The following is a 112,060-nucleotide window of genomic DNA, read 5'->3' on the forward strand; positions in this document are numbered from 1 at the left end:
GAGGCGGAGCACAGGAAACCGACAAGAGTGGTGGTTAGCATGGCTGGGTTGACACAACCGAGACCCGAACGGGGGCCTGTACGACCATGGCGCATGGTTCCTCGGGGCAAGGACGGCTACGGCGCGTAGGCCGTGAGCTGGTCAAATTCGGGGCTGTGGGCGGTGCGGGGCTGCTGGTCAACCTCGGCGTGTTCAATCTCGTCCGCCATCTCACCGACCTGCCGGTGGTCCGCGCGAGTGTCATCGCGACCATCGTGTCGATCGTCTTCAACTACATCGGGTTCCGGTACTTCACCTACCGTGACCGCGACAAGAGCGGGCGCACGAAGGAACTGACGCTGTTCCTGCTGTTCAGCGCGGTCGGTCTGGTGATCGAGAACGGTCTGCTGTTCGCGGCGACCTACGGGTTCGGCTGGGACAGCCCGCTGCAGAGCAACGTGTTCAAGTTCCTCGGCATCGGGGTCGCGACGCTGTTCCGCTTCTGGTCGTACCGGACGTGGGTGTTCCGCGCCCTGCCCGCGAAAGAGGCCGTGGCCAGCGCCGAGTCCTTCCTCACGGAGGAGTCCCTGATCGGGGAGCAGATCGGGGAGCAGACCCGGAAGGCGAAGGCCCGCCAGCGCGTCGGCTGACGCCCGGCGGCGGGCCGCGGCCACCGGGTCCTACCTGACCATCGGTTCCTCGTCGTGCGACGTCCGCTTCCGGGGCGCCGTGCGGGAGAGGAAGAGGCCGAAGACCGCGGGCTGGGCCTGGAGCATCTCCAGGCGGCCGCCGTCGGCCTCGGCGAGGTCCCGGGCCACCGCGAGGCCGATGCCCGTGGAGTTGCGGCCGCTGATCGTGCGCTCGAAGATGCGGGCGCCGAGGTCGGCGGGGACGCCGGGGCCCTCGTCGGTGACCTCGATGACCGCCTGGTTGCCGGTGACCCGGGTGCGCAGGGCGACCGTGCCACCGCCGTGCATCAGGGAGTTCTCGATCAGGGCGGCGAGGACCTGGGCGACCGCGCCCGGGGTGCCCACGGCCCGCAGATGGCGCTTGCCGGAGCTGACGATGGCGCGTCCGGCACTGCGGTAGGCGGGGCGCCACTCGGCGAGCTGCTGCTGGATGACCTCGTCGAGGTCGAAGGAGACGGCGGAGCCGGTGCGGGGGTCGCGGGCGTTGGTCAGGAGGCGCTGCACGACGTCCGTCAGGCGTTCGACCTGGGTCAGGGCGATCGTCGCCTCCTCCTTCACCGTGTCGGGGTCGTCGGTGAGGGTGATCTCCTCCAGGCGCATCGACAGCGCCGTCAGGGGGGTGCGCAGCTGGTGGGAGGCGTCGGCGGCCAGCCGGCGCTCGGCGGTGAGCATCCGGGCGATGCGTTCCGCGGAGGAGTCCAGGACGTCCGCCACCCGGTCGAGCTCCGGGACGCCGTAGCGCTTGTGGCGGGGGCGGGGGTCGCCCGAGCCGAGGCGTTCGGCGGTCTCCGCGAGGTCGGTGAGGGGGGAGGCCAGTTTGTTCGCCTGGCGGATGGCCAGCAGGACCGCCGCGACGACCGCGAGCAGCGCGACCAGGCCGATGATCAGCAGGGTGCGGCCGACCTCCCGGGTGATCGTGGAGCGGGGCTCCTCGACCCGGACGGTCTCGCCGCCCTCGCCGCGCTCCTCGGCGTGGATGACGTCACCGCCGGGCTTGCTGCCGACCGTGATCGGCTTCTGTCCCGGGATGCGGATCACGGCGTAGCGGTCCTGGGTGACCTGGTCGCGCAGGATCTCCGCGGTGACGTCCTCGCGGCCGAGCAGCCGGCTGTCCACGATGCCGACCAGCCGCACCGCCTCGGAGTCCACCCGCTCCTGGGCGCTGTTGCTGATCGTGCGGCTCTCGACGATGACGAGGGAGACGCCGAAGACGGCGATCACCACGAGCACGACGGCGAGGGTGGACTGGATCAGTCGGCGGCGCATGTCCTCATATCCAACGGGACCGTGAGCTGTTCATCCCGGGCGGCGGGAAGCGCTCAGCTCTTCTCGAAGCGGAAACCCACACCACGCACGGTGGCGATGTAGCGGGGGTTGGCCGCGTCGTCGCCGAGCTTCTTGCGCAGCCAGGAGATGTGCATGTCGAGGGTCTTGGTGGAGGACCACCAGGTGGTGTCCCAGACCTCGCGCATCAGCTGGTCGCGGGTGACGACCCGGCCCGCGTCCCGGACGAGGACCCGCAGCAGGTCGAACTCCTTGGCCGTGAGCTGGAGTTCCTCGTCGCCCATCCAGGCGCGGTGCGACTCGACGTCGATGCGCACGCCGTGGGTGGCGGGCGGCTGCGCGGGCTCCGCGGCGCCGCGCCGCAGCAGGGCCCGTACCCGGGCGAGGAGTTCGGCGAGACGGAAGGGCTTGGTGACGTAGTCGTCCGCGCCCGCGTCGAGACCGACGACGGTGTCCACCTCGTCGGCGCGCGCGGTCAGGATGAGGATCGGCACGGCGTGGCCCTCGGAGCGCAGGCGGCGGGCGACCTCGAGGCCGTCCATGCCGGGCAGGCCGAGGTCCAGCACGACCAGGTCGACGCCGCCCTGCATCCCGGCGTCGAGCGCGGTCGGTCCGTCCTCACGCACCTCGACCTCGTACCCTTCCCGGCGCAGTGCGCGGGCCAGCGGCTCCGAGATGGACGCGTCGTCCTCGGCGAGCAGTACACGGGTCATGAGCTGATGGTAGTCCGCGGGGGGCACGGGTCGAAGTGTGATCGGCGCGGCTGTTTCTTACCCAGGGACATGCCGGACAATCGGCCCGCCGCACGGGCGGCGATCTTGGTACGTACCTACGGTCGACGGGTGGCAAGATAGTACAGACCTTCGAAAGGTCACCGCGGTTCCTTGATCACCTGTGATCCGTGTCTCAAACCTATTCATTTCCGACACTCTCCTGACGTATGGTGAAACAACGCCTGTAGCACCGCGGGGACCTTTGGCGCACTTGACGCCGAAGGTCTCTTTTGTGTGCGGGCCGGTGCGGGCCACGTCCCCGCCGGCCTCGAAAGGAATGACCTCTGGCCGGGCCTCTGCTCGCGCAACGCGCGTAGAGGCGTGGATCCCGGTGGTCGCCGTCCACCGCTCCGCGACCCGGGGCGGACTCCCCGAGGGCGTGGGGCGGACGGACCGACCCGCCGGTGCCGGCCGTCCCCCACCGGGCGCGTGACCGCTCAGGCAAGCCCGCTGAAGCAGCGCGTCCCGACCAGCAAGGAACGACCATGGCGTCCAGCCTGACGAAGGACTCGGTCCGTCCGGCCACCCCCGGCTCCGGGAAGACCTTCTTCGGCCACCCCCGCGGACTGGCCACCCTCTTCATGACCGAGATGTGGGAGCGTTTCTCCTACTACGGCATGAAGGCCCTGCTCCCGCTGTACCTGGTGGCCCCGGGCGGCCTGCACCTGAGCGCGGCCACCGCGACCGCGATCTACTCGGTGTACCTGTCGCTCGTCTACCTGCTCGCCCTGCCCGGCGGCTGGTTCGCGGACCGTGTCCTCGGCCCCCGCCGGACGGTCGCCGTGGCCGGCGCGGTCATCATGCTCGGCCACCTCACCCTGGCCCTGCCGAACTCCGGCACCTTCTACGCCGGCCTCGGCCTGGTCGCCGTCGGTTCCGGTCTGCTGAAGGCCAACATCTCCACGATGGTGGGCCACCTCTACGACGGCCCGGACGACCCGCGCCGCGACGGCGGCTTCACGGTCTTCTACATCGGCATCAACCTCGGCGCCTTCGCCGCCCCGCTGGTCATCGGCACCGTCGGCGAGAACGTCAACTGGCACCTGGGCTTCGCCCTCGCCGCGCTCGGCATGGCCCTCGGCCTCGCCCAGTTCCTGCTCGGCAGCCGTCACCTGAACTCGCGCTCGGACGTCGTGCCCACCCCGATGACCGCCGCCGAGAAGTCCGCCACGCTGCGCAAGGCCGGTCTGTGGGCCGCCGTCGCCGCCGTCTTCTACACGGTCGTGGTGGTCTCCGGTCACTACACCCTGAACTGGCTGCTGGTCCCGATCACCATCGCCGGTCTGGTCATCCCCGTCGTGGTCATCGGCCGCATCAAGCGGGACAAGGACCTCGACCGCGCCGAGCAGTCGAAGATGTCGGCGTACATCTGGTTCTTCGTGGCCGCGGCCGTGTTCTGGATGATCTACGACCAGGGCGGTTCGACCGTGTCCCTGTTCGCGGACTCCTCCGCCGACAACACGATCTTCGGCTGGGAGTTCCCGGTCTCCTGGTACCAGTCGGTCAACCCGGTCATGATCATGGCGCTGGCACCGGTCTTCGCCTGGGCCTGGCTGGCGCTGGCCAGGCGCGGCAAGGAGCCGAGCACCGCGGTGAAGTTCGCGATGGGCCTGGTGCTGATCGGCGCGTCCTTCTTCCTGTTCCTCGCCCCGCTGGCGATCGCCGACGGCGGTCACAAGGCGGCCGCGATGTGGCTGGTCGGCATCTACTTCGTGCAGACCGTGGGTGAGCTGACGCTGTCCCCGGTGGGTCTGTCGGTCACCACGAAGATGGCGCCCGCGAAGTACGCCTCGCAGATGATGGGTGTCTGGTTCCTCGCGGTCACCGCGGGTGACGCGACCACCGGTCTGCTGGCCATCGCCGGGGTCGACCTGAACAAGACGGGGATCGTGGCGCTGCAGGCGGTGCTCGCCGTGATCGCCGGTGGAGCGGTGTGGATGTACCGGAAGAGGGTCAGGGAGCTGATGGGGGACGTTCACTGATCGTCTTCTGAAGAGGGCCACCGTGTTCTTTGAACGGGGTGGCCCTCTTGGGTTTCGGCTGCCTGTCCGTCGGTGGTTGCTCGCGCCCACGCGGCGGAGCCGCATATCTATACAGCCCCGCGCCCCTACAAGTCAGCGCATGTGTCGACGTCCCGGCATGAAGGTGAAGACCGCGCCGCCCAGCAGGACCGCCGTACCGGCCACCAGGCCCAGGGCCTTGAGGGAGGCGTGGTCGTCGGCGCCCGTTTCCGCCAGGCCGCCGCTGGTCGACGTACTCGACGAGGACGAGCCGCCGGAGGCTCCGCTCGCCTGCTCCTCGGTGTCCAGGGTGAGGGAGACGGCGGTGCTGTCGGGGGTGCAGGTGGTGGTCGTGCCCATGGCCTCGATGGTGAGGACGCCCGGGGAGAGCGTGGACTCGCCGGTCGCGCCCGGCTTGTAGGTGCCGGTGAGGTCCGGGATCTCGATCGGGTCGCCCTGCGGGATCGTCTCGGCGTTCAGCGGGCCCTCCACCGTCACCGAGCCCGTGTCCGAACCGCCCAGCACGACCTGCATGGTCGGTTTCACCTTGCCGGCCGGGATGTCGATCGGGCTGTCCATCACCGACTTCTTGAACTGCACGGTGAGGTCGTAACTCCCGCCGTCCTTCTTGGCGTTGATCTGGATCGGCGAGGTCGCCTTCTTCACCCCGAGCGGGGAGTCACAGGTGTAGGGGATGTCGACGACCTTGCCGGTGAAGTCGGTCTGGCCGTCGTCACCGGTCGCGCTCGCCGAGACGCTCGGGGACGCGGACGTACTGGCGGACGCGCTGGCCGAGGCGCTGGCCGACGGCGACGAGGACTGGCTGGCACTCGCGCTCCCCGACGGATCGGAGGACGCGCTCGAACTGCCCTCCCCCGCCGTCACCGTGATCGTCGCGGCCGGCTGGACCGTCTCGGACGGGGTGCAGGTGGTGTTCGTCCCCAGCGCGTTGACGACGTACGCGTTCGGCGTCAGCGTCACCTGGCCCGCCGCCGTCAGTTTCAGCGTGCCCTTCATGTCGGACAGCACCATGGCGCCGCCCTTGGGGATCGCCGGGTTCTCGCGCGGGCCCGTCATCGCGATGTCCGCGCTCTGCGCGCCGGCCGCCTTCAACGTGCCCGACGGCTGGACCGAGTTCGCGGGCAGATCGATGATGTCGGGGTTCTTCGACGCGGCCTGGGTGAACTTCCAGACGATGTCGACGGTGTCGCCGACCTTCGCCGTGGCCGGTGCGCTGATGTCGACCTTGGTGGTGCCGTCGATCTCGGGCAGGCCCACACCCGACGGCGGCACGCAGTGGGTGGCGTAGGAGACCTCGGCGGCCTGGGCCTGCCCCGCGGTCACGCCGAGCAGCGCGGCGGCGCCGGCGAGCAGGACGGCGGCGCCCGCCGCGGCCGCGCTCCTCCGCCCGGCCCCGCGCGGGGGTGGTACGGCTCTCTCACTCACTTGGTTCCCTTCCTGCCGGGAGTCGAGGACTCGTCGGTTGGTCGTCGTGCGGTGCGGCGAGCCGTTCCGCCGTGGCCGGAGAGGTGTCCGGGGTGAACCACGGCAGGATCGCGGAGGTGCCGGCGGGGACCGGTGAGGGGCCCCGGCCGCCGGGCCCGTGCCCCCTGCGCGTCCGGCGGATGGGCCGGTTCCGCGGCCGTACCCGGTCCACCACGGCCATCCCGATCCGGAACACCGCGGCCGGCACCACCAGGCAGAGCAGGATCCAGAACAGGGTCACGCCCCAGGGGCGGCCCACGCCCCAGGGCTGCTCCGCGAGGACCTTGCCGCCGTACTTCAGGGAGACGGTGTAGTCGCCGTGGGCGCCGGCGGAGAGTTCGACGGGCAGCTTCACCCGTGCCTTCCCGCCGGGCGGGATCGTGCCGCGCCACTGCCGTTCGTCCCACTGCGGGGCGAACACCCCGTGCGTGGTGCCGACCTGGAACACCGGGTCCTTCACGGTCGTGGTGCCGAGGTTGCCGACGGTGAGGACGAGGGTGCGGGCGGGCGGCGCGCCGAACCAGGTGAGCAGACCGCCCGAGCCGTCCAGCCGGGTGTCGGTGAGCACGGCGAGCCGGCCGCCCGACGAGGACGCGGCGGGCAGCGGTTCGACCGGGTGCCCGGCCACCTGGAAGACGACGTCGACCTGGGCCTTCGCCCCGGTCGCGGTGGCCACGTGCACCACGCAGGGGCAGGGATCGGGCGGCTCGGCCACCGGGAGCGCCTGGCTGAACCGTCCCTCGGCGTCGGTGGTGACGGCCCTGCCGTCGGCGTTGGCGCAGGAGTTGGTGCCACCGGTCAGGCCCCGGGCCGGGCTGGCCCGGCCGCAGATCAGCAGCATCAGCAGGGTGCGCGGCCGCCAGCCGCTGCCGCTGACGGTGACCGAGGCGCCGGTGCCGGCCTGGGCGCTGGAGAGGGTGACGGTGGGCTTCTGTGCCGCCGACGCGGTGCCCGCCGGAGCGAGCGGTGACGCCAGCAGCAGGAAGAGCACGAAGAGCAGGAGGAGGGAGAAGGGCGCCGATGTGGTGGTCCGCAGTCTGCCGTTCACGTACCCGCTCCCCTCGCTGCGGCCGTGCCACCGGCCTCGCGCCTACGACGTCGTACGACCGCCAGGGCCCCCGCCCCGACGGACAGCGCGCCCGCCCCGGCCCCCACCGCGCCCCACGGCACGAACCGCGCCCGTGCGCCCCCGGTGGCGCGGGCGGCACCGGGGGCGGTGACGGTCAGGCGCACGGTCACCGCGTCCAGCGCCGGGCGGTCGGGCCACGGCTCGTCGAGCCGCAGCCGTCGGCCCGGCGGCAGCCGGACGGGCAGGGTGCGCGGGGCACGGTCCAGTACGGTCCCGAGGACCCCGTCCGCGCGCACCGCGAGCCGGGGTACGAGATCCGTCGTGCCCCGGTTGACCAGTTCGTACGTGATGCGGTCGCCGTGCACGGCCACGTGCTCGACGGTCAGCGCGGGCAGCCGCGGACCGCCGGCCCGCACCAGCAGCGGGACGGTGACCCGTCGGCCCGTGGAGTCCTGTACGGCGATCGCACCGGAGCGGTCGCCCGGGGGTGTGTCCGCCGGGAGCGTCACCGTGAACGGCACCTCGGCGCGGGTGCGGGCGGGCACGTCCACGGCCGTCTCCGCGAAGGCGAGCGGGAGACCGCCGAGACCGGTGCCGCGCAGCCGTACGGTGAGCGGCCGGGTGCCCGGGTTGGTGACGGCGACCGTGTCCTGGAGCACCGCACCGGGGGCGCCCTCCGCGTAGAAGGAGGGCCGCCCGCCGCCCGCGGGCGCGGCCGACCAGCCGTCGGCGGCGGGAGCGGCGGCCACGAGCAGGGGCAGCGTCAGCAGCAGGGGGCGTACGGCACGGGCGGCGCAGGCGTACGGCATCGGCGGCTCCGGTGACGAGGGGTGGGCGGGGCGGCGGTCAGCGGGGCTGCTGATGCCGCCGGGTCAGCCACAGGACGCCCGCCGCACCGGCGAGCAGGACGGTGCCGCCGAGGGTGCCGAGGGCGATCGCCGAGTCCTCGGGCCCGGTCTGCGGAAGCTCGTCGCCGCTGCCGCCGTCACTGCCGCCTGTGGTTCCGCCGCTGCCCGACGCGGTCACGTCGAGGGTGAGGGAGGGGCTGGGGCTGTTGGTGGGCGTGCAGGTGGTGGTCGTACCGAGCGCCTTTATGGTGAGGACGGCGGCCGTGAAGGTGACCTTGCCGGTCTTCTTCGGGGTGTACGTGCCGCTCAGATCGTTGATCTTGATGGGCGTGTTCTCGGGGATCGCGGCCTGGTTGGCGGCGCCGGTGACGGTCATCGTGCCGCTGTCGGCGCCGCCGAGCTTGATGGTGGCGCTGGGGACCATCGAGCCCGCGCCGAGCTCCACCGGGCTGGAGGAGACGCCCTTCTGCCAGGACATGGTGATCTTGTAGCCGCTGCCGCTCTTGACGCCCTTGATGTCGATCGGCGAGACCGCGCTCTTGTCGCCGATGGGTGTCTTGCAGGAGTAGTCGACGTCGACGACCTCGGCCGTGGCCACGGGGGCGGACATCCAGACCGCCGCCCCGGCCAGGGCCGCGGCGGTCATGAGCGCGGCGCTTCGCTTCCGGTTCGACACGGTCCCTCATTCCTGCCAGTCGCCTACCGGCCATTCCTGACGAGCCATCAGATCGAGCCGTCAAGGTACGCCGGGCGGGTTGAGGAGGGAAGAGAAGGGGAGGGCCGGAGTTGTGGGGATCCGGGGGTGGGGGTGAGGGGTTCGGGGGTGGAGGGTTCGGGGATGAGGGGTGGGGCGTTCAGGAGCGGGGGCCAAGGGGTTCGGGGTGCCGGGAATCGCCCACCCGCAAGAGGCTCCCGCACGTGCCGCCGGTGACCGCGCCGTCAGGCCGGGGCGCCCAGTTCCGCCCAGACCGTCTTGCCGGCCAGGCCCGGGGTGCGGACGACTCCCCAGTCCAGGCAGAGGCGCTGGACGATGAACATGCCGTGGCCGCCGGGGCGGCCCGCGCGGTGCGGGGTGCGGGGTGCCGGCTGGCCGGTGCCGCGGTCGGAGACCTCGACGCGGATCACCTTCTTGTCGCAGCCCAGGACCATCCGCTCCGGCCCCTCGGCGTGCAGACAGGCGTTGGTGACCAGCTCGGAGACGACGAGCAGCACATCCTCGGCGGCGGCCCGCTGGTCGGCGGTGGCCGCGGGCAGCCAGCCCCACGCGTACAGCGCCTGCCGGGCGAAGTCGCGGGCCGCCGGGACGACCCCGCTGACACCGTCGAAACTCAGCCCGCGGACCTGGCGACCCGCCGGGGCCCCGGAGCGACTCGCCGGGCCCCCGGCAGCGCCGCCGGCCTCCGGCTCCTGCTCCGGACCGCGGTCGCCCGGCGAGTAGGGCCGGGTGGTGCTCATCAGCGCTTCACCTCACCGATTCACCGGTTCACCGGTTCACAATTCAACATTCACTCACCACAGGGTGCCGTACAGAGTCCAGTACGCGGCACACCGGCGTTTCCGTCGAACGTGCCACCGACATGTTCAGATCCAGGATGTCTCCTGCCCTGCGGAACGGGTGGAACACCCCCCGTTCCCGTCGCGCCGGGCGCTTGCCACCGGACACGGCCGGGACGGCTCAGCCGTCCTCGTCGGCGAGCGCGGCCGCGAGGCTCTCGTGCACGGTGAACACCGCGTCCGCCCCGGTGATCTCGAAGACCCGGGCCACCACGGGCTGCATCCCCGCCAGATGGACCCCGCCCCCGGCCGCCTCCGCCTTCAGCCGGGCGCCGAGCAGGACGTTCAGCCCGGTGGAGTCGCAGAACTCCAGCCGTGAGCAGTCCACGACCAGCCTGCTGAGCCCCCTGGAGAGACAGTCCTCGAGTGGTTCACGCAACAGATCGGCGGTGTGGTGGTCCAACTCGCCCGCCGGGGTCACGACGGCGCTGGACCCCTCTTCCCGCACCTCGACCAGAAGCCGGCCCGACTGTGCGCTGCCGACCGTCCCGCGGTCCATGCGTCTCTCTCCCGGGTTCGCTCACTACTGGGTGATCACCTGCCGACAGCCTGCGAAATTCCCCGCCGGCCGCCCTCGAACACTACGCCTTCGCCACGTGCTCCAACACCTGAACAATCACACACAAACGGACATAAGCCACCAATTCGCACTTGCGGATGGCTCCGTGCAGCCGGTAGGGCTAGTAAGGAACACACAACCGACACGGCCGGCTTTGGAGGCGCCGCACACCGTAGTGCGCTCACTGGCTTCGGCAGCCTTATGCCGAGAACGATGGAGGACATCATGTCACCCCGGCTCGACGCATCGCCTACCCCGACTGCGACGTCGACACCCCCACCGGTACAGGACCAGCTGAATCCCATCGCGGAGCTTCCCGGGCCCCGTCACCCCGACGCGCCCCCTCCGTACGACGAGCTGATCCCTCCGCAGGAGGAGATCGCACAGATCGGGGCCGTCGACGCACGGGCCCTGTCCAAGACGCTGTTCGAGCGGCTGGAGTCACTCGAGGAGGGCACGCACGAACACGCGTACGTGCGCAACACCCTCGTCGAGCTGAACCTCGCCCTCGTGAAGTTCGCCGCCTCCCGCTTCCGCTCGCGCAGCGAACCGATGGAGGACATCGTCCAGGTCGGCACGATCGGCCTGATCAAGGCGATCGACCGGTTCGAACTCTCCCGCGGCGTCGAGTTCCCCACCTTCGCGATGCCGACCATCGTCGGTGAGATCAAGCGGTTCTTCCGGGACACGTCCTGGTCCGTCCGCGTCCCGCGCCGGCTCCAGGAGCTGCGGCTCGACCTGGCCAGGGCGGGCGACGAACTCGCCCAGAAGCTGGACCGCTCCCCCACCGTGGCGGAACTGGCGGAACGTCTCGGCATCACCAACGAAGAGGTCGTGGAGGGCATGGCGGCCTCCAACGCCTACACGGCGTCCTCCCTGGACGCCCAGCCGGACGAGGACGACGCGGAGGGCGCCCTCGCCGACCGCATCGGCTACGAGGACCACGGGCTCGAAGGCATCGAGTACGTCGAGTCGTTGAAGCCCCTGATCGCCGAACTCCCGCCGCGCGAACGCCAGATCCTCTCCCTCCGCTTCGTCGCGGGCATGACCCAGTCGGAGATCGGCGAGGAACTGGGCATCTCGCAGATGCATGTGTCCCGCCTGCTGTCACGGACCCTGGTGCGACTGCGCAAGGGACTGACGGTCGAGGAGTAGGCCCGGTCACCCCCGGGGCGCCCGCCCCGGGGGACGGAGCCTTACCCCCGGAAACCCTCCCCACGACACCCCTCTCGCCACTAGGGTCACCCCCACCCCAGACTGACCAGTACGTCAGCAACGGCGAGGAGGCGGACCGTGTCCCGTGCGGACGGAGAGAACGCGGAGGACCCCACTGCATCCGATCATTCCGATGCCTCCGACGCCCGTCTGACAGACCTCCTGCGCGGCGCGCCCGCCCGGGCCTACCCGGCGCTGCGCGCCCTCCGCGCCCGCCACGAACCGTCCGTCCTGGCCTACGCCCGCCTCTGCACGACGAGCGAGCCGGCCGCGCGCCGACTGGCGGCGGAGGCGTTCACCCGTACGGCCCGGGAGACCGCGCACGGCAGCGAACCGGGCGGCGCCCTGCGGCACCGGCTGCTGCTCCAGGTGGGACGGGTGGCGGCGGACTGGTCGGGGGACGACCGGGCGAGCGGCCTGGACGCGGGCCTGCTCCTGGTCCTCAACACGACTCCGGCCCCCGACGGCCCGCTTCCTCCCCTCCTGCCCGCCTTCCGCTCCCTCCCGCCCCGCGCACAGGGCCTGATCTGGTACGGCGTGGTGGAGCGGGAGGAGACGGACCGCATCGCCGTCCTGCTCGGCCTGACTCCCGTGGACGTGGCGTACGGGACCGCCCCGGCCCTGCACTCCCTGGCCGGGGCGGCACTCCGGCTGCGCCTCGCCGCCTCCGACGACCCCCGCTGCGGGGACTTCCGGCGGCTGATCGAGGAGTCCGTACGACCGGAGGGCGCCCGGCGCAGCCCCGACCTGGAGGCCCACCGGGCGCACTGCCCGCACTGCGCGACGGCGTACGAGGAACAGCGCGCGCTGCGGGACGCGCCGCGCACGGCGCTGGCGGAGGGGTTGCTGCCGTGGGCGGGGACGGCGTACGTGAGGGAGGAACGGGAGCGGGAGGTGGCGGCACCGGTACGACGACTCCCGCGACGCCGTGCGCTCCTGGTCTCGGCGGTGGCAGCGCTGGCCCTGATCCCCCTGTGGCTGACCCTGATCCCCTCGGACGACGCGGGAGTCCCGACGGGGGCGGCAGCCGCAGCCCCGTCGACGGCCCCTCAGGTGACGGTGACGACGACGGTGTCGGCGCCCGCGCCCACGCCCACACCAAGTACCATCAAGTCCCCGTCACCGAGCGCGACGCCGTCCCCCTCACGCACCACCACACCCCCGACCCCGACCCCGTCCCCCTCCCCGACTCGCGCGCCGGGTGGGACGTACGCCCAGGTCGTGAACGTCGCGACCGGCCGCTGCCTGGAGGTGGCGGGCGACTTCGACAACGGCACGGACGTGGTGACGGTGCCGTGTACGTCGTCGCCGAGTCAGAGGTGGCGGGTGGACGCGGGGCGCGGGGTGGTGCAGTCGGCCGCCGACACCGACTTCTGCCTGGACAGCCGGGGTTCCGTGGACAAGGGGGTCGGCGTCTGGGAGTGCGACTCGGTGGAGGGCGATCACGGCGACAACCTCCGCTTCACGGTGGACGCGGACGGGACGGTCCGCCCACAGATCGCGATCCTGACGGGGCTGACGGCGGACCCGGGGGGCGGAGTGTCCCTGGAACCCCTGGACGAGGGCGGGGATCAGCGCTGGCGGGCGGGGGCGGCGTGACCCCGCCCGCGTCGGTGACCTGGTACGAACGGTCGAGCCAGGTGCCCAGTTCGTCGAGATCGCCGGAGGCGAGGACCCGCTCGCGAACGGAGTCGGGGGCGTCCCTGGCACCCGTGGCGTCAAGGGACTTCATCCATCGCATCACGAAGGAGCTGTGAGGCACCCATGGTCCAGACCCTGCGCTGGCAGAAGTCCACGTTCTCCGGCGGCGGCGAAGGAGACACCTGCCTCGAACTCGCCTCCTCCCCCGCCACCCTCCACGCCATGCAGAGCAACTCGGCTTGAAAGAAAAGCAGTTGGCCGCCCTTCCCCGCGCTGGGAGAATCCGCGGGTACAGGGAGAGGGTGCGTTGGCCGTATTCGTGTGTGCGCGGTGTGATGCCGTACTGACCGCCTCCGTCTCGCAGGTCGCGCTTGCGCCGCACGCGCACTGGACGTACGGCCACGACATGCTTCCGTCGCTCATGGAGCCGGGAACGTACGCCGTGGATCCCGAGCCGTCCGGGCGGCCGTGGAAGCCGTGGAGCGAGATCGGGGAGGACGAGGCGCAGGCGCGGGGTGTGTTCGCGCGGGCGGCCTACGGGCTTTCCTTCGGCGCGGCGGGGGCCGTGGTCCTCGCCCCGGGGGACGGCCGGGGCATGGCGCTCATCCCCGAGCGGCTGGATGGCTACTGCCTGGGCCTCGACGGGCGGGACGGGCCGAATCTGGCGTGCACGGGCTGCGGGCAGGCGGTGGCGACCCGTGTCGACGACTGCTCGCTGTGGCAGGCGGTGTGGCTCGCCCCGGACGCCGTACGGCGGCTTCCCGACGACGGGACGGATGATCCGTGGCCGGACGACTGGGACACCCTCGTGAGTGAGCGGCGGAGCACCCCGCCCGTCGAGCAGCTCGGGTACTGGCACCCGCAGTGGGAAGCGGCCGTCGGCGCAGCTCTGGCCCATCTGGTAGCGGCGTCGGGCGGTGCTCCCGTCGGCCTGCCCGACGGGCTGCTCACGGACCTCTTCGGCCGCGCGCTGGACGTCCATCTCCCCAAGGGGCGACCGGCGAAACGGCTCGCCCTCGGCGGGCCGGGGCTTCCCCGCCCCGATGCCGGCATCCTCCTCGTCCCGGTCCATCCGCAGACCGGCGAGGCGTGGTCACCGCCCGCCGGAACCGACGCCGCCGTCGTCCCCCTCTCGGCCGACGTCTGGATGCACCTCGCCTTCCCGCGCGAACCGGTCCCGCCGATCCCGGTGAGCGGTGGCATGCCCGACGGCGTCCTCCGCGACGATCCGCTGCCGCTGCGCCCGTACCGGCTGTTCCACCCGGACTCACGGGTGTTCCTGCAGACGCTGGCCCGGCTGCCCGCCGTACGCCGGCCGTGGCTGCGCGAGATCTTCGACCGCGCGAACGGGCGGTCGTAGCGCCGCCCGTCCTGACTCGCGCGCCCCTCAGACCACCCGCACGCCCCTCTTCCACACCCCGGAGACCAGCGGTACGCCCGGGCGGTAGGCCAGGTGGACGTGGCTCGGGGCGTCGAGGAGGGTCAGGTCGGCGTAGGCGCCGGGGGTGAGGCGGCCGACGTCCGTGCGGCGGAGGGCTGCCGCTCCGCCGGCCGTCGCCGACCAGACCGCCTCGTCCGGGGTCATGCCCATGTCCCGGACGGCCAGGGCGATGCAGAAGGGGACCGAGGAGGTGAAGGAGGAGCCGGGGTTGCAGTCGGTGGAGAGGGCCACCGTCACGCCCGCGTCCAGGAGGCGGCGCCCGTTCGGCCACTGGGCGCGGGTCGAGAACTCGGCGCCGGGGAGGAGCGTGGCGACGGTACGGCTGTTCGCGAGGGCGTCCACGTCGGCGTCGGTGAGGTGGGTGCAGTGGTCGGCGCTCGCCGCGTCCAGTTCGACGGCCAACTGCACGCCGGGGCCGTAGGACAGCTGGTTGGCGTGGATGCGGGGGTGCAGGCCCTTCGCCCTGCCGGCGGTGAGGATCGCGCGGGCCTGGTCGCCGTCGAAGGCGCCCTTCTCGCAGAAGACGTCGATCCAGCGGGCGTACGGCGCGCAGGCGTCGAGCATCTCGCCGGTGACCAGGGCGACATAGGCGGCCGGGTCGTCGGCGAGGTCGGGGGCGACGATATGGGCGCCGAGGTAGGTGACCTCGTCGGTGTGCCGGGCGGCGATGCGCAGGGCGCGGGCCTCGTCGGCGACCGTCAGGCCGTACCCGGACTTGGTCTCGAAGGTGGTCGTGCCCTGGTGGAGGGCCTCGGAGAGGTAACGGGTGAGGTTCGCCTCGAGTTCCTCGTCGCTCGCGGCCCGGGTGGCGGCGACCGTGGTGCGGATGCCGCCCGCGGTGTAGCCGCGGCCGGACATCCGGGCGTTGAACTCCTCGGTGCGGTCGCCCGCGAAGACCAGGTGGGAGTGGGAGTCGACGAAGCCGGGGAGGGCCGCCCGGCCGTCGGCGTCGACCCGGTTGTCAGTGGCGGGTGCTTTGCTGGAGTCACCGGTCCACACGACGCGGTCGCCCTCGATGACGACGGCCGCGTCCCGGACCAGACCGAGGGGAGAGCCGTCACCGAGGGAGGGGTCGTTGGTGACCAGCGTGGCGATGTTGGTGATGACGGTGCTGCTGCTCATCGTCGTGTCCTCGTGGCTGACAGGGGCGGGGGTCAGGCGTGCAGGGCTTCTACCGCCCGCGCCAGCGCCTGCGGCACATCCGGTACGAGCGTGTGGGCGCCGTCGCGTACGACGTGCCGGCCCGCGACGACCGTATGCCGTACGTCCGCCGCGGTCGCCGCGAATACGGCGGTCTCGGCGCCGAGCCGGGGCGGCGGGCCCGCCGTCCTGACGGAGTCGAGGGCGATCGTCGTGAAGTCGGCGGGGGCGCCGGTCTCCAGGGTGCCCGCCTCGGGGCGGCCGAGGGCCGCGTGGCCGTCGGCGGAGGCGGCGCGCAGCAGGGCGGCCGCCGTCCAGTGACCGCGGGTGCGGGTGCGCAGGCGTTCGTTCAGCTCCATCGCGCGGGCCTCCTCCAGGAGGTCGATCACGGCGTGGCTGTCGGAGCCCAGGGAGAGCGGTGAGCCCTCGTTCTGCAGGGCGACGGCCGGGCCGATGCCGTCCGCGAGGTCCCGCTCGGTCGTGGGGCACATGCAGGTGCCCGTGCCGCTGCCGCCGAGCAGGGAGATGTCCTCGGCGGTGAGGTGGGTGTTGTGGACGCCGGTGGTGCGCGGGCCGAGCACCCCGTGCAGGGCGAGGAGCTGGGTCGGGGTGCAGCCGTGGACCTCGTGGCAGGCCTCGTTCTCGGCGGTCTGCTCGGAGAGGTGGACGTGCAGCGGCGCGCCGCGCTCCCCGGCCCAGCCCGCCACCGTCGCCAGCTGTTCGGCGGGCACGGCCCGCACCGAGTGGATGGCGGCCCCGATCCGTGCGTGATCCCGTTCCTTGAGAAGTGAACAGCGTTCGGCCCAGGCGTCCGCGCTGCCGTCGGAGAAGCGGAGCTGGTGGGCGGTGGGGGGCTGTCCGAAGCCGGAGGACAGGTAGGCGGTGTCGAGGAGGGTGATGCGGATGCCGGCTTCGGCGGCGGCCTCGATCAGGGCCTCGCCCATCGCGTTGGGGTCGGCGTACGGGGTGCCGCCGGGGGCGTGGTGGAGGTAGTGGAACTCGCCGACGGCCGTGATCCCGGCGAGCGCCATCTCGGCGTACACCGCGCGCGCCAGGGCGTGGTAGGTGTCGGGGGTCAGCCGGTCCGCGACGGAGTACATGGTCTCGCGCCAGGTCCAGAAGGTGCCGGAGCCGACCTGGACGGTGCCGCGCAGGGCGCGGTGGAAGGCGTGCGAGTGGGCGTTCGCCAGGCCGGGGAGGGTGAGGCCGCGCAGGATCTCGGCGCCCGGGGGCGGGGTGTCGGCGCCCTTGCGGACGGCGGTGATCCGGCCGTCCGTGACGTCGAGGGCGACACCCGGCTCCACCTGCGGGTCGAGCCAGGCGTGCTCCAGCCAGTAGGTCCGTGTCCGCTGCGTGGAGGTCACCTGCAGGCCAGTCCTTCCAGTACGTCGGCGAGGGCGTGCACCCCGGCCACGCAGTCGTCCTCGGCGGCGAACTCGGCCGGGGAGTGCGAGACACCCGTGGGGTTGCGCACGAACAGCATGGCGGTCGGGACGCGTCCGGAGAGGATCCCGGCGTCGTGTCCGGCACCGGTGCCGAGGACGGGGACCCTGAGGCCGGTGGTCGTGCCGCTCGACCCGCCGCTCGACCCGCCCAGGATGCGGGCGAGTTCGTCGCGCAGGGCGTGGTCGAACTCGACGACCGGGGTGAAGGACTCCCGGACCACGTCGAGGTCGACTCCGTGCTCCTCGGCGTAGGCGCGGGCGGCCTTCTCGATGCCGCCGACGACGGTGTCGAGGGTGGCCTGGTCCTCGGCCCGGGAGTCGAGCCAGCCGCGCACCAGGGAGGGGACGGCGTTGACGCCGTTCGGCTCGACGGAGATCTTGCCGAAGGTGGCGACGGCACCGGCGAGCGCGGCCTCGCGGCGGGCGGCGAGGACCGTCTCGGCGTACGACAGCATCGGGTCGCGGCGGTCGACGAGGCGGGTGGTGCCGGCGTGGTTGGCCTCGCCGCGGAAGTCGAACCGCCAGCGGCCGTGCGGCCAGATGGCGCTGGCGATGCCGACCCGGTCGCCGGACAGGTCCAGCGCGCGGCCCTGTTCGACGTGCAGTTCGACGAACGCTCCGATGCGTGCCAGCCGCTCGGGGTCGGGGCCGATGGCGTCGGGGTCGTGGCCGGCGGCCTCCATGGCCTGCGGGAGGGTGATCCCGTCGGCGTCGGTGAGGCGGTGTGCCTGCTCGGCGGTGAGCGCTCCGGCGGTGAGCCGGGAGCCGACACAGGCGAGACCGAAGCGGGCGCCCTCCTCGTCGCCGAAGTTGACGATGGCGAGGGGCCTGGTGAACTCGGCTTCCCTGGAGCGCAGTTCGTCGAGCGCGGCGAAGGAGGAGACCACCCCGAGCGGCCCGTCGAAGGCGCCGCCGTCGGGCACGGAGTCGAGGTGCGAGCCGGTGACGACGGCGTCCCCGGAGGCCGGGTCGCCCAGCCACGCCCACTGGTTGCCGTTGCGGTCCACCTCGTAGTCCAGACCGCGCGCGGCGGCCTGCTCCGCGAACCAGGTCCGGCAGTCGGCGTCGGCGGCGGTCCAGGCGAACCGGCGGTAGCCGCGGGAGGCGGAGTCACGGCCGACGGGCAGCAACTCCGCCCACATGCTGTGGAACGTCACGCGTCGTCACCCTCGCGCATCGGCACCCGCACGCCCCGCTCGTCGGCGACGGTCTCCGCGATGTCGTAGCCGGCGTCGACGTGGCGGATGACGCCCATGCCGGGGTCGTTGGTCAGGACACGGCGGATCTTCTCGCCGCCGAGCTTGGTGCCGTCGGCGACGGTGACCTGGCCGGCGTGGATCGAGCGGCCCATGCCGACGCCGCCGCCGTGGTGCAGGGAGACCCAGGAGGCGCCGGAGGCCACATTGACCATGGCGTTGAGCAGCGGCCAGTCGGCGATCGCGTCGGAGCCGTCGAGCATGGCCTCGGTCTCGCGGTACGGGGAGGCGACGGAGCCGCAGTCGAGGTGGTCGCGGCCGATGGCCAGCGGGGCGGCCAGCTCGCCGGACGCCACCATGTCGTTGAAGCGCTCGCCGGCCTTGTCGCGCTCGCCGTAGCCGAGCCAGCAGATCCGGGCGGGCAGGCCCTGGAAGTGGACGCGTTCGCCGGCCAGCTTGATCCAGCGGGCCAGGGACTCGTTCTCGGGGAAGAGGTCGAGGATCGCCTTGTCGGTCTTGGCGATGTCGGCGGGGTCGCCGGACAGGGCCGCCCAGCGGAAGGGGCCCTTGCCCTCGCAGAACAGGGGGCGGATGTAGGCGGGGACGAAGCCGGGGAAGGCGAAGGCCCGGTCGTAGCCGGCGAGCTGGGCCTCGCCGCGGATGGAGTTGCCGTAGTCGAAGACCTCGGCGCCGGCGTCAAGGAAGCCGACCATGGCCTCCACGTGGCGGGCCATCGACTCGCGGGCCCGCGTGGTGAAGCCGGCCGGGTCCTTGGCGGCCGCGTCGGCCATGTCCTCGAAGGCCACGCCGACCGGCAGGTAGGCCAGCGGGTCGTGGGCGGAGGTCTGGTCGGTGACGATGTCGATGGGGGCGCTCATCGCGAGGAGCTGGGGGACCAGCTCGGCGGCGTTGCCGAGGACGCCGATGGACAGCGGGCGGCGCGCGTCACGGGCCTCGACGGCCAGCTGGAGGGCGTGGTCGAGGGAGTCGGCCTTCACGTCGAGGTAGCGGTGCTCGATGCGGCGCTCGATGGCGCGCGGGTCGACGTCGACGCAGATCGCGACGCCGTCGTTCATGGTGACGGCGAGGGGCTGGGCGCCGCCCATGCCGCCGAGGCCGGCGGTGAGGGTGATGGTCCCGGCGAGGGTGCCGCCGAACTTCTTCGCGGCGACGGCGGCGAAGGTCTCGTACGTGCCCTGGAGGATGCCCTGGGTGCCGATGTAGATCCAGGAACCGGCGGTCATCTGGCCGTACATGGTCAGGCCGAGGGCCTCCAGGCGGCGGAACTCCTCCCAGTTGGCCCAGTCGCCGACGAGGTTGGAGTTGGCGATGAGGACGCGCGGGGCCCACTCGTGGGTCTGCATGACGCCGACGGGGCGGCCGGACTGGACGAGCATCGTCTCGTCCTGCTTCAGCCCCTTCAGGGTGCGCACCATGGCGTCGAAGGAGCGCCAGTCACGGGCGGCCTTGCCGGTGCCGCCGTAGACGACGAGCTTGTCGGGGTGTTCGGCGACCTCGGGGTCGAGGTTGTTCTGCAGCATCCGCAGAGCGGCTTCCTGCTGCCATCCCAGGGCGCTCAGTTCCGTACCGCGCTGTGCTCGTACGGGGCGGGGTCCTGACATGGTCTGCCTCCTTGCGGACGGTTCGTCCCGACGGACTGTTGCTCTCTCTATTCACATCCTGGACCTCTGAATAGAGCTAGTCAATACATCGGGGTGAAGCCCGGGAGGAGACGGGCGGGAGAGGGCGGGGGAGGGCGGTCCGCGCGAGAGGCACCGAAGGGGCGTACGGCGCCGGGTTCACCACCCCTGACCGACGGGCGCGCCGTTGACGTAAACCGTGCTCACGGTGTTGATAGGGACGCATGGGGCGTCGCGCCCCCAAACGGGGCCAGCCGACCCACGTTAGTCAGTCGGCCGCATGTTCCGCTGGAAAATGCCAGATCCCTCACCCGCGGCGCATACGTTGCGTAGCGTCTCCCTCACTCATCCGAACCGCGGGCGGGAGGGGAGCCGAACGGTGCCCGGAATCGACGAGTGCCTACTGGAGGCCATGCGGCTGCCCGGGGCCCGGGGAGCAGCGTTGGTCGACTGGACCAGCGGGCTGGCGCTGGGCGCCGTCGGGGAGTTCCCGGGCGGCGACCACGAGGCGGCCGCGGCCGAGGCCGCCGAGGTCGCCCGGCTCACCGCCGAGCAGCGGGCGTTCACCCCCGAGGGCTACGACGCCGCAGGTGAGGGCGGAGCGGAGGAGGCGGCCGAGCCTCCGGTGGAGGATCTGATCATCAGCAACCGGGACAGTTACCACCTGCTGCGGTTCGTACCGACGTCCTTCGACAGCAGTGTCTTCCTGCATGTGTGGCTGAGCCGGTCGGACGGCAATCTCGCGCTGGCCCGGATCCGGCTGGGCGAGATGGCCGGACGGCTGGTGCTGGGATGACGCTCGTGGGGACGACACCGAAGGGCACGACCCCGCCGCCCCGGCTGCCGGTGCGGGAGAGATCGGCGGCCCGGGAGGCGGGAGGCGGGCTGTCGCCGATGCTGACCCGGCTCGCCGCGGACCGGGCCACCGGCGTCCTGGAGCGCGAGCGCGGCTCGCTCTACCTCGCCGAGGGCCGTGTGGTGCACGCCGAGAGCCCCCTCGCTCCGGGCCTCGACGTGCTCCTCCTGACCCACGGCACCCTCGACGGCGCCGCCTGGCAGCAGGCGCTGGACCGGGCCGGCCCGGAGCAGGGCGCGCTGCGGCTGCTCCTGGACGCCGACCGGATCCCGCGCGGCGCGCTGGAGCTGTGCCAGCTGGCGGCGCTGTACGACGCGGCGTACTTCGTACTCGCGCCCAGCAGCGCCCCAGGCCGCTTCCGCTACGGCGCCGCGCATCCCCTGGGCGGGCTGCGGCCGGTGCCGGTGCGTTCGCTGGAGCGCGAGACGCTGCGCCGCCGCGCGCTGCTGGACCGGCTGTGGCCGGACCCGCTGGCCGACGGGGCGCCGCTGGTGCGGGCCGAGGCGTTCGCCGCCCCGGCGCCCACCGCGCGCCAGCGCGCCGTGCTGGCGCTGGTGGACGGGGTGCGCACGGCGTCGGACATCGCCCGGGAGCTGGGCCGGCAGGCGTTCCACACCCTGGTGGACGTCCGCCGGCTGGCCGCGGCGGGGCTGCTGACCGGGCTGTTCCCACCGCCGCCGCCACCGCCACCGCCGTTCGTCACGACCGGAGCGCCCGGCACGCCCTCAGCCGCGGGAGCACCCGGCGCGCCACCGGCGGGCGGCCCCGGCAGAACCGGCTCGTCCGGTGGACCGGGGGCGGCCACGGGCATGACCGGCGCGCCCGGTGCGCCACCCCCCGCCGACCCCCCGCACGCGGCCTCGCTGCCCCGTGTCAACGACCCCGACATCACCTTGCTGAAGAGGCTCAGAGATGCGCTGGAGGCCCTTTGAGCGGCAGCGACCGCGCGACGGGAGGAGCGAACTGATGGCCGCCGGGCCCGAGATCCTCGACGAGCTCCGCCGGTTGCGGGCCCGGTTGCCGCAGCTGACCGGTGCGCTGGCGGCCGGCGTGGACGGCCTCGTCCTCGCCCACGACACGCCCGGCGTGGAGCCGGAGGGGGTGGCCGCGCTGACCGCCGCCGCCCTGGGCGTCGCCGTACGGCTCACGGACAGCACCGGGCAGGGCGATCTGCGCGAGTTGCTCGTGCGCGGGCGGTACGGCTATGTCGCGACGTACGCGGCGGGCGGTCACGCCGTGCTGACGGTGCTCGCGCAGGACCGCGTCAACGTCGGCCGGCTGCACCTGGAGGGCCGCCGGGCCGCGGCCCGGATCGGGGAGCTGGTCGACGCGTACGAGGCGAGGGCGCGCGAGGCGCGGGCCCGGGAGCCGAAGGCCGCGCCCGCGAAGCCGCCGGACCGGCCGCCCGTGCGGACGCCGGCCAGGCCCTCCGCCACCCCCCTATGGACCAGATCGGCGCGCGACACCACCACGGACGCGCGCACCACCACGGAAAGTCGAGAGGAACCGAGGAACACGTCATGGCCAACACCGAAACCGCACTGAAAGAGGCGCTCGCCACCATCGAGGGCGCGTCGGCCGCCGCGCTCGTCGACTACACCAGCGGGATGGCGCTGGGCACGCTGGGCGGCAGCAAGACCTTCGACCTCAACGTGGCCGCGGCCGGCAACACCGACGTGGTGCGCGCCAAGATGCGCACCATGGAGCACCTCGGGCTGAAGGCCCAGATCGAGGACATCCTGATCACGCTGTCCGACCAGTACCACCTGATCCGTCTGATCAGCGGGCGCGGCGGCAACGGGCTCTTCCTGTACCTCGTCCTGGACGCCAAGCGGGCCAACCTCGCTATGGCCCGCCACCAGCTCAGGAAGATCGAGGAGGACCTGGAGGTCTGACGTCGCGTACAGCTCGGTCTACGCGTACAGCTCGGTCCGGCGGCGGTTTCCGCCCGGGGCCGCGTCGCCCGCCCCGATGCCGGTGCTGCGGTACGCCTTGACCGCCTTTCCGGCCGGACGGCCTCCGTACCGGCCGAGCCAGTCGACGCGCACCCACAGCAGCGCGTCCCCGGCCCGCTCTCGCCGCCCGAGCCAGGCGGCCTTCAGCCGCAGCCCGGTGCCGCATCCGGCGAGCAGCATGCCGACGGCGGCGGGCACGGCGAAGGAGCTGACCAACGCGGCCGCGAAGGCGAGCAGCAGCCACCAGCGGTGGCCGCGCCGCCACGTGCGGACGGTGACCGCCCGGTCCTGGAGCACATCGTGCTTGCCGGCCCGGGCGGCACCGCCCGCGAGCGCGGTGTAGCGCTTACGGCCGTACAGCGCCACCACGGCCGCCGCCACGAGGAACAGCGCGGCCCCCGCCACGACCCCGATCCGGCGGCCGGTGATTCCGGGCGGCAGGACGCCGACCCCCGCCGTGAACACCCCGCACCACCACAGCGGCGCGGCCCCGGCCCGTACGACGACGGCCACCCGGGCCAGTCCCTGACCTCCGCGTGCCACGTCCGTCTCCTCCTCGCTCCGGCACAGTTCTGGTGACGGGTCAGGTTAGTGAGCGAACGTGAGACCAGTCTGAGAGCCGAGCGGCGCTCCTCGACGAGCGGGGCTACTCGACGAACAGTCCCCGGGCCGCCGCCCGGGTGTCGAACTCCTCCAGGCGGGCCTGCGCGTCGGGCAGGTCGTCGCACATCGCCTCCAGCAGGACCCGGCCCAGCAGCATCGGCGCGCACGCCGTGTCGAAGGCGAGGCCGGTGCCGACGGCGGCGGGCAGCAGCAGGTCGGAGACCTTGGCGACCGGGGCGAACGCGGAGTCGGCGACCGTGACGACGGTCAGCCCCGCCTCCTTCGCGCAGGTCAGGGCGTCGAGGACCTCGCGCGGGTGCCGGGGCAGGGCGAAGCACAGCAGCGCGCTCGCACCGGCGCGCACGGCGGCGTCGATCCGGTCCTGGATCATCGTGCCGCCCTCGTTGAGCAGCCGTACGTCCGGGTGGACCTTGGCGGCGAAGTAGGCGAAGCCGTAGGCCTGGGAGGCGGCGGCCCGCAGGCCCAGCACCGGAAGGGGCCGGGAGGCGGCCAGCAGCCGGCCGGCCCGGTGCACCGGGCGGGGGTCGGCGAGGAGTTCGGCGAGATGCCGCAGGTTCTCGATCTCGGCCTCGACGGCCTGCTGGTACTCGTTGTACGAGGCGGAGCCGGCGGGCTGGTCGGCGGGCGCGACCTCGCGCAGGTGCCGGCGCAGGGCGGGGTAGCCGTCGAAGCCGAGGGCCACGGCGAACCGGGTCACCGAGGGCTGGCTGACCCCGGCCAGCTCGGCCAGCTCGACGCTGGACAGAAACGGCACGTCGGCGGCGCGCCGCACCATGCTGTGGGCGATGCGCCGCTGGGTCGGCGTCAGCCGGTGCCCCTCGAAGAGCGCCTGCAGCCGTCCGGCGGGCGTGTCCGCCGCACCCGTGCCGTCCATGTCGGTCTCCCCGCTCATGCCCCGCTCCCCCTCCAGATGTCCGTGAACCGGTCCAGCAGCCGGGCCGCCGCGCTCACGTCGTCCGTGAGCGGCCGGTCGGCCTGTTCGGCGTCGAGCGCCGCCTCGGCGAGGTCCAGCGCCGCCCCGGCCGGGAGTCCCGGGCCGGGCCGCAGCTCGCGCTGGCGCAGCGCCCGTACGGCGGCGACGAGTTCGCAGCCGACCACGAGACGGTACGCGGCGCACGCGCGCAGTGTCTGCCGGGCGGCGAGGGAGGCGAAACTGGCCTGTTCCTCGACGCCTCGGGAGAGTACAGCGTGGCCGAGCGACGCGGGCGCGGAGAAGGCCCGCAGGTCGCCGAGGGCGGCGCCGGCGGCGTACTCCAGGATCATCACTCCGGAGGAGGCGGGCCGCTCGTCGGCGAGGAAGGGCCGCAGCCGGGTGTAGGCGGGCTCGTTGAGGGTGGAGAGCCGGGCGGTGGACAGCCGTGCCACCTGGACCAGCGAGAGTCTGAAGTGGTCCAGGGCGAGGGCGAGCTGGGCCTGGTAGAAGCCGCCGTGGTGGTAGGCGGTCTGGTCCTCGGGGGAGATGAGGGGGTTCTCGGCGGCGGCGTTGATCTCGATGCCGAGCACCTCCTCCAGGGCGTCGGCGGCGTCGTGCGCGGGGCCGTGGATCTGGGGCAGGCAGCGGAAGCCGTACGGGTCCTGGATGCGCCCGAGGGGCGGGGTGGGGCGGTCCTCGGCGCCGATCAGCTGCCGCATCCGGCGGGCGACCTCGCGGGAGCCGCGGTGGGGGCGGGCGGCGTGCACGGGTGCGGCGTACGCCTCGTGCGAGCCGTCGACGGCGAGCAGCGAGAGCGCCGCGACGACCTGGGTGGCCTCCAGCAGTCCGCGCAGTTCGTCGAGGGCGAGGGCGGACTGGCCGAGGGTGAGGGCGTTGCTGCTGATGAGGGCGAGGGCGTCGTTGTTGTCCAGCTGCTGGGGTCCGGGGGCGCCGGCCCCGCGCCAGGGGTGCTCGCCGGCCAGTGCCAGCCCCACCTGGGCCAGTGCCGCGAGGTCGCCGGTGCCCACCGAGCCGAACTCGTTGACGACCGGATACGCCCCGCCGGTCAGGGCCTCGCACAGGGCGGTGACGACGCCGGGGCGCAGGCCCGCGCCGCCGGCGAGGAGCTGGTTGGCGCGGACGGCGAGCATCGCGCGGACCTGCCGGGCGGGGAGTTCCTCGCCGATGGCGCCGGCGTGACTGCGCAGCAGTCTGAGACCGTGCTCGGCGGCCTCGTCGGTGGGCACGTCCTCGTTGCGGTTGGCGCCGACGCCGGTGGAGCGGCCGTAGACGCGTCCGGTCGCGGCGATCTGCCGGGCGGCGTCCCAGACCTCGGTCATCCGGCGCATCGCGTCGGTGCCGGGCACCGGCCGGGCGGTCCCGTCGGCGAGGCGGACGACGTCCCGGACGCCGAGGGCGACGCCGTCGAGGACGACCAGGCCACTGTGCACGACACCCGGGTCATCCACGATCTGAGACGACATTGACCCCAAACCCTTCCCAATGCGGACACTCGATCTTGCCCAACGGTCATCTGTTACCTCGGATTAACGCCGAACCGTTGACAAGCTATTCAGACACCAAGAACTCTGCATGACGTTATACAGCCGGGCAAGGGACATCTCATGATCCAGTTCGATGCGGTCCACAAGCGCTTCCCCAACGGCACGACAGCAGTGCACGACCTCACCCTGGACATGCCGGAAGGCGGCGTGACCGTACTGGTCGGCTCCTCCGGCTGCGGCAAGACCACCACCCTGCGCATGATCAACCGCATGGTGGAACCGACGTCCGGAACCATCAGGGTCGGCGGCAAGGACGTCACCCGGCAGGACGCGGCCGAACTGCGCCGTTCCATCGGGTACGTCATCCAGCAGGCGGGCCTCTTCCCGCACCGCACGGTGCTCGACAACATCGCCACCGTGCCGCTGCTGCTCGGCCACGGCCGCCGCAGGGCGCGCGCCCGCGCCGCCGAGCTCCTCGAGACCGTCGGCCTCTCCGCCGACGCCGGGAAGCGCTACCCCCACCAGCTCTCCGGTGGGCAGCAGCAGCGCGTCGGGGTGGCCCGCGCGCTCGCCGCCGACCCGCCGGTGCTGCTCATGGACGAGCCCTTCGGGGCCGTCGACCCCGTCGTGCGCACCCAGCTCCAGGACGAACTGCTCCGGCTCCAGAAGGAGTTGAGCAAGACCATCGTCTTCGTCACCCATGACATCGACGAGGCCGTACGCCTCGGCGACCGCATCGCCGTCTTCCGCACCGGCGGGCACCTCGTCCAGTGCGCCTCCCCGGCCGAACTGCTCGCCCGCCCCGCCGACGACTTCGTCGCCGACTTCCTCGGCGCCGAGCGCGGCCTGAAGCTGCTCTCGCTGAAGACCCTCGCGGGCGTCCCCCAGGGCGCGGCCCCCGAGGGCGGCGCCTGGACCCTCGTCCTCGACGAGGCCCGCAAGCCGCTCCACTGGGCCTCCCAGGACGCCGAACTCCCCGTACGGCCGCTGACCGACGACGACTCCCTGCTGTCGGCGCTCAACGAGTCCGTCGCCTCCCCCACCGGCCTGGTCGCCCGCGTCGACGCGGGCGGCGTCCTCACCGGCGTCACCTCCCGCGACGACATCCACGAGCACGCGGGCCAGGCGCACGCGGAAGCCCGGGTGGCCGCATGAGCATCGACTGGTCCTGGATAGCGGGCCACACCGACGACCTGACCACGCTCACCATCTCCCACCTCCAGGCCGCGCTGACCGCCGTCTTCTTCGGCCTCCTGATCTCGCTGCCGCTCGCCGTGGTCGCCCACCGGGTCCGCCCCCTGCGCGGCTTCCTCCTCGGGCTCTCGAACGTCCTGTTCACGATCCCGTCGATCGCGATCTTCGTGCTCCTGCTGCCGGTCAGCGGACTGACCCGCACCACGACCGTCATCGGGCTGACCGTCTACACCCTGGTCGTCCTGCTGCGGAACACGGTCGAGGGCCTGGACTCGGTGCCCGCGCGGACCAAGGAAGCGGCCAAGGCCATGGGCACCCGTCCCCTGCGCACGCTCCTGACCGTCGAGCTCCCGCTCGCCCTCCCCGTGATCATGGCGGGCGTCAGGATCGCGACCGTCATGTCGATCTCCCTGGTCTCGGTCGCCACCTACATCGGCGACGGCGGCCTCGGCCAGCTCTTCACCGACGGCTTCCAGCGCGACTTCCCGACCCCGGTGATCGCAGGCGTGGTCCTCACGATCCTCCTCGCCGTCGCCGCGGACGCGGCGCTGGTCGCCCTCCAGTACGTCCTGACCCCGTGGAAGAGGCGGCGAGCCTGACATGTACGAACTCTTCAGGAACCTCGGCTCCTGGCTGACCGACGGCGCCCAGTGGTCCGGCTCCGACGGCATCGCCCACCGGCTCGCCGAGCACCTCCAGTACTCGCTGCTCGCCACCCTCATCGCGGCCGCGATCGGCCTTCCCCTCGGACTCCTCATCGGCCACACCGGCAAGGGCGCCTTCCTCGCCATCAACCTGGCGTCGTTCGGGCGAGCCCTGCCGACCGTCGGCCTGGTGGTGCTGGTCTTCCTGGCCGGCGGGCTGTCGATGCTGCCGGTGTACGTCGCGCTGGTCGCCCTCGCGGTCCCCTCGATCGTCACCAACACCTACGCGGGCATGACGGCCGTCGACCCCGAGGTCAAGGACGCGGCCCGCGGCCAGGGCATGCGCGGCCACCAGGTCCTCCTCCAGGTGGAGCTGCCCCTCGCGCTCCCCCTGATCATGACCGGCCTGCGGCTCGCGCTCATCCAGGTCGTCGCCACGGCGACCATCGCCGCGTACGTCTCCTTCGGCGGCCTCGGCCGCTATGTCTTCGACGGCCTGGCCCAGCGCGACCTCGTGCAGGTGATGGGCGGCGCGGTGCTGGTCGCCGTGGTCGCCGTCACGCTCGACCTGCTGCTCTCGGGCCTCCAGCGCCTCCTCTTCCGCCACCGCACCGCCTAGGGAACTAGGGAACACCCACCATGAACCGACGCACTCTCCTCGGCGGACTGTTCGCCGCGGCCTCCGTCCCCGCGCTCTCCGCCTGCGCGAGCGGCATCACCTCCCTCGACGGCCAGGGCTCCACCGGCGGTGGCGGCGGCTCCAGCAAGGGCGGGATCACCATCGGCACCGCCAACTTCACCGAGAACCAGGTGCTGGGCTACCTCTACGCGGCCGTCCTCACCCAGGCCGGCGTCAAGGTGAAGGTCCGCCCGAACCTCGGCACCCGGGAGATCGTGATCCCCGCGCTCAGGGCGGGCGACATCGATCTGCTGCCCGAGTACCAGGGCGCCCTGCTCAACTATCTCGCCCCCAAGGACGACTCCGCCGAGCCCGGCACCATGCAGAACGCGCTCACCATGGCGCTGCCCGGCGGCCTCCAGGTGCTGCCGTACGGACAGGCGGCCGACTCCGACTGCTTCGTCGTCACCCGGGCGACCGCGCGGAAGTACGGTCTGACCTCCCTGGCCGACCTGGCCGCGCAGAACGGCAAGCTGGTCATCGGCGCCGCGCCCGAGGTGAAGAAGCGGCGGGTGGGCGCGGTCGGTCTGAAGGAGGTGTACGGCGTCGAGTTCAAGGAGTTCAAGTCGCTGGACTCCGACGGACCGCTGGTCAAGGGCGCGCTGAGGAAGGGCGATGTGGACGTGGCGAACCTGTTCACCACCGACACCGACATCGAGGCCAACGACTGGGTGGTGCTGACCGACCCGAAGAACCTCATCCCCAGCCAGCACATCGTCCCGCTCATCGCCGACCGCAAGGCCGACGACACGGTCCGCAAGGCCCTCGCGCGGCTCGGCAACGTGCTCACCACCGAGCAGCTCACCCAGCTCAACAGCCAGGTCGACAACGACAAGAAGGACCCCGAGGACGTGGCGAACGCGTACGCGAAGCAGCACGGGCTCACGAAGTAGGCGAGGCCCCCGGGTCGGGTGCACCCCGGTGAACCCGACCCGAAAGACGGGGGCTGTCCCCCGTGCGCGGCGCGCCCGCGGTCCCTACCGTGGAGGTCCATGACGGGATGGGAGACCACCATGGACGCGCGCGACAGCGACCTGAAGAAGGAACTCGACGCCACTCTGCAGACCCGCAGGGAGCTGGGCGAGGAGTACGAGTCCGCGCTGGTGGACTCCTTCCTGGAGAAGGTCGACCAGCGCATCGACGCGGCGGTGGAGCGCCGGGTGCGCAGGGGGTTCGCTCAGGCGCAGACGGCGACGGCCCGTGACTCCCGTTCCCCGAGGGCCACGGACTCCTGGGGCGAGCGGTTCGGCTTCGGCATCGTCTCGCTGGTGCTGGCGGTCCCGCTGTCCGCGATCGGCGCGGGCACCGCGCATCTGCCCGGGCTGATCGTCACCTGGGCGGGCATCGTCGGCGTCAACGCCGTCCAGGCCGCCCGCAGCAACCCCGGTCTGTTCGGCGGCGCCCGCCGCCGGTCGCCGAAGGACGACGACTGGAAGGACTGACCCGGCGACAGAGAAACGACGGGGAAAAGAGATGTGTCGCGGGGACCGCCGCACCCCCGTTACCGGGGGGCGGGACGACGGCGGTCCCCGCGAGGGACGCGGGCCGGGTCAGGCCGGGCTTGCGCGTCCGTGGCGTCGGTGGAGGTCCGGGAGCCGCTCCGGAGGTCCGTGACGCCGTTCGGTTGCCGGCCTGGGCGGGGAGCCGCTCCCGCCCTGCCGACACCCACTAATGTGCCGGACCCGTGTTAAGCGTGTGCTGCGCGGACGTGACGCGCTCGTACCACTTCCGCGAAGTCCCCCACTTCGGTGGGTAAACGGAACTTCGCCGCCGGCACCGGCAGTTCACCGGACGTTCGCCGTCACTTGCCGCCCTTGGCCAGGAAGGCCAGCAGGTCCTGACGGCTGACCACACCGGTGGGCTTGCCCTCGACGAGGACGATCGCGGCGTCCGCGGAGCCGAGCACGGTCATCAGGTCGCCGACCGGTTCGCCGGAGCCGACCTGCGGCAGCGGGGCCGACATGTGCTTCTCCAGCGGGTCGGAGAGGGAGGCGCGCTGGGTGAACAACGCGTCGAGCAGCTCGCGTTCGACGACCGAGCCGACGACCTCCGCGGCCATGACGTCCGGGTGGCCGGCGCCCGGCTTCACGATCGGCATCTGCGAGACGCCGTACTCGCGCAGCACCTCGATGGCCTGGCCGACCGTCTCGTCCGGGTGCATGTGGACGAGGGACGGCATCGCGCCGTGCTCCTTGTCGCTGAGGACGTCGCCGACGCGCGCGGACGGGCCCTCGTCCTCCAGGAAGCCGTAGTCGGCCATCCATTCGTCGTTGAAGATCTTCGAGAGGTACCCGCGGCCGCTGTCCGGCAGCAGCACGACCACGACGTCGTCGGGGCCGAGCCGCTCGGCGACCCGCAGCGCGGCGACGACGGCCATGCCGCAGGAGCCGCCGACGAGCAGGCCCTCCTCCTTGGCCAGGCGGCGGGTCATCTGGAAGGAGTCCTTGTCGGAGACCGCGACGATCTCGTCGGCGACGGTCCGGTCGTATGCGGAGGGCCAGAAGTCCTCACCGACGCCCTCGACCAGGTACGGCCGCCCGGAGCCGCCGGAGTAGACGGACCCCTCGGGGTCGGCGCCCACGACCTGCACACGGCCGTCGCTGGCGTCCTTCAGATAGCGCCCGGTGCCGGAGATGGTGCCGCCGGTGCCCACGCCCGCCACGAAGTGCGTGATCCTCCCCTCCGTCTGCTCCCACAGCTCCGGGCCGGTGGAGTGGTAGTGGGAGAGCGGGTTGTTGGGGTTGGAGTACTGGTCGGGCTTCCAGGCTCCCGGCGTCTCGCGCACCAGCCGGTCGGAGACGTTGTAGTAGGAGTCCGGGTGCTCGGGGTCCACGGCGGTCGGGCAGACGACGACCTCCGCGCCGTACGCCCGCAGCACGTTGATCTTGTCGGTGCTCACCTTGTCGGGGCACACGAAGATGCACTTGTACCCCTTCTGCTGCGCCACGATGGCCAGCCCGACCCCGGTGTTGCCACTGGTCGGCTCGACGATCGTGCCGCCCGGCTGCAGTTCCCCGCTCTTCTCGGCGGCCTCGATCATGCGCAGGGCGATGCGGTCCTTCACGGAGCCGCCCGGGTTGAAGTACTCCACCTTGGCCAGAACGGTGGCCTGGATGCCCTGGGTCACGCTGTTGAGCTTCACCAGCGGGGTGTTGCCGACGAGGCTGATCATCGAGTCGTGGAATCGCACCGTTGTCTCCGGTTGCTTGCAAAAACAGTGGTCGTAGTGGTTACGCCAGCCTACGGCCCGTCCGTGAGGTTCACTCCCGGCCGAGATTGGCCGACGGTCCGTACGGGGCAAGGAGTGGGTGTGCGGACAGAAGGAGGTGGCGGCGAGGCATGACGAGCATGTCGAGGGCGAGAGTGGCCCGGCGCATCGCGGCCGGCGCGGCCTACGGCGGCGGCGGTATCGGCCTGGCCGGGGCGGCGGTCGTGGGACTGCTGCTGGCGGAGGCGCAGCTGGCCCGGCGCCATGTGAACGGCGGCGGCGAGCACCACCGGGTCCCGCACGCGGACGGCCGCTACGGCCGGACGTACGACGCCCCCGGCACCCCCGCCGCACCGCCCCTGCGGCTGGTGCTGCTCGGCGACTCCACGGCGGCCGGCCAGGGCGTCCACCGCTCCGGCCAGACCCCGGGCGCGCTGCTGGCCTCCGGCCTCGCGGCGGTCGCGGAACGCCCGGTGGAGCTGCGCAACGTCGCCCTGCCGGGCGCCCAGTCCGACGACCTCGACCGGCAGGTCGCGCTGATCCTGGGCACCTCCGACCAGGTGCCCGACATCTGCGTGATCATGATCGGCGCGAACGACGTCACCCAGCGCATGCCGCCGACCCGCTCGGTGCGGCATCTGTCGGCGGCGGTACGGCGGCTGCGCACGGCCGGTGCGGAGGTGGTGGTCGGCACCTGTCCCGACCTCGGCACGATCGAGCCGGTCCCGCAGCCCCTGCGCTGGCTGGCCCGCAGAGCCTCCCGTCAGCTGGCGGCCGCCCAGACGATCGGCGTGATCGAACAGGGCGGCCGCACCGTGTCGCTGGGCGACCTGCTCGGTCCCGAGTTCGAGGAGAACCCCCGCGAGCTGTTCGGCCCCGACCACTACCACCCCTCGGCGGAGGGGTACGCGACCGCCGCGATGGCCGTCCTGCCCACGCTCTGCGCCGCCCTCGGCCTCTGGCCGGCGGAGGAGGAGCGCCCGGACGTCTCCCGCCGCGAGGGCTTCCTGCCGGTGGCCCGCGCCGCGGCGGAGGCGGCGTCGGAGGCCGGTACCGAGGTCACGGCGGCCATGCCGACGGGCCCGCGGGGTCCTTGGGCCCTGCTGAAGCGGCGTCGCAGGAGGAGGGTCGAGGAGGCGGAGCCGAGCCAGCCCGCCCCGAACCAAGCAAGCGCTTAGAAAGTGCGGCCAGGGTCACACCCCCACCACCGTGACCCGGGCCATACGTACGGGTAACTTCCCAAGCAGCCGTGCCCGAACGAACCCCTTCCGCCACTGGAGCCGTGATGCCCGAAGCCGTCATCGTCTCGACCGCCCGTTCCCCGATCGGCCGCGCCGTCAAGGGCTCCCTGAAGGACCTGCGCCCGGACGACCTCACCGCCACGATCATCCAGGCCGCCCTGGCGAAGGTCCCCGAGCTGGACCCGAGGGACATCGACGACCTGATGCTCGGCTGCGGCCTCCCCGGCGGCGAGCAGGGCTACAACCTGGGCCGGATCGTCGCCGTGCAGATGGGCATGGACCACCTGCCCGGCTGCACGATCACCCGTTACTGTTCCTCGTCGCTGCAGACCTCCCGCATGGCCCTGCACGCCATCAAGGCCGGCGAGGGCGACGTCTTCATCTCGGCCGGCGTCGAGATGGTCTCCCGGTACGCCAAGGGCAGCTCCGACGGCCTCCCGGACACCAAGAACCCCCTCTTCGCCGAGGCCGAGGCGCGCACCGTCGCCACCGCCTCCCAGGAGGGCTCCACCTGGCACGACCCGCGCGAGGACGGCCTGCTCCCCGACCCCTACATCGCGATGGGGCAGACCGCGGAGAACCTGGCCCGCGCCAAGGGCGTCACCCGCCAGGACATGGACGAGTTCGGCGTCCGCTCGCAGAACCTCGCCGAGGAGGCCATCAAGAACGGCTTCTGGGAGCGGGAGATCACCCCGGTGACCCTCCCCGACGGCACCGTGGTCAGCAAGGACGACGGCCCGCGCGCCGGCGTCACCCTGGAGGCCGTGTCGGGCCTGAAGCCGGTCTTCCGCCCCGACGGCCTGGTCACGGCCGGCAACTGCTGCCCGCTCAACGACGGTGCCGCCGCGGTCGTCATCATGTCCGACACCAAGGCCCGCGAGCTGGGCCTGACCCCGCTCGCCCGGATCGTGTCCACGGGCGTCTCCGGCCTCTCCCCCGAGATCATGGGCCTCGGCCCGGTGGAGGCGTCGAAGCAGGCCCTGAGCCGCGCCGGTCTGACGATCGACGACATCGACCTGGTCGAGATCAACGAGGCGTTCGCCGCGCAGGTGATCCCCTCCTACCGCGACCTGGGCATCGACCTCGACAAGCTGAACGTCAACGGCGGCGCCATCGCCGTCGGCCACCCCTTCGGCATGACGGGCGCCCGGATCACCGGCACGCTCATCAACTCCCTCCAGTTCCACGACAAGCAGTTCGGCCTGGAGACGATGTGCGTCGGCGGCGGCCAGGGCATGGCGATGGTCATCGAGCGCCTGAGCTGATCCCTCCGGACGTCTCTGTGTGACCGCTTCGGCACCTGTCGTCACGTCACGGCCCGGAGTCCGGGAAACCCCTGGACTCCGGGCCGTTTTGTGATCCAATCTCCCCCAGGATGTGACCTATCTCCCTCTGTCAGGGATTTACGCAGCTCAGCGCCGTTCACCACCAAACCACCCACCCAATTTCCTGTCCGTTTCGTGACGTTACGCACTGACAGCGGGATAGTCCGCCCTTCAAGCTGATGTAGGAAGTCGGGGGTCGACTTTGAACCGGGAGTACGTCAGTGAGCGCCATGCCGATCGCCTTGCTGGTCACCACGGCCGCCACGGGCGCCGTGGGCGTCGCCGTCCTGCGCACCCTCTTGCAGCTGCGCCGGCAGGTCGCCGCCCTGCACACCCAGCTCGCCGAGAACCTCGCGGCCGAGCGGCGGGGCTTCGTCCCGGCCGCCCGCAGCACCACGGACACCGCCGAGATACGCGCGGCCGTGGCCGAGGCGCTCGCGGAGGAGCGGGAGCGGGAGCTGGCCGAGGCGCGCGCCTTCTGGGCCGCCCAGGAGGCGCGTGACGCCTCCGACGCCCCCTCCCTGCTGGGCCTGCCGGACAGCGAGCTGTTCCTGCCCCGGCAGACCGACTTCGTGGGCCTGGAGCCGCTGGAGCCGGTGACCGAGCCGCCCGCGGACGCCGACGAGTTCGCCGGGGACTCCCCCGAACTGGCCGCGGCCCGCCGCCGTCACCCCTCCCACCCCGACTTCGTCCCGGTCCAGTCACCCGTCGTCAACGACCACGAACGCACGGTCGCCGCACTGGAGGAACTGGCCGCGTCCCGCACCGAACTGACCGACGTGCGCCCGGGCCCGCTCGGCACCCTCGACGTCTACGTCTTCGCCGACGGCACCACCCTGTGCATGACCCCGGGCCACCGCGAGACGGCCGACCGCCTCGCCACCGCCCTCACCGCGGGCGAGACCCCGTACCTCCTGGGCGGCTCGGGCATCTCGGGCGCGTACACCCTGACGTTCGCGTGCGGCGAGGAGAACGTCTACATCCTGGCGGACAGGGTCATCGCGAGCCTGTGAGCACCGGGCGGGGAGTTCCCTCAGGGGGCGCGGGGCTGTACCCATGTGCGGCTCCGCCGCGTGGGCGCGATCAGCCACCGCGCGCCCGCACCCGCGAACGCACCTCAGACCCCCGCCCGCTTCTGCGCCTCCGCGACCAACCGCACCGCCTCATCGACCTGGCCGTCGTCGGAAAGCACCACCGCCAGATCATGCACGGCCACAGTGATCTGATCGGCGGCGGCGAACATCCCCGCATCCGGCATCTCCCGAAGCTCCGCCCCGGGCTCCTCGATCCGCTGCGCCCACCGGGCCAACTCCCGGGCCAGCCCCAGCGCCTCGGCCGCCGCCCCTCTCTGCAAGCGGCTCTGCGGAGCGGCACGCAAACGATCGGCGAAGTGATCCACCGCACGGGTCAGAGACGTCGTATCCACCACGCCGTGAGCGTACGCGTCGCACCCGGACTGTTGCCAACGGGCGAACGCTCAGGCACCGTGACCTGAAGGACCGGCTTACATCCCCTTTGCAACCGGAGGCGCCGATGTCCCATGTCCTCTCCGAGGAGACCCACCGCAATCTGCTCGCCCGAATCCCCCACTGCACCGGCCGTGAAGTCTCCGACTGGCTGCGCACCGTCGACGAAGGCCCCGCTCTCCGCTTCGAGGAGAAGGTCAGCTGGCTGCGCCACGAGCACAATCTCGCGTACGGCCACGCCAAGGCGATCATCCACGAGTACGAGCTGAGGAGGGCCGCGCGCAAATTCGCCTAGCGCGCACACCGGCAGGACATGCACACCGGACATGACGAAGGGCCCCGGGGAAACCCGGGGCCCTTTCACACCGTACGACCTGCGACCGCTACAGCCGCGGTCGTGCTCAGTCGCTCTGGTTGAGGATGGCGAGGAGTCGCAGGAACTCCATGTAGATCCAGACCAGCGTCAGCGTGAGGCCGAAGGCGGCGAGCCAGGCCTCCTCGCGCGGGGCGCCGTAGGCGATGCCGTCCTCGACCTGCTTGAAGTCCAGGGCGAGGAAGCAGGCACCCAGGATGATGCCGATGATCCCGAAGACGATGCCGAGGCCACCGCTGCGGAAGCCCAGGCCGTCGCCGCCGCCGAAGACGGTGAACAGCAGGTTCACGGCCATCAGCAGGACGAAGCCGAGCGCCGCGGCCATCACGAAGCCGTAGAAGCGGCGGTTGACGCGGATCCAGCCGGCCTTGTAGGCCACCAGCACGCCGGCGAAGACCGCCATGGTGCCGAGGACCGCCTGGACGACCACGCCGTCCGCGATGTACGTCGACACCGTGGACGAGATCACGCCGAGGAAGACGCCCTCGAGGGCGGCGTACGACAGGATCAGCGCGGGAGCCGGGCGGCGCTTGAAGGACTGGATGAACGCCAGCACCATCGCGACCAGACCGGCGACGACCGCGATGCCGTAGGACTTGCCGAGGTTGGCCTCGTCCACGGGCAGCAGCAGCCAGGACAGGACCGCCGTGACGATCACGGTGCCGAGCGTGGTCGCGGTGCGCGCGACGACGTCGTCCATGGTCATGGCGCCCGGGGCGACCGGGGCCTGCGGCGGGGCGCCCACCTGCTGGGCGTAAGGGTTCTGCGCGTAGGGGTTGCCCGCCTGTTGCGCGTACGGGTTGGCCTGCGTGCCGACAGCGGGTCCCCCGGCCTGCGGCGTCGCGTTGAAGCCCGCGTAGCCGTTGTCGCGGCTGAACCCCCGTCGCGAGAAGACCGGGTTTCTGCTCCTCATTTCACTCCTCCATGGCCGCCGTGCGCGGCCTTGGCGTCAAGAGTAATAGGTAGGCAAAGGATTGACCCTACTGCTTGGGGAGGATCTTTCCCTCGTCGTGCTGCGCAACACGCTACGTGGCGTCCTGATTCCCGGTAGTGGAGGGCCTGTTTCATGACCAACCTGCGACCTGGCCGGAACCGGCCGGAGACCGTGCGGTCGATCACCCGAACGGGAACCCGGTGTACCCCTCGGCCAGGTCGGTCTCGGCGGCGCGCGAGGAGGTGATCCGCTCCAGCCGGGCGATCTGGAGCCGGTCCTCGAAGGGGGTGGCGTCGGGTGCGCGGTGCAGCAGGGTCGTCATGTCGTACGAGAACCGCTCGGCCTGCCAGACCCGCCGAAGACAGGTCTCCGAGTACGCGTCGAGCAGCTCGGCCGACCCGGTCTCCTTCTCGTACGACAGCGCCCGCGCGAGGGTGACGACGTCCCCGACGGCCAGATTCAGCCCCTTGGCGCCGGTCGGCGGGACGATGTGGGCGGCGTCCCCGGCGAGGAAGAGCCGGCCGTGCCGCATCGGCTCGTGGACGTAGGACCGCATGGGGGTGACGGACTTCTGGGTGATCGGCCCGCGCTCCAGCCGCCAGTCGTCCCCGGTCTCGAAGCGGCGCTCCAGCTCGTCCCAGATCTCCTCGTCGCCCCAGCTCTCGGCGTCGGTGCCCTCGGGCACCTGGAGGTAGAGGCGGGAGACGGACGGGGAGCGCATGGACAGCAGGGCGAAGCCGCGGTCGTGGCGGGCGTAGACCAGCTCGTCGTGCGAGGGCGGCACGTCGGCGAGGATGCCGAGCCAGCCGAAGGGGTACGTCCGTTCGAAGACGCGGGTCAGCTCCGCCGGGATCGCGCTCCGGGCCACTCCCCAGAAGCCGTCGCAGCCGACGACGTAGTCGCACTCCAGGCCGTCCTCGACGCCCCCGTGCCGGAAGCGCACGCGCGGGCTGTCGGTGGCGGCGCCCTCCACGGCCAGCGCCTCGGCCTCGAAGAGCAGCGGGCCGCCCTCCTTGAGCTGGAGGGCGATGAGGTCCTTGCAGACCTCGGTCTGGGCGTAGACCGTCACGGACCGGCCGCCGGTGAGGGCGGGGAAGTCGACGCGGTGGCGGTTCCTGTCGTAGCGCAGCTCGATGCCGTCGTGGCGCAGCCCCTCGCGGTCCATGCGCTCCCCGGCGCCGGCCGCGCGCAGCACGTCCACCGTGCCCTGTTCCAGGATCCCGGCGCGCTGGCGGTGCTCGACGTAGGCCCGGTCGCGGCTCTCCAGGACGACGGAGTCGATGCCGGCGTTGTGGAGCAGACGGGCGAGGAGCAGGCCGGCCGGGCCGGCGCCGATGATGCCGACGGTGGTGCGCATCGGGCGTTCCCTTCGGGTGATCGGATGTGCGGGTGATCGGATGTGCGGTTGTTCTGATGTGCTGCTGTTCGCACAGTGAAGTTTTCTTCACTACAACCCTGCGTGAGTGTGCGCCGAGGGCACCGCGATGTCAACGCTTCAATGGAGGATGCAACGATCGACGAGGTGTCGGAAGTGCCCAGAGCCGGACTTGAACCGGCACGCCCGCGAAGGGGCAGCGAGGTTTAAGCTCGCCGTGTCTGCATTCCACCATCTGGGCAGGCCTTGGGCTCCGCGTTGAGCTTCCGACCCTATCGGGATCCGTCCCCCGAACAGCGGAAGAGTGGACCGATGTTGTCTTATTTTATTGACGTCTGAGGGTGCATCAGCACCTGGAACTGGCCATCCGCACTTGCCAGTAGCCTGGCGCGCGGCGACCGCCTGTGCATGCGGAATGACGGAATTTCACCGCCCGAACGAGGGTGCTCCACCGGTTCTTGACGAACCGTCTCCCCCGGACGGGGGTCCCTCTCTCCGGGACGGGTGTCATCCCCAGGTATGACACGGCGGTCCGCGGTCCGACCGGAGTCTGCCTTCAGAACCGGAACAGCGACTGACTACAGGGCCGCCGGACGCCGGAACGATGGTTCGAGGTCCCCAGGACCCCACACCCCTCGTCCCGACAGGAGCGCGTTTCCGTGACCACCAGCCCCCTCGCCGAACGGTCCACCGCCGTGGCCGCACGCGCCACGGACCTCTCGAAGATCTACGGGCAGGGCGAGACCCAGGTGGTCGCCCTGGACCGGGTCTCCGTCGACTTCCGGCAGGCCGAGTTCACCGCGATCATGGGCCCCTCCGGGTCCGGCAAGTCCACCCTGATGCACTGCGTCGCCGGTCTCGACACCTTCTCCTCGGGCTCGGTGCGCATCGGCGAGACCGAGCTCGGCTCGCTGAAGGACAAGCAGCTCACCAAGCTCCGCCGGGACAAGATCGGGTTCATCTTCCAGGCGTTCAACCTGCTGCCGACACTGACCGCCCTGGAGAACATCACCCTCCCGATGGACATCGCGGGGCGGAAACCGGACAAGGAGTGGCTCGACTCGGTCATCGCGATGGTGGGCCTGAAGGACCGGCTGGGCCACCGTCCCTCCCAGCTCTCCGGCGGTCAGCAGCAGCGCGTCGCCGTCGCCCGCGCCCTGGCCTCCCGGCCCGAGATCATCTTCGGCGACGAGCCGACCGGCAACCTCGACTCCCGCTCCGGCGCCGAGGTGCTGGGCTTCCTGCGCAACTCCGTGCGGGAACTGGGCCAGACGGTGGTGATGGTGACCCACGACCCGGTGGCGGCGGCGTACGCGGACCGGGTGGTGTTCCTCGCGGACGGGCGGATCGTGGACGAGATGTACCGCCCGACGGCCGACACCGTCCTCGACTTCATGAAGCAGTTCGACGCGAAGGGCCGTACCAGCTGATGTTCCGCACCGCCCTGCGCAACGTCCTCGCGCACAAGACCCGGCTCCTGATGACCGTGCTCGCCGTGATGCTCGGCGTCGCCTTCGTCTCCGGGACCCTCGTCTTCACCAACACCCTGTCCAACGCCCTGCAGAACAGCTCCGCCAAGGGCTTCGACCAGGTCGACGTGGCCGTCACCGCCCAGCCCCAGCCGGACGTCGGCGACCGGATCGTCGAGACGCCCGACCTGACCGAGGCCCTGCGGAAGAAGAGCGCCGAGGTGCCCGGCGCCGCGTCCGCCATCGGGGTCGTCACCGGCTTCACCGCCGTCGCCGACCAGGACGGCAAGCTCGTCGGTGACGGCTTCCAGTCCCAGGGCGGCAACTACTGGGGCACCGACGACCCCCGCTACCCCCTGGCGGAAGGCAGGGCTCCGCAGGGCCCCGACCAGGTCGCCCTCGATGCGAAGACCGCCGAGCGCACCGGCTACCGGGTCGGCGACCGGCTGCGCCTCTCCGTCGACGGCCCGGTGCTCACGCCCACCGTCTCCGGCATCTTCCGGACCGACGACGGCAATGTCGCGGCCGGCGGCAGCCTCACCCTGTTCGACACCCCGACGGCGCAGAAGCTGTTCGGCAAGGCGGGCACGTACGACGAGATCGATGTGAAGGCCGCCGCCGGCACCACGCAGACCGAGCTGCGCACGGCCCTGGACGCGGCGCTGCCGCGCGACCGGGTGGACACCGAGACCGGCCGGCAGCTCGCCGACCGGCAGGCCGAGTTCATCGCCTCCTCGATGAGCGGTCTGAAGCAGGGCCTGCTGGTGTTCGCCGGGATCGCCCTGTTCGTCGGCACGTTCATCATCGCCAACACCTTCACCATGCTGGTCGCCCAGCGCACCAAGGAGCTGGCGCTGCTGCGCGCGGTCGGCGCCTCCCGCCGCCAGGTGACCCGGTCGGTGCTGATCGAGGCCTTCGTGGTGGGCCTGGTGGCCGGCGCGACCGGTCTCGTGGTCGGCATCGGCATCGGCGCCGGACTGCGCACGCTGATGGGGACCCTGGGGGCGTCCGTCCCCGACGGCCCGCTGATCGTGTCGGCCGGCACGGTCGCCGCCTCGTTCGCCGTCGGTGTGGTCATCACCGTGCTGGCCGCCTGGCTGCCCGGCCGCCGCGCCGCGAAGATCCCGCCGGTCGCCGCGATGAGCAGCCTGCACGCCAAGGCGACCACCAAGTCGCTGGTGCTGCGCAACACGCTGGGCGCGCTGTTCTCGGCGGCGGGCGTCGCGACCGTCCTGTACGCGACGACGATGGACGGCTCGGACGGCCAGGCCCCCATGGGCGTCGGCGCGGTCCTGCTGATCATCGGGGTGTTCATCCTGACCCCGCTGCTGTCCCGCCCGCTGATCGCGGCGGCCGCGCCGGTCCTGCGGATCTTCGGGGTCTCCGGCCGGCTGGCCCGGCAGAACTCGGTGCGCAATCCGCGCCGTACGGCCGCCACCGCCTCGGCGCTGATGATCGGCCTCACCCTGATCACCGGGATGACGGTGATGGCGGGCAGTCTGCAGAAGTCGATCGACAAGATGGCGTCCTCGGCGATCCGCGCCGACTACATGGTGTCGATGGCGAACGGCAACCCGCTCTCCCCGGACGTCGAGAAGAAGCTGACGTCGGCCGAGGGCGTGACCGTCACCAGCCCGATGCGCAACGCGCTGGCCCGGATCGACGGCACCACCGAGAACGTCACCGCCGTGAACGGCTCCGCCTTCGCCGAGCTGACCGACCTGCCGGTCGACGACGGCACGTTCGAGGTGGGCGGCACGAAGGTCGTGGTCGACGAGGACACCGCGAAGTCGTTCGGCTGGAAGGCCGGTTCGGCGTTCCGGGTGGCGTACGAGGACGGCGCCAAGCAGCGGCTGACCGTCTCCGGGGTCTACCGGGCCAACGAGCTGTTCCGCGGGGTCCTGCTCGACACCGCGACCCTCGCCCCGCACCAGGACTCCCCGGACGACATGCAGGTCATGGTGAAGACGTCCGGCGGCGCCTCCGACGCGGCCAAGGACCGGCTGGAGAAGGCCCTCGGCTCCAACCCGGCCATCAAGGTGCAGAGCAAGCAGGACCTGTCCGACTCCATCGCACAGATGTTCACCCTGATGCTGAACATGCTCTACGGTCTGCTCGCCATGGCGGTGATCGTCGCCGTGCTGGGTGTCATCAACACGCTGGCGATGTCGGTCTTCGAGCGTTCGCAGGAGATCGGCATGCTGCGGGCGATCGGCCTGGACCGCCGCGCGGTCAAGCGGATGGTCCGGCTGGAGTCCCTCGTCATCTCCCTGTTCGGCGGGGTCCTCGGCATCGGTCTGGGCGTGTTCTTCGGCTGGGCGGCCGGTGAGCTGCTCGGCACGAAGATGACGACGTACGAACTCGTCCTGCCCTGGGACCGGATGGCCGTGTTCCTGCTGCTGGCCGCCGGGGTGGGGGTCCTCGCGGCGCTGTGGCCGGCCCGGCGGGCGGCCCGGCTGAACATGCTGGCGGCGATCAAGTCGGAGTAGCCGACGCCCGGAAGGGGCCCCGCGTCACACGACGCGGGGCCCCTTCCCTGTCCTCGTGCGCTCAGTTCCAGGTACGGCTGCGCAAGGGCATCCCGGACTCCCCGGACTCGGGGGCCCGGACGGCGAGGACCTGGTTGACGCCGATGCGGTTGCGTTCGAAGGCGACGGCGCAGGCGGCCATGTACAGCCGCCAGACCCGGGCCCGGCCGGCACCACCGATCCTTACGGCGCGCTGCCAGTCGTCGTCCAGGCGGGCCACCCAGTGGCGCAGGGTGAGGGCGTAGTGCTCGCGGAGGGACTCCACGTCCCGGACCTCGAAACCGGCCCGTTCGAGCTGGGTGACGGTGGTGCCGAGGGGGGCCAGTTCGCCGTCGGGGAAGACGTAGGCGTCGATGAACCCGTCCAGTTCGTACGCGGACTCGTCGCGCTCGGGCCGGCGGGCGATCTGGTGGTTGAGCAGCAGCCCGCCGGGCGTGAGCAGGTCGTACAGGGAGTTCGCGTACTCCAGGTACTTCTCGGCGCCCACGTGCTCGGCCATGCCGATGGAGGAGATCGCGTCGTACGGCCCGTCGGTGACGTCCCGGTAGTCCTGCACCCGGATCTCGATCCGGTCGGTGAGGCCGGCGTCGGCGACGCGCTTGCGGGCGTAGGCCGCCTGCTCCTGGGAGAGGGTGATCCCGACGACCCGCACCCCGTGCTCACGGGCCGCGTGCATCGCCATGGACCCCCAGCCGCAGCCGACGTCGAGCAGCCGCTGATCCGGCTTCAGGGCGAGCTTGCGGCAGACGAGTTCGAGCTTGTCGCACTGGGCCTGTTCGAGGGTGGCGCCGGGGGCCGGCCAGTAGGCGCAGGAGTACACCATGGAGGGGCCGAGGACGATCTCGTAGAAGTCGTTGCCGACGTCGTAGTGGTGGCTGATGGCCCGTCGGTCGGTGCGGCGGGTGTGGCGGTGCCGGGTGCGGCGCACCTCCTCGCGGGGCGGGGCGGGCGGCAGCGGGAATCCGGCCATCTTCAGCAGCCCCAGGGCGGCCGAGCGGAACCGGGGGTCGCCCAGGGCCTCGACGAGAGAGCGGGCGTCGTCGCCGCGCTCCCAGACGAGCCCCGAGAGCACGTCCATGGCGACGAAGAGGTCGCCCTCGATCTCCAGGTCCCCGGCGACCCAGGCGCGGGCCAGACCCAGCTCACCGGGCTTGAACACCATACGGCGCAGGGCTCGGCGATTGCGTACGACCAGCGCGGGCGCCCCGGGCGGACCCGCCTGCGAACCGTCCCAGGCGCGGATGCGCATCGGGAGCGGGCCACCCAGCAGCTGTTCGACGATCGCATGGAGCCGCGGCGCGGCATCGGCCATGGAGCACACCTCCGTGACGGTGATCCCGGACTGTCCGGATTCCACGTAAACACGGAAGGTGCCGGAGTTCAGTCCCGCGCGGCCGGTGCGACCGGGCAAAAAGAGGTGCAGACGTCACGGGTACGACAGGACGGCCGAAGGGGCCGCCCGCACCACGGATGGCGGGCGACCCCTTCGGGCGGTACTGCTGTGCCGTCAGTCGGAGATCAAGAGGCCTTGGCCTTCTCGTTCTCCGGCTTGGCGGCGGCCCGGGCCGGGGCGGGCTTGGCGGCCTCGTAGAACTCCTCGCGGGGGTTCTCCATCGCGCCGAGGGAGACGACCTCGCGCTTGAGGAACATGCCGAGCGTCCAGTCGGCGAAGACCCGGATCTTGCGGTTCCAGGTCGGCATCGCCAGACCGTGGTAGCCACGGTGCATGTACCAGGCGAGACGGCCCTTGAGCTTGATCTTCATCTTGCCCATGACGATCATCGCGACGCCCTTGTGGAGGCCGAGACCGGCCACCGCGCCCTTGTTGGAGTGCGCGTACTCCTTCTGCGGGAAGCCCCGCATGCCGGAGACCACGTTGTCGCCGAGGACCTTGGCCTGGCGCAGCGCGTGCTGGGCGTTCGGCGGGCACCAGGCGTTCTCGACACCGGCCTTGCGGGCGGCGACGTCGGGGACCTGGGCGTTGTCGCCGGCGGCCCAGATGTAGTCGGTGCCCTGGACCTGGAGGGTCGGGGCGGTGTCGACGTGACCGCGGGGGCCGAGCGGGAGGCCGTAGCGGGCCAGGACCGGGTTCGGCTTGACGCCGGCGGTCCACACGATCGTGTTGGAGTCGACCTCGAGGCCGTTCTTCAGCACGACGTGGCCGTCGACGCAGGAGTCCATGGAGGTGGAGAGGTAGATCTCCACGCCGCGGGCCTCGAGGTGCTCCTTGCCGTACTGGCCGAGCTTGGGGCCGACCTCGGGCAGGATCTTGTCGGCGGCGTCGACGAGGATGAACCGCATGTCCTCGCGGGACACCGTCTTGTAGTACTTGGCCGCGTCGCGGGCCATGTCCTCGACCTCACCGATGGTCTCCGCGCCGGCGAAGCCGCCGCCGATGAAGACGAAGGTGAGCGCCTTGCGGCGGATCTCCTCGTCGGTGGTGGAGTCGGCCTTGTCGAGCTGCTCGAGAACGTGGTTGCGCAGGCCGATGGCCTCCTCGACGCCCTTCATACCGATGCCCTGCTCGGCGAGGCCGGGGATCGGGAAGGTGCGGGAGACCGCGCCGAGCGCGATCACCAGGTAGTCGAAGGGCAGCTCGTACGCCTCGCCGACCAGCGGGGCGATCGTGGCGACCTTGCGGTCCTGGTCGATGGTGGTGACCCGGCCGGTGAGGACCTCCGCCTTGGGCAGCACGCGTCGCAGCGGGACGACGACGTGGCGCGGGGAGATGTTGCCGGCGGCGGTTTCGGGGAGGAAGGGCTGGTAGGTCATGTACGACCGGGGGTCGACGACCGTGACGGTCGCCTCGCCGTAGCGCATCTTCTTCTGGATGCGCCGAGCTGCGTACAGGCCTACGTACCCACCGCCTACTACGAGGATCCTGGGACGCTCCGTGGTGCTCATGGCATCGAGTATCCACCCGCCCAAGGGGGGCCGCTCGTGCGCCCCTTCACAAGCTTGTGGAGGGTGTGTGCTATCCTCCGCGACCCGCGTGATCCACATCATGGCGCGGAGGGGGAACCAGCGTGTAGGGCGAGGCGTTGTCAATGCCGCGTGAGCTGCCTCTCCGGGTGTCCGGGGGTGGGGTGAGGGGCCGGAAACACACCCGCGGACGACCTCCTCGAAACGTCCGCGCGCGCCTCTTTTGAACACGTTCACACGGGTGTTGGTCCCCCGGAAGGGCCAACCGGCCCTCATGGGGCACCCACCAGGGCCGAAATCCTTGTGAAGAACTTCACGAACTTTTCCGCAGGGGTGTCGTGGAGAACCGTTCCGGCCACCACGAGCACCCCTCCGGGACGCTCATACGTCATTCGAGCTGCTCAGCGGAGTGCCCTTCAAGGGGTCTCCGGGGCCCCCGCCACCGACCACGCGATGCCGTCGAGGATGTCGTGCTCGCTCACCACGACCTCCCGCGCGCCGATCCGTTCCATGATCGACAGCAGGACGAGGGCGCCCGCCGCGATCACGTCCACCCGGCCCGGGTGCATCGAGCCGATCGCCGCGCGCTCGGCGTGGGTGGAGTGCAGCAGCCACTCGGTGATCTCCCGGACCCGCTCATGGGAGACCCGCGAGTGGTGGATGGCCGCCGAGTCGTACGCGGGCAGCTCCTGCGCGATCGCCGAGACCGTCGTCACGGAGCCCGCGAGGCCCACCAGGGTGTGCGCCTCGCGCAGCGGGACCGTCTCCTCGGCGAGGTCCAGCGCCGCCTCGATGTCGGCCCGCATCGCCGCGATCTGCCCGGCGGTCGGCGGGTCGGTGACCTCGCCGTCCACGACCAGGTGCCGCTCGGTCATCCGCACACAGCCGACGTTCACCGAGCGGGCGGCCCGTACGTGCTCCTCGCCGACCACGAACTCCGTGGAGCCGCCGCCGATGTCCACCACCAGATACGGCCGGGTCAGGTCCGCTCGGCCCGTGAGCTCCTTCGTGGCGCCCGTGAAAGAGAACTCGGCCTCCTCCTCGCCCGTGATGACCTCGGGCTCGACACCCAGGATGTCCAGCACGCCCCGTACGAACTCGTCGCGGTTCTCGGCGTCCCGGGAGGCGGAGGTGGCGACGAACCGCAGCCGCTCCGCGCCCAGTTCCTTGATCGCCGCCGCGTACTCCCGGCACGCGGCGAAGGTCCGCTCCAGCGCCTCGGGCGCCAGCCGGCCGGTCCGGTCGACGCCCTGCCCGAGGCGGACGATCGTCATACGGCGGTCCAGATCGACCAGTTCACCGGTCAGCGGGTCGCAGTCGGCGACGAGGAGACGGATCGAGTTCGTACCGCAGTCGATGGCGGCGACGCGGGTCATAGGGTGCCTTTCGAGACGTACGTGAGCGGAATCAGCCCGTGGGGGTCCCCCCTCTGGGGGAGTTCGAGGACGAGGCCCGTTCAGGGGGCGGGATCACTCGGCGGGAACCACGCACGTCCCCTTGGCCCACCACTGCGGCAGCATCGCGAGCGCCTCGTCGCCGAGCGGGTTCACCCCCGGGCCCGCCGCGAGCGAGTGCGCCACGAGCACGTGCAGGCACTTCACCCGGTCCGGCATGCCGCCCGCGCTCGGAAAGCCCGTCAGCTCCTCGATCTCGTCCCGGCGCCGGACGTAGTCCTCGTGGGCGGCGCGGTAGGCGGCCGCGAGCTCCGGGTCGCTCTGGAGCCGCTCCGTCATCTCCTTCATCACGCCGTTGGCCTCGAGCGTGCCGATCGCGGAGTTCGCCTTGGGGCACGTCAGGTAGTACAGCGTCGGGAAGGGGGTGCCGTCGGGCAGCCGGGGCGCCGTCTCGACGACGTCCGGCTGCCCGCAGGGGCAGCGGTGCGCGATCGCGCGCAGTCCGCGCGGCGGGCGGCCGAGCTGCTGCTTGAAGGCCTCGACGTCGGCGTCGGTGGGCTCGGTGCGCGGGGTGGTCGGCGGGGGCGTTTCCATGCTTCGGGGACTGTCTCTCTGTCGGTTCACTGGTCGGAGGCGTCGGACTTGTCGACCCCGTCCCAGACGTTCGAGTACCAGGGGCGGTCGGCCGCCCCGAGTGCGGCGCGGGCCTTCTTGACCGCGTCCGGGTCGATCACGATGAAGCCGGTCTCCCCCGGCATCACATAGTGCAGCCGCTCCCGGATCTGCTGCTCGGCGTACGCGTCGTCCTGCCAGCGTGCCTTGAGATCGCGCAGTTGTTCCACCCGCCGGGTGGCCTCGGCCTTCTCGCGCTCCAGATCGGCGATGTCCGCGCGCTGCGAGACGTACTGCCGCATCGGGTAGGCGAGCGCCACGATCAGGGTGCACAGGACCAGCGCGAGCAGCGCGGCGCGGCCGGTCAGCCGGGAGCGGCGGGCCTGGCGCTTGGTCTGGGAGCGGTAGACGCGGGCCGCGGTCTGCTCGCCGAGCACCCGCAGTCTCGTCGCGGTGGAGAAACGGTCCCGGTCCTTCGCGGCCATCGGCTTCGCGCCTCCCCTTTCACACGCGCGTACGTCCCCGCACACGGTACGGGACCGAGTACGGGGACGTACGTACGACTGGCTGTCGCGTGACCCGGGCGGGGTCAGCCCTTGGACACTCCGCCGCGACTGTGCCTACTGGTTCGCGGAGCGAAACCGCGGGAAGGCCGAGCGGCCGGCGTACACCGCGGCGTCGTCGAGGATCTCCTCGATGCGCAGCAGCTGGTTGTACTTGGCGACGCGCTCGGAGCGGGCCGGGGCGCCGGTCTTGATCTGGCCGCAGTTGGTGGCGACGGCCAGGTCGGCGATGGTGACGTCCTCGGTCTCGCCGGAGCGGTGGGACATCATGCACTTGAAGCCGTTGCGCTGGGCCAGCTCGACGGCGTCCAGGGTCTCGGTGAGCGAGCCGATCTGGTTCACCTTGACCAGCAGGGCGTTGGCGGTGCCCTCCTCGATGCCGCGGGCGAGGCGCTCGGGGTTGGTGACGAACAGGTCGTCGCCGACCAGCTGCACCTTGTCGCCGATGCGGTCGGTGATGACCTTCCAGCCGGCCCAGTCGTCCTCGAACAGCGGGTCCTCGATGGAGACGAGCGGGTAGGCCGCGACGAGCTCCTCGTAGTACTCCGTCATCTCGGCGGCGGAGCGGTCCTTGCCCTCGAAGAGGTACTTGCCGTCCTTGTAGAACTCGGAGGCGGCGACGTCGAGGGCGAGGGCGATCTGCTCGCCCGGGATGTAACCGGCTTCCTTGATGGCCTCGAGGATGAGGTCGAGGGCGTCGCGGTTGGAGCCGAGGTTCGGGGCGAAGCCGCCCTCGTCGCCGAGGCCGGTGGACAGGCTCTTGGACTTCAGGACCTTCTTGAGGGTGTGGTAAACCTCGGTGCCCCAGCGCAGGGCCTCGGAGAAGGACTCCGCGCCGATCGGGGCGATCATGAACTCCTGGATGTCCACGTTGGAGTCGGCGTGCGAGCCGCCGTTCAGGATGTTCATCATCGGCACCGGCAGCAGGTGCGCGTTGGGGCCGCCCAGGTAGCGGAAGAGCGGCAGGTCGCTGGCCTCGGAGGCGGCGTGGGCGACGGCCAGGGAGACGCCGAGGATGGCGTTGGCGCCGAGGGAGCCCTTGTTGTCGGTGGCGTCCAGGTCGAACATGGCCTGGTCGATCAGACGCTGCTCGGTGGCGTCGTAGCCGACGAGCTCCGGGCCGATCTGCTCGATGACGGCGAGGACGGCCTTCTCGACACCCTTGCCGTGGTAGCGGTTGGGGTCGCCGTCACGGAGCTCGATGGCCTCGAAGGCACCGGTGGAGGCGCCGGACGGAACGGCGGCACGACCCGTGCTGCCGTCGTCGAGGCCGACCTCGACCTCGACCGTGGGGTTGCCTCGGGAGTCCAGGATTTCCCGGGCTACGACGACGTCGATGGACGGCACGAGCATCTCCTTCTTGGGATGTGACGCTGGTTGTGCGGGGCACAGGGGCCTTGTCGGCCTTTGGTGGGCCTTGCGCCTAGAGCCTATCCGCCCCGGGGCCCGCGGCAGCCGACCGACCGCCCCGTGGACAAACTGACCGTACACATTGTTCCCCATCGGAACAAAGAGGGGGTGGCGCGGAGGCGAACAGCTGGGCAAAGAAAACCCCGCTCCGGTGCGTACGGGGGAATGCGCACCGGAGCGGGGAGCCCGTGGGGACGGGGGGGACCCTCACGAGGTCTTCAGTGTGCGGGGCCTTCATGTGAGCGGCCTGTGGCCCCGCCGGGAAGCGGGTGTGTCACTTCAGGTGCAGCTGCTGACCCGGGTAGATGAGGTCCGCGTCCTCGACGATGTCCTTGTTGAGCTGGAACAGCTTCTGCCAGCCGCCCTTGACCTTGTGCTTCTCAGCGATCGAGCTGAGGGAGTCGCCCTTGACGACCTTGTACTCGCCGTCACCCTTCTTGACCTTCTTGCCGGTCGGGGTGGTGACCGTCTTGGAGGCGGCCGGGCGCTCGGCGGAGCGGGAGGCGGTCTGCTGCTCGGTGGAGCGGGTGGCGGTGGAGCCGTTCGAGCTGCTGGAGCTGCTGGAGCTCGACGAGGAGCCGGTGCTGCTGGAGCTGGAGCTGCCGCCGCCGTAGGGCGTGCTGGACAGGCCGGTGCCGCAGACCGGCCAGGCGCCCTTGCCCTGGCCCGCGAGGACCTTCTCGGCGATGGTGATCTGCTGTTCCTTGCTGGCCAGGTCGGCGCGCGCGGCGTAGGCGGTGCCGCCGTACGCGGCCCAGGTGGAGGCCGAGAACTGCAGGCCGCCGTAGTAACCGTTGCCGGTGTTGATGGACCAGTTGCCGCCCGACTCGCACTGGGCGACCGCGTCCCACTCGGAGGCGGTGGCGGCGGAGGCGTTGCCGGCCGCCATCAGCGGGGCGGCGATGGCGACACCGGTGACGCCCGCGAGAGCGGCGACCCGGGTGGCCTTGTTCGGACGGCGGTGCTTGCCCTTGCCGGAAAACAGCATGGTTCATCCCCTCACCGACGCCTGCGAGGTGAGCTGTCGGGTTCGGGCCGGTTGAGTTGCCCGGCCACGCACCTCACGGTGCGCGGCTTCACCCCGAGCCGGTTCCGGCGGTCAACCGCCGGGCCCGGCACTTACCTTGGGTCCCCCGCTCCTGCCTACGGCGCTTGACGCGACGACTGTTCCCGGGCCGCCACTGGCAGGATTCGGCGTTGCGGCGGCCGGGGCCCGGATTGCCGAGCGGTCCTGACCGTAGACACCCCATCCCGGGAATTTCAAAGACGATCACGACTTCTGAGACTCATCCCACACTTTCACCAAACCGGACAATCACCGCGAAGTGGGACGTGAACTCCCGGTGTTTTTGGGGGCGTTCCGCCCCTATTACACCGCTGTGTCGAGGGTCTGACCGGGCATGATGGCGCCCGGATCGGCGCCGATACGGCCCTTGTTCTCGGCGTAAAGGGCGCGCCATCCGCCGTCGATACCAAGGGAGTCGGCAATGGAGGCGAGGGTGTCACCCTCGCGGACCGTGTAGGTGGAGGCGGCGTGCCGGCCGGCACTGGCGGTCGAGGTGCCGGCCGCGGCGGCCTCGTCGGCGGTGGCGCCGCGATGCCGGCCGGAGCCGAGGGAGCTGGTGTCGACCAGGCTCCAAGTCCCGACATCCTGGACCACATTGTCCGAGTTGTCCGCTTCCGGGGTGGTCGCGGACGAGCCGCCGGATCCCTGTGCGTCATCCTTGGAATCGCCCGAAGTGTCGGACTTGCCGGAGTCGTTCGCCTCAGAGGAGGAAGCGGACGAAGGGAACTCCGAGGCCGAAGCGGACGGATCGGCCGAGGGGGTGGACGCGTCCTCGCCCGAGTCGCCGGATCCGTCGGAGTCACCGGAGTCGGACGACCCCTTGGACAGGTCGGACAATCCGGAGGACACGGACGAGTCGGACTCGTCGTCCGCCACTCCGGTGTCCACGCCCTCCGCCGCGCCGTTCACCTGGGTGAGCCCGGACGTCAGCCCGCAGGTGCCCCAGGCGCCGACGCCCTCCTCGGCGAGGAGCTGCTGGGCCACGGCTATCTGCTGGTTGCGGCTGGCCAGATCGGGGCGGGTGGCGTAGTCGAGGCCGCCGTACGCCTCCCAGTCCTCCTGGGACAGGCTCAGGCCGCCGTACTCGCCGTCGCCCTTGTTGGCGCTCCAGGACCCGCTGGTCTCGCACTGCGCCACCTTGTCCCAGACCGTGCCGTCGGCCGCGCTCGCGCCACTGGCGGCGAGGAGCGGGATGGCGATGGCGGAGCCGGTCACTCCGGCCGCGACGAGGAGGGCCGGAGCCTGACGGGGGCGGCGGTGCCGACCGTTCCCGGAGAGCATGCGAGGGCCTTTCTCTGGACAGCAGTGACCGGCGCGACGGACGACGTGAGCGCACATGAGTTCGCCGCGCTGACGACCGAACGTATCGGCAGACGATCACTTGTCACAAGTTAATGCCGCGCAGATCACGTGAAGATCACAGACTTGAGGGTTGGTCACCTTTGCTGCATCGGACGGTCACACTGCGGCTGACCTCAGGTCAGCTCTCTGTGTGCCACCGGCCGGCCACGCACCGCGGTGAACTCCACGGGCAGGGTGCGCAGTCCGCGCATGATGAGCCCACCGCGCCATCTCAAGTCGGCCGGGTCCGCCGCGAGCCGGAGGTCGGGGAGCCGGGTGAGGAGGGTGGCGAGGGCGCTCTGGCCCTCCAGCCGGGCGAGGGGGGCGCCCAGGCAGTAGTGGATGCCGTGGCCGTACCCGAGGTGCTGGTTGTCGCGGCGGGAGAGGTCGAGGGTGTCGGGGTCGGTGAAGCGGGCGGGGTCGCGGTCGGCGGCGGCGAGGACGACGAGGACGGGGTCGCCGGGGGCGATGTCCTGCCCGCCGAGGGTGAGGGGTTCGGTGGCGAAGCGCCAGGTGGCCAGTTCGACGGGGCCGTCGTAGCGCAGGAGTTCCTCGACGCCGGTCTCCAGGAGGGCGCGCTCTCCCTTCGCCAGGGACCGCTGGAGCCGGTCCCGCTGCCCGGGGTGGGTGAGCAGGGCGTAGGTGCCGTTGCCGATGAGGTTGACCGTCGTCTCGAAGCCGGCGAACAGCAGGATGAAGGCCATCGCGGCGGCCTCGTTCTCGGTGAGGTGCTCGCCGTGGTCGGAGGCGCGGATGAGACCGGAGATGAGGTCCTCGCCGGGCTCCGGCCGCTCGGGGAGTTCCGCGCGCTTGCGGTGGATCAGCTCGAGCAGATAGCCGCGCATCTTCTTCACGGACCGCGCGACACCGCCCCGGGGCCCGCCGCCGTGACGGATCATCATGCCCGCCCAGTCCCGGAAGTCGTCCTGGTCCTCGCGGGGTACGCCGAGGAGGTCGCAGATCGCGTGGATGGGGAGCGGGAAGGCGAAGTCATGGATCAGATCGGCCTCGCCCTCGCCGACGAACCGGTCGATGAGGTCGTCGGTCAGCTCCTGCACCCGGGGCGCGAACTCGGCGACCCGGCGCGGGGTGAACGCCTTGCTGACCAGCCGCCGCAGCCGGGTGTGGTCCGGCGGGTCGATGTTCAGCAGATGCGTCATCAGCTCGGCCTTGCGCTCGCCCGGAATGCCGGTCTTGCCCTTGGCGTGCTCGGGCTCGTCGTGGTGCGCGGGGTTCTTGGAGAGCCGCTGGTCGGCGAGGGCCTGCTTCGCGTCGGCGTACCGGGTGACCAGCCAGGCCTCCACTCCGCTGGGCAGCCGGGTCCGGTGCACGGGGGCGTGCTCGCGCAGCCAGGCGTAGGCCGGGTAGGGATCGGTGGCGAACTCCCAGGTGAAGAGCTCGGGGGCGGGTGGAACGGCGGCGATCGGGGAGTGGGGCCGACTGGTCACTTCTTCTGCTTCTCCCGCTCGCGGATGGTGTCCCGGTAGACGCGGGCCGCCGCACGCAGGGCCTCCTCCGGGTCGATGCCCTCCGCCTCAGCCCGGGTGGCGAGGGCGAGCAGTTCGTAGCCGATGCCCGCGGCGGCGGGCAGGGGGACGTCGAGGCCGGCCGAGCGCACTCTCGACGACAGCTTCGCGGCCAGGGCGAGACCGGGCTGGTGGAGGGGGATGCCGTCGGTGACGGACTCCCGTTGCTTCTCCACCGCCTTGGTGCGCAGCCAGTGCGCCTTGACCTCCTCCGGGGTGGTGGCCGTGGCGTCGCCGAAGACATGCGGGTGGCGGTGGATGAGCTTGGTGACGATGGTGGCGGCCACGTCGTCGATGGAGAAGGGGGCGTCCTCGTCCTCCTCGGCGATCCGGGCGTGGAAGACGACCTGGAGGAGGACGTCGCCCAGTTCCTCGCGGAGCTCGTCGCGGTCGCCGTCCTCGATGGCCTCGACGAGTTCGTACGCCTCCTCGATGCCGTACTTGGCGAGGCCCTTGTGGGTCTGCCGGGAGGACCAGGGGCACTCGCGGCGGATGCGGTCCATGACCTGGATCAGGTCGAGGAGGCGGGCGCCGGGGAGGTCGTAGGAGGCGGGGAGCAGTTCCAGCTCGGGCATCGCGACCCGGCCGGAGCCGGCCAGCCGGGCCAGTCCGTCCGTCAGGGCCGGTTCACCCTCGCCGGTCGCCACGACCACGACCGTGCGTCCGCCCGCGCAGGCGGTGAGCAGGTCCTCGGCGGTCGGGGCGGACTCCTCCACCCGTATCCCCGCCTCGCGCAGATACGGCAGCTGCGGGTGGGCGCCGTCGGCGCACAGCACCCGGTCCGCCTCGCGCAGGACCTGCCAGGCGGGCCAGGACAGCAGGCCGGGGGCGACGCGGTGGCTGGTGGTCAGCAGGACGACTCGGCCCGTCGGGGAGCCGGAGGGTGCGGTCACATCGTTCACACCCCGAACGTAACCCACGCCCGCCGACCGCTCCGCCCGGTTGTCCACAGGCCGGGCGGCCGGTCATACCGTCGTACGGTCACACCTTCATACGCCCCGTGGTCCTACGCCCCGTGGTCCCACGCCCTGCGGTCAGGTCGGCTGGGTGTCCGCCGCCGTGACCTCGCGGACCCACGGCGTCTTCGCGTCCACGCGGCTGACCTTCTTCACGTCCCAGGTTCCGTAGCGCGGGTTGACGTCGACACCGACCTCCTTCGACGTCACCGACAGCGCGCTCCAGAACGCGGCGTCCCCGGTGGTGGTGCCGAGCTGCGTGGCGAGCTTCTCCGCCTCCAGCTGAAGGCGGAGGTTGTCGTCGAGGCGCTCGGGCGCGACGCCGTACTGCTGGAGCCAGGAGGTCTCCAGGCCCTGCGCGCCGCCCGCCTGCTGCTCCAGACCGGCCCGCACCTGCTGGACCTCGCGGCGGCTGACGGTGATGCCCGCGTCCTCGGCCGCCCGGTCCAGCACCTCGTCCAGGACCATGCCGTGCAGGGTGTCCCGGGTGAGGGTGCTGGTCTGGGCGAGGACCTGGGCGTACTGCGCCTCGTCGGGGACGGCCGCCCGCTGGGCCTCGCGCACCTCGTTCACCCGGTTCTCGAGCTGGGCGACGGTGATCCGCTGACCGCCGACGACGGCCGCCGCGCCGGGATGCGCGTCGTTCCCGCAGGCGGTGAGGAGGGGGGCCGCCATGATCGCGGCGGACAGCAGGAACGCGGTGCGACGGCGACGGCGGTGCAAGGGAACCTCCCGGTCGGAGATTGTGCGACGGTGCACAAAGTCTTGCGGTGATCGATGGTAGGCAGTGGGGCGCCTGGGGCCAACCCATTCGACCAACGATTCACCAGGACTTCGGGCACCGCCGCGCTCGGACACGGCCCGCTCGTCGGTGCGAGGGATCAGCCCCGTGCCGCGGCCACCGCGTCCTCGACCGCGCGGGCGACTCCCGCGCGCAGGCCGTCGCCGGTGCTCACCGTGCTGACGTTGATCCCCGCGCGCGTGCCGCCCACCAGGACGAAGGACACCTTCCGGTGACGCGCGGCCGTCTCCTGCGCGGCCGTGACCTGCGGCTTGCCGACGGCCAGGACGACCTCGTACGAACGCTGGAGAAGACCGTCGGGGAAAGGGCGCGCGTTGCCGGTGCTCTGCTCGCCGGTCACCGGGGCGTAGCTCACGCGCGCGTGCGTCTTCAGGGAGGCGTCCTGCATGCCCTGCCAGACGGCTGCCGCGGTGGTGCCGGGGTGATGCCCTGGTCGCCGGTGAGCAGGCAAGCGTCTACGTCGGTGTAGGCGCGGGCGCGGGTGGCGGGGATCGGGGGGGCGGTCGTCGTGCGAGAAGAGGAGGACGGCGGTGACCAGCAGGGCGGCCGTCACGGCGAGCGCCCCCGCCGTGAGGGCGATGGTGCGTCCGCTCAGGGCGCGCAGCGACGCCAGGACGGCGCGCCCGAGAACCGTCGCGCGCCCCTCACGCCCGCCACGCCCCGACTGCGCCGGGCGCGCCTGGGTCACCTGTCTCACTTGCCTGGCCCTACGGCCGCCCCCTCATCCGGCGTGTCCGGCGTCCGCCGCCGGACGCGGCCATACCCGCCACGCGTGCGTGGCCGCTCCCGCCGTCGACAGGGCGATCAGCAGCACGTCGAGACCGAACAGCGCGCCATGGGTGTCGACCGGGGTGAGCGCCCGCTCGGCGGTCCAGGCCGCCAGTACGGCGCCGAAGAAGGCGGAGGCCCGCCGGTCGGCGCGGGTACGGCGGCGCAGGGCGAGGACGAGGGAGGGGACGGGGCACAGCAGCCCCAGGCTGAGGACGGGCAGTGCGGCGAAGCGGTCAGCCCACGAGGGCGACCGGGGCGTCCCACGCGTCGCGGTCCACCGTGATGGTGTAACCGCCGCGGGTCTCCTTGCTGTTGACCAGGTACTGGTGGCCACGGCTGTGGTCGGTGTACTGCGTGGAACCCCACGGCCAGTCGGTGGTCGTGGTGTTCTTCTTGTCCCACAGCGCGTACCACAGGTTGCCCGGCAGGTCCGTCTTGTCCGTGGCGTTGGCGATCGCCTTGGCGCTGGAGCTGCTGAAGCCGTAGTAGCCGGCGCGGTAGGTCTTGGCGCGCAGGGTCTTGGTGAAGGAGCGGACGTACGCGAGCACGGCGTCGTTGCACGACTTGTTCGTGATGTCGTACGCCTCCATGTCGAGGTAGACCGGGCTGCCGGTCTTCATGCCGAGCGCGGAGGCCTTGGCGACGGCGTCCGCCGCGTCCGTGGCGCCCAGGGAGGTGGCCGTGGCGGCGGTGATCTTCTCGGGGCTGGAGCCGGTCTGGCAGGGCGGCTGGGCGCCGACGTACAGCGGGATGAGCTTCCAGCCGAGGGAGTTGACCGACTTGACCCAGGAGGCGGTGAGGTTGGGCTGGTTGCAGCCGCGGTTCTTGCCGCCGACGTAGACGGCGGCGGCGCCGTAGAAGCCGTCGGTCTTCCAGGCCTTCATCGCGGACAGGGAGGGCGCGGTGCAGGTGTCGAAGGCACGGCCCGTGTACGTCTTCTGGGCGGGCCAGGTGGTGGCGGCCAGGGACTGCTGGGCGGCGATCCCGGCACCGGCGACGACGGCCGCCCCGGCCACGCCCCACGTGATGTACCTGCGCTTCCTGGACTGCCGGTGCTCGGCCATCCCACCCCACCCGTTCGATCGACCATGTATACGTATGTGCGCACGAAGCGGATCGCACCGTAACGTGCGGCACCCCCGTGATCGGGAAACACAGGTTCCCCAGAGCCACAAGTTTCCCTCATGTCACGGTAAAGAAAGGGAGCTCCCGGTACTGGCCGCCGTGGCCTACCCTTTCCCCTTGGTGACCTGGGGGACGTGAGGACAGTGGTGACGACGACAACGACGGGCGTGCAGAAGCGGCTCGAGGCCGGCTGGGGCCAGCGGCTCGGCTGGACGGCGCTGGCATGGTTCTCCTGCGGCTTCCTGGTGTGGGTGCCCTTCCTCTACGCGGCGCTGCGCCGCGGCCGCCCCTCGGACTGGGGCGCGCTCGCCTCGTTCGCACTGTACGAGTGCATCACCCTGCCGTGGCTGGTGAACATGGGCGACGAGGAGGCGAGCCCGTTCCTCTCGGTCGCGATGCTCGTGACGCTGATCGTGTCGACGGTGATGCTCCTGACCGCGCTGTTCGACAAGAAGACCCCGCCGGTCCCGGTGATGGGGTACCCGCAGCAAGTGCAGCCGCCGTATCAGCAGGGGTACCCGTACGGGCGTTGAGGCCCCGGAGGAGCTCTGCGGCGGCTTCACGAAGAGCGTCGGCGGCAGCGAGGATCGCCTCGTGGCACCGGCCCTCGACCTCGAGGTTCCTGGTGGCGAAATAGCCCAGGCCATAGGCGCGCAGGGGGTCGGCGACGTGCGCGAGGCAGCGCTCCCGTTCCTCCTCCCCCGCCACCGCCACCAGCATCCACCCGCTGATGGCCTCCAGCTGGAAGGTCTCGGCGACTTCCGGCTCTGACCTGGGACTCGAGATCGTCGACCGCCACCGGGTCAACCCACTCCTCACGGCCCGATCTTGCAGTTACCTTGACCGGCTCTTACCGAACCTGACCGATTTGCCGTGCCGCTCCCGTTTGCCGCCCGTGAAGTCCTTTGCCGACTCATCGATCCCTCCGCACCGGCTGTTCATGCCGCCGTCCTGGTCAAGGCCCGGCCCGTGAGTCAGCCCGCGTGGAAGCGTTCCGGTGCCTTGGTGGGGTTGCCGCCCGTGGGGAGCTTCTGGCCGGGGCAGGAGGTGAGGACCTTCCGCATCGCGGACTTCTCCGCCGCCGTGACCCACAGCCCGTACTTCTTCTTCACGGCCACCTGCGCCGCGACATACGTGCACCGGTAGGCCTTGTTGGGCGGCAGCCAGGTCGCGGTGTCCCCGTCCCCCTTGGAACGGTTGGTGCTCGCGTCGACGGCCAGCAGGTTGAGCGGGTCGTTGGCGAGCGCTATCCGCTTGCTCGCGTCCCAGTACTTCGCCCCCGTCTGCCAGGCGTCGGACAGGGCGACGACATGGTCGATGTCGACCTTGCTCGCGCCGCGCCGGTAGGTCACGTCCTTGCCCGAGTACGGGTCCGACTGCAGCACGCCGTACGACACCTTGCAGTCCCCGCCGGTGAACCTCACCTCCTTCAGATCACGCTTGAGTATGTCGTCGCGCGTGTCACAGCCGTTGGAGTCGGTGTCGGCCCATGCGCTGCCGAACCTCTCCCGCTCGTAGCCGGTCTTGGGCGCGCGCCCCTTCACCGTGAGCGACCCGGCGGCCGTGAGAGCCGCTCCCCCGGCCGCCGTCGATCCCGAACCGGAACCCGACCCGGATCCCGGGCCGCCTCCCATGCCCTGGTCGGCACAGCCGGCCACCGCCACGACGGTCACCGCGCTCATCAGCATCGCGGCGGTCGCCGCCCCACCCCTCAGACGCATCCCGCGCGCCCCTCCCCTTGCCTGCCCGCTGCCACCCCGCACAGGGCGGTTTCCCCGGCGGACGTCGGTGCACACCGTACCGATCGGGTACTCCGCGGCATCCGGGAGGTCCAGACCACCACGGCTTCAAGTGGGCATCTCTCACATACCGGGAATATCGTCGAGGGTGAGTCACCTCCGGAAGGAGCTCTGCATGGGCATCCTCGACAGGTTCAGGCACAACCGGGCGGCCCAGGACAAGGCCAAGGACATGTCCGACACCGCCGAACGGAAGGTCAACGAGAGGACGGGCGACAAGTACGAGGGGCAGGTCGACGAAGCCCAGCAGAGGATGGAGGGCTCGCTCGGCATGGACCGCGAACGGCCCGACCGGCCCGAGGGGCAGTGACCCAGGTCCCCGGGGGCGCTGACGCGACCGCCGAAGAGACCACGGAGGAACGTCCGGCCCGCACGCCGGACCCGCACACCGTCTGAAACGGGAAGCCGTCCGCGCAGCCTCACCTCCCGCGGGCGGCTTCCCGCGCATCCCGGCATCCGCGCCCGCCGCCGGACGACGCTCACACCTTGCCCATACCCAGGGTGGATTCCGAGGGCAGCAGTCCGGAGCCGACGACCGCGACCCCGTAGTCGCCGAGGAGGCCGGCCAGGCGTTCGGTGGCCTCTCGCCCCAGGGCCCACCAGGGGCCGAGGGCCAGTCGGTCGGTGTCCCGCTCCACGCGACGGCGCAGGTCACGGCCCGCCTCCGTCGCCGTACCGTCCGGCTCGACGAGCCCCCGGGCGACCAGGCGCTCCCGGGCCGCAGCCCACTCCGCGGCCGGCCGGCCGCGGCTCTCGAAGCGCCCGACCGGGGCGGCGCCTGTCGCGGCGAAGGACACCAGTACCTCGACCGGATCCAGTCCGGCGGTCAGCAGGGCGGCGAGATGACCGTCGCCCTGGACGACGTACGGGTGTTCCTGCCGTGTCTGGACGGGACGTGACCGCGTCGCCGCCGACCGCGCGGACCCTCGGCGTCGCGCTGCGGCGGCTCGCGGTCATGGACGAGCGGATCGCGGCCCAGGGCGCGGTCCGTGACCGGCCGGCGGCGGCGCCGGCCGAGGTCACCGGCCGGTGACCTGACCGCGCCGCTTCCGTCCTGAGCCGCTCCCGTCCTGCGGCCCTCCCGTCCTACGACCCTCCGGTCCTACGACCCTCCGGTCCTACGACCCGAGCACCGACGCCAGGAACTCCCCCACCCAGCCCAGCAGTTCCCGGCCGACCAGCGGCTTGCCGCCGACCTTCGCCGTCTTCGGGCGGGGGACGAGGATCTGGTGGACGGCCGGCTTGATGACGGAGCCGGGGTACAGACGCTTCAGGCGCAGTTCCTGCGACTCGCGCAACTCCACCGGCGCGAAGCGGATGTTGGTGCCCTGGAGGACGATCTCGCCGACCCCGCACGCGCGGGCCAGCATGCGCAGCCCGGCGACGAGGAGCAGGTTCTCCACCGGTTCGGGCAGCTTGCCGTAGCGGTCGACGAGTTCCTCGCGCACGGCCTTGACGTCGTCCTCGGAGTTGGCCGAGGCGATGGCACGGTAGGCCTGCAGGCGCAGCCGCTCGCCGGGGGCGTAGTCGTGCGGGACGTGCGCGTCGACCGGCAGCTCGATCTTGACCTCGAGCGGCGGCTCCTCCTCGATCTCGCCGGTCTCCAGCTGACGCCGGTAGTCCGCGACCGCCTCGCCGACCATCCGGACGTACAGGTCGAAGCCGACGCCCGCGATGTGCCCGGACTGCTCGCCGCCCAGCAGGTTTCCGGCTCCCCGGATCTCCAGGTCCTTCATCGCCACGTACATGCCCGCGCCCATCTCGGTGTGCTGGGCGATCGTGGCGAGCCGTTCGTGCGCGGTCTCCGTCAGCGGCTTCTCCGGCGGGTACAGGAAGTACGCGTACCCGCGCTCGCGGCCACGGCCCACCCGGCCGCGCAGCTGGTGCAGCTGGGAGAGGCCGAAGGTGTCGCCGCGCTCCACGATCAGGGTGTTGGCGTTGGAGATGTCGATGCCGGACTCGACGATCGTCGTGGAGACGAGCACGTCGAACTTCTTCTCCCAGAAGTCGACGACGACCTGTTCGAGGGCCGACTCGGACATCTGGCCGTGCGCGGTCGCGATCCGCGCCTCGGGGACGATCTCCCGCAGCCGGGCCGCCGCGCGGTCGATCGACTCGACCCGGTTGTGGATGTAGAAGACCTGGCCCTCGCGCAGCAGTTCACGGCGGATGGCGGCGCCGATCTGCTTCTCCTCGTACGGGCCGACGAAGGTGAGCACCGGGTGGCGCTCCTCCGGCGGGGTGGTGATCGTCGACATCTCGCGGATGCCGGTGACCGCCATCTCCAGGGTGCGCGGGATCGGGGTCGCCGACATCGTCAGCACGTCGACGTTGGCGCGGAGCTTCTTCAGCTGCTCCTTGTGCTCGACGCCGAAGCGCTGCTCCTCGTCGACGATGACCAGGCCGAGGTCCTTGAACTTCGTCTCCGAGGAGAACAGGCGGTGGGTGCCGATGACGACGTCCACCGCGCCCTCGTGCAGGCCCTCCAGGACCGCCTTCGCCTCGGTGTCGGTCTGGAACCGGGACAGCGCCCTGACGTTGACCGGGAACTGCGCGTACCGCTCGCTGAACGTGCCGAAGTGCTGCTGGACGAGCAGGGTCGTCGGGACGAGCACCGCGACCTGTTTGCCGTCCTGGACGGCCTTGAAGGCGGCGCGGACCGCGATCTCCGTCTTGCCGTAGCCGACGTCGCCGCAGATCAGGCGGTCCATGGGGACCGTCTTCTCCATGTCCTCCTTGACCTCGGCGATGGTGGTGAGCTGGTCGGGGGTCTCCGCGTACGGGAACGCGTCCTCCAGCTCGCGCTGCCACGGGGTGTCCGTGCCGAACGCGTGCCCGGGGGCGGCCATCCGCGCGGAGTACAGCTTGATCAGGTCGGCGGCGATCTCCTTGACGGCCTTCTTCGCGCGCGCCTTGGTCTTCGTCCAGTCGGCGCCGCCGAGCCGGTGCAACGTGGGTGCCTCGCCGCCGACGTACTTGGTGATCTGCTCCAGCTGGTCGGTGGGGATGTAGAGGCGGTCGCCGGGCTGGCCGCGCTTGGCAGGGGCGTACTCCACGACCAGGTACTCGCGCGTGGCGCCCTGCACGGTGCGCTGCACCATCTCGATGTAGCGGCCGACGCCGTGCTGCTCGTGGACGATGTAGTCGCCCGCCTCCAGGGTGAGCGGGTCGATCGTCTTGCGGCGGCGCGCGGGCATGCGCGCGCCGTCCTTGCCGGCCGCCTTCTGGCCCGAGAGGTCGGTCTCGGTGAGGACGACCAGCCTCAGCGCCGCGTCGACGAAGCCGTACTCGACGGAACCACACGCCACATGGACGACGGAGGGGCTCAGCGAGGCGAGGTCGGTGTCGAGGCGGGCGGCGACGCCCTCGCCGCCGAGGACCTCCACCGTGCGGGCCGCCGGGCCGTGGCCCTCGGTGACGAAGACGACGCGCCAGCCGTCGGCGAGCCACCCCTTGGTGTCGGCGAGGGCCTTCGCGGTGTCGCCGCGGTAGGTCTCGGGGGCGTGCATGCCGAGCTGGAGGGTGTCCGCCTCCAGTTCGAGGTCGGCGGCGAACGGCGACACCGACCACCACATCATGTCCAGCTCGCGCGCGCGGTCGCGGACGTCCGCGATCGACCACAGGGAGGCCGCGCCGACGTCGATGGGCGCCTCGCCGCCGCCGGCCGTGGCCGCCCAGGACGCCTGGAGGAACTCCTGCGAGGTCGCCACCAGGTCGGCGGCGCGGGTACGGACCCGCTCCGGGTCGCACACGACGGACATGGCGCCCTTCGGCAGCACGTCGATCAGCAGCTCCATGTCGTCGACGAGGACGGGGGCGAGGGACTCCATGCCCTCGACGGCGATCCCCTCGGCGATCTTGTGGAGCAGTTCGCCGAGTTCCGGGTGCTGCTCGGCGAGGGCACGCGCACGCGTGCGGACGTCGTCCGTCAGCAGGAGTTCACGGCAGGGCGGGGCCCACAGGCCGTGCTCGGCGACTTCGAGGGAGCGCTGGTCGGCGACCTTGAAGTAGCGGATCTCCTCGATGTCGTCGCCCCAGAACTCGATGCGCAGGGGGTGTTCCTCGGTGGGCGGGAACACGTCCAGGATGCCGCCGCGCACGGCGAACTCGCCGCGCTTCTCGACGAGCTCCACGCGCGCGTACGCCGCTGCGGCGAGGGCGGCGACGGTCTGGTTCAGGTCGGCCTGCTCGCCGGTGCGCAGGGCCACCGGCTCCAGGTCGCCGAGGCCCTTGACCTGTGGCTGGAGGACCGAGCGGACCGGTGCCACGACGACCGAGACCGGGCCCGTCTCGGGGTCGTCCGGGCGCGGGTGGGACAGCCGGCGCAGGACGGCGAGGCGGCGGCCCACGGTGTCGCTGCGGGGGCTGAGGCGTTCGTGCGGGAGCGTCTCCCAGGAGGGGTACTCGACGACCGTGTCGGGCGGGAGCAGGGAGCGCAGGGCGGCGGCCAGGTCCTCGGCCTCGCGGCCGGTCGCGGTGACGGCGAGGACCGTGCGGCCGGTCTCGCGGGCGAGGGCGGCGATGGTGAAGGGGCGGGCCGCCGGGGGGCCGACCAGGTCGATGTGCATGCGGTTGCCGTCTGCGGCCGCGGGGATCGCTTCGGCGAGGGCGGTGTCCTTGACGACGGCGTCGAGCAGACCGTGCAGGCTCATTCGGGGCGGCTTTCGTCGGTGGGCGGGCAACGCGAACGACCCGGCACGCGTCACGGGCCGGGGGTGTCCAGGGTACGACGGGGCGCTGCCGTTCGCCGGGGGCTGTGGACAACCAGGGTTTCTCGGGGGGACCGCCCACACGGCGAACGGCACCGAGAAGCCCCCGTGGCTTCTCGGTGCCGGGTCGTGTCCCCCGTATCGCCGTGTGGTCCGTCAGTCCGTCGCGATCGCGTTCAGGACGTTCATACGGCCGGCGCGGAAGGCGGGGATCAGGGCCGCGAACAGGCCCACGAAGGCCGAGCCGATGAAGACGGCGGTGATGGTCGGCCAGGGGATCTCGAGGACGGTCAGGCCCTCCAGGGCGAGGAGCTGCTGGGCGGTGGCGCCCCAGCCCATGCCCAGACCGAGGCCGAGGAGGGCGCCGAAGAGGGCGATCACCACCGACTCCATGCGGATCATGCGGCGCAGCTGGCGGCGGGAGAGGCCGATGGCGCGCATCAGGCCGATCTCGCGGGTGCGTTCCACCACCGACAGGGCCAGGGTGTTCACCACGCCCAGGACCGCGACGACGATCGCGAGGGCCAGGAGGCCGTAGATCAGGTTGAGGAGCTGGCCGATCTGGTCCTTCAGGGCCTGCTTGTAGTCGGTCTGGTCGCGGACGGTGTACTGCGGGTAGTCGTGCAGGGCCGACTTCAGGGACGTGTACGCGGCGTCCTGCTGTCCGTCCTTCGCCGAGGCGAACACCAGCTGGTCGAGGGGGAGCTTGTCGGCCGGGACGTACTTCTTCATCGTGTCGATGGAGGTGTACATCGCGCCCTGGTCGATGACGACGTCACTGCTGGTGATCGCGCGGACGGTGAGGCGGGCCGTGGAGCCGTTGTCGAACGCCACCGCGATCTTGGACCCGAGGTGGATGTCGTGGTCCTTGGCGAACGTCTCGTGGACGGACATCGAGTCCGGCTCGTAGGCGTCGGCGAGCTTGCCGGCGACCGTCTCGGTGCGCAGGTCCGTCGCGTAGCTCGGGTCGGCCGCGGTGATGGCGGTGTCGTCGAGCGTCCGGCCGTCGGGGGTGGTGAAGTCGGCCTTGGTCCACTTGTACTCGGTGACCCGCTCCAGGCCGGGCGTGTCCTTGACCGCGCGGACGGCCTGCGGGGTGATGAGCTGACCGTTGTCGCTCTGGATGATGAAGTCGGTGCCGACGGTCTTGTCGAGCTGGTCGGTCGCGGAGGCGACCATGGAGGAGCCGACGACCGAGAGGCAGGCGACCAGGGCGAGGCCGATCATCAGGGCGGCGCCGGTGGCTCCGGTGCGGCGCGGGTTGCGCAGGGCGTTGCGTTCGGCCATGCGGCCCACGGGGCCGAAGGCCCTCAGCAGGACCGCGCCGAGGACGCGGACCACACCGCCGGCGAGCAGCGGGCCGATGACGACGAAGCCGATCAGGGACAGCACCACGCCGAGGCCGAGCCAGAGGGAGCCCTCCTTCGCCTTGTCGGCGGCGGAGGCCAGGTAGAGGCCGTAGCCGCCCGCGCCGGTCAGCAGCAGGCCCAGGACGGCCCGTACGGCACCGGCCTTGGCGTCGGCCGGGGCGCCCGCGTCGCGCAGGGCGGCCATCGGGGAGACCTTGCCGGCACGGCGGGCGGGCAGCCAGGCGGCGAGGACGGTGACGATCACGCCGAGGGCGAGGCCGGCCACCGGGGTCGTCCAGGCCACCGTCAGGTCGTCGGTGGAGAGGTTCATGCCGGTCATGCCCATGAGCTTCATCAGGCCGACGGCGAGCCCGACGCCCGCGCCGACGCCGAGGACCGAGCCGACGACACCGAGCAGCAGGGCCTCGGCGAGGACGGAGCGGTTGACCTGCTTGCGGCTGGAGCCGATGGCCCGCATCAGGCCGATCTCCCGGGTGCGCTGGGCGACCAGCATGGAGAAGGTGTTGATGATCAGGAAGATGCCGACGAGGAAGGCGATCCCGGCGAAGCCGAGCATCGCGTACTTCATGACGTTCAGGAAGCCGCCGACGTCCGCGCGGTTGGCGTCGGCCGTCTCCTTGGCGGTCTGCACCTTGTAGCCGGCCGTGCCGAGCTCCGCCGTGACGTTCTTCTTCAGCTGCTCGTCGCTGACGCCGGCCGCGGCCGTGACGTTGACGTTGGTGTACACGTCGGGCTCGCCGACCAGGGTCTGCTGGGCGGTCCTCGTGTCCAGGTAGAAGATCGCGGCACCGGGGTTGGTGACCTGGAAGGCGGCGATGCCGGAGATCCGCGCGGTGTGCGTGCCGACCGCGCTGATGACGCCGATCTCGTCGCCGAGCTTCAGGTGGTGCTTGTCGGCGGTGTCCTTGTCGACCATGACCTGGCCGGAGCCCCGGGGCGCCGTACCGGAGGTGATCTTCATGGTGCGGGCGTCGTTGCCGTTCCAGCTGCCGACGATGGTCGGGGCACCGCTGGACGGGGAGAGGTTGTCCTTGTCGGCGTCGACGACGGTCACCGAGGTCGAGAAGACGGTCCCCTCCGCCGTCTGCACGCCCTGGGCCTCGCGCACCTTGGTGAGCACGGAGGCCGGCATGACCGGCGGCCTGCCGTTGTCGGAGGTGGTCTCACCGGTGTCCGAGGCGTCCTTGGCGCTGACCGTGACATCGGAGGAGGTGGCGGCGAACAGCTTGTCGAAGGTGGTGTTCATGGTGTCGGTGAACACCAGCGTGCCGCAGACGAAGGCGACGGAGAGCAGGACCGCGACGGCCGACAGGGCCATGCGTCCCTTGTGCGCGAAGAAGTTGCGCATCGAGGTCTTCATGACGGTCATGACGTACGCCCCCGCGCGTCGAAGTCCTTCATGCGGTCCAGGACGGCGTCCGCGGTCGGCTTGAACATCTCGTCGACGATCCGGCCGTCGGCGAGGTACAGCACGCGGTCCGCGTAGGAGGCCGCCACCGGGTCGTGGGTGACCATCACGATGGTCTGGCCCAGCTCGTCGACGGAGCGGCGCAGGAAGCCCAGGACCTCGGCGCCGGCGCGCGAGTCGAGGTTTCCGGTCGGCTCGTCACCGAAGATGATCTCGGGGCGGGCCGCCAGGGCGCGCGCCACGGCGACGCGCTGCTGCTGGCCGCCGGAGAGCTGGGTGGGCCGGTGCCTGAGCCGGTCGGAGAGCCCGACGGTGTCGACCACGCGCGCGAGCCACTCCTTGTCGGGCTTGCGGCCCGCGATGTCCATGGGGAGCGTGATGTTCTCGATCGCGTTGAGCGTGGGCAGCAGGTTGAACGCCTGGAAGATGAACCCGATCCGGTCCCGGCGCAGCTTGGTGAGCTTCTTGTCCTTCAGGCCGGTGATCTCGGTGTCGTCCAGATAGATCTGACCGCTCGTCACGGTGTCGAGACCGGCGAGGCAGTGCATCAGCGTGGACTTGCCGGACCCGGAGGGGCCCATGATCGCGGTGAACTGGCCGCGGGCGATGTCCACGTCGACGTGGTCGAGGGCGACGACGCGGGTCTCGCCGGACCCGTACGCCTTGACGACCTGCCGCGCCCGCGCGGCGACGGCCGTACGCCCTCCAGTGCCCCCGTGCCTGGGAATGGTCACAGCCGAAGTCACGGTAAATCTCCTATGTCGGAAGTGGATGGAACGCACTGGACCGCGAGGATGACCCGGGGGGAAGTGCGAGAAGTGCGGGAAGTGCTACGTCGAAGAGTCTGGCGGGGGGAGGGGGTCCGGCGCGCTGGTGCCGGGACCCGTCTTCCCGGGGGGTTAACCCCACCCTCCGCCGCTGGGGCTGGCCACCCCCAACGGCATAAAGCCAGGTTAAGAAGGCACCCGGGTCGGTCTCGTCCTCCGCCGGTACGAACCCTCCCCGAGACGTAGTACGGAGGTACCCCTAGGGGCTCTCCACCGCCGGGTGGAGCGGCTCTCGGGGTCGCCTCCACCCTCCGACCCCGCACCCGTCCGCCCCGGCGACCCCAGCCTGCACCCTTCCGTCGCGTGAAGGTCAAGGCTCCCCCGGCGCGCGGGGCAAGTGCGGAGCCGTCCTGCGGCAGACGGATGCAGGGCGGCCGAAGATCCAGTCGGCGAGCCGTCGACGGGGGAGGAGCGGGCGGGGGCCGGGCGGAAACCGCGCGGTTAACGCGGGTAACACCCCAGGTCAGCGGCTGGTTCGCACAGTAAGCGCATACCGACCGATCAGTTTGGTGAAAAGACTTCGCACCGACCGTACTCCCGAGTAACGTGCGTGGCTCGCCACCCCCCACCCCACCTCCCTGCGGTCCGCCGCCACGGACCCGAGCCGCGCAAGGAGCACGGGATGTCCTACGACCCGTCCCGCCCCCACCCGACGTACCCCTGGCAGCCGCCACCCCCGCCACCCCCCGCACCCCCGCGCCACCGGCCGGACCACCACGCCCCGCTCGGGCACCACAGCGACCTGCGGATCCTGCGCGGCGCCTACCGCCGCCAGCGCCGCGTGGCCACGCTCACCGCGCTCGGCTACTTCGTCGTGTTCCTCGTCCTGTCCGGCTTCGCGCCGTCCCTGATGACGGCCACCGTCACCACCGGACTGCCCGTCGGCCTCCTCCTCGGGCTGCTCCAGCTCCCCGTCACCTGGCTGGCGATCGGCGTCTACGAGCACACCGCACGGCGCCGGGTCGACCCGCTCGCCGACCGCATCCGCAAGCAGTCCGAGATCGACGCACGGCGGGGGGCCACCCGGTGAGCACGGCACACACCCCTCTCGCGGCCTCCGTCACGGAGTTCAGCGGCGACGCGCAGACCATGTCGCTGGCCGCCTTCACCGCGGTCGCCACCGTCACCCTGCTGCTGTGCGTGATGACCGGCCCCGACCGCGACGACCTCGACGAGTTCTACACCGGCTACCGCTCCCTGTCCCCGCTGCGCAACGGCCTCGCCATCGCCGGCGACTACATCTCCGCCGCCACCGTCCTCGGCACCGGCGGAGTCATCGCCCTGTGCGGCTACGACGGTGTCGTCCTCGCCCTCAGCACGGCCCTGTCGCTGATGCTGCTGATGTTCCTGCTGGCCGAACCGCTGCGCAACGCGGGCCGGTTCACCATGGGCGACGCGCTCGCCCGAAGGATGCCCGGACGCGCCGTACGGATCACCGCCTGTGCCGTCACCCTCGCCGCGCTGCTGCCGATGATGCTGGTGCAGCTCGCCGGCACCGGACAGCTCCTCGCGTTCATCCTGGGCTTCTCCGGAGACTCCGTGAAGACCGGCTGTGTCGTCGTCATGGGCGCGCTGATGATCAGCTACGCGGCGATCGGCGGCATGAAGGGCACCGCCCTGATCCAGATCCTCAAGATCGTGACCCTGCTCGGCTCCGGCGTCGCCGTCGCCCTCGTCGTCCTCGCGCGCTTCGACTGGAACCCGGGCACCCTGTTCGACGCGGCCGCGAAGGGCAGCGGGGTCGGCGACGCGTTCCTGCGCTCCGGCCTGGAGTTCGCCGGCAGCCCCTACCCCCGTGTCGACATGATCACCGCCCAGCTGTCGGTGGTCCTGGGCGGCGCCTGCCTGCCGCACGTCACCATGCGCATGTACACCGCCTCCAGCGCCCGCCAGGTGCGCCGCTCGCTGTCCTGGGCGGTGTCCGGCGTGGCGGTGTTCGTCCTGGTCATGACGGTCGTCGGCTTCGGCGCCACGGCCCTGATCGGCCGCGCGGCGATCGCCGCCGCGGACCCGCGGGGCAACACCGCCTACCTGCTGGGCTCACGGGCCGCCTTCGGCACGGAGGTGTCCACCGCGGAGACCCTGCTGTTCACGGCGGTCACCACGGCGGTCTTCCTCACCGTCCTGGCCTCCGTCGCCGGCATGATCCTCGCCTGCGCCAACTCCCTCGCCCACGACGTCTTCGCGGCACGCGCGCGTGCGACGACACCGCAGCGCGAGATGCTGATCGCCCGGCTGTCGGCGCTGACCGTCGGCGTACCGACGATCCTGCTCGCCACCCAGGTGCAGCACCGCAGCCTGCAACCCCTGGTCACGCTCTCCTTCTGCCTGGGCGCCTCCGCGCTCGCCCCCGCCCTCGTCTACAGCCTCTTCTGGCGCCGCTACACCCGCACCGGCCTGCTGTGCACCCTCATCGGCGGGACCCTCGCCGTGCTGCTCCTCATGCCGGGCACGAACCTGGTCTCCGGCTCGCCCGCCGCCGCGTTCCCCGAGGCCGACTTCAACTGGTTCCCCTTCACCACCACCGGCATCGTGACCGTCCCCCTCGGCTTCGCCTTCGGCTGGCTGGGCACCCTGGCCTCCGGCCGGCACGGCGCCGAGGAGCAGCGCCGCCGCTACGAGGCCGTGGAGGGCCGGATCCTGGCGGGAGCGGCGGTGCGCAAGGGCAACTGACGGACGGACAGAAGGCACGGCACGCACGCGCGCGCGGGCGTGCGTGCGTGCCGTGCCCGCCTTCCTCCCGCGGCTCTCGGTCCGGTCACTCCGCAGGGCGGCCCGTGAGCGCCCTGAGGCTCTCCTGGACCTGCTCCATGTGCGCCCGCACCTCGTCCGAGAGCTCATGGTGCTTGCGCACCACCCGTTCGGTCTCCTGGGCGATGCGGTCCTCCTTCAGCCGGGCCTCGGCCAGGATCTGCGTGGCACGCGCGCGTGCCTCCTCCTGGCGCCGGCCGATCGACTCCTGGGCCTCGGTGAACTCCCGCTGCGCCGCGGCCAGGGCCTCCTCGGCACGGGCCACCGCCCGCTCGTTGTTCGCCTCCATGGCGGCGATCCGCTCGGCGAGCTCACGGTCCGCCTCGGCCCACTTCTCGGCGTGCTCGTGCTTCGGTTCCACCAGCAGGCCCGCGGTGCGCTGCCGTACGTCACGCAGCGCGTCGAGCTCCGCGCCGCGGAACTCCTTCACCTTGCGCCGCGCGGTGACCCGGAGGCCCTGCGCCTCGGCGCGCGCGGCGAGCAGCCGCTTGTGGGCGTGCTCCTTGGCCTGCGTGCGGATCGTCTCGGCCTGCTCCTGCGCCGTGCGGCCCAGCGTCTCGGCGTGCTCCTCGGCCTGCGCGACCTCCTCCGCCGCCTCCTGCCGGGCACGCTCGACCATCCCCGCCGCCTCTTCCTGGGCGAGCTCCCACAGGCGCCGGGCGCGCTCCCCGAGACTGTCGTACGTCTGCGGCTTGATCTCCGTGCAGGCCTCGCGCAGCCGCTTGGCCTCCACCACCATGTCCTTGGCAAGCATCGTGAGCCGGGTGACCCGCTCCCAGGCCGCGTCGCGTTCGGCGGAGAGCGCGGCGGTGAACGTGTCGACTTCTTTGGGCCGGTAGCCGCGCCCGAGTACGGTCACGAACCCAGGCGATGACACCCGTGCGCTGCTCATGCTGTAGCCCCTTCCACCAGACGGACGCGAAATGATGATTTCCCGCATATCTTGATGTATCGGACTTAAGTGTTCATAACGCGACACTCCGGGCATGCGGTGCGGGCGGTCAGGCCACACAAAAGGGCCGGGCCGGTCATATGACCGGCCCGGCCCTCGACACACCCGGTGTCAGCGGGACGCCCGCCTCACAGCAGCCCGTCCCACATCTGCTCCAGCAGCACCGACCACCAGCTCTCCGGCGAACCCAGCGCCGCCGGGTCCAGCGAGGCCAACTGCGCCTGGAAGTCCACCGTCCAGCGACCCGCCTGCTCCTGGTTCAGCCCGAACCGCAGCCGCCACATCCGGCCCAGCAGGGCGAGACACCGCTGGAACTCGGGCAGCCCGGTGTTCACGAACTGCGGCGGCACCGAGCCGCCGCCCGGCCCCGCCTCCACCGGCACCGCGACGATGTTCGCCGTCCCGTACTGCACACAGAGCGCCTTGCCGAAGTCACTGCCCATGACGAGGTACGACCCCGCGTCCGGCGCCGGCTGCACCCCGCGCTCGGCCGCCAGCTCCGCCAGCGTCGGCACCGGCCGCCCGGGCTGGGCCTGCGCCCAGAAGAACGGCCCCATGTCCATCGGCAGACCCGCCACCACCAGCGTGTGCGCCACGACCGGCGGCACCCCCTGCCGGGACACCGCCGCCTGCTCGAACCGGAACAGCCCCGGCCCGAACGCGGCGCCCAGCTCCTGCGCGATCGCCTCCGGCGGGACCGGCGGGACCGGCTGCACCGGCGGCAACGGCGCCCGCACCGGCGCGGGCCGCGCGGGACCGTCGGCCACCTGGTGCAACTCGCCCTGGTGCACCAGCAGCTGCTGCATGCCCTGCTGACGGCTCGCGTGGTCCGTGCCGTACGGCGCGATGCTCGCCAGCCGCGCCTGCGGCCACTGCTCCCGGATCATCCGCGCGCAGTACGCGCCCGGCAGCTCGCACGACTCCAGCTCGGTGTGCAGCTCCAGCACCTGGTCCGGGGGCACGTTCATGGCCCGCAGCTCGTGGAAGATCTGCCACTCCGGGTGCGGGGTGCCCGGCGCCGAACGCCGGATCACCTGCTGCTCCGACCCGTCCTGCGCGCGGTAGCGCAGCACGGCCTGGTAGCCCGGACCGACCGTCGGCTGCCCGGGCGGCTGCTGGGGATACCCGTACGCCTGCGGCTGCCCCGCTCCGGGCACCCCCGCGGGCATGCCCTGAGGGACACCCGGGGGCATCCCAGGGGCGCCCGGAGCGGGCGGCGGGGGCGCACCGGGGGCGCCGACCGCAGGCCCGGCCAGCACGGTCGGCGCCTGATGCGGGGCGCCGGGAACACCGGGGGCTCCCGGAGCTCCGGGTCCCTGCGGTGTGCCGGGAGCGTGCGGTACGCCGGGCGCGCCCGCCGGAGCCTGCGACACCCCAGGGGCGCCCGGAGGCTGCGGCGCGCCCCCGACCCCACCCGGGCCCATCCGCCCCGGGTCGGCCAGCATGGTCGCGGCATGGTGAACACCGCCGGGAGGAGCACCACCCGGCGTGTTCGGGCCGGCAGGCGGGTTCGGGGCGCCCGGCCCCTCCGGCCCCAGGGCCGACACCAGCTGCGTGGGCACATAGCCCCCCGCCGCGCCGGCCCCGGGCGCACCCGGACCGGGCGGCGGCGGAGGAGGCGGCGCAGCGCCCGGCCGCGCGCCCGGAGCCCCGGGCGCACCCGGCGGAGGCGGCGGCGTGGCCCCACCCCGCGCACGGCGCGGAGGCGGAGCCGCCTTGCTGGTCGCGGCGTCGGCGATCTCACCGGCGTTCGGCGCGAGCGGCCGACCCGGCGCAGGCGTGGCGCCCTGCCCGGCACCGGCGCCCTCCGGCCCTTGCGGATACCCGTACGGCGCCCCACCGGGCCCCTGAGGCGCGGCCGACGGCGCGGGCGGGCCCGACGGCCCGGCGCCCGCACCCTGACCCGCACCCTGCGGATACCCGTACGACGCCCCGCCCGGCCCCTGACCCTGCGGATAGCCGTACGACGACCCACCCGGCCCGTGCGGCGGGGGCGGAGCCGGTGTACCGCCCTGCGTGCCCGCGGCACCCGCCGCACCCGCCGCGCCCGGGGCGTCCATCGCCCGCGCGACCGCCGTCGGCGGGAGCTGGCTGCCGCCCTTCATCAGGGCCGTCTTGGCGTCCGGCAGCCCGGCGGGCGGCGGCGCGGGCTCGTCGGAGCCGCTCAACGGCGGCGCGAAGACCGTCGCGGGCAGCGGTACGGAACGGTCGTCGCCGGCGTCGGCGTTGGTGTCCGTCCCGGTCCAGGGCGTGGCCCCCGCGGGCGGCGGCGCGACAGGACCCCCCGGCGCACCGGCCGCGGGCCCCGTCGGCACCCCGGGCTGCGTCTGCGGCAGCCCACTTCCGGGCACCCCGGGCTGCGTCTGCGGCAGCCCGCTCCCCGGCACCCCGGCCTGCGTCCGCGGCAGCGAGGGATCCGGCCCCGCGCCCCCGCCCGCCGCACCGGCGGCACTCGCGGCACCCGCCGACACACCGGCCCCGGCACCGGCCCCGGCACCGGCAGCCCCGCCGTCGGCCTCCCGCCGCTCCCCGATGCCCAGCTTGTCCGCCGCCTCCTGCAACCACTCCGGCGGCGACAACAAGAACGACGTCTGATTCAGATCCACCCGCGCCGCAGGCGCCGGCACCGCGTCCCGGGGCTCGTCCGGACGGCCGTACTCCTCCTCGTAACGGCGGATCACCTCACCCACCGGCAGCGACGGCCACAACGTGGCCTCCCCGCTGTCCCGGGCGATCACCAGCCGCTGCGCACCCCCGTCCGACCGAGGACCCTCCGCGCGGTCCTCCGCCCACACCACGAACCCGAGCCCGAACTCCCGCACCCGCACCTCACGGTGCTGGTACGCGGGAACATCTCCGTTGATCCACTCCTCGGCGCGCTCCTGCGCCTGCGCGAACGTCACCATCGCTCAGCTCACTCCCCCGCACCGACGGACGCCACGGGCACCGCACGCGCGAACCCGCCGTCCACCATCAGATTCGCCACCGTCTCCAACTCCGGCGGATTACCGGCCAGCCGCGACAGGAACACGTCGAAGTCCTCACCGCACGGCAGCAGCAAACGCCGCGTACGCTCCGCCGGCGGCACCGCGGGATCCACGTCCCGGACGTCGTCGTACGCGCAGAACCACACCGAACCGACCCGATCGCCCTTCACCTTCACGGCGAGCAGCCCGCCCTGCACGAACCCGACGCCCAGGTAGTCCTTCGTCAGATGGTCCCGCAGACACTTGTTGACGTACACGAGATCGTTGACCGCCGCCTCGTCCCGCACCGTGAAGAACGGCTGGTCCACCAGCAGCCCCAGCTCCGCGTCCAGCGCCGCGCCCACCGGCGCGCACCCGCCCGCCGCCTTCAGGAACGACCGGTACGCCCCCGGCAGCCGGTACCCGAGGTCCTCCTCGACCCCCTGCACCTGCGCCTCGGTCACCGCCACACCCGACTTCGGCAGCCGCACATGCGCCGGACGCGTCTCCTGCAACGGCCGCGTCCCCCGCTTCGACTGGTCCACCGCCGCCGTCGCCAGCCCACCGTGATGCCTGAGCAACGCCTTCACCTCGACCGGAACCAGCTCCAGCCGCCGCGAACCCACCACGTGATGCCACGTCCAGCCGTGCGGCGTCGCCACATTCGGCACCGTGTCCCACAACGCGTGCCCCGAGGCCGCGAGCACCGCGTTCGCCGACACGTAGTCCGTCAACCGCAACTCATCCACCCCGAAACCCTCCGGGGGCTCCGCGATCTCCGCCGCCGCACGCGCGTACGGCGAGAAGTCCGGATAGCCGCGCTCGTCGATCCGCACCCCTCTCGGGTGCCGCGCCGCGCGCACCGGATCCGGGAAGTGCACGACCTGCCCGGCATAGGCCGCGTTGGGCGGCGCGGCTTGCTGCCCGAGCCGACTCGTCGTCATGGCGGTTGCCCCCTGCGGCACTCTGGTACGGCCCGCAGCGACCGGTTCCGCTTCCGGACCCGGACCACCACGCCCCGTATCGACTGTCTCCAACGGTTCTCCAACACGCGCCCACCGCGCGCATCACGGTGCCGACAGCCTATGCGGTACGACGACACGGGTCATCGGCGCTCCGCTTGACGCCCCCGCATCCGTGACCAGCCGTCACCCCACCCTCACGGACCGCCCAAACCCGGGCGTGTCGCACCGCCCCAGCTTCCGCACCCGCCACGCCATTTGGCACCCTGTGACGTCCGAGGGCATGCTCGGGAGGGGATGACGATCATGAACGCAACGCAAACGGGGCAGCACAACGGGGCGCAAACGCCCGCATCAGGCGACCCCCGCATCGGCTGGTCCAGCACCGAGACCCCCCACGCCCCCACGCTCCGTCACCGCCGCGACGGCATACTGCCCACCATCGCCGCCGCCCTCTCCGTACGCGGCGCCACCCTCACCAGCACCGCGGCCCGGGGCGACCAGCCCCCGGCCCTGCACCACCTCGTCCAGGACTTCCTCGACACCCTCGGCAGCTCACACCGCGACCGCTTCACCGGACGCTGCGCCGAAGCACTCCTCATCTCGCGCCACATCGCCGCCGCCGACGCCGCCCGCAGCAGACGCGCCGCCCGTAAACCCATGACCAACGGCGAAGCCCGCAAGGCACTGAAACAAGCCAAACTCACCGCCCGCCGCATCCGCGAGGACGGCGACCCCCTCCACGGCAGCTTCGCCGCACCCTGCCGCGCCTGCACCGCCCTCAGCGCCCACTTCGGCGTCCGCATCGTCGACCCGGAAGCGAACGACTGACCCACAGCACCACCTCACAGAACGCAGAACGCAGAACGACGAACGAAGGCCGATGCACCCGGACCCGCGCACCTCCACCACCCGCTTCCCCGTCCCCGTCGACGCCGCCCTGCGCGCCGCCGGCTGGCAACCCGGACGCTGGGACATCAAACAGGCCGAGATCTGGGCCGACACCCTCCGCGACCACACCAGCCCCGCCGGCCACCGCCACGCCGTCTTCCCCGCCGCCGTCGAAGCCTGGGCCGAATTCGGCGGCCTCACCCTCACCCCCGGCGGACCCGGACGCCAGGTCGCCCCCACCCCCCTCCACCTCGACCCCCTCCACGGCCTCCACATGGCCCGCACCCTCGCCGACCTCGGCCGCGCCCTCGACACCGACGTCAGCCCCCTCGGCACCGAGACCGACACCCACTCCCTCCTCGCCATCGACGCAGAAGGCCGCGTCTACGCCCTCGACCACACCGGCGACTGGTACCTCGGCCCCGACATCGACCAGGCCCTCGCCGCCCTCGTCTCCGGCATCGAACCCGTACGCCTCACCGCCGGCTGACCGACCCCCTCACGGGGACGGAATCACCGCCGACACCCGGAAACCCCCCGCCTCCGTCGGCCCCGACACGAACACCCCGCCGAGCGCCACCACCCGCTCCTTCATCCCCACCAGACCGTTCCCCCCCGACGGCAACCCCGCCGACCCCGCCGAACCCACCTCCGGCGGCGGCTCGTTCTCCACCTGCATCGCGATCTCCGCCACCCGATGCGCCAACCGCACATGCGTCTTCGCCCCCGCCGCATGCTTGTGCACGTTCGTCAACGCCTCCTGCACCACCCGGTACGCCGTCTGCTCGATCTCCCCCGCGTACGACCGCACCTCCCCCTCCACCGACAGATCCACCACCATCCCCGCAGCCGCCGACTGCCCGATCAACTCCTCCAGCTCCTCCAGACACGGCCCCTCACCGTGGTGCTCCACCACCGCCCGCGAAGCCGCCGCCGCGGCCGCCACCCCCACCGCCGCCAACGGCACCGAAGCCGCCGCCCGCTCCCGCTCCCCGCCACTGCGCAGCACCCCGAGCATCTCCCGCAACTCGGTCAACGCCTGCCGCCCCATGTCCCCGACCAGAGCCGCGTTCCGTACGGCCTTCTCCGGATCCTTGCGCGCCACGGCTTGGAGCGCGGCCGCATGCACGACCATCAGACTCACCCGGTGCGCGACGACGTCATGCATCTCCCGCGCGATCCGCGTCCGCTCCTCGCCCCGCGCCCACTCGGCCCGCTCCTCGGCCCGCTCGGCGAGCAGCTGCAACTCCCGCTCCAGGCTGTCGGCCCGCTCCCGCAGGCTCTCCATCAGCCGGCGCCGCTGACCGACGTACAGGCCCAGCAGGACGGGCGGCGCGGTCAGCCCCAGCGACATCACGAGCGCCGCGAACGGTATGAACCAGTCCCCGATGGTCAGCCGCCCCGAATCCATGCTCTGCCGCACCCGGACGAACGTCACGATCAACGTCCCCAGCAGCTGCATCCCCGCCAGCGAGGCGATGATCCGGCGCGGCAGCTCGGACGCGGCGAGCGTGTACAGCCCGACCAGGCCCATCAGGAAACCCATCTGGGCCGGCGTGATCGCGATCGCCACCAGCACCACGGCGATCGGCCACTGCCGCCGCACCACCAGCACCGACCCGGCGAGCCACCCGAAAACGACCCCCACCGCCTCCGGGATCCCCGCGTCCCGCGCGAACGCCACGCCCTCCGCCGCGCACTCCACCGCCGACGCGGCGGCCAGACTCCAGTCGAACGCGGCGCTACGCCACCTGGGCCACCACAGTGGCCCCCTCCGTTCCGCCGCGGTCTCTTCCCCCGTCGAGGTCATGCCTCCAGCCTACGGGCGCGACCCCGCGCCTTTCTGTCGACTTTCTACGACCGAAACCCGGCACTTTCCCTCGAACAGGTGAACTGCCCCCGTTCGACCCCGGAAGCCGCCATTCCGCCCGGACGGTATGTGCATGGCACATTCCCCTGGCAAGTACGCGGACTTCGAGACGCTTCGGGAGCGGGCGGTCGCCTTGCGGCGGGCGGGCTACAGCCTTCGGCAGATCCGCGACGAACTGAAGATCTACAACAACGACATCCTCAACAGGCTGGTGAAGGGCGAGCCCCCACCGGAGTGGACGAAGCGCCCGAACGCCAAGGACGACCTCCGCGCCAAGGCCCGCGAGCTGCGCCTCCAGGGCTGGACGTACGACCGGATCGAGGCGGAACTGGGGTGCTCTCGCAGCTCGGTGTCGCTGTGGGTGCGGGACCTCCCCAAACCCGAGCCTCGGTACACACCTGAAGAACAGCGAGCCCTCATGCAAGCGGGCCTGGCCAGGCGGCGCGCCACTGAGGACGAGGAGCGCAAGAAGACGAAGCTCGCAGCGTGCGAGGAGATCGGCGCCCTCACGGACCGAGATCTTTTCATGGTCGGAGTGGCGCTGTACTGGGCCGAAGGCTCGAAGAGCAAACCCTACGACCGACGCGAGCGGGCCATCTTCGTCAACAGTGACCCAGGCGCCATTCGCACCTACCTCGCGTGGCTCGAACTGCTTGGCGTAGACCGCGAGCGGGTGGGCTTCCGCCTCCTCATCCACGAGTCCGCCGATGTCGAAGCCTCTCACCGATTCTGGGCAGGGGTCGCCGACATCGACGCCTCCGACTTCGCCAAGGCGACGCTGAAGAAGCACAACCCGAAGACCGTCCGCAAGAACACGGGCGAGGGCTACCACGGCTGCCTAGTCATCACCGTCGCGCGAAGCGCGGAACTCTACAACCGCATCGAGGGCTGGTGGGAGGGAATCGTGGCCCAGCCCGGCATCCGTCTCCGGTAGGGTCTGAAGCGCTGTCCCCCGTGGTGTAACTGGCAGCACACTAGATTTTGGATCTAGCAGGACAAGGTTCGAATCCTTGCGGGGGAGCCACAGCACACAAGACCTCGGTTCGGGCCCTGACAGCACTGTCAGGGCCCACTCTCATGTCCGCCAGGAAACGCCCCGGTATCCTTCGGATGTCCCCACCTCACTCCACAGCCGAAGGGCACATCCGTGAGCGCCATTCGCCCGGCAGCCGTCGTCGTTCTCGCAGCGGGTGAGGGCACCCGTATGAAGTCGGCCACACCCAAGGTCCTCCACGAGCTCTGCGGTCGCAGTCTCGTCGGGCATGTGCTGGCCGCCGCCCGTGAGTTGGACCCCGAGAACCTGGTCGTCGTCGTCGGGCACGCGCGCGAGAAGGTCACCGTTCATCTGAACGACATCGACCCGCACGTACGCACCGCCGTGCAGGAGCAGCAGAACGGCACCGGTCACGCCGTCCGGATCGCGCTGGAGGAGCTGGGCAGCCGGGTGGACGGGACCGTGGTCGTCGTCTGCGGCGACACCCCCCTCCTCACCGGCGCCACCCTGTCCGCACTGGCCGCGACCCACCACGGCGACGGCAACGCGGTCACCGTGCTGACGGCCGAGGTGCCGGACGCCACCGGGTACGGGCGGATCGTCCGGGACGAGGTCACCGGTGCGGTGACGGCCATCGTGGAGCACAAGGACGCCTCCGACGCGCAGCGGGCGATCCGGGAGATCAACTCCGGGGTGTTCGCGTTCGACGGTGCGCTGCTGACCGACGCGCTGAAGAAGGTGCGGACGGACAACAGCCAGGGTGAGGAGTATCTGACCGACGTGCTCGGGATCCTGCGCGAGGCCGGGCACCGGGTGGGCGCGTCCGTGGCCGCCGATCACCGGGAGATCGCCGGGATCAACAACCGGGTGCAGCTCAGCGAGGCCCGCCGGATCCTCAACGACCGGCTGCTGACCGCCGCGATGCTCTCCGGGGTGACGGTGATCGATCCGGCGACCACGTGGGTCGATGTGACGGTCACGTTCGAGCAGGACGCGGTCGTCCACCCGGGGACCCAGCTGCTCGGTGCCACGCATCTCGGTGAGGGCGCTCAGGTGGGTCCGAACAGCCGGCTCACGGACACGGTCGTCGGTGCGGGGGCCCGGGTCGACAACGCGGTCTCCTACGCGTCGCACATCGGTGCGGGCGCGAGTGTGGGGCCGTACGCCTATCTGCGGCCGGGTACGCGGCTGGGTGCGAAGGGCAAGATCGGGACGTACGTCGAGACGAAGAACGCCTCGATCGGGGAAGGGACGAAGATCCCGCACCTGTCGTACGTCGGTGACGCGACGATCGGTGAGTACTCGAACATCGGTGCCGCGAGTGTGTTCGTGAACTACGACGGACAGGACAAGCATCACACCACCATCGGCTCGCACTGCCGTACGGGCTCGGACAACATGTTTGTGGCTCCTGTCACGGTCGGGGACGGTGCGTACACCGCCGCCGGGTCCGTGATCACGAAGGACGTGCCGCCCGGTTCGCTGGCCGTGGCCCGTGGTCAGCAGCGGAATATCGAGGGTTGGGTGGCTCGCAAGCGTCCGGGGAGTGCCGCCGCGCAGGCGGCCGAGGCGGCTGCGCGGCAGGGCGAGGGCGAAGACTGACCGGAAACGGGTACGTCAAACACGGCGTACCGTGATAAGTGCGAATCCGCACCCCCCTGAGAGACCTCTGAGGAGACAGTGCTGTGACCGGGATCAAGACGACCGGCGAGAAGAAGTTGATGTTCTTCTCCGGCCGCGCCCACCCCGAGCTTGCCGAGGAGGTCGCCCACGAGCTGGGTGTCGGGGTCGTCCCGACGAAGGCCTTCGACTTCGCCAATGGTGAGATCTACGTCCGTTACCAGGAGTCGGCGCGTGGTGCGGACTGCTTCCTGATCCAGAGCCACACGGCTCCGATCAACAAGTGGATCATGGAGCAGTTGATCATGATCGACGCGCTGAAGCGGGCTTCGGCGCGTTCGATCACGGTGATCGTGCCGTTCTACGGCTATGCGCGGCAGGACAAGAAGCACCGTGGCCGTGAGCCGATCTCGGCGCGGCTGATCGCGGACCTGATGAAGACGGCGGGTGCGGACCGGATCCTGACGGTGGATCTGCACACGGACCAGATCCAGGGCTTCTTCGACGGTCCGGTGGACCACCTGTTCGCGCTGCCGCTGCTGGCGGACTACGTGGGCAGCAAGGTGGACAAGTCGAAGCTGACGGTGGTCTCGCCGGACGCCGGCCGGGTGCGGGTGGCCGACCGCTGGTGCGACCGGCTGGGCGCGCCGCTGGCGATCGTGCACAAGCGGCGTGACAAGGACGTGGCGAACCAGGTGACGGTCCACGAGGTCGTGGGCGAGGTCAAGGGCCGGGTCTGTGTGCTGGTCGACGACATGATCGACACGGGTGGCACGATCTGCGCCGCGGCGGACGCGCTGTTCGCGCACGGTGCGGAGGACGTCATCGTGACGGCGACGCACGGTGTGCTGTCGGGTCCGGCGGCCGACCGTCTGAAGAACTCGAAGGTCAGCGAGTTCGTGTTCACCAACACGCTGCCGACGCCGGGCGAGCTGGAGCTGGACAAGATCACGGTCCTGTCCATCGCGCACACGATCGCGAGTGCGGTGCGCGAGGTGTTCGAGGACGGGTCGGTGACGAGCCTGTTCGACGAGCAGTAAGCCTGTTCGCGCTTCAGGATGATCGATTTTTCTGCGGCCTCCTTCGCCGAGTAGACTTCTCCAGTTGCTCGGCGAGGGAGGCCGCATCCTTGGATGCGACGCTCCGTTATCGACGCGCTCTTCGTAGCAGGCCGTTCGTGGCCGGGTGACCACGTCCGATCCGATGTTCTACGAGGAGTGATCATGTCCGAGGTCAAGATCTCCGCCCAGACCCGCAGCGAGTTCGGCAAGGGTGCCGCCCGTCGTATCCGTCGTGACAGCAAGGTCCCCGGTGTCCTGTACGGCCACGGCTCGGACCCGCTGCACCTGACCCTCCCGGGCCACGACCTGCTGCTCGCGCTGCGTACGCCGAACGTCCTGATCTCCCTGGACATCGACGGCAAGACCAGCGAGCTGGCCATCCCGAAGGCCGTCCAGCGTGACGCGATCAAGGGCTACCTGGAGCACGTCGACCTGCTGCTGGTCAAGCGGGGCGAGAAGGTCACGGTCGAGATCCCCGTGCACGCCGAGGGCGAGCTGGCCGCCGGCGGCAACCTGCTGGAGCACGTCCTGAACGCGCTGCCGGTCGAGGCCGAGGCCACCCACATCCCCGAGGGCGTCACGGTGTCCGTCGAGGGCCTGGAGGCCGGTGCCTCCGTCCTCGCCAAGGACATCACGCTGCCGAAGGGTGTCACCCTGGCCGTGGACGGCGACGCCGTCGTCCTGCAGGTGCTGGCCGCGCAGGCCGAGGAGGCCCCGGAGGGCGAGGCCGCCGAGGGCGAAGAGGTCGCCGAGGCCTGAGCCGCGCAGCTCTCGTAGCTCTCATAGCGGTACATCAGCTCCAGCCGCTGTTTCCCTCGTCCGGGGGGAGCAGCGGCTGCTGCGTAAGGAGACATGGACGTGACGACCCCCGCCAACGCGCCGTGGCTGATCGTGGGCCTCGGCAATCCCGGTCCTGAGCACGCCGGCAACCGCCACAACGTCGGTTTCATGGTGGCCGATCTGCTGGCCGAGCGGATCGGGGGGAGGTTCAAGCGGGCGGGCAAGGCGCAGGCCCAGGTCGTGGAGGGGCGGATCGGGCCGCCGGGGCCGGAGAACCGGCGGGTGATCCTGGCGAAGCCGATGTCGTTCATGAATCTGTCCGGCGGTCCGGTGAACGCGCTGCGGGACTTCTACAAGGTGCCGGTGGCGAACATCGTGGCCGTGCACGACGAGCTGGACATCGACTACGGCACACTGCGGGTGAAGCTGGGCGGCGGGGACAACGGGCACAACGGTCTGAAGTCGATGACGAAGGCGATGGGCGCGGAGTACCACCGGGTGCGGTGCGGGATCGGGCGTCCGCCGGGGCGGATGCAGGTGGCGGACTTCGTGCTGAAGGATTTCTCCTCGACGGAGCGCAAGGAGCTGGACTGGTTCGTGGACCGGGCGGCCGACGCGGTCGAGTGTCTGGTGATCGAAGGGCTGGAGCGGGCGCAGAGTACGTACAACTCGTGATGTGTCGCCCTCGGAGGTTGACTGACCGCTGAGGCTTGGCCAATGATCCCGGCCATGCCTGCCCCTGCTGTCGCGTCCCATCGCCGTACCGGCCGTACCGGCCGTAAAGGCCGGAAGAACAGCTCTCCCCCGGCCCGCCGGGCGTCCGTGACCGCCCTGCGTGTCGGGCGGCTCGCGGCGATGGGGGCGGTCGCGGCGCTGATCCTGTTCGCCGGGGTGTGGGGTTCATGGGGTACGGCGCAGCAGGTGATGCTGACGAAGGGGCGGGAGCACGGCACGATCGAGGTGACGCGGTGCGGTGCGCAGAGCTGTTCGGGGCCGTACACGCCGTTGTCGGAGGGGTCGACGGCGCGGTCGCGGGTGGTGATCGAGAAGTCGGTGGCGGTGCGCAAGGGGCGGACCTACACGGTCGTGGTCAAGCCGGACGGCGACGAGGTGGTGCGGTCGGGTCCGGCGGGGGTGCTGTACGCGTGGGTGCCGATGGGGGGTGCGCTGCTGCTCGCGTCGGTGGTGGTCGCGGGTGGCCTGGGGCGGGCGCGGTGGGGGTGGGTGCTGGCGGGGTCCGGTATGGCCTTGTTGACCGCCGCCTTTGTGACGATCTGAGTCGCTTTCGGCGCACTTCATTGCTGTGAGGCGCCCATATGTTGCCTGTTCGTGATTGACCGGCGGTCAGGAGTGGTTGGAAGCTGAGCCGCCCCCTCCACATCTTCCCTTTCGTCACTCGAAGATGGACTGCCCCATGCGTACCCTCACTCGGGCCGGAGTCGTCGCCGTCGCGTCCTCGGCGGCCCTGCTGCTGGCTCCCGCCGCCCACGCGGCCAAAGGCGACGACGGCGATGTGAAGACCCACCGGTCGACGACCGCCGAGTCCGACCGGCGCGACGAGCCCAAGGTCTGCTCGTTCTATCTCGACGCCTTCGGCTTCGACGGGCTCCAGCAGGTCGCCTGGCACATCGAGGCCTGGGCCGACAACGACGCCGAGAAGGGCGAGACCGTCAAGTCCGGCTCCATCACGCTGGACTCGGACGGTCACGGCCGGACCCAGGATCTGTCGCTGCCCGACGGCCAGTACAAGCTGTTCTGGAACTTCGAGGGCGAGAAGGGGGCCGCGAAGCACAAGGTGTTCAAGGTGGACTGCCAGGAGGAGGGCGGCGGCGGTTCCTCTCCCTCGTGTTCGCCGTCGGGTTCGCCGTCGGGTTCGCCGTCGGGCTCGGCCTCGTCGTCCGCGTCTCCTTCCTCGTCCGCCTCGCCGAGCTCTTCGGTCGCGCCGAGTTCTTCCGCGTCCGCCGAGCCGTCGTCCTCCTCGGGTGCGACCCCGTCCTCGGCGTCCACCCCCCAGGGCGGCACCGGCGGTCTCGCCGAGACCGGCAACGGGGCGCCGGTCGGCGTCCTGGCGGCCCTCGCGGCGGCGCTGGTGGGTGCCGGCGGTTACCTCGTGGCCCGGCGGCGCCGGGCCTGACGTACGGCACAAGCCGGGTGCCCCCGAGCCTCGTACTTCTCCGAGGCTCGGGGGCACCCCCTTTGCTGTCCCGCCTTGCTGTTGTCGTAGGCGCTCAGCCGGTGTTGCGCAGGCCCGCCGCCACGCCGTTGACCGTGAGGAGCAGGGCGCGGGAGAGCAGCGGGTCGGGTTCGGCGCCCGCCGCCGCGGCGTCGCGCTGCCGCTTGAGCAGGGTCACCTGGAGGTAGGAGATCGGGTCCAGGTAGGCGTCGCGGATGCTGAAGGTCTGCTTGAGGACGGGGGTGGCGTCCAGCAGTTCGCGCTCGCCGGTGACCCTGAGGACCTCGGCGACGGTGAGCTCGTGCTCGGCCCGGATGCGGTCGAAGACGTGCTTGAGGCCGTCGGGGACGAGGGTGTCGACGTAGTGCTGGGCGATCCTGAGGTCGGTCTTGGCGAGGGTCATCTCGACGTTGGAGACGAAGTTGCGGAAGAAGTGCCACTGTTCGTGCATCTCGTCGAGCACGGTGTCGAGGCCCGCCTCGCGCAGGGCCTTCAGGCCGGAGCCGACGCCGTACCAGCCGGGGACGATCTGGCGGGACTGGGTCCAGCCGAAGACCCACGGGATGGCGCGCAGTCCGTCGAGCGAGACGCCCGAGCCGGGGCGGCGGGAGGGCCGGGAGCCCAGGTGCAGGTCGGCGAGCTGGTCGACCGGCGTGGAGGCGAGGAAGTACGTCGGCAGGTCGGGGTCCTCGACGAGTTCGCGGTAGGCCGCGTGCGCCGCGTCGGAGACGACGTCCATGGCGGCGTCCCAGCGGGCGAGGGCTTCGTCGGACTGGCGGGGCGCGGTGTGCAGGGCGGAGGCCTGGAGGGTGGCGGCGACCGTCAGTTCCAGGTTCTCCCTGGCCAGGGAGGGGATGAGGTACTTGTCGGAGATGACCTCGCCCTGTTCGGTGACCTTGATCTCGCCTTCGAGGGTGCCCCAGGGCTGGGCGAGGATCGCGTCGTGCGAGGGGCCGCCGCCGCGGCCGACGGTGCCGCCGCGGCCGTGGAAGAGGCGCAGGCGCACGCCGTAGCGGTGGGCGACGTCGCGCAGCCGGCGCTGGGCGCGGTGGATCTCCCACTGGGAGGTGGTGATGCCGCCGAACTTGGAGGAGTCGGAGTAGCCGAGCATGACCTCCTGGACGTCTCCGCGCAGGGCGACGAGGCGTCGGTAGGAGGGGTCGGAGAGCATCTCCTCCAGGATGGTGTCGGCGGCCTTGAGCTCGTCGGTGGTCTCCAGGAGGGGCACGATGCCGATCTTGGCCCAGCCGGCGTGCAGGTCGATCAGGCCGGCCTCGCGGGCGAGGACGGCGGCGGCGAAGACGTCGTCGGCGCCCTGGCACATGGAGATGATGTACGACTCGATGACCTCGGGTCCGAAGACCTCCAGGGCCCGCTTGACGGTGAGGAAGACGCCGAGGGTCTTCTCGCCGGCCGCGTCGACGGGCGCCGGGGTGGGGGCGAGCGGCCTCCTCGACCGCAGCTCCTTGGCGAGCAGCTTCGTACGGTATTCGCGGGGCATGTCCACGTACCGCCAGGACTCCTCGCCGAGGCGGTCGAAGAGCTGGCCGAGTGCGTGGTGGTGGGCGTCGGCGTGTTCGCGGACGTCCATGGTGGCGAGCTGGAGGCCGAAGGCGGCCAGGGTGCGGATGGTGCGGTTCATCCGGCCGTCGGCGATGAGGCCGCCGCGGTGCTCGCGCAGGGAGTTCTGCACGAGGGTGAGGTCCGCCAGGAGTTCGCCGGTGCCGAGGTAGTCGCGGCCGGGCTCGTGCGGGGTGCCCTTGGCGAGGCGCTGCTTGGTGTTCTCCAGCTTCTGCCGGACGCAGGTGGCCTTGAGGCGGTAGGGCTCCTCGGCGTTGAGTCGCTTGTAGCGGGGGCTGATCTCGGGCAGGCGTTCGAGGTCGGTCTTGAGGGAGTCCAGCAGTTCCTCCGTCGCGCCGGTGTAGCGGATGGAGTTCGACAGGAAGCCGCGCAGCTCGTCGATCGTCTCCAGGGCGTCGTTGATGCCGTGTTCGTGCTGGAGGATGAGGACGTCCCAGGTGACCTGGGGGGTGACGTTGGGGTTGCCGTCGCGGTCGCCGCCGATCCAGGTGCCGAAGGTGAGGGGGCGGGTGTCCTCGGGGAGGTGGACGCCGACCCGCTCCAGCTCGGAGGTGAGGTCCTCCAGGACGTCGCCGACGGCGTTCGCGTGCAGCTCGTCGAGGTAGTAGATCGCGTTGCGGGCCTCGTCGGCGGGCTCGGGGCGTACGACGCGCAGCTCGTCGGTCTGCCAGACGAGGTCGATGTTCTCGGCGAGGCGCGTGTCGTGGCGCCGGCGGTCGGCCTCGATGACGGGGGTCTCCAGAAGCGCGGCGATGCGCCGGAGCTTGTTCAGTACCGACCGGCGCGCGGCCTCGGTGGGGTGTGCGGTGAACACCGGGCGGACGTTGAGATGGCGGACGGACTCGCGGACGTGCTCGGGGTCGGCGTCCTTGAGGCGGTCGGCGGTGCGGGCGAGGAGACCGCCCTCGGCGGCGCGCTTGGCGCGCAGCTCACGGCCGCGGTGGACCTGCTCGGTGACGTTGGCGAGGTGGAAGTAGGTGGAGAAGGCGCGGACGAGCTTGGCCGCGGTCTCCAGTTCGGTGCCGCGCAGCAGTTCGGCGGCGGCCTCTCCGTCCTCGCGGGTGAGGCGGCGGACCTTCTCGACCAGGTCGAGCAGCTCGGGGCCCTCCTGCCGGACGAGGGTCTCTCCGAGGAGGTCACCCAGTCGGCGGATGTCGGCCCTCAGTTCGGTACTGGTGGTCGCCGTGGACTCGGTCTGGTCGTCGGCACTGCTCACAGGTGCGGCTCCTTGCAGTGGTGAAGCTCGTCTGGGCGGGCCCGGGACCGTCCTGGCGGCGGGTACCGCATACGGGCCGGACATCCGGGAAGAAAACAGAGCGGACCGCGCTGTCCGACCGTCTCCAAGGATAGGTGGCGGACGGGACGCGCAGACGGTCGGGCTCTTGCCGCCGGGCAGGGCACTGCCATACTTACGATGCCGTAGGTTACGGAACCGTAGGAAGCCGTACGCGGCATCCTGCGCGCGGTGGCCGTGACCCGGCGACCTGCCACAACACCCTCGAACCCCCCAGGGGACGCCCCATGACCACGAGCTCCGATGTGATCGACGACGCCCCGAAGGCGAACGACGGCGCTCCACTTCCCTCCGCGACGCTCGGTGGCGAGCAGAAGCGTTCGCTGGAGCAGATCAGCCTTCTCCTCTTCATCATCGTTCCGTTCCTGGCGCTGCTCGCGGCGGTTCCGCTGGCCTGGGGGTGGGGGGTCAGCTGGCTGGACCTGGGCCTGCTGGTCTTCATGTACTACCTCGGGTGCCACGGCATCACGATCGGTTTCCACCGGTACTTCACGCATGGCTCCTTCAAGGCGAAGCGGCCGCTGCGGATCGCGCTGGCGGTGATGGGGTCGATGGCGGTGGAGGGGCCGCTGGTGCGCTGGGTGGCGGATCACCGCAAGCACCACAAGTTCTCGGACGCGGAGGGCGACCCGCATTCGCCGTGGCGGTTCGGGGAGACGGTCCCGGCGCTGATGAAGGGCCTGTGGTGGGCGCACATCGGCTGGATGTTCGACGAGGAGCAGACCCCGCAGGACAAGTACGCGCCGGATCTGATCAAGGACGGGGCGATCCGGGCGGTCTCGCGGCAGTTCATCTTCTGGACGGTGGTGTCGCTGGCGATCCCGCCGCTGGTGGGCGGGCTGGTGACGATGTCCTGGTGGGGCGCGTTCACGGCGTTCTTCTGGGGGTCGCTGGTGCGGGTGGCGCTGCTGCACCACGTCACCTGGTCGATCAACTCGATCTGCCACGCGGTGGGCAGGCGCCCCTTCAAGTCGCGGGACCGGTCGGGGAACGTGTGGTGGCTGGCCGTGCTGTCCTGCGGTGAGTCCTGGCACAACCTGCACCACGCGGATCCGACGTCGGCGCGGCACGGTGTGATGCGGGGGCAGCTCGACTCCTCGGCGCGGCTGATCCGCTGGTTCGAGGCGTTCGGGTGGGCGTACGACGTGCGCTGGCCGTCACGCTCGCGTATCGATTCGCGTCGCAACACGGATGCGGACGGCTCCCGGCGCCGGAAGGCGGCCGCGAAGGCGGCATGATTGACGCCGTGGCGACCGACTCCAGCAGTACCCCCAGTCCCGGCGGCGAAGCGAAGCCGCGGCGCGCCCGGCGCACCCGGATGACGGGGGCCGAGCGTCGCCAGCAGTTGCTGGAGATCGGTCGCACCCTGTTCGCGGCGAAGGGTTTCGAGGCCACGTCGGTGGAGGAGATCGCGGCGAAGGCCGGGGTCTCCAAGCCGGTGGTGTACGAGCACTTCGGCGGCAAGGAGGGGCTGTACGCGGTCGTCGTGGACCGGGAGATGCGGCGGCTGCTGGACATGGTGACCGGCTCCCTCACCGCCGGTCACCCCCGTGAACTGCTCGAACAGGCGGCGTTCGCGCTGCTCGACTACATCGAGGAGCACACGGACGGGTTCCGGATCCTGGTCCGGGACTCCCCGATCCCGCAGTCGACGGGGTCGTTCGCCTCGCTGATCTCGGACATCGCCACCCAGGTGGAGGACATCCTGGGCCGTGAGTTCAAGAGCCGCGGTTTCGATCCCAAGCTGGCGCCGCTGTACGCGCAGGCGCTGGTGGGGATGGTGGCGCTGACCGGCCAGTGGTGGCTGGACGTGCGCCGGCCGAAGAAGGCCGAGGTCGCGGCCCATCTGGTCAACCTGGCCTGGCACGGGCTGGACGGGCTGGAGGCGAAGCCGCACCTCATAGGACGCCGTAAGGCGTAGCTGTGCGCCGTTCCTCACACACGGGGTTCGAGGAACTCCAGGCGGTTGCCGACGGGGTCGCGGACGTAGAAGCGGTCGTGGCCGGGGAGGTCGTCGTCCCAGGTGACGTCCACTCCGTGGGACCGGACCCGGTCGGCGTAGGCGACGATGCCGGCGACCCGGAGGCCCGGGTGGGCCTTGGCCGACGGCCGGAAGTCCTGCTCCACCCCCACATGGATCTGTACGGCGCCCGCCCGGAACCAGCAGCCGCCGCGCGCGGCGAGGACGCCGGGTTTGGGGATCTCCGTCATCCCGAGGACGTCGGTGTAGAAGAGGCGCAGGAGGTCCTCGGTGCCGGGCGGGGCGGCGAGCTGGACGTGGTCGACGGCGGTGATCATCACGCGCCCTTGGTGGCCACGGCGAACAGGCGGCGGAAGGGCAGGACGGTGCCGTACGGGGTGCGCGGGTAGGCCTCGCGGAGCAGGTCGCGGTACTCGGCGACGAAGGCGTCCCGGGCCTCGGGGTCGTCGGCGAGGGCGTCGAGGGCGGGGCGCAGTCCGGTGCCCTTGACCCAGTCGAGGACGGGGTCCTCGCCCGTGAGGACGTGGTGGTACGTCGTCGTCCAGACGTCGGTGGCGCAGCCGAGGCGGGCGAGGCGGTCGAGGTAGACGCCGGGGGCGTGGACGGAGTCCTCGGGGCGCAGGACGTGGGCGAGGCGGTCCTTCCAGCGGGGGGTGTCGCCGAGCGCGCGCATGAGGGCGTGCAGGGGGGCGTCGGTGTTGTGGGGGACCTGGAAGGCGAGGGTGCCGCCGGGGGCGAGCCCGTCGAGCCAGGCGGGGAGGGCGTCGAGGTGGCCGGGGACCCAGTGCAGGGCGGCGTTGGAGATCAGCAGGTCGTAGGTCTCGTGGGGGGTCCAGCCGGTGAGGTCGGCGTGGGCGAAGTCGAGGCGCGGGCCGGCGTGCGCGGCGGCGTCGGCGAGCATCTGCGGGGAGTTGTCGTAGCCGGTGATGCGGGCGGTGGGCCAGCGGTCGGCGAGGACGGCGGTGACGTTGCCGGGGCCGCAGCCGAGGTCGGCGATGCGGGGCGGGTCGCCGGGGAGGTCGGGGACGCGGGCGAGGAGGTCGTGGAAGGGGCGGGCGCGGTGGCCGGCGTGGCGGAGGTACTGGGCGGGGTTCCAGGAGGGGTTGGTCGTCATGCCTCTCACTCTCCTCCGCGCATATCTTGACGTCAAGAGACTTCATCTCGAGAGACTTGATCTCAAGAGACTTCACGTCGACACAACCACTACACTGATCGCCATGGAGGACGAGGTCGATCGGCTGGTCGCAGCGTGGCGCCGGGAGCGCCCGGACCTCGACGTGGAGCCGCTGGAAGTACTCAGCCGGGTGAGCAGACTGGCCCGGCACCTGGACCGGGCGCGCCGGCTGGCGTTCTCCGAGCATCAGCTGGAGCCCTGGGAGTTCGACGTGCTGACCGCGCTGCGGCGCGCGGGAGCGCCCTACCAGCTCTCCCCCGGGCAGCTGCTGACGCAGACGCTGGTGACGTCGGGCACGATGACGAACCGGATCGACCGGCTCACGAAGAAGGGCCTGGTGGAGCGGCTGCCGGACCCGAGCGACCGGCGCGGTGTGCTCGTCCGTCTCACGGACGACGGCAAGGACCGCGCCGATCAGGCGCTGGCCGGGCTGCTCGACCAGGAACGGGCGATCCTGGCCGAGCTCTCGCACGCCCAGCGCGGCGAACTGGCCGCCCTGCTACGCCAGCTGACCGCCCCGTTCGACAACATCCCCGGCTAGGTCGACCGGCCCGACGCCCGCTCGGCGGGCCAGGGCGACGGCGGCGAGGGTGGAGTGGACGCCCAGTTTGCCGAGGACGTTCTGCATATGGGTGCGGACGGTGTGCGGGGAGAGGAAGAGGCGCTCGGCGACGGCCTTGCGCCCCAGGCCCGCCACCATGCACCGGAGCACCTCGCGCTCCCTCGGCGTGAGGGACTCCACGAGCCGTTCACTCTCGGTGCGGTGCTTGCGGGCGGCGGTGAGTTCGCGCAGGACGCCGGTGAGCAGGGCGGGCGGCAGATGGGTCTCCTCGCGCAGCACCCCGCGGATGACGGTGAGCAGCCGCGACAGCGAGCAGTCCTTGGCCACCCATCCCGAGGCCCCGGCCTGGAGGGCGAGGGCTGCGCGGCGCGGGTCGTCCTTCTCGGCGAGGACGACGACCCGGACATGGGACTGGCCGGAGCGCACACCCGCGACGAGGGAGATCCCGTCGACGAGCCCGTCCTCGCCCACCTCGTGCACGGGCACGGCGGGCCGTATGCCGGGCAGCGCACCGCCCGGACCACCTCCCGCTCCCGCTCCGGCGCCGAGATCGGCGTCGACGAGCAGCACGTCGTAACGGCGCCCCTCGGCGGCCGCGCGCTCCAGGCTGCGCAGCGCCGCGGGGCCGCTGCCGGCCGCGGAGACGTCGACGTCGGGCTCCGCGGCGAGCGCCGCTGCGAGCGACTCGGCGAAGATGCGATGGTCGTCGACGACCAGGACTCGGATGCGAACCACGAAACCCCCTTCCCCAGGCCCCTGTCCGGAGCCGGGGATACCCCAAGGTCCTGAAAGACGGAGAACGACGACCGGCGCGGGTGCGACGCCCGGAGGGGATACGGGTCACCGCACGGCCGCCGCCGTGCAGAGACTGCTACCCCGACTCCGGGCGTCGTACCCGACTGTCTCGCCCCCTGATCGGCACCGGCCCCCACCGGTGCTGTTCATCAGGGTAGGGCTGTGGGCGGGGAGCGGAAGGAAAAACGCAGAACTGGTTGGCCAGGGCGTTTATGGTGTGCCGCATGTTTCGTCTTGAGACAGAAGTCGACAGCACGAGGCGCGATCTTCTTCGCTCGCGGCTCCGCGACACCAACACGGCGGCCTCCCCCGTCCTGCGGGCGCTGCGCGGTACCCGGGCCGAGCGGGAGACCGCGTTGCACGTGTGGGTCTCGGACGCGGCCGGTGACCTCGTGGGCGGGCTGGTCGGGCACACCTGGACGACCTGGCTGCACGTCGCCTACCTCTGGGTCGACGAACGCCACCGCGGCACCGGGCTCGGCAGCCGCCTCCTCGCCGAGGCGGAACGGGTCGCCGTCGAGGAACGCGGCTGCCGTCACGTGCGTCTGGAGACCTGGGACTTCCAGGCGCCGGACTTCTACCGGCGCCTGGGCTACGAGGTGGTGTGCGTGATCGAGGACTATCCGCCGGGGATCACGGAGTACACGCTGACGAAACGGCTGGGGTGAGACGGGAGCGTCCCGTCCCACCCCTGCTCTTTCCGGACGGCCGGTCAGATCAGGCGGCGCGCCCCCGCCGACGGGACCGCCTCGAAGACGCGGGGAGCCGTGTGGCCGGCCGCCGCGAAGGCTTCCTCGATCGCCTTGGTGAGGGTGTCGACCTCGGTGGCGTCGGTGAGGACGATCGCGGAGCCGCCGAAGCCGCCGCCGGTCATCCGGGCGCCGAGGGCACCGTGGGCGACGGCGGTGTCGACGACCAGGTCCAGCTCGGGGCAGGAGACCCGGAAGTCGTCGCGCAGGGAGGCATGGCCCTCGGTGAGGACCGGGCCGACGGCGCGGGTGTCCCCGGCCTCCAGCAGGGCGACCGTGCGTTCGACGCGCGCGTCCTCGGTGACGACGTGCCGGACCAGACGGCGGACCTCCTGGATCTCCTCCGCGTCGCCGAGCCGGGCGAGGGCCGCGTCCAGGCCGTCGTACGGGATGTCCCGCAGCGCGTCGACGCCGAGCAGGGCGGCGCCCTTCTCGCAGCCCTCGCGGCGCTTGCCGTACTCGCCGGTGCTGTGGGAGTGCTTGACCTGGGTGTCCACGACCAGCAGCCGCATCCCCTCGGCCGCGAGGTCGAGCGGGATCTGCTTCTGGGAGAGGTCGCGGGTGTCGAGGAAGAGGGCGTGGCCCTCCTCGCAGCAGGCCGAGGCCGTCTGGTCCATGATCCCGGTGGGGGCGCCGACGTAGACGTTCTCCGCGCGCTGGCACAGGCGGGCGAGCTGCCAGCGCTGCAGGCCCAGCTCGTAGAGGTCGTTCAGGGCGAGGGCCACGACGACCTCGATCGCCGCCGACGAGGACAGGCCCGCGCCGGTCGGGACCGTCGAGGTCAGATGGATGTCGGCGCCGGTGACCGGGTGGCCGGCCTCGCGCAGCGCCCAGACGACCCCGGCCGGGTACGCCGTCCAGCCCTCGTCGGACTCCGGGACGAGGTCGTCGAGGCGGAGCTCGGCGACACCGCCCTCGATGTCGGAGGAGTGCAGGCGCAGACGGCCGTCCTCGCGGCGGGAGACCGCGGCGAGCGCCTGGTGCGGCAGCGCGAAGGGCATCACGAAGCCGTCGTTGTAGTCGGTGTGCTCACCGATGAGGTTGACGCGGCCGGGCGCGGCCCACACCCCGTCGGGCTCGGCGCCGTACAGCCCGGCGAACGCCGCGCGCACTTCCTGTGCCGCCACTGCTGCCCCCACTACTGCTCCCTTGCGATGTGCTGCGCGAACCGCCAGGCGTCCGCGACGATTCCGGCGAGGTCCGCGCGGGACGGGTTCCAGCCCAGCTTCTCGCGGGCGGTGGCCGCGGAGGCGACCAGGACGGCCGGGTCGCCGCCCCGGCGGGGGGCCACGACCTCGGGGATCGGGTGGCCGGTGACCTCCCGGACGGTCTCGATCACCTCTCGGACCGAGAAGCCGTTGCCGTTGCCCAGGTTGCAGATGAGGTGCTCGCCCGGGGTGGCGGCGGCGACGGCGAGGAGGTGGGCCTCGGCGAGGTCGGCGACGTGGATGTAGTCGCGTACGCAGGTGCCGTCGGGGGTCGGGTAGTCGTCGCCGTAGACGGAGATGGCCTCGCGGCGGCCCTGGGCGACCTGGAGGACGAGCGGGATGAGGTGCGACTCGGGGTCGTGGCGCTCGCCGTACGACCCGTACGCGCCCGCGACGTTGAAGTAGCGCAGGGAGACCGCGCCCAGGCCGTGCGCCGCCGCCTCGCCGGTGATCATGTGGTCGACGGCGAGCTTGGTGGCCCCGTAGGGGTTGGTGGGCTTCGTCGGCGCGGTCTCGACGATCGGGACCTGCTCGGGCTCGCCGTAGGTGGCGGCGGTGGAGGAGAAGACGAGCTTGCGCACGCCGGCCTCGCGCATCGCGGCGAGCAGGGCCATGGTGCCGCCGACGTTGTTGTCCCAGTACTTCTCGGGCTTCACGACGGACTCGCCGACCTGCGAGGACGCGGCGAAGTGCAGCACGGCGTCGAAGGAGGCGTCGAGCCACTTGGCGGCGTCGCGGATGTCGCCCTCGACGAAGGCGGCGCCGGCGGGGACGCCCTCGCGGAAGCCGGTGGAGAGGTTGTCGAGGACGACGACCTCGTGGCCCGCCTCCAGCAGGTGCTGGGCGACGACGCCGCCGACGTAGCCGGCCCCTCCGGTCACCAGGTACTTCATGAACTCGCTACCTCTCGCAGTCGCTCGGCCGCGCGCTCCGGTGGCACGTCGTTGATGAAGACGTTCATGCCGGACTCGGAGCCCGCGAGGAACTTCAGCTTGCCGGACGTCCGGCGGATGGTGAAAAGCTCGAGGTGGAGGGCGAAGTCGTCGCGGTTGACGCCGTCGAACTCCTCCAGCGCGCCGAACGGCGCCTGGTGCCAGGCGGCGATGTAGGGCGTGGGCGGTTCACCTTCACCGAAGATACGGTCGAAGCGCCTCAAGAGTTCCAGGTAGACCTGGGGGAACTCTGTGCGGGCCTCCTCGTCGAGCGCGAGCAGGTCGGGCACCCGCCGCCGGGGGTACAGGTGCACCTCGTACGGCCAGTGCGCCGCGTACGGCACGAAGGCGACCCAGTGTTCACCCTCCAGGACGACCCGCTCGCCGGCGAGTTCACGCTCCAGCACGGCGTCGAAGAGGTTCTCCCCGCCGGTGGCCTCCTTGTGCGCGGCGACCGAACGCAGCATCAGGGCGGTCCGGGGGGTGGTGAACGGGTAGGCGTAGATCTGCCCGTGCGGGTGACCCAGGGTCACCCCGATCTCGGCACCCCGGTTCTCGAAGCAGAACACCTGGTCGACGGAGGGCAGATGCGACAGCTCGGAGGTCCGGTCCGTCCACGCGTCGAGGACGAGGCGCGCCTGCTCCTCGGTGAGGTCGGCGAAGGACGCGTTGTGGTCGGAGGTGAAGCAGACGACCTCGCACCTCCCGGAGTCGCCGGCCAGGGAGGGGAAGCGGTTCTCGAAGACGACGGCGTCGTACGACGAGTCCGGGATCTCGCTGAGCCGCTCGCCCTGGGAGGGGCACAGGGGGCATTCGTCGGCCGGCGGGTGGTAGATGCGCCCCTGCCGGTGCGAGGCGATCGCGACCGAGTCGCCCAGCAGCGGGTCCCGGCGTACCTCCGAAGTGGTGACCGTCGGGTCCAGCGGACGCCGGTCCACCGCGTCGCGCACCGAGTCGTCCCGCAGGTCGTAGTAGATCAGCTCACGACCGTCGGCCAGCCGGGTCGAGGTCTTCTTCACCGCGACTCTCCATTGCCAAGTAAGTACCCATCAAACAGAACCGAACACATAAAAACATAAACACGCGCGGGAAGTAACCCCCCACAACCAAACAAAGACCACCAGACAAGGTGAGCTACGGATGCAGACCCCCACAGACCCCGTGCGGCTGGCAGCCGAGCTGCGACTCCCCACGAACGTGCTCGACTACACGATCCTCGGCATCTACTTCGTCGTCGTCCTGGGCATCGGCTTCGCCGCCCGCAAGTCGGTGCGCACCAGCCTCGACTTCTTCCTCTCCGGGCGCTCGCTGCCCGCCTGGATCACCGGCCTCGCCTTCATCTCGGCCAACCTCGCCGCCACCGAGATCCTCGGCATGGCCGCGAACAGCGCCCAGTACGGCGCCTACACCGTGCACTGGTACTGGATCGGCGCCATCCCGGCGATGGTGTTCCTGGGCCTGGTGATGATGCCGTTCTACTACGGCAGCAAGGTCCGCTCGGTGCCCGAGTTCCTGCTCCTGCGCTTCGACCGGGGCGCCCATCTGCTCAGCTCGGCCCTCTTCGCCTTCGCGGCGATCCTCATCGCGGGCGTCAACCTCTACGCGCTGGCGATCGTCGTCGAGGCCCTGCTGGGCTGGCCGCAGTGGGTGGCCATCGTGGTCGCGGGCTTCTTCGTCCTCGCCTACATCACCCTGGGCGGCCTGTCCTCGGCGATCTACAACGAGGTGCTCCAGTTCTTCGTGATCCTGTCCGCGCTGATCCCGCTGTCGGTGCTCGCCCTGAAGCGGGTGGACGGCTGGGACGGCCTGACGGACAAGCTGACCGCCACCCACGGGGACGACTTCGTCACCGCCTGGGGCGGCACCGGCATCGGCAGCGCGAACCCGCTGGGCGCGAACTGGCTCACGATCGTCCTCGGCCTCGGCTTCGTCCTCTCCTTCGGCTACTGGACGACGAACTTCGCCGAGGTCCAGCGCGCCCTGTCGGCGAGGAACCTCTCGGCCGCCCAGCGGACGCCGCTCATCGCGGCGTACCCCAAGATCTTCATCGTCTTCCTGGTGATGATCCCGGGGCTGGTCGCGGCGGCCCTGGTGCCGGGCTTCGGCACCGAGGACTCGGGCTACCAGTACAACGACGCCATCCCGTACCTGATGCAGGACCTGCTGCCCAACGGGGTGCTCGGCATCGCCGTGACCGGACTGCTGGCGGCCTTCATGGCCGGCATGGCGGCCAACGTCTCCTCCTTCAACACCGTGTTCACGACCGACATCTGGGCGAAGTACGTCGTCCGGGACCGCGAGGACGCCTACTACGTCCGCTTCGGCCGGCTGATCACCGCGATCGGGGTCGCCGCCTCGGTCGGGACGGCCTTCCTGGCCTCGTCCTTCTCCAACATCATGAGCTACCTCCAGACGCTGTTCTCCTTCTTCAACGTCCCCATGTTCGTGGTCTTCATCATCGGGATGTTCTGGAAGCGGGCGTCGATGAAGTCGGGCTTCTGGGGCCTGCTCGCCGGCACCACCGCGGCGATGGTCAACTACTTCGTCCTCTACAAGCAGGACGTCATCGGCATCCCCACCGACCAGGGCGCGAACTTCGTCTCCGCGATCGCCGGATTCGTGGCCGGGGCGGTCGTCATGGTGGCGGTCTCGCTGTTCACCGCGCCCAAGCCCGACGAGGAGCTCCAGGGCCTGGTCTACGGCACCCGCTCCCCCGGCATGGCCGAACCCCCCGCGGCCGGCGACGACGCCTGGTACCGCAGGCCCGCGCTGCTCGGCTGGGGGGCCGTGATCCTGGCGGCGGCCTGCTACATCCCGTTCTCGTTCTGAGCCCGTTCGCGCCGCCCGCGGCAGAGCGCCGTACGCGGGAGACTGGAGAGACCATGTCCGAGCACTTCGAACCCGAGGAACGCCACGAGGCCGCCGAGCGGCTGCGGCACGCCGGGTACTCCGAGGCCGAGCTCCAGCGCGAGATCACCGAGCTGGAGCAGCAGTCTACGACCGCGGCCCGCATCTTCGACCTGCGCCGCATCATCGGCGGCCTGTTCGTCCTGTACGGCGTCATCCTCACGCTGACCGGCCTGACCGACAGCGACGCCGAGATCGACAAGGCCCAGGGCATCAACATCAACCTCTGGACCGGCCTCGGGATGCTGGCCCTCGGCGTCTTCTTCCTGGTGTGGCTGTGGCTGCGCCCGGCATCGGCCCCGGCCCCGCCGCTGCCGGCCCCCCAGAACACGCCCGGAGAATGAACCGCCGGAGCAGCCCCGCCCCCGCCAGGTACCCGGCCACCCCTTCGGTCTCCTCGGGGGACAGCGGGATCTGGGGCTCGGCCGTCGCCGGGCCGTCGATGACGCCGCGCAGAGTGGCCGCGGGGTCGGCGGGCAGCCGGGGCGCGAGGGCGGGGCAGGGGGCGCGGGTGACCGGGTCGGTGTCGACGAGCCCCTCGCAGAGGTGGGCGTGCGCGGCGGTGGCGAAGGCGGACGCGGTGCGGGTCGGGTCCCGGCTGCCGTCGTTGCCGTAGCCGATCACGGCGGTCGGGGTGCGGTCGGGGCCGCCGGCGCCGGTGTCGTCGGTGGAGGGCGGGCCGCCGCAGACCGCGAGGGAGGCGGACAGGGCGGCGGTGCTCGTCGGGAACGCCCGGCGGCCAGCCACCGATCAGCCGTGTAAACAACCCTGCGGGTCAATACACCTAGGGCGCCGGGTCGGCGGTCTGGCGGTCGGGGCCGAGGGGGGCCGCGCGGTCGAGCAGGCCGGTGCGGGCGGCCAGGGCCGCCGCCTCCAGCCGGGAGCCGACGCCGAGTTTCATGAGGACACGCTGGACATGGGTGCGGGCCGTGGAGGGGGCGATGCCCATGCCGGCGGCGATGAGACGGGTGTCCTCGCCGTCGGCGACCCGGACCAGGACCTCGACCTCGCGCGGGGTGAGCATCTGCAGGAGCCGCTGGCCCTCGTCGTCCGGCTGGGCGGCGGGGTTGAGGAGTTCGCCGAAGGCGCCCTGGAGGAGCTGCGGGGCGACCGCGGCCTCGCCCGCCCGCGCCTTCATGATGGCCCGCTCGACGCCCTCGATGCGCTCGTCGTGGCGCACATAGCCGGAGGCGCCCGCGGCGAACGCGGCGGCGATGCCCCGGGGGCTGGGCACCGGCCCGAGGACCAGGACCGCCACCTGCGGACGCTCCCGCTTGATCCGGACCACCGGGTCGAAGATGCCCGGCTCGGCGGGGGCCGCCGTCCCGAGCAGGCACACCTCCGGCGCCCGGGTGATCACCAGCTCCGCCGCTCCCGCGGCCGGCGCCGCCGCGGCGAGCACCCGGTGCCCCCGCAGCTTCAGCGCCGAGGCCAGCGCCTCGGCGAGCAGTCGGTGGTCGTCGACCACCATCAGCCGCACTCCCATCGGCAACCCCCCAGTCCCCCCACGGAACACAACAAGACGGAACACAGCAGAACTGTCACAACAGACAAAAGGTGCCCCCCGGCACCCCGTTCTTCATGCCCCCGGAAGCTACACGCTTGTTCGACGTTGCGCTCCCCCTACCGGCGAGAAGTGCCCCGGATCGTCGAAATTCCTCGCATTCGAGGGTGATGAGCGGTAAGTGCACGGCCCCGCCCCTGAGCAGGGGCGGGGCCGTGCGTCCGGACGGGCCGCGGCGGCTCAGCCGGAGGTGCCGAACGCGACCGCCAGGTACCCCTTGTCGCCGCCGGTGCCGGCGTCGGCGTAGGTGTCCGCCAGATACAGGCGGCCGTCGGCGTACAGGATCTCCGAGTACTCGGGGGACATGTCGCTCTCCATCTCCCGGGCGTCCTCCGAGTCCGTGTTCTCCAGCAGCGTGGTCTCCTTGAACGAGCCGCCGTCGATGCTGACGACCTGTCCGCCCTTGTCGTACGGCGGCTCCTTGTAGGCGAGCACGTTGCCGCCGTCCATCCGCAGCGGGAAGAGCGTGTAGTCGGTGCCGGAGTCGGCGCGCTGGCCGGTCTGCTTGCCGGTGGCGAGGTCGAAGGCGACGATCGAGTTGCCGCGGGCGCCGTCGCCGTTGTCGTCGCGCTCCTCGGTCGCGACGTACAGCCGGTCGTTGCCGACGGTCAGGCCCGTGCAGGCCTCGGGTGTGTCGATGCTGTCGCACTCGGCCGCGTACTCGTCGCCGGGCGCGGAGATCCGGGTGCGCAGCTCGCCGGTCCTGTTGTCGATGGAGAAGAAGTCCGAGATGCCGCTGCCGTCCCCGGCGCTGTCGCCGACGTCGGCGGCCACGACCAGCGGGTCCGTCGAGACCACGCCGGCGTACTCGATGTCGGTGGCCATCTTGTACTCGGAGAGCACCTTCCCGGAGACCGGGTCGATCGTCTGGATGTGCAGCTGCGGAGCGTCGTACGCACCGCACTTGCGCACCGCGACCAGCTTGGCGCCGCCGCCGTAGCCGGCGTCGTAGCAGGTGTCGGAGGTCTTGGGCGACCACAGCACCTTGCCGCTCGTGATGTCGAAGGCGGCACCGCCGTCGGTGCTGCCCACGGCGACCGTGTTCGCGCTGACCGTGACGTTGTCGAAGTCGATCGGGGCGTCACCGGAGTCGACCGTCTTCGTCCACAGCTGTTTGCCCGCGTTCAGGTCGATCGCCGCGACCTGGGTGCAGCCGGCCGTGGAGTCCTTCGGGGGCATCTTCGGCTGGAAGACGATCGCGGTGCGGCCGTCGTCGTCGGTCTGGCGGCTGGCCGCGCACACCGGGCCGGGCAGCTTCACCGTCCACAGCTTCGTGCCCTTGTCGCGGTCGTAGCCGACGATCTCGGCGACCCCGCTCTTCACATACGCCGTGTCGGTCAGCCAGGAGCCGTCCACGGCCACGCTGTCGTCCTTGGCGACGGTGGGCATCGGCAGCTGGAAGAGGGCCTTGGCGCCCGGGTCGGAGGGCACCTTCTCACTGCCCTTGGCGACCCCGCCCTTGTCGTCGCCGCCACCGGTGCCGCCGGAGGCCGTGGGGCCGTCCTGCCCGCCTCCGCCTCCGCCGCCGGAGGACTTCGAGTACCACACCCCACCGCCGATGATCAGCGCGATCGCCGCGACCGCCGCGACGATGATCACCGTCGAGGCGTTCATCCTCCGCCCGCCGGCCGGGGCGGCGGGCGCGTGCGGCTGCATCGGCACGGTCATCGGCTGCCCGGGGTAGCCGTAGCCGGGCTGCTGCCCGTAGGGGCCCGGGGCCCCGTACGGCGACGGCTGCTGGGGAGCGGCCCCGGGGTACCCGTAGCCCGGCTGGGGCTGCGGGGGCTGGGGCGCGGCGGCCGGATACCCGTAACCGGGCTGGGGCTGCGGGGGCTGGGGAGTGTGAGGGGGCTGGGGGGTCTGCGCGGCCGGCGGGGCTCCGGGGTAGCCGTAGCCGGGCTGAGGCGGGGGCGGCTGCGGCGCGGCGGCCGGATACCCGTAACCGGGCTGCGACTGCGGGGTCGTCGGCTGACCGTAACCGGGCTGCGGCTGACCATAGCCAGGCTGCGGCTGCGGCTGCGGCTGCGGCTGCGGCTGCGGCTGCGGCTGCGGCTGCGGCTGCGGAGTTTGGGCCGGCTGGGCCTGGGCCGCCTGGGCCGCCTCGGCGGGCTTCCGGAGCTGGTCCGCGACGGGTGCCTGGTGCGGCAGGGGACCCCCGGGCGACCGGCTGAGCTGCGGGCCCCCGGGCGGGGCGGGCGGCGGCGCCGGCGGCCGGAACGGCGGGACGCCTTCGGGCGCGGGCGCCTGCGGCGCGGCGTCGTGCGGCGCGGGCGCATGGGGCACGGGCGCATGGGGCACGGGCCCCTGTGCTACGGCGTCCTGAGGCGCGGGTGCCTGCGGTGCGGCGTCCTGCGGGGCCGTGTCCTGTGGCGGCTCGGGCGGGCCGAAAGCGCCCTGTTGCGGGGGCTGGTTCGGGGGTGGGGGCGGCGGCTGGGTCATGGTGTGGGTTTCCTCGGCGGAGGCGGAACGCTCGGCGAAGCGCTGGGGACGACGGGACGGAAAGGGCGTGGTGGGGATCCGCTCACTTGCCGTAGGCGAGCATCAGCTTCTCCTTCCCGTCGTCCTCGCCGGTCAGCTGGGTGGAGGAGAGGTAGAGCCGGCCGTCGGCCCAGGCGCGGTCGCCGCTCGAGAAGCCGTCCTCGAGGTCGACCGTGCCCGTGGGCATCTGCAGCAGCGTCGTCGGGGTGTGCGCGGATCCGGCCGTCGGGATCGACACCACCCGCCCGCCCGCGTCGGAGGACGGCTCGACGTACGCCACGAGCTTGCCGCTCCCGGTCGTCATCGGCGCCATCGGCTCGTCGGTGGGCGACTTCACGCGCCACTTCTCCTTGCCGGTGGAGAGGTCGATCGCGACGATCTCGTTGGCGGAGCCGCTCGCGTCGGTGGGCAGGTAGAGCGTGTTCGCGTCGACCGCCGTGCCCAGGCAGCCGGTGAGGTCGCTGTCGAAGAGCGCCCAGCCGCACTGCGGATCGAAGTCCTCGTCGACGCCGACCTGCGAACGGAAGGTGCCGTCCGCCTTGAACGTCGAGATGTTCCAGCTGTTCTTGTCGTCGTTGGTGCTGTAGACGACGAGCGGGTCGAGGGAGTACACCCGCTCGACCTCCCAGCCCTTGTCGAGCTTGCGGGTCCACTTCGCCTTGCCGGTGGCCGGGTCCAGCTCCTGGAGCTCGACGTGCTCGTCGGCCTTCAGCGCGGCGCAGGACGCCACCATGACCAGCCGGGCCCCGCCCGCGAACGCCTTCGGGAAGCAGGAGTCGCCGTACTTCTCGATGTCGTACAGCTTCTTGCCGGTGCGGGCGTCGTACGCCACCCCGGACTGCGAGCGGCCCACGACCAGCGTGTTCCCGGCGAGGGACAGCCCGATGTCGCTGCCGACGCTGTCGAAGAGCTGCCCGTCCGCGACCTTGGCGGTCCAGCCCTCGGCGCCGGTGGCGAGGTCGATCTGCTGGAGCCGGTTGCACTGGGCGCGGTCGCTGACCCCGCTCATGTACGCGACGACGATCTTGTCGTCGGCCGTCCTGTCCTGGGTGACCGAGCAGATCTTCTGGGGGAACGTCACCGGGTCCCAGGCCGGTTTGCCGTCGCCGACGGTGTACCCCACGACCTCCTTGTACGCCGCCTTCGCCGCCACCTTGGAGGTGATCCACATGCCGGGTGCGTCGGCGCCGTCGGCGGGCGCGTCCGGTGCCTCCTTGTACCAGAGCACCTTGGCCTCGCCCGCCTTGCGGCCTTCGTTGAGGTCCTGCGGGTCGGTGCCGCCGTCCCCGCTGCCGTCCCCGGGGTTGACGGGGCTGTCGCTCGCGCCCTTGTGGTCCTCGCTCGCGTCGGCGACCGGCTTCCTGCCGTCGTCGCCGCTCCTGGTGACCGCGAACACGACCCCGCCGATCACCAGGAGCGCGGCGACCGCGGCGGCCACGACCATCGCGGGGCGCCCCTTGAAGGGGCCCCGCGCGCCGGGGCCGGGCGGCGGGGTGCCGGGGGGAGGGCCGTAGCCCGGCTGGGGCTGCTGCCCGTAGGGTCCCGGCTGCCCGTACGGCCCGTACGGCTGGGGAGGTCCGTACGGCCCCTGCGGCTGGGGCTGCCCGTACGGTCCCGGTGCGGCCGGCGGGCCGTAGGGCCCTGCCTGCTGCGGATAGCCGTACCCGGGCGCGTCCTGCGGCTGGGGCGGCATCTGCGGTGCTCCGAAACCGCCCTGCTGCGGCGGCTGATCAGGCGGCTGGGCCATCAGCATGTTCCCCCTTGTCACTGATTTTTGGCCAGCCCTTTGTATCACCCGGCGCGGACGCCAAATCGGGCCGGATCCACCCCTGTTCCCAAGGGAGGACCGGCCCGTGATGCCCTTGTTATGCGCCTTCACGCCCCCTTCACGGGGTCCACGCGCGCGTGTCGAAGTGCTAGACGTCCTCGGCGAGTTCCAGCCAGCGCAGCTCCAGGTCCTCCCGCTCACCGGCCAGCCCGCGCAGCTCCGCGTCGAGTTCGGCGACCTTCGCGAAGTCGGTGGCGTGGTCGGCGATCAGGGCGTGCAGCTTGGCCTCCCGCTCCGAGATCTTGTCCAACTGGCGTTCGATCCGCTGGAGTTCCTTCTTGGCGGCGCGCTGGTCGGCGGCGCTCTTCTCGGTCGTGGCCGGCTTCGGCGCGGCCGCCGGGGCGGAGGCGGCCGCGGCCTCCTCCATGCGCGCCCGGCGCTCCAGGTACTCGTCGATGCCGCGCGGCAGCATCCGCAGGGTGGCGTCGCCGAGGAGGGCGAACACCCGGTCGGTGGTGCGCTCGACGAAGAACCGGTCGTGGGAGATGACGATCATCGAGCCGGGCCAGCCGTCGAGGACGTCCTCGAGCTGGGTGAGGGTCTCGATGTCGAGGTCGTTGGTGGGCTCGTCGAGGAAGAGGACGTTCGGCTCGTCCATCAGCAGCCGCAGCAGCTGGAGCCGGCGCCGCTCACCGCCGGAGAGGTCGCCGACCGGCGTCCACTGCTTCTCCTTGTTGAAGCCGAACGTCTCGCACAGCTGGCCCGCCGTCATCTCGCGCCCCTTGCCGAGGTCGACGCGCTCGCGCACCCGCTGGACGGCCTCCAGGACCCGCAGGTTCGGGTCGAGTTCGCCGACCTCCTGGGAGAGGTAGGCGAGCTTCACGGTCTTGCCGACGGCGACCCGGCCGCCCGCGGGCTGCGTCTCGCCCTCGGTGCGCCACGCCTCGGCCATGGCACGCAGCAGGGAGGTCTTGCCGGCGCCGTTGACGCCGACCAGGCCGATGCGGTCGCCGGGGCCGAGCTGCCAGGTGACGTGCTTGAGCAGCACCTTGGGGCCGGCCTGGACGGACACGTCCTCCAGGTCGAACACCGTCCTGCCGAGCCGCGAGGACGCGAACTTCATCAGCTCGCTGCTGTCCCGGGGCGGCGGCACGTCCTTGATCAGCTCGTTGGCGGCCTCGACGCGGAAGCGCGGCTTCGAGGTGCGGGCGGGGGCGCCGCGGCGCAGCCAGGCCAGCTCCTTGCGGACCAGGTTCTGCCGCTTGACCTCCTCGGTCGCGGCGATCCGCTCGCGCTCCGCGCGCGCGAAGACGTAGTCGGAGTAGCCGCCCTCGTACTCGTGGACGTCACCGCGCTGGACGTCCCACATGCGCGTGCAGACCTGGTCGAGGAACCAGCGGTCGTGGGTGACGCACACGAGCGCCGAGCGGCGGGCCTGCAGGTGGCGGGCGAGCCAGGAGATGCCCTCGACGTCGAGGTGGTTCGTCGGCTCGTCGAGGACGATCATGTCCTGTTCCTCGATGAGCAGCTTGGCGAGCGCGATCCGGCGGCGCTCACCGCCGGAGAGCGGTCCGATGACGGTGTCGAGCCCCTGCGGGAACCCGGGCAGGTCGAGGCCGCCGAACAGGCCCGTCAGCACATCCCTGACCTTGGCGTTGCCCGCCCACTCGTGGTCGGCCATGTCCCGGATGACCTCGTGCCGCACGGTCGCGGCCGGGTCGAGGGAGTCGTGCTGGGTGAGGACGCCCATGCGCAGCCCGCCGGAGTGGGTGACCCGCCCGGAGTCGGCCTCCTCCAGCTTGGCGAGCATCCGGATCAGGGTGGTCTTGCCGTCGCCGTTGCGGCCCACGACCCCGATCCGGTCCCCTTCGGACACGCCGAGCGAGATGCCGTCGAGGAGGGCACGGGTGCCGTACACCTTGCTGACGTTCTCGACATTGACCAGGTTGACGGCCATTTCTCTCCTGCGCATGGGGGTCGGTCAGCCTTCTAGCGTAGGGCCTGCCGGGTGAGGGACGGGGCGCGAGGGGTTCGTCACTCTTTGTGATGACGTGATCGGGAACGGGCCGCTACCGTTGACAGCAGGCAGCAGGATCCCGTCCATGGGAGGAACCATGACCGCCGAGTCCGCGCAGGACCCCGTCCAGTGGCCGGTGCCGCCGCAGGGCGGCTGGACCGTGGACGACCTGTTCACGCTGCCGGATCTCCCGCCGCACACAGAGTTGATCGACGGGAGCCTGGTTTTCGTGAGTGCCCAGCGGGACTTCCACAGCATTGTCATCGACCTGCTGGTGAACGCGTTGCGCCGCACAGCACCACCAGAGCTGAAAGTCCGCCGGGAGATGACCGTCGTCATCGACCGCCGCAACGGCCCTGAGCCGGACGTCTCCGTGGTCCGCGCGGAAGCGGTCAAGAGCTGGGATCAGACGTACTACAAAGTCGCCGACGTCCTGCTCGCCATCGAGGTCGTCTCACCGGATTCCGAGGCTCGCGACCGCAACGCCAAACCGCAGAAGTACGCGGCGGCGGGCATCCCGCACTTCTGGCTGGTCGAGATGGCGGGCCTGGACGGACGGCCGGCCGTCCAGGTCTACGAACGCGGTGAGGTCACCGGCACCTATGCGCTGACCGGCATCTACCACGACCACGTCAAGCTCAGCGTGCCGTATGACATCGACATCGACCTGGCCGCCATCGACGAACTCTGAGGCGGCACCGCCCCTCAGAGCACCGTCGCCCCCGCCGTCGGCGCCGTCGCCACGCGGACCGTGCGGCAGGTGCCGGAGGCGCGCAGGGCCTCGGCCACCGTCCCGGCCGCATCCGGGTCACGCACCAGGAAGGCCGTCGTCGGGCCGGAGCCCGAGACCAGCGCCGCCAGTGCGCCCGCCCCGCGTCCCGCCGCCAGTGTGTCGGCCAGTTCGGGGAAGAGGGAGAGGGCCGCCGGCTGGAGGTCGTTGGAGACGGTGGCGGCGAGCGCGTCGGGGTCACCGGCGGCCAGGGCCTCGAGGAGGGCCTCGGAGGCGACCGGTTCGGGGATGTCCCGGCCCTCGGCGAGACAGTCGAACTCACGGAACACGGCCGGCGTCGACAGCCCCCGCTCCGCCATCGCGAACACCCAGGGGAAGGTGCCGCCCACCTCCAGCGGCGTCAGCTTCTCGCCGCGCCCGGTACCGAGGGCCGCCCCGCCGACCAGGCTGAACGGGACGTCACTGCCCAGCTCGGCGCAGATGTCGAGGAGTTCACCGCGGGGCGCGCCGATGCCCCACAGCGTGTCGCAGGCCAGCAGCGCGCCCGCGCCGTCCGCGCTGCCGCCCGCCATACCGCCGGCCACCGGGATGTCCTTGGCGATGTGGACGTGGACGCGGGGGTCGCGGTCGTAGCGCTCGGCGAGGGCGAGCGCCGCGCGGGCGGCGAGGTTCGTCCGGTCCAGGGGGACCTGGGCGGCGTCCGGGCCCTCGCAGGTGACACGGAGTTCGTCGGCCGGGGTCACCGTGATCTCGTCGTACAGGCCGACGGCCAGGAACACGTTCGCCAGGTCGTGGAAGCCGTCCGCGCGCGCGGCGCCGACCGCGAGCTGGACGTTGACCTTGGCGGGCACGCGGACGGTGACGCTCACGCTGGGTTCTCCTGCTTGTTCTCGGCGACCTTGTTCTCGGCGACCTTGTTCTCGGCGACCTTGTTCTCGGCGATGCGGGCGAACTCCTCGACGGTCAGCGACTCGCCGCGCGCCTGCGGGGACACCCCGGCCGCGACCAGCGCCGCCTCGGCCGCCGCCGCCGAACCCGCCCAGCCGGCGAGCGCCGCGCGCAGGGTCTTGCGGCGCTGGGCGAAGGCCGCGTCGACGACGGCGAACACCTCCGCCCTGGACGCCTCGGTCCTGAGCGGCTCGGTGCGGCGGACGAGCGAGACGAGCCCGCTGTCGACGTTCGGGGCGGGCCAGAAGACATTGCGGCCGATGGCACCGGCCCGCTTGACCTCGGCGTACCAGTTGGCCTTGACGGACGGGACGCCGTACACCTTCGAGCCGGGCGCGGCGGCGAGGCGGTCGGCGACCTCGGACTGGACCATCACCAGGGTGCGGTCGATGCTCGGGAAGGTGGCGAGCATGTGCAGCAGGACGGGCACGGCCACGTTGTAGGGGAGGTTCGCGACCAGCGCGGTCGGGGCCGGGCCGGGCAGCTCGGTGACGTGCATCGCGTCGGAGTGCACCAGCGCGAACCGGTCGGCGCGCTCCGGCATGCGCGCCGTGATCGTCGCGGGGAGCGCGCCGGCCAGGACGTCGTCGATCTCGACGGCGGTGACCCGGTCGGCGACCTCCAGCAGGGCCAGCGTGAGGGAGCCGAGCCCCGGGCCGACCTCGACGACCACGTCGTCGGGGCGGACCTGTGCGGTACGGACGATACGGCGGACCGTGTTCGCGTCGATCACGAAGTTCTGGCCGCGCTGCTTGGTGGGACGCACACCGAGGACCGCCGCGAGTTCACGGATGTCGGCGGGACCGAGGAGGGCGTCGGGGGTGGGGCTGCTCACGGGACAAGGGTACGGGGGCCCGGCGGGCGGTCCCTCACCCGTGCAGCCGTGCCCCGCAGTGCGGCCAGGGGCTCGCGCCCCGGCGTACGTAGAGCTTCTTCGCGCGGAGGGTCTGTTCCGCCGCCGGTGCGTCCTGGGGGCTTCCGCTGCCGCCGAGGGCCTGCCAGGTCAGGCGGTCGAACTGGTACAGCCCGCCGTACGTCCCCGACGGGTCGACCGCGTCGGGCCGGCCGCCGGACTCGCAGGCCGCGAGCCCCTGCCAGTTCAGCCCGTCGGCCCCCCGTGCCGACGTCGGCAGCGGTTTCGTGCCGACCTTGACCACCTGGTCCCGGGGCGGGCGCACCACCTCGGTGCCGGTCCGGCGGGGCTTCTGCCGCACCCCGTTGACGGTGCGCAGGGCATAGGTGATGCGCCGCAGCCCGGGCTGTCCGGCCCGTTCGACGACCTCCGTGCCCCGGAAGAGGGACGGGTCCTCGGTGCGCCGTACCGCGAACGGGATCGGCTCCTCACGCACCTCCTTGCTCCCGGTGATCCGCAGCACGGTCACCGTCTGCCCGTCGCGCGGGAAGCTGCCGGGCGGCACGGAGGTGGTGTCCTCGCCGTGCAGGGTGATCCCGGCCTGTTCGACGGCCTCGCGCACGGTCGCCGTGTTGGTGCGGATGGTGCGGGCCCGGCCGTCGGCCAGGACGGTCACGGAGCGCTCGGTGCGCACGTCCAGCGCGAGTCCCTCTCGCCCGATGCGCCGGGTGCGCGCCAGGGAGAGGTACGCGCCGTCCGCGCGCACCCCGAACTGTTCCAGGGCCGCCTCCACCGTGCGCGCGGTCGTCCACACGTCGTGGCGGTGGCCGTCCAGGGTGAGCCGTACGGGCCGCCCGTACCGCACCTCGATCTCGTCGCCGCTGGTGAGGGCCGTGCCGGGGGCGGGCGCCACGACGTCGTGCGCGCCGACCGGCACGCCCTCTTCGGCCAGCAGTTCGGTGACGTCGTCGGCGAAGGTGTGCAGGGTGCGCGCCTTGCCGTCGACGGTCAGCTCGACCGCCTTGTCCTCGGCGACGAACGCGGTGGTGCCGCCGGCCAGGAAGGCGACGACGAGGGCCTGCGGGAGCAGCCGGCGCAGGGCGGAGTCGGGGCGGTCGGCGGGCCGTGCCCGGCGTCGGCGCGCGGCCCGCCGTCCCTCCTCCGCGGGCACCGGGGCGCCCTGCTGGGGCAGGAACGGCCCCGGCAGCCGGAGCGTGTCCGGGGGCCGGGGCGCCTCGTAGGCGGGCCGGTAGGTGTCGTCGTACGGCGGCCGGCCCGGGGCGTGACCGGTCTCGGGGCCCGTGTACACGCCGTGGGCGACGGTCTCCGCGTTGTGCAGGTCGACGTACGTGTCGCCGCCGCCGTAGGGCTCGTAGTACTGCTGCGAGTTGCTCACGCCGACATGCTCCAGGGGTCCTGGGGGTCCAGATCGGGCCCCCAGAACCTAGCGGAGAGGCGGTCACTCTCCAAAGCGGCGCAGCTACCCAGCGTTGTGTTCGGGTGACGCGGCGGCCGGTTCAGTAACCGAACGCGCGTGCGGTGTTGGCGGCGAGTGCCGTCGCCAGGGTGTCCTCGTCGAGGTCCCGTACGGCGGCCATGGCGCGCACCGTGACGGGGATCAGGTAGGGCGCGTTGGGCCGCCCTCGGTAGGGGGCCGGGGTGAGGAAGGGGGCGTCGGTCTCGACCAGGACCAGCTCCAGGGGGGCGACGGCGAGGGCGTCGCGCAGATGCTGGGCGTTCTTGAAGGTGACGTTGCCGGCGAAGGACATGTAGTACCCGGCGCGGGCGCAGATCTCCGCCATCCCGGCGTCCCCGGAGTAGCAGTGGAAGACGGTCCGCTCGGGGGCGCCCTCCTCCTTCAGGACCCGCAGGACGTCTTCGTGGGCGTCGCGGTCGTGGATGACGAGAGCCTTGCCGTGCCGCTTGGCGATCTCGATGTGGGCGCGGAAGGAACGCTCCTGCGCCTCCTTGCCCCCGGGGCCGGTGCGGAAGTGGTCGAGGCCGGTCTCGCCGACGGCCTTGACGTGCCCCAGTGCGGCCAGGCGGTCGATCTCGGCGAGCGCCTCGTCGAGCGCCGCCGCGCCCCCCGGCTCGCGCGCGCCCTGCCGGGACCAACCGTCGGGGTCACCGTGCACGATGCGCGGCGCCTCGTTGGGGTGCAGGGCGACGGCCGCGTGGACGTTCTCGTACGCCGCCGCCGTGTCGGCCGCCCAGCGGGAGCCCTTGATGTCGCAGCCGACCTGGACGACCGTGGTGACCCCGACCGACGCGGCCTTCGCGAGGCCCTCCGCCACCGTGCCGGACTGCATGTCGAGGTGGGTGTGGGAGTCGGCGACCGGCACCCGCAGGGGCTCCGGCAGCGGCGGCGCCGCGTTCTTGTCGCTGGAGGAAGGCATGCCCCGATCCTACGGAAGGGGCTCGCCCGCCCCGGCCCGCGCTCCGCCCGCGCGGACCGGGGCGGGCGGCGCGCTCAGCTCGCCTTGCGGAAGGGGTGCAGAAGGTCGGACAGGTGCCAGTGGTGGGGTTCCCTGGTCTGCGCCGGCACCTCGGGCACCTCCACCGGTCCCGCCGGGGGCACCGGGCGGGAGCGGCGGGCCGCGCCCTGCACCGACGACACCTGTCCGGCCCGCATGATGCGCACCACGTGACCGTCGCAGTTCTGGCACGCGGGCCGGCTCAGCGGGGACGGCACGACGCGCCCGTCCGCCACGTACTGCACGAACTCGTGCCCGCCGGCGTCGATGTGGTGCTCTATCGCGTACGACTGCTCCCAGCCGTGCCCGCAGCGCATGCAGGCGAAGGAATACGACTCGTTGACCACGCCGGTCGCCCCGTTGCGAAGGCCGGTCTGCCCTGTGATCTCACTCATGGACAGCTCCTGTTTGTCCGCTGGAGGGACGTGTCACGTCCCGTCATCCAGTGGATGCCTCGCACCGGCCGAAAGGCACCAGATCTGTGCAGTGTTGAAGCCGATTTGGGCGTCCCTTGCCACAAGCCCCCGCCCTCTTTGCCCGCACATGGGGCGCACGCTCATCCGACATGCGCCCTGCTCAGAGGCAGTGTGAGCGTGTTCACAGAAGCGATCAGCGGTACGACACACCCGGCTCCCGGGGTGTCACAGACCTCCCGCGTTCTTCGCCGCCACCACCGCGTCGAACACCTCGCGCTTGGGCAGTCCCGCCTCCGCCGCGACCGCCGCGATGGCCTCCTTGCGGCGCTCCCCCGCCTCCTCGCGCACCCGCACCCGCCGCACCAGCTCCGCCGCGTCGAGCTCCTCGGGGCCGCGCTCGGGCGCACCGGAGACAACGACGGTGATCTCCCCGCGCACCCCCTCGGCCGCCCACTCGGCCAGCTCGCCCAGCGGACCGCGCCTGACCTCCTCGTACGTCTTGGTCAGCTCACGGCAGACCGCGGCCCGCCGGTCCGCGCCGAACACCTCGGCCATCGCGGCGAGGGTGTCGTCGAGGCGGTGCGGGGCCTCGAAGTAGACGAGGGTGCGCCGCTCCTCGGCGACCTCCCGCAGCCGCGACAGCCGCTCCCCCGCCTTCCTCGGCAGGAACCCCTCGAAGCAGAACCGGTCGACGGGCAGCCCGGACAGGGCGAGCGCGGTGAGCACGGCGGACGGGCCGGGCACGGCGGTGACCCGGATGTCCCGCTCGACGGCCGCGGCGACCAGCCGGTAGCCCGGGTCGGAGACCGACGGCATGCCCGCGTCGGTGACGAGCAGCACGCGCGCGCCGCCCAGCAGGTCCTCGACCAGCTCGGGCGTACGGGCCGACTCGTTGCCCTCGAAGTACGACACGATCCGCCCCTTGGGCGTCACCCCGAGGGCCTGGGTCAGCCGGCGCAGCCGCCGGGTGTCCTCGGCGGCGACGACATCGGCGCCGGCCAGCTCCTCGGCGAGCCGCGGCGGGGCGTCGGAGACGTCGCCGATGGGGGTGCCGGCGAGGACGAGGGTTCCGGGCGCGAGAGCGGGCGTGTCTGTCACGTTCCCCATCCTCGCAGGCGCCGTGTGCCCGCAGTGACGCCCGGCATGACCGGCCGACTGGACCCATGCACGGGACTCACACAGCCCTGTTCCCTACGATGGCGCGGTGACCAGTACCGCGTCCTCCATGGACTCCACGGGCTCCACGGGCTCCACTGACCACCGGCCCGCAGCGACGGCGTACGACGGCCCGCACGACCGGCGGCCCTCGTCGTGGCGGGAGCGGCTGCGCCGTTTCGGGTACGCGGCCGAGCCCGCGGCCGATGTCCGGGCGCGGCTGGTGCCGCCGTACACACGGCCCAGTCCCCGGCTGTGGCAGACGCTGGGGCTGCCGCCGGTGTGGGCGGACCGGATCGCGCGCTGGTCGGGCTGGGGCGGTCCGCTGCTGGTCACGCTGGTCGCGGGCGTCATGCGGTTCTGGAACCTGGGCAACCCGAAGAAGGTGATATTCGACGAGACGTACTACGCCAAGGACGCGTGGGCGCTCGTCCACCGCGGGTTCGAGGTCAACTGGGACAAGAACGCCAACGACCTCGTCCTCTCCTCGGGCGGCCATGTCGCCGTCCCCACCGACGCGGCGTACGTCGTGCATCCGCCGGCCGGCAAGTACGTCATCGGGCTGGGCGAGCTGATCTTCGGGTTCGATCCGTTCGGCTGGCGCTT

101 protein-coding genes, 2 tRNA genes, 2 pseudogenes and 1 riboswitch (1 of these 106 running past the window's edge) are annotated in these 112,060 nt (G+C 71.6%); of the genes and pseudogenes, 44 read left to right on the forward strand and 61 right to left on the reverse strand.

All coding sequences use genetic code 11. The annotated features are described in order from the left end of the window. Positions 1–86 precede the first annotated feature (86 nt). Positions 87–629: a GtrA family protein gene (locus tag ACYQ8Q_RS18960; RefSeq protein ID WP_460066392.1), complete on the forward strand. Its 543-nt coding sequence runs from the start codon at positions 87–89 to the stop codon at positions 627–629. A gap of 30 nt (positions 630–659) precedes the next feature. Here ACYQ8Q_RS18960 and ACYQ8Q_RS18965 read toward each other — a convergent pair whose 3' ends face one another. Both ACYQ8Q_RS18965 and ACYQ8Q_RS18970 read right to left on the reverse strand, forming a co-directional pair. Beyond that, the gene (locus ACYQ8Q_RS18965; protein ID WP_460066394.1) at positions 660–1,934 is read right to left on the reverse strand and encodes an ATP-binding protein; all 1,275 of its coding nucleotides are present in this window, start codon (positions 1,932–1,934) and stop codon (positions 660–662) included. Between the two features lie 53 nt (positions 1,935–1,987). After that, on the reverse strand, positions 1,988–2,665 hold the full coding sequence (locus tag ACYQ8Q_RS18970; protein ID WP_067251025.1) for a response regulator transcription factor: 678 nt from the start codon (positions 2,663–2,665) through the stop codon (positions 1,988–1,990). A 545-nt stretch (positions 2,666–3,210) separates the two neighbouring features. Here ACYQ8Q_RS18970 and ACYQ8Q_RS18975 point away from each other — a divergent pair. Next, positions 3,211–4,707 (forward strand): oligopeptide:H+ symporter, encoded by a 1,497-nt coding sequence (locus ACYQ8Q_RS18975; RefSeq protein ID WP_460066396.1) that lies wholly within the window; start codon positions 3,211–3,213, stop codon positions 4,705–4,707. 132 nt (positions 4,708–4,839) lie between these two features. Here the strand turns inward: ACYQ8Q_RS18975 and ACYQ8Q_RS18980 are convergent, their stop codons facing one another. The 6 genes from ACYQ8Q_RS18980 to ACYQ8Q_RS19005 form a co-directional block, all read right to left on the reverse strand. Continuing rightward, a complete protein-coding gene (locus ACYQ8Q_RS18980; RefSeq protein ID WP_460073391.1) occupies positions 4,840–6,099 on the reverse strand; it encodes a hypothetical protein in 1,260 nt (419 codons plus the stop codon). 64 nt (positions 6,100–6,163) lie between these two features. Then, complete coding sequence (locus ACYQ8Q_RS18985) at positions 6,164–7,210, reverse strand: hypothetical protein (RefSeq protein WP_460073393.1); 1,047 nt, start codon at positions 7,208–7,210, stop codon at positions 6,164–6,166. Positions 7,211–7,254: 44 nt separating this feature from the next. Beyond that, positions 7,255–8,088 carry a COG1361 family protein gene (locus tag ACYQ8Q_RS18990; protein ID WP_460066398.1) on the reverse strand — a complete coding sequence of 278 codons (834 nt, stop codon included), beginning with the start codon at positions 8,086–8,088 and terminating at the stop codon, positions 7,255–7,257. Positions 8,089–8,125: 37 nt separating this feature from the next. After that, complete coding sequence (locus tag ACYQ8Q_RS18995; protein WP_460066399.1) at positions 8,126–8,803, reverse strand: LPXTG cell wall anchor domain-containing protein; 678 nt, start codon at positions 8,801–8,803, stop codon at positions 8,126–8,128. A 263-nt stretch (positions 8,804–9,066) separates the two neighbouring features. Then, a complete protein-coding gene (locus ACYQ8Q_RS19000) occupies positions 9,067–9,582 on the reverse strand; it encodes an ATP-binding protein (RefSeq protein ID WP_460066400.1) in 516 nt (171 codons plus the stop codon). Positions 9,583–9,802: 220 nt separating this feature from the next. After that, the gene (locus ACYQ8Q_RS19005; RefSeq protein WP_460066401.1) at positions 9,803–10,180 is read right to left on the reverse strand and encodes an STAS domain-containing protein; all 378 of its coding nucleotides are present in this window, start codon (positions 10,178–10,180) and stop codon (positions 9,803–9,805) included. A gap of 285 nt (positions 10,181–10,465) precedes the next feature. Here ACYQ8Q_RS19005 and ACYQ8Q_RS19010 point away from each other — a divergent pair, with 285 nt between their 5' ends. From ACYQ8Q_RS19010 to ACYQ8Q_RS19025, 4 genes are all read left to right on the forward strand, one after another. Then, positions 10,466–11,395: an RNA polymerase sigma factor SigF gene (locus tag ACYQ8Q_RS19010; RefSeq protein ID WP_460066402.1), complete on the forward strand. Its 930-nt coding sequence runs from the start codon at positions 10,466–10,468 to the stop codon at positions 11,393–11,395. Positions 11,396–11,533: 138 nt separating this feature from the next. Then, entirely contained in the window at positions 11,534–13,054 is a 1,521-nt protein-coding gene (locus ACYQ8Q_RS19015; protein ID WP_460066403.1) for an RICIN domain-containing protein, read from the forward strand. Between the two features lie 165 nt (positions 13,055–13,219). After that, on the forward strand, positions 13,220–13,339 hold the full coding sequence (locus tag ACYQ8Q_RS19020; protein ID WP_460066404.1) for a DUF397 domain-containing protein: 120 nt from the start codon (positions 13,220–13,222) through the stop codon (positions 13,337–13,339). A gap of 64 nt (positions 13,340–13,403) precedes the next feature. Continuing rightward, entirely contained in the window at positions 13,404–14,456 is a 1,053-nt protein-coding gene (locus ACYQ8Q_RS19025) for a hypothetical protein (protein WP_460066405.1), read from the forward strand. Between the two features lie 27 nt (positions 14,457–14,483). Here ACYQ8Q_RS19025 and hutI read toward each other — a convergent pair whose 3' ends face one another. Genes hutI through hutU form a run of 4 tightly spaced genes read right to left on the reverse strand, consistent with a single transcriptional unit; the run spans position 14,484 to position 19,940 of the window. Continuing rightward, positions 14,484–15,659: an imidazolonepropionase gene (gene hutI, locus ACYQ8Q_RS19030; protein ID WP_460066407.1), complete on the reverse strand. Its 1,176-nt coding sequence runs from the start codon at positions 15,657–15,659 to the stop codon at positions 14,484–14,486. Positions 15,660–15,691: 32 nt separating this feature from the next. Beyond that, the gene (locus ACYQ8Q_RS19035) at positions 15,692–17,041 is read right to left on the reverse strand and encodes a formimidoylglutamate deiminase (RefSeq protein WP_460066409.1); all 1,350 of its coding nucleotides are present in this window, start codon (positions 17,039–17,041) and stop codon (positions 15,692–15,694) included. Then, the gene (locus ACYQ8Q_RS19040; RefSeq protein ID WP_460066410.1) at positions 17,038–18,279 is read right to left on the reverse strand and encodes an allantoate amidohydrolase; all 1,242 of its coding nucleotides are present in this window, start codon (positions 18,277–18,279) and stop codon (positions 17,038–17,040) included. Before ACYQ8Q_RS19040 ends, ACYQ8Q_RS19035 begins: the two co-directional genes overlap by 4 nt. After that, the gene (gene hutU, locus ACYQ8Q_RS19045; RefSeq protein ID WP_460066413.1) at positions 18,276–19,940 is read right to left on the reverse strand and encodes a urocanate hydratase; all 1,665 of its coding nucleotides are present in this window, start codon (positions 19,938–19,940) and stop codon (positions 18,276–18,278) included. The genes ACYQ8Q_RS19040 and hutU overlap by 4 nt, the downstream gene beginning before the upstream one ends. A 397-nt stretch (positions 19,941–20,337) precedes the next feature. Between hutU and ACYQ8Q_RS19050 the strand changes: the two genes are divergently transcribed. From ACYQ8Q_RS19050 to ACYQ8Q_RS19065, 4 genes are read left to right on the forward strand one after another with little or no spacing between them, the layout of a single operon-like run. Further along, entirely contained in the window at positions 20,338–20,754 is a 417-nt protein-coding gene (locus ACYQ8Q_RS19050; RefSeq protein ID WP_460066415.1) for a hypothetical protein, read from the forward strand. Next, positions 20,751–21,746 (forward strand): transcriptional regulator, encoded by a 996-nt coding sequence (locus ACYQ8Q_RS19055; protein ID WP_460066416.1) that lies wholly within the window; start codon positions 20,751–20,753, stop codon positions 21,744–21,746. Before ACYQ8Q_RS19050 ends, ACYQ8Q_RS19055 begins: the two co-directional genes overlap by 4 nt. Positions 21,747–21,780: 34 nt before the next feature. Further along, positions 21,781–22,359, forward strand: a complete 579-nt coding sequence (locus tag ACYQ8Q_RS19060) for a roadblock/LC7 domain-containing protein (RefSeq protein WP_460066418.1) — start codon at positions 21,781–21,783, stop codon at positions 22,357–22,359. Next, the gene (locus tag ACYQ8Q_RS19065; RefSeq protein WP_059203185.1) at positions 22,335–22,709 is read left to right on the forward strand and encodes a roadblock/LC7 domain-containing protein; all 375 of its coding nucleotides are present in this window, start codon (positions 22,335–22,337) and stop codon (positions 22,707–22,709) included. The genes ACYQ8Q_RS19060 and ACYQ8Q_RS19065 overlap by 25 nt, the downstream gene beginning before the upstream one ends. An 18-nt stretch (positions 22,710–22,727) precedes the next feature. Here ACYQ8Q_RS19065 and ACYQ8Q_RS19070 read toward each other — a convergent pair whose 3' ends face one another. The 3 genes from ACYQ8Q_RS19070 to ACYQ8Q_RS19080 all read right to left on the reverse strand — a co-directional run bounded on the left by ACYQ8Q_RS19070 (position 22,728) and on the right by ACYQ8Q_RS19080 (position 25,790). Continuing rightward, a complete protein-coding gene (locus ACYQ8Q_RS19070; RefSeq protein WP_460066419.1) occupies positions 22,728–23,312 on the reverse strand; it encodes a hypothetical protein in 585 nt (194 codons plus the stop codon). A 103-nt stretch (positions 23,313–23,415) separates the two neighbouring features. Next, positions 23,416–24,267 (reverse strand): MurR/RpiR family transcriptional regulator, encoded by an 852-nt coding sequence (locus ACYQ8Q_RS19075; RefSeq protein ID WP_460073394.1) that lies wholly within the window; start codon positions 24,265–24,267, stop codon positions 23,416–23,418. A 14-nt stretch (positions 24,268–24,281) separates the two neighbouring features. After that, on the reverse strand, positions 24,282–25,790 hold the full coding sequence (locus ACYQ8Q_RS19080; RefSeq protein WP_460066420.1) for an aromatic amino acid ammonia-lyase: 1,509 nt from the start codon (positions 25,788–25,790) through the stop codon (positions 24,282–24,284). A gap of 141 nt (positions 25,791–25,931) precedes the next feature. Here ACYQ8Q_RS19080 and ACYQ8Q_RS19085 point away from each other — a divergent pair, with 141 nt between their 5' ends. From ACYQ8Q_RS19085 to ACYQ8Q_RS19105, 5 genes are all read left to right on the forward strand, one after another. Continuing rightward, positions 25,932–26,966, forward strand: a complete 1,035-nt coding sequence (locus tag ACYQ8Q_RS19085; protein WP_460066421.1) for an ABC transporter ATP-binding protein — start codon at positions 25,932–25,934, stop codon at positions 26,964–26,966. After that, positions 26,963–27,604 carry an ABC transporter permease gene (locus ACYQ8Q_RS19090; RefSeq protein ID WP_460066422.1) on the forward strand — a complete coding sequence of 214 codons (642 nt, stop codon included), beginning with the start codon at positions 26,963–26,965 and terminating at the stop codon, positions 27,602–27,604. Before ACYQ8Q_RS19085 ends, ACYQ8Q_RS19090 begins: the two co-directional genes overlap by 4 nt. 1 nt (position 27,605) lies before the next feature. Beyond that, a complete protein-coding gene (locus tag ACYQ8Q_RS19095) occupies positions 27,606–28,268 on the forward strand; it encodes an ABC transporter permease (protein WP_460066425.1) in 663 nt (220 codons plus the stop codon). A 20-nt stretch (positions 28,269–28,288) separates the two neighbouring features. Then, a complete protein-coding gene (locus ACYQ8Q_RS19100) occupies positions 28,289–29,221 on the forward strand; it encodes an ABC transporter substrate-binding protein (RefSeq protein WP_460066426.1) in 933 nt (310 codons plus the stop codon). 120 nt (positions 29,222–29,341) lie between these two features. Continuing rightward, entirely contained in the window at positions 29,342–29,770 is a 429-nt protein-coding gene (locus ACYQ8Q_RS19105; protein ID WP_460073396.1) for a hypothetical protein, read from the forward strand. Positions 29,771–30,129: 359 nt separating this feature from the next. Here the strand turns inward: ACYQ8Q_RS19105 and ACYQ8Q_RS19110 are convergent, their stop codons facing one another. After that, complete coding sequence (locus ACYQ8Q_RS19110) at positions 30,130–31,518, reverse strand: cystathionine beta-synthase (RefSeq protein ID WP_460066428.1); 1,389 nt, start codon at positions 31,516–31,518, stop codon at positions 30,130–30,132. Between the two features lie 149 nt (positions 31,519–31,667). On the opposite strand from ACYQ8Q_RS19110, the gene ACYQ8Q_RS19115 reads away from it, so the two are divergent. The 3 genes from ACYQ8Q_RS19115 to ACYQ8Q_RS19125 all read left to right on the forward strand — a co-directional run bounded on the left by ACYQ8Q_RS19115 (position 31,668) and on the right by ACYQ8Q_RS19125 (position 35,115). Further along, complete coding sequence (locus tag ACYQ8Q_RS19115; protein WP_460066429.1) at positions 31,668–32,714, forward strand: SGNH/GDSL hydrolase family protein; 1,047 nt, start codon at positions 31,668–31,670, stop codon at positions 32,712–32,714. Between the two features lie 107 nt (positions 32,715–32,821). Continuing rightward, positions 32,822–34,042, forward strand: a complete 1,221-nt coding sequence (locus tag ACYQ8Q_RS19120; protein WP_460066430.1) for an acetyl-CoA C-acetyltransferase — start codon at positions 32,822–32,824, stop codon at positions 34,040–34,042. A gap of 281 nt (positions 34,043–34,323) precedes the next feature. Next, the gene (locus ACYQ8Q_RS19125; protein WP_460066431.1) at positions 34,324–35,115 is read left to right on the forward strand and encodes a hypothetical protein; all 792 of its coding nucleotides are present in this window, start codon (positions 34,324–34,326) and stop codon (positions 35,113–35,115) included. Positions 35,116–35,219: 104 nt separating this feature from the next. On the opposite strand, the gene ACYQ8Q_RS19130 is transcribed toward ACYQ8Q_RS19125, so the two are convergent. Then, entirely contained in the window at positions 35,220–35,531 is a 312-nt protein-coding gene (locus ACYQ8Q_RS19130) for a hypothetical protein (protein WP_460066432.1), read from the reverse strand. A 104-nt stretch (positions 35,532–35,635) separates the two neighbouring features. Between ACYQ8Q_RS19130 and ACYQ8Q_RS19135 the strand changes: the two genes are divergently transcribed. Continuing rightward, a complete protein-coding gene (locus tag ACYQ8Q_RS19135; RefSeq protein WP_358991680.1) occupies positions 35,636–35,863 on the forward strand; it encodes a DUF4287 domain-containing protein in 228 nt (75 codons plus the stop codon). A 106-nt stretch (positions 35,864–35,969) separates the two neighbouring features. Here the strand turns inward: ACYQ8Q_RS19135 and ACYQ8Q_RS19140 are convergent, their stop codons facing one another. The 3 genes from ACYQ8Q_RS19140 to ACYQ8Q_RS19150 all read right to left on the reverse strand — a co-directional run bounded on the left by ACYQ8Q_RS19140 (position 35,970) and on the right by ACYQ8Q_RS19150 (position 38,491). Further along, positions 35,970–36,854 carry a Bax inhibitor-1/YccA family protein gene (locus tag ACYQ8Q_RS19140; protein ID WP_460066434.1) on the reverse strand — a complete coding sequence of 295 codons (885 nt, stop codon included), beginning with the start codon at positions 36,852–36,854 and terminating at the stop codon, positions 35,970–35,972. 202 nt (positions 36,855–37,056) lie between these two features. Beyond that, the gene (locus ACYQ8Q_RS19145; RefSeq protein WP_460066435.1) at positions 37,057–38,232 is read right to left on the reverse strand and encodes a 4-hydroxybenzoate 3-monooxygenase; all 1,176 of its coding nucleotides are present in this window, start codon (positions 38,230–38,232) and stop codon (positions 37,057–37,059) included. Positions 38,233–38,407: 175 nt separating this feature from the next. Further along, positions 38,408–38,491, reverse strand: a tRNA-Leu gene (locus tag ACYQ8Q_RS19150). 418 nt (positions 38,492–38,909) lie between these two features. Here ACYQ8Q_RS19150 and ACYQ8Q_RS19155 point away from each other — a divergent pair. Together ACYQ8Q_RS19155 and ACYQ8Q_RS19160 are read left to right on the forward strand one after the other, a co-directional pair. Continuing rightward, positions 38,910–39,680: an ABC transporter ATP-binding protein gene (locus tag ACYQ8Q_RS19155; protein WP_460066436.1), complete on the forward strand. Its 771-nt coding sequence runs from the start codon at positions 38,910–38,912 to the stop codon at positions 39,678–39,680. Beyond that, on the forward strand, positions 39,680–42,208 hold the full coding sequence (locus ACYQ8Q_RS19160) for an ABC transporter permease (protein ID WP_460066438.1): 2,529 nt from the start codon (positions 39,680–39,682) through the stop codon (positions 42,206–42,208). The genes ACYQ8Q_RS19155 and ACYQ8Q_RS19160 overlap by 1 nt, the downstream gene beginning before the upstream one ends. A 61-nt stretch (positions 42,209–42,269) precedes the next feature. Here the strand turns inward: ACYQ8Q_RS19160 and ACYQ8Q_RS19165 are convergent, their stop codons facing one another. From ACYQ8Q_RS19165 to ACYQ8Q_RS19230, 14 genes are all read right to left on the reverse strand, one after another. Further along, positions 42,270–43,559, reverse strand: a complete 1,290-nt coding sequence (locus tag ACYQ8Q_RS19165; protein WP_460066439.1) for a class I SAM-dependent methyltransferase — start codon at positions 43,557–43,559, stop codon at positions 42,270–42,272. A 206-nt stretch (positions 43,560–43,765) separates the two neighbouring features. Further along, entirely contained in the window at positions 43,766–45,151 is a 1,386-nt protein-coding gene (locus ACYQ8Q_RS19170) for an NAD(P)/FAD-dependent oxidoreductase (protein ID WP_460066441.1), read from the reverse strand. A gap of 434 nt (positions 45,152–45,585) precedes the next feature. Then, the gene (locus ACYQ8Q_RS19175; RefSeq protein ID WP_460066443.1) at positions 45,586–46,545 is read right to left on the reverse strand and encodes a Ppx/GppA phosphatase family protein; all 960 of its coding nucleotides are present in this window, start codon (positions 46,543–46,545) and stop codon (positions 45,586–45,588) included. A 93-nt stretch (positions 46,546–46,638) separates the two neighbouring features. After that, positions 46,639–47,157 (reverse strand): DUF501 domain-containing protein, encoded by a 519-nt coding sequence (locus ACYQ8Q_RS19180; protein ID WP_460066445.1) that lies wholly within the window; start codon positions 47,155–47,157, stop codon positions 46,639–46,641. A 26-nt stretch (positions 47,158–47,183) separates the two neighbouring features. Further along, positions 47,184–47,660 (reverse strand): FtsB family cell division protein, encoded by a 477-nt coding sequence (locus ACYQ8Q_RS19185; RefSeq protein WP_460066447.1) that lies wholly within the window; start codon positions 47,658–47,660, stop codon positions 47,184–47,186. A 135-nt stretch (positions 47,661–47,795) separates the two neighbouring features. Further along, positions 47,796–49,091 carry a phosphopyruvate hydratase gene (gene eno / locus ACYQ8Q_RS19190; protein ID WP_460066448.1) on the reverse strand — a complete coding sequence of 432 codons (1,296 nt, stop codon included), beginning with the start codon at positions 49,089–49,091 and terminating at the stop codon, positions 47,796–47,798. A 331-nt stretch (positions 49,092–49,422) separates the two neighbouring features. Further along, positions 49,423–50,136 carry a transglycosylase family protein gene (locus ACYQ8Q_RS19195; RefSeq protein WP_460066449.1) on the reverse strand — a complete coding sequence of 238 codons (714 nt, stop codon included), beginning with the start codon at positions 50,134–50,136 and terminating at the stop codon, positions 49,423–49,425. A gap of 3 nt (positions 50,137–50,139) precedes the next feature. Beyond that, positions 50,140–50,309, reverse strand: a riboswitch (cyclic di-AMP (ydaO/yuaA leader). A gap of 208 nt (positions 50,310–50,517) precedes the next feature. Next, positions 50,518–51,495, reverse strand: coding sequence for a transglycosylase family protein (locus ACYQ8Q_RS19200; protein WP_460066451.1), 978 nt, complete (start codon positions 51,493–51,495; stop codon positions 50,518–50,520). A 194-nt stretch (positions 51,496–51,689) separates the two neighbouring features. Continuing rightward, a complete protein-coding gene (locus tag ACYQ8Q_RS19205) occupies positions 51,690–53,003 on the reverse strand; it encodes a cytochrome P450 family protein (RefSeq protein WP_460066453.1) in 1,314 nt (437 codons plus the stop codon). Next, positions 53,000–53,983 (reverse strand): nucleoside triphosphate pyrophosphohydrolase, encoded by a 984-nt coding sequence (locus ACYQ8Q_RS19210; protein WP_460066455.1) that lies wholly within the window; start codon positions 53,981–53,983, stop codon positions 53,000–53,002. The genes ACYQ8Q_RS19205 and ACYQ8Q_RS19210 overlap by 4 nt, the downstream gene beginning before the upstream one ends. A gap of 132 nt (positions 53,984–54,115) precedes the next feature. Further along, positions 54,116–54,712, reverse strand: coding sequence for a SurA N-terminal domain-containing protein (locus tag ACYQ8Q_RS19215; protein ID WP_460073398.1), 597 nt, complete (start codon positions 54,710–54,712; stop codon positions 54,116–54,118). 206 nt (positions 54,713–54,918) lie between these two features. Next, positions 54,919–55,536 (reverse strand): hypothetical protein, encoded by a 618-nt coding sequence (locus ACYQ8Q_RS19220; RefSeq protein WP_460066456.1) that lies wholly within the window; start codon positions 55,534–55,536, stop codon positions 54,919–54,921. Between the two features lie 24 nt (positions 55,537–55,560). Next, entirely contained in the window at positions 55,561–55,944 is a 384-nt protein-coding gene (locus tag ACYQ8Q_RS19225; protein WP_460066458.1) for a hypothetical protein, read from the reverse strand. Then, positions 55,844–56,674: a glycoside hydrolase domain-containing protein gene (locus ACYQ8Q_RS19230; protein ID WP_460066461.1), complete on the reverse strand. Its 831-nt coding sequence runs from the start codon at positions 56,672–56,674 to the stop codon at positions 55,844–55,846. The genes ACYQ8Q_RS19225 and ACYQ8Q_RS19230 overlap by 101 nt, the downstream gene beginning before the upstream one ends. A gap of 207 nt (positions 56,675–56,881) precedes the next feature. Between ACYQ8Q_RS19230 and ACYQ8Q_RS19235 the strand changes: the two genes are divergently transcribed. Further along, positions 56,882–57,268 carry a hypothetical protein gene (locus ACYQ8Q_RS19235; protein WP_460066462.1) on the forward strand — a complete coding sequence of 129 codons (387 nt, stop codon included), beginning with the start codon at positions 56,882–56,884 and terminating at the stop codon, positions 57,266–57,268. 441 nt (positions 57,269–57,709) lie between these two features. Here ACYQ8Q_RS19235 and ACYQ8Q_RS19240 read toward each other — a convergent pair whose 3' ends face one another. Beyond that, on the reverse strand, positions 57,710–58,456 hold the full coding sequence (locus tag ACYQ8Q_RS19240; RefSeq protein ID WP_460066464.1) for an HNH endonuclease family protein: 747 nt from the start codon (positions 58,454–58,456) through the stop codon (positions 57,710–57,712). A gap of 193 nt (positions 58,457–58,649) precedes the next feature. On the opposite strand from ACYQ8Q_RS19240, the gene ACYQ8Q_RS19245 reads away from it, so the two are divergent. Then, positions 58,650–58,844, forward strand: coding sequence for an antitoxin (locus tag ACYQ8Q_RS19245; RefSeq protein WP_460066467.1), 195 nt, complete (start codon positions 58,650–58,652; stop codon positions 58,842–58,844). Positions 58,845–59,013: 169 nt separating this feature from the next. On the opposite strand, the pseudogene ACYQ8Q_RS19250 reads toward ACYQ8Q_RS19245, so the two are convergent. Next, positions 59,014–59,478: pseudogene (locus ACYQ8Q_RS19250) on the reverse strand (helix-turn-helix domain-containing protein); the annotation flags it as partial. Between ACYQ8Q_RS19250 and ACYQ8Q_RS19255 the strand changes: the two are divergent. Then, entirely contained in the window at positions 59,415–59,567 is a 153-nt protein-coding gene (locus ACYQ8Q_RS19255; RefSeq protein WP_460066470.1) for a hypothetical protein, read from the forward strand. The pseudogene ACYQ8Q_RS19250 and the gene ACYQ8Q_RS19255 overlap by 64 nt on opposite strands. An 85-nt stretch (positions 59,568–59,652) precedes the next feature. Here the strand turns inward: ACYQ8Q_RS19255 and mfd are convergent, their stop codons facing one another. The 3 genes from mfd to ACYQ8Q_RS19270 all read right to left on the reverse strand — a co-directional run bounded on the left by mfd (position 59,653) and on the right by ACYQ8Q_RS19270 (position 66,767). Next, the gene (mfd, locus tag ACYQ8Q_RS19260) at positions 59,653–63,186 is read right to left on the reverse strand and encodes a transcription-repair coupling factor (protein WP_460066472.1); all 3,534 of its coding nucleotides are present in this window, start codon (positions 63,184–63,186) and stop codon (positions 59,653–59,655) included. Between the two features lie 213 nt (positions 63,187–63,399). Then, positions 63,400–65,982: an ABC transporter permease gene (locus tag ACYQ8Q_RS19265; protein ID WP_460066473.1), complete on the reverse strand. Its 2,583-nt coding sequence runs from the start codon at positions 65,980–65,982 to the stop codon at positions 63,400–63,402. Continuing rightward, entirely contained in the window at positions 65,979–66,767 is a 789-nt protein-coding gene (locus ACYQ8Q_RS19270) for an ABC transporter ATP-binding protein (protein ID WP_460066476.1), read from the reverse strand. Before ACYQ8Q_RS19270 ends, ACYQ8Q_RS19265 begins: the two co-directional genes overlap by 4 nt. A 703-nt stretch (positions 66,768–67,470) precedes the next feature. On the opposite strand from ACYQ8Q_RS19270, the gene ACYQ8Q_RS19275 reads away from it, so the two are divergent. Beyond that, a complete protein-coding gene (locus ACYQ8Q_RS19275) occupies positions 67,471–67,878 on the forward strand; it encodes a DUF485 domain-containing protein (RefSeq protein WP_460066480.1) in 408 nt (135 codons plus the stop codon). Positions 67,879–67,937: 59 nt separating this feature from the next. Then, a complete protein-coding gene (locus tag ACYQ8Q_RS19280; RefSeq protein WP_460073400.1) occupies positions 67,938–69,521 on the forward strand; it encodes a sodium/solute symporter in 1,584 nt (527 codons plus the stop codon). A gap of 85 nt (positions 69,522–69,606) precedes the next feature. Here the strand turns inward: ACYQ8Q_RS19280 and ACYQ8Q_RS19285 are convergent, their stop codons facing one another. The 3 genes from ACYQ8Q_RS19285 to ACYQ8Q_RS19295 form a co-directional block, all read right to left on the reverse strand. After that, on the reverse strand, positions 69,607–70,458 hold the full coding sequence (locus ACYQ8Q_RS19285; RefSeq protein WP_460066481.1) for a cellulose-binding protein: 852 nt from the start codon (positions 70,456–70,458) through the stop codon (positions 69,607–69,609). A 221-nt stretch (positions 70,459–70,679) separates the two neighbouring features. Further along, entirely contained in the window at positions 70,680–73,457 is a 2,778-nt protein-coding gene (locus ACYQ8Q_RS19290) for an SUKH-4 family immunity protein (protein ID WP_460066482.1), read from the reverse strand. 8 nt (positions 73,458–73,465) lie between these two features. Beyond that, positions 73,466–74,461 (reverse strand): SMI1/KNR4 family protein, encoded by a 996-nt coding sequence (locus tag ACYQ8Q_RS19295; protein ID WP_460066485.1) that lies wholly within the window; start codon positions 74,459–74,461, stop codon positions 73,466–73,468. A 315-nt stretch (positions 74,462–74,776) separates the two neighbouring features. On the opposite strand from ACYQ8Q_RS19295, the gene ACYQ8Q_RS19300 reads away from it, so the two are divergent. Then, on the forward strand, positions 74,777–75,310 hold the full coding sequence (locus ACYQ8Q_RS19300; protein WP_460066487.1) for a YwqJ-related putative deaminase: 534 nt from the start codon (positions 74,777–74,779) through the stop codon (positions 75,308–75,310). 52 nt (positions 75,311–75,362) lie between these two features. Further along, positions 75,363–75,860, forward strand: coding sequence for an SUKH-3 domain-containing protein (locus tag ACYQ8Q_RS19305; RefSeq protein WP_460066489.1), 498 nt, complete (start codon positions 75,363–75,365; stop codon positions 75,858–75,860). A gap of 9 nt (positions 75,861–75,869) precedes the next feature. Here the strand turns inward: ACYQ8Q_RS19305 and ACYQ8Q_RS19310 are convergent, their stop codons facing one another. After that, entirely contained in the window at positions 75,870–77,180 is a 1,311-nt protein-coding gene (locus ACYQ8Q_RS19310; protein ID WP_460066491.1) for a sensor histidine kinase, read from the reverse strand. A 133-nt stretch (positions 77,181–77,313) separates the two neighbouring features. Here ACYQ8Q_RS19310 and ACYQ8Q_RS19315 point away from each other — a divergent pair, with 133 nt between their 5' ends. The 8 genes from ACYQ8Q_RS19315 to ACYQ8Q_RS19350 all read left to right on the forward strand — a co-directional run bounded on the left by ACYQ8Q_RS19315 (position 77,314) and on the right by ACYQ8Q_RS19350 (position 83,829). After that, positions 77,314–78,174: a hypothetical protein gene (locus ACYQ8Q_RS19315; protein WP_460066493.1), complete on the forward strand. Its 861-nt coding sequence runs from the start codon at positions 77,314–77,316 to the stop codon at positions 78,172–78,174. A gap of 14 nt (positions 78,175–78,188) precedes the next feature. Beyond that, a tRNA-Gln gene (locus ACYQ8Q_RS19320) sits at positions 78,189–78,264 on the forward strand. A gap of 123 nt (positions 78,265–78,387) precedes the next feature. After that, the gene (gene glmU / locus ACYQ8Q_RS19325; protein WP_460066494.1) at positions 78,388–79,836 is read left to right on the forward strand and encodes a bifunctional UDP-N-acetylglucosamine diphosphorylase/glucosamine-1-phosphate N-acetyltransferase GlmU; all 1,449 of its coding nucleotides are present in this window, start codon (positions 78,388–78,390) and stop codon (positions 79,834–79,836) included. Positions 79,837–79,919: 83 nt separating this feature from the next. Then, complete coding sequence (locus ACYQ8Q_RS19330) at positions 79,920–80,894, forward strand: ribose-phosphate diphosphokinase (RefSeq protein WP_055635124.1); 975 nt, start codon at positions 79,920–79,922, stop codon at positions 80,892–80,894. A 183-nt stretch (positions 80,895–81,077) separates the two neighbouring features. Then, positions 81,078–81,674 carry a 50S ribosomal protein L25/general stress protein Ctc gene (locus ACYQ8Q_RS19335; RefSeq protein ID WP_460066496.1) on the forward strand — a complete coding sequence of 199 codons (597 nt, stop codon included), beginning with the start codon at positions 81,078–81,080 and terminating at the stop codon, positions 81,672–81,674. A gap of 93 nt (positions 81,675–81,767) precedes the next feature. Beyond that, positions 81,768–82,370, forward strand: coding sequence for an aminoacyl-tRNA hydrolase (gene pth / locus ACYQ8Q_RS19340; protein ID WP_460066497.1), 603 nt, complete (start codon positions 81,768–81,770; stop codon positions 82,368–82,370). Between the two features lie 42 nt (positions 82,371–82,412). After that, positions 82,413–82,973 (forward strand): hypothetical protein, encoded by a 561-nt coding sequence (locus ACYQ8Q_RS19345; protein ID WP_460066498.1) that lies wholly within the window; start codon positions 82,413–82,415, stop codon positions 82,971–82,973. 136 nt (positions 82,974–83,109) lie between these two features. After that, complete coding sequence (locus ACYQ8Q_RS19350) at positions 83,110–83,829, forward strand: LPXTG cell wall anchor domain-containing protein (protein ID WP_460066499.1); 720 nt, start codon at positions 83,110–83,112, stop codon at positions 83,827–83,829. Between the two features lie 94 nt (positions 83,830–83,923). On the opposite strand, the gene ppc is transcribed toward ACYQ8Q_RS19350, so the two are convergent. Beyond that, complete coding sequence (gene ppc, locus ACYQ8Q_RS19355) at positions 83,924–86,665, reverse strand: phosphoenolpyruvate carboxylase (RefSeq protein WP_460066501.1); 2,742 nt, start codon at positions 86,663–86,665, stop codon at positions 83,924–83,926. Positions 86,666–86,970: 305 nt separating this feature from the next. Here ppc and ACYQ8Q_RS19360 point away from each other — a divergent pair, with 305 nt between their 5' ends. Both ACYQ8Q_RS19360 and ACYQ8Q_RS19365 read left to right on the forward strand, forming a co-directional pair. Continuing rightward, positions 86,971–87,981 carry an acyl-CoA desaturase gene (locus tag ACYQ8Q_RS19360; protein WP_460066502.1) on the forward strand — a complete coding sequence of 337 codons (1,011 nt, stop codon included), beginning with the start codon at positions 86,971–86,973 and terminating at the stop codon, positions 87,979–87,981. Further along, on the forward strand, positions 87,978–88,664 hold the full coding sequence (locus tag ACYQ8Q_RS19365; RefSeq protein ID WP_460066504.1) for a TetR family transcriptional regulator: 687 nt from the start codon (positions 87,978–87,980) through the stop codon (positions 88,662–88,664). Before ACYQ8Q_RS19360 ends, ACYQ8Q_RS19365 begins: the two co-directional genes overlap by 4 nt. 14 nt (positions 88,665–88,678) lie before the next feature. Here ACYQ8Q_RS19365 and ACYQ8Q_RS19370 read toward each other — a convergent pair whose 3' ends face one another. Both ACYQ8Q_RS19370 and ACYQ8Q_RS19375 read right to left on the reverse strand, forming a co-directional pair. Further along, a complete protein-coding gene (locus ACYQ8Q_RS19370; RefSeq protein ID WP_460073402.1) occupies positions 88,679–89,041 on the reverse strand; it encodes a VOC family protein in 363 nt (120 codons plus the stop codon). Then, positions 89,041–89,838, reverse strand: a complete 798-nt coding sequence (locus ACYQ8Q_RS19375; RefSeq protein ID WP_460066506.1) for a trans-aconitate 2-methyltransferase — start codon at positions 89,836–89,838, stop codon at positions 89,041–89,043. Before ACYQ8Q_RS19375 ends, ACYQ8Q_RS19370 begins: the two co-directional genes overlap by 1 nt. 103 nt (positions 89,839–89,941) lie before the next feature. Between ACYQ8Q_RS19375 and ACYQ8Q_RS19380 the strand changes: the two genes are divergently transcribed. Beyond that, on the forward strand, positions 89,942–90,439 hold the full coding sequence (locus ACYQ8Q_RS19380) for a MarR family winged helix-turn-helix transcriptional regulator (protein ID WP_079661767.1): 498 nt from the start codon (positions 89,942–89,944) through the stop codon (positions 90,437–90,439). Here the strand turns inward: ACYQ8Q_RS19380 and ACYQ8Q_RS19385 are convergent. Next, positions 90,398–91,195, reverse strand: a complete 798-nt coding sequence (locus ACYQ8Q_RS19385) for a LuxR C-terminal-related transcriptional regulator (protein WP_460066508.1) — start codon at positions 91,193–91,195, stop codon at positions 90,398–90,400. The two genes, ACYQ8Q_RS19380 and ACYQ8Q_RS19385, sit on opposite strands and share 42 nt — an antisense overlap. A 272-nt stretch (positions 91,196–91,467) precedes the next feature. On the opposite strand from ACYQ8Q_RS19385, the gene ACYQ8Q_RS19390 reads away from it, so the two are divergent. Then, on the forward strand, positions 91,468–91,923 hold the full coding sequence (locus ACYQ8Q_RS19390; protein WP_460073404.1) for a GNAT family N-acetyltransferase: 456 nt from the start codon (positions 91,468–91,470) through the stop codon (positions 91,921–91,923). 44 nt (positions 91,924–91,967) lie between these two features. On the opposite strand, the gene galK is transcribed toward ACYQ8Q_RS19390, so the two are convergent. From galK to galT, 3 genes are read right to left on the reverse strand one after another with little or no spacing between them, the layout of a single operon-like run. Then, positions 91,968–93,143: a galactokinase gene (gene galK / locus ACYQ8Q_RS19395; RefSeq protein WP_460066510.1), complete on the reverse strand. Its 1,176-nt coding sequence runs from the start codon at positions 93,141–93,143 to the stop codon at positions 91,968–91,970. Further along, positions 93,143–94,105, reverse strand: a complete 963-nt coding sequence (gene galE / locus ACYQ8Q_RS19400) for a UDP-glucose 4-epimerase GalE (RefSeq protein ID WP_460066511.1) — start codon at positions 94,103–94,105, stop codon at positions 93,143–93,145. The genes galK and galE overlap by 1 nt, the downstream gene beginning before the upstream one ends. After that, on the reverse strand, positions 94,102–95,163 hold the full coding sequence (galT, locus tag ACYQ8Q_RS19405; protein WP_460066514.1) for a galactose-1-phosphate uridylyltransferase: 1,062 nt from the start codon (positions 95,161–95,163) through the stop codon (positions 94,102–94,104). Before galT ends, galE begins: the two co-directional genes overlap by 4 nt. Before the next feature lie 121 nt (positions 95,164–95,284). On the opposite strand from galT, the gene ACYQ8Q_RS19410 reads away from it, so the two are divergent. Beyond that, a complete protein-coding gene (locus ACYQ8Q_RS19410) occupies positions 95,285–96,973 on the forward strand; it encodes a sodium:solute symporter family protein (RefSeq protein ID WP_460066516.1) in 1,689 nt (562 codons plus the stop codon). Positions 96,974–97,026: 53 nt separating this feature from the next. Next, positions 97,027–97,395 (forward strand): hypothetical protein, encoded by a 369-nt coding sequence (locus ACYQ8Q_RS19415; RefSeq protein ID WP_460066519.1) that lies wholly within the window; start codon positions 97,027–97,029, stop codon positions 97,393–97,395. A 112-nt stretch (positions 97,396–97,507) separates the two neighbouring features. On the opposite strand, the pseudogene ACYQ8Q_RS19420 reads toward ACYQ8Q_RS19415, so the two are convergent. The 5 genes and pseudogenes from ACYQ8Q_RS19420 to ACYQ8Q_RS19440 all read right to left on the reverse strand — a co-directional run. After that, positions 97,508–97,798: pseudogene (locus tag ACYQ8Q_RS19420) on the reverse strand (ABC transporter substrate-binding protein); the annotation flags it as partial. Between the two features lie 37 nt (positions 97,799–97,835). Next, positions 97,836–98,537 carry a helix-turn-helix transcriptional regulator gene (locus ACYQ8Q_RS19425; RefSeq protein WP_460066521.1) on the reverse strand — a complete coding sequence of 234 codons (702 nt, stop codon included), beginning with the start codon at positions 98,535–98,537 and terminating at the stop codon, positions 97,836–97,838. A gap of 258 nt (positions 98,538–98,795) precedes the next feature. Further along, positions 98,796–100,898: an outer membrane protein assembly factor BamB family protein gene (locus ACYQ8Q_RS19430; RefSeq protein WP_460066522.1), complete on the reverse strand. Its 2,103-nt coding sequence runs from the start codon at positions 100,896–100,898 to the stop codon at positions 98,796–98,798. Between the two features lie 238 nt (positions 100,899–101,136). After that, on the reverse strand, positions 101,137–102,840 hold the full coding sequence (locus ACYQ8Q_RS19435) for an outer membrane protein assembly factor BamB family protein (RefSeq protein ID WP_460066523.1): 1,704 nt from the start codon (positions 102,838–102,840) through the stop codon (positions 101,137–101,139). A gap of 169 nt (positions 102,841–103,009) precedes the next feature. After that, a complete protein-coding gene (locus tag ACYQ8Q_RS19440) occupies positions 103,010–104,818 on the reverse strand; it encodes an ABC-F family ATP-binding cassette domain-containing protein (RefSeq protein WP_460066524.1) in 1,809 nt (602 codons plus the stop codon). Between the two features lie 157 nt (positions 104,819–104,975). Between ACYQ8Q_RS19440 and ACYQ8Q_RS19445 the strand changes: the two genes are divergently transcribed. Continuing rightward, positions 104,976–105,569 carry a Uma2 family endonuclease gene (locus tag ACYQ8Q_RS19445; protein ID WP_460073406.1) on the forward strand — a complete coding sequence of 198 codons (594 nt, stop codon included), beginning with the start codon at positions 104,976–104,978 and terminating at the stop codon, positions 105,567–105,569. Between the two features lie 14 nt (positions 105,570–105,583). Here the strand turns inward: ACYQ8Q_RS19445 and ACYQ8Q_RS19450 are convergent, their stop codons facing one another. The 6 genes from ACYQ8Q_RS19450 to rsmI form a co-directional block, all read right to left on the reverse strand. Next, positions 105,584–106,477, reverse strand: coding sequence for a 4-(cytidine 5'-diphospho)-2-C-methyl-D-erythritol kinase (locus ACYQ8Q_RS19450; protein ID WP_460066526.1), 894 nt, complete (start codon positions 106,475–106,477; stop codon positions 105,584–105,586). After that, positions 106,474–107,391 (reverse strand): 16S rRNA (adenine(1518)-N(6)/adenine(1519)-N(6))-dimethyltransferase RsmA, encoded by a 918-nt coding sequence (gene rsmA, locus ACYQ8Q_RS19455; protein WP_460066528.1) that lies wholly within the window; start codon positions 107,389–107,391, stop codon positions 106,474–106,476. Before rsmA ends, ACYQ8Q_RS19450 begins: the two co-directional genes overlap by 4 nt. A gap of 34 nt (positions 107,392–107,425) precedes the next feature. Continuing rightward, complete coding sequence (locus tag ACYQ8Q_RS19460) at positions 107,426–108,805, reverse strand: ubiquitin-like domain-containing protein (protein ID WP_460066529.1); 1,380 nt, start codon at positions 108,803–108,805, stop codon at positions 107,426–107,428. 121 nt (positions 108,806–108,926) lie between these two features. Continuing rightward, complete coding sequence (locus tag ACYQ8Q_RS19465; protein ID WP_460066531.1) at positions 108,927–109,805, reverse strand: TatD family hydrolase; 879 nt, start codon at positions 109,803–109,805, stop codon at positions 108,927–108,929. 74 nt (positions 109,806–109,879) lie between these two features. Further along, positions 109,880–110,278: a hypothetical protein gene (locus tag ACYQ8Q_RS19470; RefSeq protein ID WP_460066533.1), complete on the reverse strand. Its 399-nt coding sequence runs from the start codon at positions 110,276–110,278 to the stop codon at positions 109,880–109,882. A gap of 246 nt (positions 110,279–110,524) precedes the next feature. Then, positions 110,525–111,397 carry a 16S rRNA (cytidine(1402)-2'-O)-methyltransferase gene (gene rsmI / locus ACYQ8Q_RS19475; protein ID WP_460066534.1) on the reverse strand — a complete coding sequence of 291 codons (873 nt, stop codon included), beginning with the start codon at positions 111,395–111,397 and terminating at the stop codon, positions 110,525–110,527. A 106-nt stretch (positions 111,398–111,503) separates the two neighbouring features. Here rsmI and ACYQ8Q_RS19480 point away from each other — a divergent pair, with 106 nt between their 5' ends. Next, positions 111,504–112,060: the 5' end (the start) of a dolichyl-phosphate-mannose--protein mannosyltransferase gene (locus ACYQ8Q_RS19480; RefSeq protein ID WP_460066535.1), read on the forward strand. The gene runs 1,228 nt beyond the window's last position; the window shows 557 of its 1,785 coding nt (coding positions 1–557); its start codon is at positions 111,504–111,506; its stop codon lies beyond the right edge, outside the window.

This window comes from Streptomyces sp. YKOK-I1, assembly GCF_054660435.1.

Bases quoted from the DNA above. Each gene is read 5' to 3' on its own strand.
- ACYQ8Q_RS18960 (WP_460066392.1), top strand. From the start codon at position 87: ATGGCGCATGGTTCCTCGGGGCAAGGACGGCTACGGCGCGTAGGCCGT.
- ACYQ8Q_RS18965 (WP_460066394.1), bottom strand. From the start codon at position 1,934: ATGCGCCGCCGACTGATCCAGTCCACCCTCGCCGTCGTGCTCGTGGTG.
- ACYQ8Q_RS18970 (WP_067251025.1), bottom strand. From the start codon at position 2,665: ATGACCCGTGTACTGCTCGCCGAGGACGACGCGTCCATCTCGGAGCCG.
- ACYQ8Q_RS18975 (WP_460066396.1), top strand. From the start codon at position 3,211: ATGGCGTCCAGCCTGACGAAGGACTCGGTCCGTCCGGCCACCCCCGGC.
- ACYQ8Q_RS18990 (WP_460066398.1), bottom strand. From the start codon at position 8,088: ATGCCGTACGCCTGCGCCGCCCGTGCCGTACGCCCCCTGCTGCTGACG.
- ACYQ8Q_RS19000 (WP_460066400.1), bottom strand. From the start codon at position 9,582: ATGAGCACCACCCGGCCCTACTCGCCGGGCGACCGCGGTCCGGAGCAG.
- ACYQ8Q_RS19005 (WP_460066401.1), bottom strand. From the start codon at position 10,180: ATGGACCGCGGGACGGTCGGCAGCGCACAGTCGGGCCGGCTTCTGGTC.
- ACYQ8Q_RS19010 (WP_460066402.1), top strand. From the start codon at position 10,466: ATGTCACCCCGGCTCGACGCATCGCCTACCCCGACTGCGACGTCGACA.
- ACYQ8Q_RS19020 (WP_460066404.1), top strand. From the start codon at position 13,220: ATGGTCCAGACCCTGCGCTGGCAGAAGTCCACGTTCTCCGGCGGCGGC.
- hutI (WP_460066407.1), bottom strand. From the start codon at position 15,659: ATGAGCAGCAGCACCGTCATCACCAACATCGCCACGCTGGTCACCAAC.
- hutU (WP_460066413.1), bottom strand. From the start codon at position 19,940: ATGTCAGGACCCCGCCCCGTACGAGCACAGCGCGGTACGGAACTGAGC.
- ACYQ8Q_RS19055 (WP_460066416.1), top strand. From the start codon at position 20,751: ATGACGCTCGTGGGGACGACACCGAAGGGCACGACCCCGCCGCCCCGG.
- ACYQ8Q_RS19060 (WP_460066418.1), top strand. From the start codon at position 21,781: ATGGCCGCCGGGCCCGAGATCCTCGACGAGCTCCGCCGGTTGCGGGCC.
- ACYQ8Q_RS19065 (WP_059203185.1), top strand. From the start codon at position 22,335: ATGGCCAACACCGAAACCGCACTGAAAGAGGCGCTCGCCACCATCGAG.
- ACYQ8Q_RS19075 (WP_460073394.1), bottom strand. From the start codon at position 24,267: ATGGACGGCACGGGTGCGGCGGACACGCCCGCCGGACGGCTGCAGGCG.
- ACYQ8Q_RS19080 (WP_460066420.1), bottom strand. From the start codon at position 25,790: ATGTCGTCTCAGATCGTGGATGACCCGGGTGTCGTGCACAGTGGCCTG.
- ACYQ8Q_RS19085 (WP_460066421.1), top strand. From the start codon at position 25,932: ATGATCCAGTTCGATGCGGTCCACAAGCGCTTCCCCAACGGCACGACA.
- ACYQ8Q_RS19090 (WP_460066422.1), top strand. From the start codon at position 26,963: ATGAGCATCGACTGGTCCTGGATAGCGGGCCACACCGACGACCTGACC.
- ACYQ8Q_RS19095 (WP_460066425.1), top strand. From the start codon at position 27,606: ATGTACGAACTCTTCAGGAACCTCGGCTCCTGGCTGACCGACGGCGCC.
- ACYQ8Q_RS19100 (WP_460066426.1), top strand. From the start codon at position 28,289: ATGAACCGACGCACTCTCCTCGGCGGACTGTTCGCCGCGGCCTCCGTC.
- ACYQ8Q_RS19105 (WP_460073396.1), top strand. From the start codon at position 29,342: ATGGACGCGCGCGACAGCGACCTGAAGAAGGAACTCGACGCCACTCTG.
- ACYQ8Q_RS19115 (WP_460066429.1), top strand. From the start codon at position 31,668: ATGACGAGCATGTCGAGGGCGAGAGTGGCCCGGCGCATCGCGGCCGGC.
- ACYQ8Q_RS19120 (WP_460066430.1), top strand. From the start codon at position 32,822: ATGCCCGAAGCCGTCATCGTCTCGACCGCCCGTTCCCCGATCGGCCGC.
- ACYQ8Q_RS19135 (WP_358991680.1), top strand. From the start codon at position 35,636: ATGTCCCATGTCCTCTCCGAGGAGACCCACCGCAATCTGCTCGCCCGA.
- ACYQ8Q_RS19140 (WP_460066434.1), bottom strand. From the start codon at position 36,854: ATGAGGAGCAGAAACCCGGTCTTCTCGCGACGGGGGTTCAGCCGCGAC.
- ACYQ8Q_RS19145 (WP_460066435.1), bottom strand. From the start codon at position 38,232: ATGCGCACCACCGTCGGCATCATCGGCGCCGGCCCGGCCGGCCTGCTC.
- ACYQ8Q_RS19160 (WP_460066438.1), top strand. From the start codon at position 39,680: ATGTTCCGCACCGCCCTGCGCAACGTCCTCGCGCACAAGACCCGGCTC.
- ACYQ8Q_RS19165 (WP_460066439.1), bottom strand. From the start codon at position 43,559: ATGGCCGATGCCGCGCCGCGGCTCCATGCGATCGTCGAACAGCTGCTG.
- ACYQ8Q_RS19170 (WP_460066441.1), bottom strand. From the start codon at position 45,151: ATGAGCACCACGGAGCGTCCCAGGATCCTCGTAGTAGGCGGTGGGTAC.
- ACYQ8Q_RS19175 (WP_460066443.1), bottom strand. From the start codon at position 46,545: ATGACCCGCGTCGCCGCCATCGACTGCGGTACGAACTCGATCCGTCTC.
- ACYQ8Q_RS19180 (WP_460066445.1), bottom strand. From the start codon at position 47,157: ATGGAAACGCCCCCGCCGACCACCCCGCGCACCGAGCCCACCGACGCC.
- ACYQ8Q_RS19185 (WP_460066447.1), bottom strand. From the start codon at position 47,660: ATGGCCGCGAAGGACCGGGACCGTTTCTCCACCGCGACGAGACTGCGG.
- eno (WP_460066448.1), bottom strand. From the start codon at position 49,091: ATGCTCGTGCCGTCCATCGACGTCGTCGTAGCCCGGGAAATCCTGGAC.
- ACYQ8Q_RS19195 (WP_460066449.1), bottom strand. From the start codon at position 50,136: ATGCTGTTTTCCGGCAAGGGCAAGCACCGCCGTCCGAACAAGGCCACC.
- ACYQ8Q_RS19200 (WP_460066451.1), bottom strand. From the start codon at position 51,495: ATGCTCTCCGGGAACGGTCGGCACCGCCGCCCCCGTCAGGCTCCGGCC.
- ACYQ8Q_RS19215 (WP_460073398.1), bottom strand. From the start codon at position 54,712: ATGGCGGCCCCCCTCCTCACCGCCTGCGGGAACGACGCGCATCCCGGC.
- ACYQ8Q_RS19230 (WP_460066461.1), bottom strand. From the start codon at position 56,674: ATGGCCGAGCACCGGCAGTCCAGGAAGCGCAGGTACATCACGTGGGGC.
- ACYQ8Q_RS19240 (WP_460066464.1), bottom strand. From the start codon at position 58,456: ATGCGTCTGAGGGGTGGGGCGGCGACCGCCGCGATGCTGATGAGCGCG.
- ACYQ8Q_RS19245 (WP_460066467.1), top strand. From the start codon at position 58,650: ATGGGCATCCTCGACAGGTTCAGGCACAACCGGGCGGCCCAGGACAAG.
- mfd (WP_460066472.1), bottom strand. From the start codon at position 63,186: ATGAGCCTGCACGGTCTGCTCGACGCCGTCGTCAAGGACACCGCCCTC.
- ACYQ8Q_RS19265 (WP_460066473.1), bottom strand. From the start codon at position 65,982: ATGACCGTCATGAAGACCTCGATGCGCAACTTCTTCGCGCACAAGGGA.
- ACYQ8Q_RS19275 (WP_460066480.1), top strand. From the start codon at position 67,471: ATGTCCTACGACCCGTCCCGCCCCCACCCGACGTACCCCTGGCAGCCG.
- ACYQ8Q_RS19280 (WP_460073400.1), top strand. From the start codon at position 67,938: ATGTCGCTGGCCGCCTTCACCGCGGTCGCCACCGTCACCCTGCTGCTG.
- ACYQ8Q_RS19290 (WP_460066482.1), bottom strand. From the start codon at position 73,457: ATGGTGACGTTCGCGCAGGCGCAGGAGCGCGCCGAGGAGTGGATCAAC.
- ACYQ8Q_RS19295 (WP_460066485.1), bottom strand. From the start codon at position 74,461: ATGACGACGAGTCGGCTCGGGCAGCAAGCCGCGCCGCCCAACGCGGCC.
- ACYQ8Q_RS19300 (WP_460066487.1), top strand. From the start codon at position 74,777: ATGACGATCATGAACGCAACGCAAACGGGGCAGCACAACGGGGCGCAA.
- ACYQ8Q_RS19305 (WP_460066489.1), top strand. From the start codon at position 75,363: ATGCACCCGGACCCGCGCACCTCCACCACCCGCTTCCCCGTCCCCGTC.
- ACYQ8Q_RS19310 (WP_460066491.1), bottom strand. From the start codon at position 77,180: ATGACCTCGACGGGGGAAGAGACCGCGGCGGAACGGAGGGGGCCACTG.
- ACYQ8Q_RS19315 (WP_460066493.1), top strand. From the start codon at position 77,314: ATGGCACATTCCCCTGGCAAGTACGCGGACTTCGAGACGCTTCGGGAG.
- ACYQ8Q_RS19335 (WP_460066496.1), top strand. From the start codon at position 81,078: ATGTCCGAGGTCAAGATCTCCGCCCAGACCCGCAGCGAGTTCGGCAAG.
- pth (WP_460066497.1), top strand. From the start codon at position 81,768: ATGGACGTGACGACCCCCGCCAACGCGCCGTGGCTGATCGTGGGCCTC.
- ACYQ8Q_RS19345 (WP_460066498.1), top strand. From the start codon at position 82,413: ATGATCCCGGCCATGCCTGCCCCTGCTGTCGCGTCCCATCGCCGTACC.
- ACYQ8Q_RS19350 (WP_460066499.1), top strand. From the start codon at position 83,110: ATGCGTACCCTCACTCGGGCCGGAGTCGTCGCCGTCGCGTCCTCGGCG.
- ACYQ8Q_RS19360 (WP_460066502.1), top strand. From the start codon at position 86,971: ATGACCACGAGCTCCGATGTGATCGACGACGCCCCGAAGGCGAACGAC.
- ACYQ8Q_RS19365 (WP_460066504.1), top strand. From the start codon at position 87,978: ATGATTGACGCCGTGGCGACCGACTCCAGCAGTACCCCCAGTCCCGGC.
- ACYQ8Q_RS19370 (WP_460073402.1), bottom strand. From the start codon at position 89,041: ATGATCACCGCCGTCGACCACGTCCAGCTCGCCGCCCCGCCCGGCACC.
- ACYQ8Q_RS19375 (WP_460066506.1), bottom strand. From the start codon at position 89,838: ATGACGACCAACCCCTCCTGGAACCCCGCCCAGTACCTCCGCCACGCC.
- ACYQ8Q_RS19380 (WP_079661767.1), top strand. From the start codon at position 89,942: ATGGAGGACGAGGTCGATCGGCTGGTCGCAGCGTGGCGCCGGGAGCGC.
- ACYQ8Q_RS19390 (WP_460073404.1), top strand. From the start codon at position 91,468: ATGGTGTGCCGCATGTTTCGTCTTGAGACAGAAGTCGACAGCACGAGG.
- galE (WP_460066511.1), bottom strand. From the start codon at position 94,105: ATGAAGTACCTGGTGACCGGAGGGGCCGGCTACGTCGGCGGCGTCGTC.
- ACYQ8Q_RS19410 (WP_460066516.1), top strand. From the start codon at position 95,285: ATGCAGACCCCCACAGACCCCGTGCGGCTGGCAGCCGAGCTGCGACTC.
- ACYQ8Q_RS19415 (WP_460066519.1), top strand. From the start codon at position 97,027: ATGTCCGAGCACTTCGAACCCGAGGAACGCCACGAGGCCGCCGAGCGG.
- ACYQ8Q_RS19425 (WP_460066521.1), bottom strand. From the start codon at position 98,537: ATGGGAGTGCGGCTGATGGTGGTCGACGACCACCGACTGCTCGCCGAG.
- ACYQ8Q_RS19435 (WP_460066523.1), bottom strand. From the start codon at position 102,840: ATGGCCCAGCCGCCTGATCAGCCGCCGCAGCAGGGCGGTTTCGGAGCA.
- ACYQ8Q_RS19440 (WP_460066524.1), bottom strand. From the start codon at position 104,818: ATGGCCGTCAACCTGGTCAATGTCGAGAACGTCAGCAAGGTGTACGGC.
- ACYQ8Q_RS19445 (WP_460073406.1), top strand. From the start codon at position 104,976: ATGACCGCCGAGTCCGCGCAGGACCCCGTCCAGTGGCCGGTGCCGCCG.
- ACYQ8Q_RS19465 (WP_460066531.1), bottom strand. From the start codon at position 109,805: ATGCCTTCCTCCAGCGACAAGAACGCGGCGCCGCCGCTGCCGGAGCCC.
- ACYQ8Q_RS19470 (WP_460066533.1), bottom strand. From the start codon at position 110,278: ATGAGTGAGATCACAGGGCAGACCGGCCTTCGCAACGGGGCGACCGGC.